We start from the raw sequence: 111835 nt of genomic DNA, 5'->3' as shown, positions 1-111835 counted from the left end.
TTCAGCTGCGGTGCCTCGAAGTCCGGAATGGCACCCATCACGGTGGCCAGACCTTCAGCCGGCTGTTCTGCACGCTGCCGCTCGATCTGCGGCGGCGGGGGTGGCGGATCCACCTGCTGCACATCCTCGATCGTGGTGTCGCGGCGGCGGGCTTCAATCTCCGTCACCTCGTCATTGATCGAGAACTGACGATCCTCCACTTCCTCGTTCGGCGGCTCGCCTTCCACGAGGATGAGGCGGGTCATGACGAAGAACAGCACGATCGTGACGAAGGCGGCGATCGGAACGCCGATGATGAGGCGGACAAGATTACCCATGTTGTCTCCTCCCTACGTCTGGAGTGTCGAAATATGCACTTCGACATCCATTTCGATGAGCAGTTCCTGGACGTCGAGAATGAGACCGATATTAGCCCCCTCATCGCCCTGGATCATTGCCCGGCCCTTGGGGTTCTCTTGCAGCAGCTGCTCGATAACCCCGCGAAGTTCGTTCATCTCGTAGACCCGACGGTTGACCCAGACTTCGTTGTCCGATGTCACCGCGATCAGCATCGACGGATTGCGGTCTTCCTCGGTCATGGCATCCGGGCGGACAGTGTCCACGCCGGGTTCCTTGATGAAGACCGAGGTGACGATGAAGAAGATCAGCAGGATGAAGACGACGTCCAGCATGGGCGTCATGTTCAGTTCGATCTCTTCCTCACCGGTATTCACTCGACTGACGCGTCGCGCCATAGCTTCCTCCCGGTCTAGCTGTCTTCATCCGTGCGCTGGAGGGAGACCGGCACGCCATTGGCGCCCATCTCGTCCCAGATCTGCACGATGATGCCATGTTCGGCCTCGTCCTGGACTTCCAGGAGAACGGCGCTGTTCGGTTCTTCCGCCCGGAAGCGGTTGACGGCCGACAGCACACGATCGACATCGGTCCGCGTCCGGTTGACGAAGATATTATTATCGTCGTCGACCTGAACCACGATCGGAGGCGGCGCGTCGGAATCCGGCGGCGTGTCCGAGTCGGGCGGCGGGCGCATGTCGAGGCCTTCTTCCGAAAGGAAGGTGGCGGTGACGATGAAGAAGATCAGCAGGATGAACACGATGTCGAGCATCGGCGTCATGTTCACTTCAGCCTGATCGTCCTGGCGCTTGTTTCTACGTCTCATGACTCGGCACTCCCTTCACCGATCTCGAGCGAGTCGGCCAGTTTCGCAGTGCGCGACTGGGCGAGACGTTCGATCTGGTTGGCGAAGATGAGTCCCGACAGGGACGCCACCATGCCGGCCATGGTCGGGATCGTGGCGCGCGAGACGCCAGCCGACATGGCCTGGGCATCCGAAGAGCCCGAAATTGCCATGACGTCGAACACCGAGACCATGCCCGTCACTGTGCCGAGCAGTCCGAAAAGCGGAGCGACAGCGACGAGGGTTTTCACCAGCTCGACATTCTGATCGCAACGCTGTTTGACCTCCGAGATGAGTTGGTCGCGGATGGCATGGGCATACCAGGACTTCCGGTCTGCCCGTGCATTCCACTCCCGCTGCGCCTGCTTCGCTAGCCCGGCCTGGGCAAAGTAGAAGAAGACGAAGCGCTCGAGGATGAAGGCCCACATCACAAATGTTGTTGCCATGATGACAACGAGGACGGGGCCTCCCCGCTCGAGGAACTCCTGAAGGCCGGTTGATACGGCCTGGAAATCCATAGCGGTTCCTCCGGTTAACCGTGACGCTCTTCAGCGTGACGCGCGACCATGCCTGCGGCCTGTTCTTCGAGCACTTGCTGAACGCCGCGCGCGAAGGACTGGGCGAAGGAGTGAATGAACAGCAGCGGGATGGCGGCAATAAGGCCGAGCACCGTGGTCATCAGGGCTTCGGAGATACCACCGGCCATGATGCGCGGATCACCGGTACCGAACAGGGTGATCTGGGTGAAGGTCTTGATCATACCCGTAACCGTACCCAGCAGACCCAGCAGCGGAGCAATACCAGCAGCCAGCTTCAGGAAGTTCAGACCGAATTCGAGCTTCGGCGATTCCTGCAGGATGGCTTCATCCAGCTTCAGTTCCATCGTCTCGACGTCTTTGTCCTTGGCACCTTCATAGGCCAGCATCACGCGGCCCAGCGGGTTGGACTTGGAACCGGACGATTTGCGCTTCTGACCGGACACGGCGGCTTGCGTCAGCAGCAGCGAGACCAGGCGGAACAGACCGAAGACAGCGGAGATGACCAGCAGGCCGATGATGACCTTACCGACATTGCCCGACTGTTCGATGCGCTCTTCGATGCCCGGAACGTCCTTGTAGATGTCGAGGAGCGGACCGCGGGACGGATCAACCACACCCATGACGATCTCGTTCGGATCGGCATTGTACAGGTTCGAGGCACCGCCCACGAAGTTGGCCGGCGGCTGAGCCGGCAGGTCGCGGAGCGCCCAGTTGCCGGTCGTTTCGTTTTCCTGCCACAGGGCGAAACGCTGATTGTTGTTGTGGTTGGTGAACACAACGAACGGACCGACGCGGGTGGTCGGAACGGCTTCGCCGTCGCCCAGGCCAGTGACGCGGGCGTTGAAGGTGACGACCTGCTGTTGCTGGATCATCTCTTCGATCACGCGGCGCCAGATGTAGTCCAGCTCTGCGCGGGTCGGCAGGGTACGGGAATTGGACAGCTCGTCCAGTGCATCCGCGCGGCCCGGGAACTGGGCCGAGATGATGGAGCTGTCGATGATGGCACCGAACTCGCCGGCGGCCTGGCGGGCAGCGCCGAAGAGTTCACCGAAGGCACCCTGGCGCTGACGCAGCTCGGCATCGAGTTCGTCGATGCGGGTCTGGTTGGCTTCGAACTGGGCCGACATCTGGTCGGCCTGGTTGCGCAGGGCGCTCAGTTCAGCCCGCGCCTGGCTCAGCAGCGCCTGCTGCTGGTTGGTGCTGGACTGGAACTCGCGAAGGCGTTCCTGGTTTTCCGCGCTGGCTTCACGGGCGTCGGAACGCACGCGCTGCAGCAGCTCGTTGAGGGATCCGGCCGGCTGGGTCTGTGCCACGGCACCGGCGGTGAGAGCCACGCCCATTGAAACGGCGGCGGCGAGCATCTTCATCGTGGTTTTCATAACTTTCACTCTCCGTTCCAAGCCGTTACTGGGCAACTGCCGGGCCAGGCAGCGGCACCAGGAAGACGGACGGGGTCGTCACTTCCTGGGCGATGCGGATGGCGCGGGTCACATTGGCTTCGTAGCTGCCGGACAGGGCTTCCCAGTCGCTGGAACCGTTATGACGGATCGTCATGGAACCATCGTCGTACTGGCGGATCATGGCGACGCGGCCGACCTGCAGCACGGTGACGTTCACCGGAACACCTTCTTCAAGGACCGTGTCCTCATAGGCGTTCAGCGAACGGCCGTAGGAGGCTTCGATCTCGTAGGCGTTGAGAATGACGCGATAACGCTCGGCCGGCGAGACGTTCGGGTCGTCAACCAGCTCGTAGAGATTCTCGATGCGCGCCAGACGGCCATTCTCGCCTTCGAGGCGGAACGGCAGGTCGAGGTTCACGAACTCTTCGAGGTTCTGGACCATCTCGCGCATCATCGGCGCCAGGTCGGTCTCGATGCTGTCAACGCGGTTGATCTGCGCCTGCAGCGACTCGACTTCGTTTTCCTGCGAGCGGATGAAGACTTGCTGCTGCTCGACGAACAGACGCTGCGATTCGATCTGCTCGAGCAGAGCGCGATACTCCAGCTCGATATCGGTCCGCTGGTCGTCCAGCTGGTCGATGCGGCGCTGAGTTTGCGCGCCTTCCTGCGTGTTGTTGCGCGCAACACTGAGCGTTTGGTCCAGCTGCGCAACGGCGGCACCGCCGAAGGCGCCCGCCGCAACTGTCGCCATAAGCGACGCGCGAACCAAATTCTTCAAGTTCACCATTTCTCGCCTCACAATGGTCAATGCGGGTTCCCATGCAGGTCCCCCGCCCCAAAAAAACTTCGATGCTGACCGGCAAAAAACCTGCCGGTTAGGCCCCCTACCCTCGTTCTCAAGCGGCCCGGTCTGAGCGGCCTGCAGACAGCGACCGCACAGGGCGGTTTGCATTCTAGTCCTCGAAGGTATCGCTCCAGCAACCCTTCGAAACCCCGTGATGGTTGGCCCATCAACTTATAGGCGCATGCACGCCGCTTGCGAATTGGCATGAACGCTAACACCAGCGTTACACCACGATCAATACATCTTTGTGGCTGGAATGCGTCCTCAGCTGCGCTCAAATCGACAAGATTCGCGTATCGCGACCACCCCTGGCCTGTCTTTCGCGCAAAGATGGTATTCCGCTTTGGGTACGGTTGCACAGAGAAACGGGACGAAACGCCTCATTTCGCGGCGAGACGAAAAACAGGAAGCGTGGGCACACGCCGGCCGCGAACAGGTCAGCACGCCCTCTTCACAATCTCGCGATGCCGACCCGACGGGGCCGGTCATCCGGTACGTTCTTTTCCGGTATGATCTGGAAAGGAATGGCTGGGGCGCCAGGATTCGAACCTGGGAATGTCGGTACCAAAAACCGATGCCTTACCACTTGGCGACGCCCCAACCGGGCCCGTCAGCGAGGACGGAGCGCGGTAAATACATAACCGCCGGGGGGGATGCAACGGGGCAATGCGGTTTGCTGCAGCGCAAACTGCACATGGCACGTGCTCACAGGTGAATCCGCACCTCCCCCGCCCCGCGCCGGAGCGGACTGCAGCTTGCCTGTCATTGGCGCGTTGCACGGTACAGAAGAGTTGGCTATAAGCCGCGCCTCGGTTCGGAGTATAGCTCAGCCTGGTAGAGCACCGTCTTCGGGAGGCGGGGGTCGCAAGTTCGAATCTTGCTACTCCGACCATTTATTTTCCCGCCCCTGATTTCTCAGCGCCACGAGAGCACTTGGCAGGCGTCCTGCGCCGCACTGCCGCCCGCGGGATTTTGCCCGACACGATCCCTCGACCCCAATCCCCCCGGGCACTACATTGTGGGCAGAAGGGGGGCCGCATCTTGCACTGCGGAGCCTCCGTGTGTCTGCGTGGGTCGAAAGGGCTTCCATGAAACAGTTCTGGGTAACGTTCTTCGGATCGATTGTCGGCGTCGTCGTCGGCTCGGTCCTCACCGTCATCATCGTCTTTCTCATGATCGGCGCCATGATCAGCTCCGCCATGGAAGGCGCCCAGCGCGAGACCGCCCTTCCCCAAGACGGCATTGTCCTGGAACTGGATCTGCGCACGCCGCGGCTCGACAGCCCGTCACGCTCGCCCTTCGCCTTCGCCGAACCGCTCCCGGTCGTCGATATCGTGCAGACCCTGGAGCGGGCCGAAGACGATACCCGTGTCCAGGGCGTTTTCATCCGCGCCAATGAATTCGGCCTGTCGCCGGGCATGGCCGAAGAGATGCGCAATGCGATCGCCGACTTCCGCGAGGCCGGCAAGTTCGTCATCACCCACGCCCAGGGGTTCGAAGGCACCAGCGTCACCGGCTATTTCGCGGTGTCCGGGTCTGACGAGATCTGGCTGCAGGATACGGCATCCTTCACGCCGGCCGGTCTGGCCTCCGAAGTGATGTTCCTCGGCGGGCTGTTCGAACACTTCAATGCCGAGCCGCAATTCGAGCAGTTCCACGAATACAAGAACGCCGCCAACGGCTACACCGAAACGGGTTTCACCGACGCACACCGCGAAGCGGCCGAATCCTATCTGGGTTCCATCTACGACACCGCTGTCGCCGCAATCGCCGGCGATCGCGGCTTCTCGACCAGCGAAATCCGCAGCGTGTTCGAAACCGCGCCGCATACCGCGGAAGAGGCCCTCGATGCCGGCCTTGTCGACCGTCTCGGCCATGTCGTCGAAGCCCGTGAAGCCGCGCTCGACCGTGCCGGTGCCGGCAGCGCGGTGGTGGAGCTCGCCGTTTATCACGAGCAGGCCTCGCCGGCCTGGAGCAATGCGCCGGTCATCGCCCTGATCGAAGGCCAGGGCGCCATCGTGACCGGCGATGCCGATGCCAACCCGCTTGGCGGCGACGAGATGATCGGCGGCGACTTCACATCCGAGGCCATTCTGGCCGCCGCAGACGATCCGAACGTCCGCGCCATCATCATCCGCGTCGATTCGCCCGGCGGCTCGGCCATTGCGTCCGACCAGATCTGGCACGCGATCAACCGGGCCCGCGAAGCCGGCAAGCCGGTCGTGGTGTCGATGGCCTCGCTCGCCGCGTCCGGCGGCTACTACATGGCCGCGCCGGCTGACTATGTGCTGGCCCACGCCACCACGCTGACCGGTTCGATCGGGGTGCTGGGCGGCAAGATCGTGCTCGACGAGACGTTCGGCATGGTCGGCCTGAATGTCGAGACCCTCTCGGTGGGCGGCGAATACGCCACGGCCTATTCCAGCCAGGAAGCCTGGACCGAAAGCCAGCGCGCCGCCTTCCGCGCGCAGATGGCCAATGTCTACGAGGACTTCACCCAGCGTGTGGCCGATGGCCGCGACCTGCCGCTGGAACGCGTGCTGGAGATTGCGCGTGGCCGCGTGTGGACCGGTGCCCAAGCGCTCGATCTGGGCCTGGTCGACGAGATCGGCGGCTTCCGCGACGCCGTCGACGCTGCGCGAGAACTGGCCGGTCTGGCACCGGGCGACGAAGTGCGTCTGCGCCGCTTCCCGCGCCAACGCACCCCGCTGGAAGCCTTCCAGGAACTGTTCGGCGTCTCGGCCGAATCCGCCGAGACCGCGGCCCGCCTCAACGCGCTGATGGAGATGCCGGAAGTGCGTGCGGCCATCCAGGCCCGTCAGGAAGCGAACCAGCCCGGCGTTCAGATGCGCAGCCGGGTGGCCGTGCCGCAATAGCGCACCGGCCATTGCTCAAGACAGGAAAGGGCCCGCTCCGGCGGGCCCTTTTTTTGTGCGCGGCCTGATAACGGAACGCCGGCCGACACGCCCGGGCTAGGACGCCGTAAACAAGCCGACGAAAACCAGCACCAGCACTCCGAAACTCAGGACAATCATGTAGAGAAAATCCATGAAGATCGTCCGCAGAAAGGACGAAAACCGGCCGTGGGAATAGACGGTACGGTGCAGCCGGTAGAGGTAGTAGTTCGACCACAGGAAGAAGACCAGAAAGGCCAGCGCGGAATCGACGACCACGCTGACCACCCCGACCAGGATAAACATGAAGAAGAGGAAGGCGTGGAAATGCAGGGTCACTACCAGATGGTCGTAGAAATAGAGCCCGCGCTTGTAAAAATGCGTGACCGCCAGCAGCAGGGCATAGATCGGCAACAGGGCAAACATCAGCCGCGGCGCCCAGGTTTTCATGGCAACCCATAGCGCCTGCCCCTGTGAATCGATCACCGCATCGATCCCGTCCGCCAGACGCAGCCGGAAGCCGAGCGGCACCTCCTCGATCCCGTCGAAACTCATGGCCATGCCCTCCGAGATTTCCACGATCTCGTCGGGATCCAGCGCCGCCGCTTCACGCGGATAGTATTCCGGCAGCAGACCATGGCGGATGCGCTGCTTCAGCTCGTTGCGCTCGGCCTGCTGACGCAGCCCGCGCGCCTCGGCGGTTTCTGCGCCTTCGGCATTCTCTGCCTCGTCCAGCCCGCGCTCGACCTGGCTGAGCACCTCCTGCCGCGCGTCCTCCGGTATCATGGCGAGCTGGGTTTCCAGGTCCCCGGACTCCAGAGCCTCACGCGTTTCGGCGATTCCAGGACTGCCAACCGGATCCGGTCCGGTATTCACCCCCTCATTGACCGCAAAGAAAGCCAGGAAGAACAGCACACTGGCGGTCAGATAGAGACGGAAGGGCATGACATAGCGCGCCCGCACGCCCGTCAGATAGTTCGTCGTCAGCTTTCCGGGCTGGAACATCAGCGGCGGCAGGGTCCGCCACAAGCGCCCCTCCAGCCCGAGCAATCCGTCCAGCACGTCGAGCACAAGGTCCCAGACCGGCCGGTGGAAGGTATCGGAGGCCTGTCCGCAGCTATGGCAGACCGGGCCGGAGAGTTCCGTTGCGCAATTGGAGCACGTGCCAGCTGGCGTCGGTGAACTGAACACGGAAAACCGGTCGGACTTGCGGCGTCGCGATGACCGGATCGCGTCTTCCATCTCGCCGGCGGCAGTGCCGCCGACAACGGCATCACTGACGACATCACTTCCAGACATGACGTATCCCCCGGCCTTGCCCTGTTATGCGCAGGCTAGGTCGGGGGCATGTCGTCTGGCAAGTGCGGCTAGCCGCCTTGGCCTTCCGTGCCGGCCTCGCTTGCGCTGGCCAGGCAGAGATAGCGCGTGCGGTGAAGGTCGACGATATTGTCTTCCCAGCCTGTCACGTCCGGGTTCACCAGATTCTTCGAGACATAATAAACGATCGGGATGATCGGCATGTCGTCGACAAACATCTGTTCGGCCCGGGCCAGCATCTCCCCGCGCCGCTCGAGATCGAGCTCGCGGTTCGCCTCGGTAACCAGCGCGTCATACTCCGGATTGTTGTAGCGGGAGTAGTTCATCGGCACCGAGCTGTACTCGCCCAGGAAAAGGAAATTGTAAGGATCGTTATAGTCCGCGATCCAGCCGCCATCGGCGATCTGGAAGTCCTGGGCGCGCAGATTGTCGTAGTGGATCTGCGTGTCATTGACGATCAGCTCGGGCTCGACCCACTCGGCAATCGCAGACCAGTCGTTCTGGACCACCGGGGCAACGCGCGGATTATCGCGGGTTGCGCGGTAGGTGTATTCGAAGCGGAGCGGATTGTCCGGACCGTAGCCGGCGGCCTCAAGCAGCTCGCGGGCCCGTTCGCGGCGCGCCTCGATCGGCATGTCGGCCCACTCGGCGCGCACGCCGCCCGGATAGTTTGCCACGCCCGGCGGAACCAGCGAATAGGCCGGCTCGTACCCGGCACGCAGGATCTCGTCGGCAATGAAATGCCGGTCGATCGCCATGCCCAGCGCATTACGGACATCGGGGCTGGAGAAGCCGTCCAGATCCGTATTGGTGGAGAAATAGATCGTGCCCATGTAGGGCGCAATGCGCACATAGTCCGGGATTTCACGGCGCAGGAAGTCCAGCTGCTGGCCAGGGAAATCATTGTTGATGTGCAGCTCGCCATTGCGCACCCGGCGGCCGGCGGCCGAGTTGTCGACGGTCGGATAGAAATACACGTCATCAATGCAGACATTCTCGTTGTCGAAGAACATCTCGTTGCGCTGCAGGTGCACGAAATTATTGGTGCGCCAGTCTTCAAGACGATAGGCGCCATTGACCTGGATGTTCGCCGGGCGGACCCACTCGTCGCCATACTGCTCGACCACGTGCTGCGGCAGCGGGAAGGTCGTGTAGTGGGTCAGAAGGCCGGGAAGATAAGGCGCCGGATTGACCAGGCTGATCTCCAGCGTGCGATCGTCGATCGCGCGCACGCCGATCTCCTGCGGGTCGAGTTCGCCGCGTGTCGCCGCTTCCATGCCGGCGATCGGATACAGGAGGGAAACATATTGTGCGCCTGTCGCCGGCGACGCGATGCGGCGCCAGGCATAGACGAAGTCGTCAGCGGTCACCGGTTCGCCATCCGACCAGACAGCTTCGCGCAGGGTGAAGGTCCAGGTCAGGCCGTCTTCAGAGACGTCCCAACTTGCGGCCATGCCCGGAATCGGCGTGCCCGACACGTCTTCGGTGAACAGGCCGATGAACATGTCACCGATAATGTTGTTCTCCCACGTACCGGAGGCCTTGTGCGGGTCCAGCGACAGGGGCTCGGAGGAATTGCCGCGGTGCAGGACGACCGCATCGCTGTCGGTCGGCTGACCGCCGCCACAGCTCGCCAGCACAAGGGCGGAAGCGGACAGGAAAAGGGTGCTGATAATGGCTTTGCGGATCACGGTTCGGTCTCCCCTCCGACGCGTCACTGGAAGATGTGACTCTCGTTCTAGCCGAACATGACGGGCCGGTCGACAGTCGCCTGCCGGTCGCGCATAGTTCGAAGTCAGCGCAACTTGACGGAAAGAAGATGAACGCCCGATTACTCCTTGTGATATCGCCACTTGTCCTGAGCCCCGTCGCCCATGCGCAGTCCAGCGACTCGCCCCTGCAACCGCTGTTCGAGTGCCGCGGCATCGCAGATGATGCGGCGCGCCTGACCTGCCTCGATGCAGCCGTGGAGACCCTCTACGGAAATGCCGAGTCCGGTGAGGTCGTCGCCGTCGACCGCGGTCAGATCGAAGCGGCGGAAGAATCGGTCTTCGGTCTGAGCCTGCCCAATTTCTCCATTCCGGGCCTGGGCCGTCGCAGCGGCGGCGGCGAAGACGATCTGGTCGAAGCCGACGCAACAGCGCATTCTCCGGACCGGATCGTACACCGCACCGGGGACGGCGACATCGAACGGATCGAGAACCTGTCGGTCACCGATATCGAGATCAATCGTGCCGGCAATGTCGTGGTCACCCTTGCCAACGGCCAGGTGTGGCGCCAGACGGACAGCACGCGCATTCAGGGCATTCGCAGCGGTGCCCGCCCCGGTCTGACAGCCAATATCCGCAGCGGCGCCCTTGGCTCCTACTTCATGCGCCTGAACAATGGCGGGCGCTGGTTCCGGGCCGAACGCGTCCAGTAGGCCGTACAGAGCCCGACAAAAAGGCCGCCCCGGGGAACCCGGAGCGGCCTTTTTTGTGTGCCGGGACCGACGCCTCGACGGGCTAGCGGTCCTTCGGGTCGATCGCGTCGCGCAGGCCGTCACCGATAAAGTTCAGGCAGAACAGCGTGACCATCATCGTCACTGCCGGCCCGATCAGCGTCCACGGCGCCGGCTCCATGTCCTGCGCACCGGCCGAGATCAGGCGGCCCAGCGAGGTCAGCGGTTCCTGCACCCCCAGTCCGAGGAAGGACAGGAAGCTTTCGGCCAGGATCACGACCGGGATCATCAGCGTGACATAGACCACGACCGGTCCGAGCACATTGGGAATGATGTGACGCTGGATGATCTTGAAGCGGGACACGCCGGCGGCCTCGGCGGCCTCGACAAATTCCATATTCTTCAACGCCAGGGTCTGACCGCGCACGATCCGGGCCATGGTCAGCCACTCAACGGCGCCGATGGCCACGAAGATCAGGATGATATTCCGCCCGAACACGACCATCAGCATGATCACGAAGAAGATGAAGGGCAGCGAGTAGAGGATGTCGACGAAGCGCATCATCGCCTGGTCGACCCGACCGCCGATAAAGCCGGCCGTCGCGCCCCAGGTCACGCCGATCAGCAGCGACACGATCGTCGCCACCACGCCCACCATGAGCGACACGCCAAGGCCCACCAGGATGCGCGCGACCATGTCGCGGCCCTGCGCATCCGTGCCCAGAATGTGCCAGTCTTCCCAGGTCGGTGCGATCCAGACCTTGTCGCGATAGATCGTGTCGTAGTCGTGCACCCACAGCGCCTGCCCCACCGTCGCCAGCAGGATCAGAATGCCCAGGATCACCATCGAGGTGACAGCGGCACGATTGCGCATCAGGCGCGCCAGGGCATCGTCCCAGAGGGAACGGCCCTTCACGGAGGCGGCTTCGAGGATTTCCGCCTTTTCCCCGGGCGTCGACAGCAACGTCATCATTCGTACTTCACTTTGGGATTGAGGACGCCGTACAGCAGGTCCGCGAGCAGGTTCAGCACGATGATCAGCGTGGCGTAGATGATCACCACGCCCATCACGACCGTGTAGTCGCGCTGCAGGGCGGCATCGACGAAATGCTTGCCGATACCGGGCAGCTGGAAGACGCGCTCGATGACCAGCGAACCGGAAATCACCGCGGCCGAGGCCGGACCGAGATAGCTGACCAGCGGCAGCACGGCAGAGCGCAGTGCGTGGCGGAAGATGACGGCGTGGGCAGACAGGCCCTTGGCGCGTGCGGTTCTGATATAGTTCGAGCGGATCACCTCGATCATCGACGCACGCATCAGGCGCGCGATGATCGCGATCTGCGGCAAGGCCAGCGTGATGATCGGCAGGATGAGCCGGTCCGGCGTCATGCCATATCGTGGATCGAGACCGCCGGTCGGTACGAGACCGAGATAGAGGCCGAAGACCAGCGCCAGGATCGGCCCCATCACAAAGGGCGGAATACTGATTCCCACCATTGCGAAGGTCATGACCGAGAAATCGCCCGCCGTGTTCTGCCGTAACGCAGCCACGGAACCGAGGAAGGAGCCGAGCGTGATCGCCAGCAGCATCGAGAACAAGCCGATGGTCGCGCTGACCGGAAAGCCTTCGGCGATGATTTCATTGACCTGCTTGTCGCGCAGCTTGAGCGACGGCCCGAGATCGCCGCGCGCGAGATCGCCCATATAGTCGAGATATTGCCGCCACAGAGGCTGATCCATGCCGTAGTTTGCCAGCAGGATCTGGCGTGTTTCCTCGGGCATCGGCCTTTCGAGATCGAAAGGCCCGCCGGGGGCTGCACGCATCATGAAAAAGGCGATCGTGATGATCACCAGGATAGTCGGGATGGCGACGCCTACGCGCCGGAGTACAAAACCAAACATGCAGTAATCGGCTCGTTCCGGAGTTCGCTGCAGTTTCAATGGGGCGCGGACATTGTCAATGAAGCCTCTGCCGTTACTCCTGCATCAGGGCGGTGTCGGCCGGGGGCAAAGGGGCTGTCCGGGACAGTACTGCCTGATCTGTCGCACCACTGACAAAAGACTCGGCCACGATCAGCAGAAGGACGAGCCAACCCAGGCGCAGGATGCGCTTGCTTATGAATTCCCCGACGTTCACATTCGCCTCGCGTGTTCGGCTTCGCGCCACTTCACGCAAGATCCGCGCCGTCCGTGATCCAGCGTGAATTGCATGTGTCCGGCACATGCCTAGGATGCGGCGTGACGACAGGAGAAAGGCCCTTCCATGCACAGCGCGCTGTGGTGGCGAGACTTCGAGTTCCAGGACGGTGTCGTTACCGTCAAGAAGACCGGGGCACGCCTGCGTCTCGAACCGGGGCTGATCGGCGAAGTGCTGGCCTGGTTCCCCTTCTATTTCGTGGTCGAATCCTGGCGCCTGAAGTCCGCAGCAGAACCTGGCCCCCGCATCTGGTTCACGCCTGACCGCCCGCGGCCCTGGTACCTCGTCTGGTCGGTCCTGCACGCGGCAGGCGCCCGCATCGCCGACAGCCCCGAGACAGCCGATGCCGTCTTCGTGTTCGACGATTGCACAGTGTGCCGCCCGGTCCAGGCCCAGCCCGGCACACGCCTCATCAATGCCGGCTGCCAAAGCATCGCCAAGAGCCATGTCGCCCACGTCTTCGAGCAATGCTTCGGCTACCCGCTCTCGGTCGACCCGGAAAGCTGGACCGGTCCGATGGTCGAGAAATCCGAAACCAATGGTGCCCATGACGGGCGGATCATCCAGGGCCCGGCCCCGGCCCGTCACGGGCATGTCTATCAGCGCGTGATCGACAACCGCGATGGCCGCGGCCTGGTCGAGGATTTACGCTGCCCGATGGTCGGCGGGCGCATCCCGCTGGTGCTGCGCAAGCGCCGCCGCGAGGCCGTACGCTTCTGCAATTCCAATGACGAAGTTGACTTCGCCGAGACCGGTACGGTCTTCACCCAGGCCGAGCAGGACAGCCTGGCCCGCTTTGCGCAAGCCATGCGGCTGGACTGGGGCGGGCTGGACGTGCTGCGCGACCGCGCCGACGGCCGTCTCTACGTCGTTGACGTGAACAAGACCGATATGGGCCCGCCCATCGCGATGAGACTGCGCGACAAGATCACCGTGACCCGGCGTCTTGCTGCGGCCTTCTGCGACCTGGTCTGTCCCTCATCACCCCAACAGCCCGACAGGCTTTCATGACTGCCATCCCCTTTATCCGAGAGTTCGAGTTCGAGTACGGCCGCTGCGATCGGCTGTCCGACCGGATTCGCCGCGTTGTCGCACCCAATCCCGGCCCGTTCACCTATACCGGGACCGGCGTCTATATTGTCGGCCATGGCGAGGTTGCCGTGATCGATCCGGGCCCGGTCCATCCCGACCATATCGACGCCTTGGACCGCGCACTGGATGGCGAACGCGTGACGCACGTCTTTGTCACCCATCATCATCTCGACCACTCGCCAATGGCCCATCCGCTGGCCGAGAAGCACGGCGCGACTGTCTATGGCTATGGCCCGCAGATCACCCCGCCCGCCGGCGGCGAGGTTCGTCTCGAGGCCGGCGACGACACGGGTTTCAAGCCGGATGTCCAGGTGCGCGACGGCGAGGTTTTCCGGGGCAAGAACTGGTCAATCGAAGCGCTTCACACGCCCGGCCACACGTCAAATCACGTCTGCTACGCCTTGCTGGAAGAAAACACATTGTTCGCCGGCGATCATGTCATGGCCTGGTCAACGAGTGTGATCAGCCCGCCGGACGGTCATATGGGCGATTATCTGCGTGAACTGGCCCGTATCCGCGACCGCGATTTCGACATTCTCTGGCCGACCCACGGTCCGGCGATCACCGAACCGCGGCCGTTCATCCAAGCCTATATCGACCACCGCATGCAGCGCGAGGCACAGATCCTCGAACAGGTCTGCGCCGGCCGGCACCGCGTGCGTGACATGGTCGAGGCGATGTATGCCGATGTGGACAAGCGGCTGCACCCCGCCGCCGCCCACTCGGTCCTCGCCCACCTCATCCACATGATCGAAACCGGCCGTATCGCCTGTACCGGCGAACCGGGGCTGGAAGCGGAATACACGCCGGGGCCCGCAGCGGCCTAGCGAGCGCCGTTCTCGATTGCCGCGCTGAAAGCCTGGACGCGCCGGGCGTTGCGGCCGAGATCGTGGATGGGCTGGCGGGCGAGCGAGCGGATGTCGACGAGGCTGCCGCCCGTGCCGTCATCGCGCACGCGGACGACGATATCGTCGCGCAGACCGTACCAGAAGCTTTCCGTGCCCGCTTCGAACATGCCGGCACTTTCAGAAGCCGTGCCCACCCGCCAGCGATGCGTGTGCGCATAGCGTAGCGCATCGGCAAAGACGGCCTCCGGCGCCCGGTCGACATGAACGGTGGCCAGCGCCGGATAGGCTTCGGCCTGAACAGCCGCGAGCAGACGCCCGTCCTCGCCCAGCTTGCCTGCATAATCGAGCGCCTGGTGATGCGCTGACCGGCGCGCGGCAAAGGACGGCGTGAAGTGCGGCGGGTTTTCGAGATCCGTCGTAACGTCCAGCAAAAGAGGCCGGGCGCTGCGTTGCCGGTCGATCTGCCAGGCCCAACCGAGCCCGGCGATCCCGACCGCGACGGCACACAGAGGGGCTATCAGCGCACCGAAAAAGCGCCGGCGGGCGATCAGATGCACCAACGACAGCAACAGGCTCACCCCGCCGGCTGCGAAGCTCGCGAAGAGAAGCGGTCGGCCGATCGCGTGTGTCATCCACCCCAAACCTGTCGCCAGGTCGATGAATTCCCACTTTGCCCCGAAGGCCGCCATTGCGAACCAGAGCGGCACCCCCAGAGCCAGGAGGGCACACACCCATGCGAGCGGGACGAGGGTCGCTCGCAGGACTCTGCCGAAACTTCTCATATCAAGCCCCCGCATGGCTTCGCATCAAGGATACAGCCGATCGACCTGCCAAGGCGAGTGTGAATCCGGTCGAGAGAACGTCATGCGGTCGTGCAGGCGGAAGGGACGGTCGCGCCAGAACTCGATCGATACCGGCACAATCCGGAAGCCGGACCAGTGCGGCGGGCGCGGCACGTCCCCCAGACCGAAGCGTGCCGCTTCACGCGCGACAGCTTTCTCCAGCGCAAAGCGGCTTTCCAGGGACCGCGACTGTTTCGAGGCCCAGGCGCCGATCCGGCTATCACGGGCGCGCGAGGCAAAATATGCGTCGGCCTCATCGGCCGGGACCGGCTGGACCAGCCCCCTCACCCGCACCTGACGGCGCAGGGACTTCCAGTGGAAACACAACGCAGCCTTGGCATTCACCGCCAGCTGTTGGCCCTTGGCGCTCTCCAGATTGGTGTAGAAGACGAAGCCATCAGGATCGACATCCTTCAAGAGCACCATGCGCACATCCGGCAGCCCGTCAGCATCGGCGGTTGCCAACGCCATCGCATTGGCGTCATTCGGCTCCTTGCGCTTGGCATCCTCCAGCCAGTCGGCGAACAGCGCGAACGGTTCCTCGCGATCGAAAATCTCCGCGGCATTGGCATCGGCCGTCTTCGCATACGTATCCGCGTCCGGTGAGGGCGGAATGAGACCCGGCTTCGACTTCGACATGCTTCACCTCCGGCGTGCTTGCCGCCTAGGTATGCCGAAAGTCAGCGGCGTCAACCTTTCGGGAATCTTCTCGTCCTAGATTCACGGTATGACAGCGCGTGTTACGAGTATCGGACAGGCCTATGCCGCCCTCGGACTCGCTCCCGGTGACGGGCGCGAGGCGGCCAAGACCGCCTTTCGCGCGCTGGTGAAAACCCTGCATCCCGATGTCACACCCCCGACACCGCAGACGCTTGCAAAACTGGCGGAAATCGTTGCGGCGATAGACCTGATCAAGGCCAATGAACCGGTCTGTCTGGATATCGAGATCAGCCGGAACCAGGCTGCCACCGGCGTCACACGCACGCTGCGCCATGGCGAACGCCCCGTCCTCGTGCGCATCCCGGCGGGCACACGCGATGGCGAACGCGTTACCGCAGTCGGCGAACCCGGTACGGTCATCACGGTCCGGATCGCCGAGATGCCGGAAACCGGGCCGTCCGACATCCCCTCCCTGCTCGACCGGGCGGATCTGGAAGCCTTCATCCACGAATATTCCCGTCCTTCCGCCCATGCGCGCCTGGCCCGCTGGATCCGCAAAGCGCAGTCGGCTGCGTGACGGACGCATGATCCGCGACTAGTCTGCGCCAAAACTCGGATCGATCATGTCTCACAACTCATTCGGACACTTGTTCAGGATCACCACCTGGGGCGAAAGCCACGGCCCGGCCATCGGTGCCGTTGTCGATGGCTGCCCGGCCGGCATTCCCCTGAGCGAGGACGATCTCCAGCCCTGGCTGGACAAGCGCCGCCCGGGCTCCAGCCGCCATGTCACACCGCGCCAGGAACCGGATCGCGTGCGTATCTTGTCCGGTACGTTCGAGGACGACCGTACGGGCGGCCCTGTCACCACCGGCACACCGATCGGGCTGATGATCGAGAATGTCGATGCGCGGTCAAAGGATTATGGCGATATCCGCGACAAGTGGCGTCCCGGTCATGCCGACTACACCTATGACATGAAGTATGGTGTGCGCGATTATCGCGGCGGCGGCCGCTCCTCGGCCCGCGAGACCGCCATGCGCGTGGCTGCCGGCGGTATTGCCCGCAAGGTGCTGGGCGACGGAATCACAATCCGGGCCGCGCTGGTCCAGGTGGGGACCCGTGCCATCGACCGGTCGCGCTGGGACTGGGCCCAAGTGAACGAGAACCCCTTCTTCTGCCCGGACGCGGAAACCGCTGCCCTGTGGGAAGCGGACATGGACGCCCTGCGCCGCGACGGCTCGTCGACCGGCGCGGTCGTCGAAGTCGTTGTCTCCGGTGTGCCCGCTGGCTGGGGTGCCCCGGTCTACGGCAAGCTGGATAGCGACCTGGCCATGGCGATGATGACGATCAATGCGGTGAAGGGCGTGGAGATCGGTGCTGGATTCGGCTCGGCCGCCCTGCGCGGTGAAGAGGCCGCCGACGAGATGCGCATGGGCGAGGACGCTCCGCACTTCCTGTCGAACCATAATGGTGGCGTTCTGGGCGGCATCTCGACCGGTCAGGATCTGGTCGTGCGCTTTGCCGTCAAGCCGACCTCCTCGATCCGCGTTGCCCGGCGCACGCTGGACCGCGATTTCAACGAGACCGAAATCGAGACCCGCGGCCGGCACGACCCCTGCGTCGGCATTCGTGCCGTTCCTGTCGGTGAAGCGATGGCTGCGCTCGTGCTGGCCGATCACAAGCTGCGGCACGCGGGACAGAGCGCGTTCTGAGCGGTTTTCCGGGGTCGGACGAAAGATGAAGGCCCTGTTCATGCTGGGCTCATCCATACGGGATTAACCTTCGGTCAACCTGGCCGGGTTCGTCCCGGCGTAGACCCGGAGGCGTGTCCCATGACACCACGCAAGCACCACCTGCTTGGCACCGCCCTTGTCGCTCTCGTCCTGTTGCCCGCCACACTGGCCGTGGCCGCGCCTGCGGACGCCCAGCGACAGGAAAGCGGCAACAGCTATGGCGATCCCGACCGCCGCGAACACCGTCGGGCCGGCCGCGAAGCCCGTCGCGAACAGGCGCAGCCTGATCGCGGCAACCGGGATGCACGAGAGCGGCGCGGCCGGGACCGGGGCGACGCCCGCCGCGAGCGCCGCGATCCGCCGCCGGGAACGGCACGACGTGATCATCGCCGGGACGCTCAACCCGGCGGACAGGATCGCAATCGCCGCGGTGCAGGCGATCATGACCGCCGCAACCAGGCCGGTGACCGCAACCGAAATGGCCGGGGTCCCGGCTGGGACAATCGCCGCGATCACCGCGAGGCCCAGCGCGCCCGTAACGACCGCAATCCGGGCTGGAACAACAACCGCCGCGATCACCGCGATGCCGGCCGTGACCGGCATGGCCGCAATCCGGCCTGGGAACGCCGCGATCAGCGCCGCGACTATCATGACAATCGACGGGACCGCCGCTGGGACAATGATCGCGGCCGCCGCCCCGCCGCCCATCATGACCGCCGCCGCTGGGAGTATGCCCAGCGCCGCCGCGATTTCTATCGCGACCGGGCCCGCCGCCAGGCCCGCCTGCATTGGGTTCATCACATGAATCGCGGCTGGTCGAATTCCCGCTATTACGGCCATTGGGGACCTTCGGACCGCTGGCGCTATCACCGCCAGTATTACAGCCACCGCTATGAAGGCCGCCGGTTTGCCTATTATGACGGGCTGTGCCGCTATGACCGCAATGGCAGCGATGGCGCCATTGTCGGCGCCCTGCTCGGCGCCCTCGTCGGCGGTGCGGCTGCAGGCGATGACAGTGTCGGCGCCGGCATCCTGCTGGGCGCCGGGTTCGGGGCAGCCCTGGGCAGCAGCCTCGACCGCATGGATAACTGCGACCGGGCGCAATACCACTACGCGATGAACTACGCCTTCGAGTATGGCGAACCCTATTACTGGGCGAACCCGTATTCCGGCGTACGCGGGACGATTGTCGTCCGCGAGACCTACTACACCGCCGGCCGCGAATGCCGGTGGGGCGATGCCGAGATCTACATGCCTGACGGCACCTATAACTACGACCGCGTGCGCATGTGCCGCGATGGTTATGGCGACTGGCAGGTTGCCCACCGCCAGTAGATCTCCCGCTTCGGGCGCATGTCAGACGGGGCCGGTCATCACCGGCCCCGTTTGTGCATGTGGAAACCGTGTCCGGAGGATTGCGAAACCGTCATCTGCCCGTTCATCCTGGGCTCATCGCCCGCCACCTAGGATCACCTGGACATTGGGACAAAGCACTCCCGACGCATGGAGGCACATGATGAAACTGCTGACACCCGCCCTGCTCGCCGCGACCGCTCTTTCGGCTACCCTGCCGGCCGTCGCCGAAGCCCAGTCCTATGGTGCCCGTTCGGGCCAGACCTATCAGGATTGTGAAGCCAGCCGCCAGAACCGGCAGGTTGCCGGCGCCCTGATCGGCGGCATCCTCGGTGCCGTGATCGGTAATGAGCTCGCTGACGACAGCAATAACAACCGCCACGGCCGTCCCGACCGCTGGGACCGCCGCGCCCGCTGGGACGATGCCCGCCACCATGGCCGCGGCTATCATGGCCGGCGCGACCGCCGCTATGAACACCGCGACCGCGGCAATGCCGAGGAAGTCGGCACGATCGCCGGTGCCGGTGTCGGCGCCCTGATCGGTGCCGGAATCGCCGGCGGCGATGACTGCGGCAACACGCGCTACCCCGCCAATGACCGTTATCCGGGCAAGCCGGACAGCTATTATGGCGACACCGGCTATTACGGCGATGATCCGTATTATGAGGATGACCGCTACTATGACAGCAATGCCGGCTATGGCGACGACCGCTATTATGACGACGGCTACGGGTCCTCGGGCGAGCTTCTGGGTGGCCAGCGCAACGAGCCGGCACGCACCTATTCTGCCTCGTCGACCTATACGACCGTGTCGGCAACCGGCCGCTGCGAGTGGCGCCGGACCCCGAGCGTCGACAGCCATGGCCGGACTGTGAGCGACCAGATCCAGATGTGCCAGGGTGCCGACGGCATCTGGCGACCGGCCGACACGTATTGAGCCATTAAATCACGCTCATTTCGAGTTTTCCTGCTGGTCTGAGCGGGTGGCGGCCATAAGGTACTCCCTGTTGCCGTCACCCCCTTCGACCGGACTGTCGATGACCGCGCCGACTTTGAAATCCGAACCGGCCTCGAGCCCGGAGCAGGCTGCGTCGACTGCGCGCCGGCGGTCGGCCTCATTCTTTACCAGGCCGCCCTTGCCGATGGCCGCCCTGCCGACCTCGAACTGGGGTTTGACCAGGGCGATCAGCTCGGCGTTCGGTGCAGCCAGCTCCAGCGGCCGCATGATCACCTTGAGCAGCGAGATGAAGCTGGCATCGCAGACCACGAGCGATGGCGGCTCGGTGAACAGGTCCGGCTGCAGCGCTCGCGCATCCATGCCTTCCAGTGATGTCACACGCGGATCGGATTGAAGCCGGGCGTGCAGCTGATCCCGGCCGACATCGACCGAATAGACATGCTGCGCGCCGCGCGACAGCAGGACTTCGGTGAAACCGCCCGTCGAGGCGCCCACATCGAGGCAGACCCGTTCCGCCGGATCGATGTCGAAAGCATCAAGCGCCGCCACCAGTTTCAGCGCCGCGCGCGACACCCAGGGAAACGCCTCCTCCGCCTCGATCTGTGCCCCGGGCGTGATCTTCTGTGACGGTTTGCCGACCGGTTGGCCGTCGGCCCGGACCTTGCCCGCTGCAATGGCAGCCTGGGCCCGGGCGCGGGTCTCGAAATATCCGTGTTCGACGAGGTAACGGTCAGCGCGCATAGGGGACCTGCAGGCAATAAGTGACTGAAGTCACCGAAACACGCATCCTGTGCCGATGACCGGCAAGAGAGAAACCAAAAAGCGTGCGGTTCGCAAAGCCCTCTATGACGCGGCCCTCACACTGATCGAACGGGATGGCTATGACGCCGTCAGCGTCGACCAGATCGTTGTGGCAGCCGGCGTGGCCAAAGGAACCTTCTTCAATCATTTTCCCGGCAAGGCCGACCTGATCGCCGAATGGTATTCAGATGTCATCGCGCGGACACGCATCGAACCGCCGGAGCTGACCGGCGCGCCCCTGCCCCGGCGCCTGACCGCATTGGCCCTGCGCAGTTCAGACCTTGCAGCAGCCTCCCCGCGGATGTGGCAGGCCAAACACATGCATGCGGTTGCGACACCGTCCGTCCAGGCTGCCGAGCGCCAGGCTGACCAGCAAGTTGCCACAGACATTGCGGGAATGATTACCGCAGCCCGTGATACCGGCGCACTTCCCGCCTCGACCGATGCGGCAGCCATGGCGGATCTGGTTGTAACTCTGGTGACAGGCTCGATTCGCGAATGGCTGACTTCGGGTCAGGACGGCCCGCTGGAAGACCGGGTGGAAAAGCGTCTGTCGCGCCTGTGTGCGCTGGCAGGCTATCAAGCCCTTGCCGGGGAGCCAGCAGATCGCTAAAAGATGACCATAGTCATTTTTTGAGCTTTCCATGTCCCGACCTTCTTCTCTTGCGATCTGTGCAGCTCTGATCCTGGCCGCCTGCAGCGAGACCTCCTCGCTCGCCCAGCCTCGACAAATCTTCGACGGCAACGGCACAATCGAGCCGGCGCGCGGCATCTGGCACTCGGCCGAGTATGGCTGGATCCTGGAGATCGAAGCGGACGGAATCACGCGCTGGCAGGACACGCCCGCCGGCTGCTACGCCAGCGCGCAGGACGGTCCGACCCTGATGAGCCAGGTGGAGTATCGCTACATCACGCCGCTGGGTCCGGACCGCGCGAAATTCGAATATCTTCCCAGCGACGGCAATACGGTTTTCGAACGGCTGGATGCCCTGCCGGAGACGTGCGGTGCACGAGACCTTTCAGGCCGGCGCGCCACCTTCAATGTCTTCACCTCGATTTTCGAACGCCACTACGCCTTCTTCGAACGCCGCGGCGTCGACTGGCCGGCCCCGGTCGCCGAGGCACGGCCCCGGCTGAGCGACGACATGAGCGATGCGGACTTCTTCGCTCTCCTCGCCAGCCTGATCGAACCGCTGGGCGACAGCCACACCAAGCTGATTGCAGAATTCGACGGCGAGCGTCATCGCGCCCAGTACGGGCTGGGGACCACCCTGCCCATGATCGCCGGCGGTATTGGTGAAATGCCCTGGCTTGCCGGTCTGATCGACCAGACGCTTGGAGAGGTTCTCGATCCGGGCGCGCGCCATATCGGCAATGACCGCGTCATCACCGGCATGGTCGATGACCGTGTCGGCTACGTCCAGATCTTCACCATGGGCAGCTTCACCGACACGGAGCCTCCCGGCACGCCGGAATGGGCCGCCGCCGAGCTTGCTGCCCTGGACACCATGCTGGACGAAGCGCTGACCGGGTTTGCCGACGCGGATGCTGTCATCCTCGACCTGTCCAACAATCGCGGCGGCTATGACGCGGTCACCCGTGCGATCGCCAGCCGTTTTACCGACACGCCCTTCACCGGTTACACTGTCCGCACGGGCTGGAGCGATGAGCCGGACGCGATCTATCACATCGAGCCGCACGATGGGCCGCGCTATACTGGGCCGGTCTATGTCCTGACGAGCGATGTTACGGTGTCCGCCGGCGAGATCACGACGATGATGCTGCGGCAATTGCCGAATGTGACGCAGGCCGGCGCCACGACGCGCGGTGCTTTCTCGACCCCGCTGGCCAAACCGCTTCCCAATGGCTGGTATGTCGAGCTGGCGAACGAGATCTTCGCTGACGCCGAAGGCGTGGTGCACGAGGGGCACGGCCTGGAGCCGGAGATTCCGCTCGAGGTCTTTGCCGGGGACGATCCTGTCGGGTCACACGGGCGGGCTGTGGAGGCCCTTGCGGGACACGCGCTCGCCCGCCTCGACTGATGGCCTAGCCTGCCGTCAGCGCAGCAGCGACGCGCTCGGCGGCCGCTTCGTCCTGACCCATCGCTTCGAGCGCACGGGCGGCAATATGGCGGGCATTGAGGCCGGCCTCTTCATACATATTGAAGGGCGTATCCTGATCCTGGAAGACGTCCGGCAGGGTCATGGTACGGATCTTGAGCCCGCGGTCCAGCGCGCCCTTTTCGGCCAGCATGTGCAGCACGAACGCACCGAAGCCGCCGCGGGCGCCCTCTTCCACCGTGATCAGGACTTCATGCTCGCGCGCCAGGCGCAGGATGAGGTCCTCGTCGAGCGGCTTGGCAAAGCGCGCATCGGCGACCGTGGTGGAAAAGCCCTGCGCCGCCAGCGCGTCGGCAGCCTTCAGGCTCTCGCCCAGACGCGTTCCCAGCGACAGGATTGCGATCCGTGATCCTTCGCGCACGATCCGGCCCTTGCCGATCTCGAGCGGCTCGATGACGTCCGGCATTTCGATACCGGTGCCATTGCCGCGCGGATAGCGGAAGGCAGACGGGCGGTCGTCGATCTGCGTCGCGGTCGCCACCATGCGCGACAGCTCCACCTCATCGGCTGCCGCCATCAGCACCATGCCGGGCAGTTGCCCGAGATAGCCGACATCGAACGAGCCGGCATGCGTACAGCCATCGGCCCCGACGAGACCCGCGCGGTCGATCGCGAAGCGGACCGGCAGGTTCTGGATGGCCACATCGTGGACGACCTGGTCGTAGCCGCGCTGCAGGAAGGTGGAATAGATCGCCGCGAAGGGTTTCATGCCGTCGGCCGCAAGACCGGCCGCAAAGGTCACCGCATGCTGCTCGGCGATGCCGACATCGAACATGCGCTCGGGGAAGCGTTCGCCAAACAGATCTAGGCCGGTGCCGCCCGGCATGGCCGCAGTGATCGCCACGACGCTGCTGTCGGCCTCGGCCTCGCGGATGAGCTGCTGCGCGAAGACCTTGGTATAGGAGGGCGGGCCGCCCTTGGACTTCTGCTGCTCGCCGGTCACGACATTGAACTTGGCCACGCCGTGATACTTGTCGTCGGCCGCTTCGGCGGGCGCATAGCCCTTGCCCTTCTGCGTGACGACGTGAACCAGTACCGGGCCATTATCGCCGTCGCGGACATTGCGCAGCACCGGCACGAGCTGGTCAAGATCATGGCCGTCGATCGGGCCGACATAGCGAAAGCCCATCTCTTCGAAGAGGGTGCCGCCCATGGCCATCCCGCGCATGTATTCCTCGGCCCGGCGCGCGGCCTCCTCGACATGCAGCGCCTTGGCCACACCCTTGCCCAGCTTGCGCAAGCTCCGGTAGCTCTTCGAGGAGACCAGCCGCGCAAAATAATGGCTCATCGCGCCGACCGGCGGGGCGATCGACATGTCATTGTCGTTGAGGATAACAATCAGGCGGCCGCCGATATGGCCCGCATTGTTCATTGCCTCATAGGCCATGCCGGCCGACATCGAGCCATCGCCGATCACGGCGATGACGTTACGGTCTTCCTGCTTGAGATCGCGGGCCACGGCAAATCCCAGGCCGGCCGAGATCGACGTCGAGGCGTGGGCCGCACCGAACGGATCGTATTCGCTTTCAGCCCGCTTGGTGAAACCGCTCAGCCCGCCGCCCTGGCGCAGGGTGCGGATACGCTCGCGGCGGCCGGTGAGGATCTTGTGCGGATAGCACTGATGCCCGACATCCCAGATCAGCGTGTCGCGCGGCGTGTCGAAAACATGGTGCAATGCCGTGGTCAGCTCGACCACACCCAGACCGGCACCCAGATGTCCGCCCGTGACCGAGACCGCATCGATCGTCTCCGCGCGCAGTTCGTCGGCCAGCTTGCGCAGCTGGTCGACCGAGAAGTTGCGCATGTCGGAGGGATCTCGGACCTGGTCGAGGGTCGGGGTGGTGGGTGCCATACGGGTCCAGCCTTTCACGAGCGCCGGTCGAGGATGAAGTCGACGGCCTCTCTCAAAACATCTGCTCGCGCGCCGAAGGGTTCAAGGTGTTCCTTGGCCTGTGCGGCCAAGTGCCGCGAACGGTCCCGCGCGCCTTCCACCCCCAGAATGGTGACGAAGGTGGCTTTTCCTTGACCGGCGTCCTTGCCGGCCGCCTTGCCCATCTCCGCCTGGTCCCCCGTCGCATCCAGAAGGTCGTCCGTGATCTGATAGGCCAGTCCGAGGTCGTGAGCAAATCCTTCCAGCGCCCGGCGGATATGATCTTCCACCTCTCGCAGGATCGTGCCGATCTCGACGGCATAGTTGATCAGCGCGCCCGTCTTCATGCGGTGCATACGCGTGACGACCGAAATGTCGAACTGTTCCGTCTCGGCGCGGATGTCGATCATCTGGCCCCCCACCATGCCATAGGGGCCGGAGGTGCGGGCGAGACGCTCGACCAGGCGCGAGCGCACACTGCCGCGCTGATGGGTGTCCGGGTGGGCCAGTATTTCGAACGCCACCGACTGCAGGGCATCGCCGGCCAGAACAGCCGTCGCCTCATCATAGGCCTTGTGGACCGTGGGGCGGCCCCGGCGCATGTCGTCATCATCCATGCAGGGCAGATCGTCGTGGATCAGCGAGTAGGCGTGGATGCATTCCAGCGCGCAGGCCGCGCGCAGGACGCCGCGTTCGTCGGCATTCACCAGCCGCCCGGCCTCGACCGCCAGGAAGGGACGCAACCGCTTGCCTGGCCCCAGCGCAGCATAGCGCATGGCCGAGTTGAGATGCGCTTCGGGACCTTCCGCGCGCGGCAGCAGGGCATCCAGCGCCACGGTCACCCGGTCGGCAGTTTCGTTCAGGCGTTGTTCGAAAGAATCCATTCCGCAGCCCTAATGCATCCGCGCGCCGTTCGGCACGGGCTTGTCCGGCGCCAGAAGGATGATCGCTCCGTCCGGATCGGACGCCCCGAGAACGAGGACTTCCGACTGGATCGGGCCAATCTGGCGTGGCGGGAAATTGGCGACAGCAAGCACCTGACGGCCCACCAGGTCTTCCGGCTTGTAGTGCACGGTGATCTGGGCCGAGCTTTTCTTCTCGCCCAGCTCGGGACCGAAATCGACCCACAGCTTGATGGCGGGTTTGCGCGCTTCCGGGAAGGCCTCCGCACGTAAGACGGTGCCGACGCGGATATCGAGCTTCAGGAAGTCCTCGATCGTGGCGAGCGGTCCCGCCTCATCATCCTGCGCCATGTCAGTCGAGCCCGGCCGGTTCGGTGGCCGGCTGGCCGTCCTCGCCCCGCACGATCTTCTCGACCTTCAGCTCAGCGGTCTTCAGCTTGCCTTCGCAATGCGCCCGCAGGGCCGCACCGCGCTCATAGATCTGGATCGACTTTTCAAGCTCGACTTCGCCCGATTCGAGCTGCTGCACGATGCGCTCGAGCTCGGCGAGTGCCTGTTCGAAACTCAGCGTCTCGATGTCGGATAGCGGCGTTTCGGACATGGCTTCCTCTCTTGTCGGGGCAGCATAGAAAGCGGACTCAGGTGCGGCAATGCCGCGATTGCGGGCTCAGCGCGGCCGGTACTCGTAGCGGCGCCAGGACCAGTAGGTATCACCGCCATCGCGGACACACACCCAGCCGGACCCGCGCAATTGCGGACGCAGCATGCGGTTGAACCAGCCATGGGCGCACAACACAACCGGTCCGGCTGCAGCCGCTTCGATCAGCTGGTCGGCGGCCTGCCGCGCCCGGGCCTCGGCATCGGCCCGACTTTCCCGGCCGCGGGACCAGCCCATCCACCAGGAGCAACGCGCAAACACGCCCCAGGTCTTGGCCATGAAACGCCCCGGCATGGGCGGCGGCGGCAGTTCGGCCTCGATGAAGACCGGATCGATAACCGGCGCCCGGTCCGGTGACACAGCCTGAGCCGTCTCGATGGCGCGGCGCAGGGAGCTGGCAAAGACGGTGTGCGATTCTGCAGCAGCCTGGATCAGCGCGTCGGGCGCAGACTGCCCGTCGACCAGCCCCGCGGGCTGATATTCATTATCCCACCAGTCCTCGTATCCGCGCCAGTCGAGCCAAAGCTCGCGATTGGCGTCCGGACGGCCGTGGCGGGCGATGGTGATACTGCCCGGCGAGAGGCTCTGGAGATCATTGCAGGAACGGGTCATCGGGGTCGCACGGGGGAGGGTCAGCCAGCCGGTACGCCCCGTCGTTACCCGCCGACACTTCAATCCTGTGATGACGGGGAAGGCCCGCCCGCTCAGGCCCGGGCAAGCGCGCGGACAAAGGCCGCGGCCGACCGGCCCAGTGCCGGGCAGTCGTATCCGCCCTCCAGCACGGAGACAAGCCGCGAATGCGCAAATTCCGACGCCAGGGCAGCCAGGCGTTCCGCCGCCCAGGCATAGTCCTCGTCGATCAGGCCCAGCCCGCCAAGCGGATCATCCGCATGCGCATCGAAACCGGCGGAGACCAGGATCAGCGCTGGCTTTGCCCTGTGCAGGGCCGGAACGATCTCGGCTTCGAAGGCAGTGCGCCAGGCCGCGCCGTCGGTCCCGTCGTGAAGCGGGACATTCACGACATTGCCGCCAAGGCCGGTTTCGCCACGGTGTCCGGTGCCCGGATAGAGCGGCGACTGGTGCAGCGACGCAAACAGCACCCGCTCATCGCGCTCGGCCAGGCATTGCGAACCATTGCCGTGGTGCACGTCGATATCGACGATGGCGACGGATGGCAGGCCGTGGACCTCGAGCGCATGCATGGCGGCGATGGCAATGGTGTTGAACAGGCAGAAACCCATCGGGCGGTCGGGTTCGGCATGATGGCCCGGCGGCCGCGCCAGCAGGAAGACCGCCCCCTGCCCGTCCCGGATCACCGTATCGACACCAGCAATGGCCCCGCCGGCCGCTGACAGTGCAGCCCGCGCCGACTGGCCGCAGACGATCGTGTCCGGGTCCAGTCCGACAAAGCCCTCGACACCCGCCTCGGCACAGGCGGTCAGCACGCGGTCGACATGCTCGACCGTATGAAAGCGCGCCAGAGCCTCAACCGGCGCCGGCTCGGCTTCCGCCCAGACCGTGCCGGCAATCCCGGCCAGGGCCTCACGCACTGCGGTATAGCGGCCGTCATGCTCGGGATGCCCGTCAGGCAAACGATGGGCGAGACTGTCGGGGCTGTCGATGAGGGTCGTTTTCATGGCCATCTGTCCGCTGGCTGCTGCGCCCCACACCCTAGCGGAGACGGGCGCACTGTGCAGCTGCGGAACGGGGCGGCGTTGCAGCCGTTGCGACACTGACGGGTGTCATCACCCCTTACCCAGACTCAGCCACGCCCCAATGGAGGCTTCCATGACGTCACGCATTCTCATCCTCACCACATCCCACGGCACACTCGGCGAGACCGGCAAGCCAACCGGCTTTCACTGGCAGGAACTGTCTGACCCCTACTGGGCTTTCCGGGATGCCGGCAACACGGTGGAGATTGCGAGCGTTCATGGCGGTCAACCGCCGGCCGATCCCGGCTCGGATGACGGCGAAGGCAAGCGCCCCCCATCCGTGCAGCGCTTCATGGATGACGCGGCCGCCATGCAGGCCCTGACGCATTCGCTCCCTGCGGCGGATCTGAAACCCCGCAGCTATGACGCCATCTACCTGCCGGGCGGCCACGGTACGATGTGGGACCTGCCCGACAGCGAGGCGGTCGGCGAGTTGATCGGCAAGGCGTGGGAGGCCGGCGCCATCATCGCGGCGGTCTGTCATGGCCCGGCCGGCTTGGTGGGCCCAAACTCGGCGACGGCACGCCTCTTGTGAAAGGCAAGCGCGTCAACAGCTTCACCGATGCCGAAGAGCGCAAGGTCGGGCTGGACGAAGTCGTGCCCTTCCTGCTGGAAAGCCGCCTGCGCGAACTGGGCGCGGTGTTCGAAGGCAATGACGAGGCGTTCGGACCCCATGTCGCGCACGATGGCCGTCTGATCACGGGGCAGAACCCGGCCTCGAGCAAGCCGCTCGCAGACCAGGTCCTCACCGCACTCAAGAACAGGCAGTCGGAACCGGCCTAGCGCGCCGTAGCTACGGCAGGCCTAACCGCTGACAGCAGCGATCTGCGGGGCCTGCCGGCGCCGGGTCGGCGTCGGCAACAGCACGACATTCTCCATGAACTGGCTGTAGTCGCACAGGATTTCCTCACCCTGGGCGATGTCCCGCACAGCCACGCCGCTTCCGTCAGCCGCCGAGAAATCAAGATTCGGCGTGCTGGAATGGTTCAGGAAACGGGCATGATCGCCGTCGAGCAGATAGCCGTTCAGGCCGCGGTCAAAATAGGCGTAGCGCTGGATATAGCCGCGATAGACCGGCGGCCGTTCGGCCAGTTGCGCCTCGGTAAGCACGAGATCGGTCGCCGGATCGAGGGTCCACATCAAGGTGCCCTTGCGGATCCGCCTGACGGCAAACACGCCCAGCCCTTCCAGCGGGCTGGGTTGAAGATAGGTTTCGACCAGAAGCATAGGTCTGACACTCCGGCCGGCCGCGTCGACGGCCGGCGAGAATGAAGCGGCCGGATCAGCCGGCCGCAGAGTGCGACGCTCCAACGCTCATATTGGCGAATTTTTGCGCGATGCAAGCGGTATTTTAAACCCGGGCGATGACCGCCCCGGCATCAATGCCCCAGCGTAACATTCATGATCTTCACGCCCGGCGGTGCGGGTACATCTTCCGGCACGAAGAAGTCCGGCAGAAGCTCGATGGCCGGGTCGTAGGAATACTTGTCCAGATCGCGCTCGCCCTCCTCCCAGAGGAAGGTGTCGTCGATGATGAAATTGCCGGTGAATTCGGCCGCCGGCTTGTTCAGCACGGCATAGGCCGTATCGGCCAGGATCTCCGGCTTGCGGCAATTCTTCATCGCCTCTTCGCCGGCCAGCACGTTGGAGATCGCGGCTGTCGCAACGGCTGTGCGCGGCCAGATGGCATTCGCGCCGATCTTGCCCTTGAACTCCTCGCCCCAGCCCAGGATGCACAGGCTCATCTGGTATTTCGCCGAGGTGTAGGCGACATGGGGTCCGAACCACAGGCCGCGCATGTCCAGCGGCGGTGCCAGGGCGATGATGTGCGGATTTTCCGCCTTCATCAGGTGCGGCAGGCATTTCTGGGTGGTCAGGAAGGTGCCGCGGCCATTGACCTGGTGCATCAGGTCGTAGCGCTTCATCGGCGTATCGGCCGTGCCCCGCGGAAAGATCGCCGAGGCATTGTTGATCACGGCATCAATCCCGCCGAAACGGTCGACGGCTGCGGCCACGGCCGCTTCCACTTCGTCCTCATGACGAATATCGCACTTCACCGCCAGCGCCTGACCGCCCGCTTTCTCAATCGCTTCGGCGGCCGTATGGATCGTCCCCTCAAGGCGCGGATCCGGTGTGTCGGACTTTGCGGCGATAACAATATTGGCGCCGTCGCGCGCGCAACGCTCGCCGATCGCCAGGCCGATACCGCGGCTGGCACCCGTGATGAAGATCGTCTTGCCCTTGAGGCTCATGGCCGTGTCTCCCCGGAATGTGTGTCCGGCGAGGGTAGAGCGCCGCTACAGTCCGCGCCAGACCCGACCGCGCGGGCAATACAGCCCGTCTTCGCGCCGGCACTGTTCGAACGTGTACAGAACGGTCTCGGCGCGGCCGACAATATTCTCGAAACGCACGAAGCCCGGCCCTTCCGGCGCACGGCTGTCGACCGAGTTGTCGCGATTGTCGCCCATGAGGAAGACATGCCCGGCCGGCACGACTTCCGGCCCGTACGCGTCCAGCCAGTTATTGTCGCCGCGCTCGTAGATCGGGTGAACGCGGCCGCCGGGCAGGCGCTCTTCGTACAGGCGTACATGCACCGCGTCGCTCGGAGCAGCATGCTCCCGATAGGTCCGCTCCTCGACCAGCGTGCGCGCGACCGGTACGCCATTGATGAAGAGGCGTCCGTTGCGCATCGCCACGATATCGCCAGGCACGCCAACGACTCGCTTGATCAGGGTCAGATCCTGGCGGTCGTCCCACAGCACCACGACATCGCCGCGGCGCGGACTGCTCCAGCCGATACGGCCGTCCCAGCTGTCCGGCAGGAGATTGCCCAGCCCCAGCGGCAGGGTGTGGCGCGAATACCCATAGGCCCATTTCGACACCACGATCCGGTCGCCAACTTCCAACGAGGGCTGCATGCTCTCGGACGGAATGTAGTAGGTCGCAAAGGCGAGCGAGGTGAAGCCGAACCAAACCGCCGCGACGCCCGCGAACATGTTTACCGCCTCGCCGATCTCGGCCCCGATCCGGGCGGCCCGGATACGCAGGCGCCGGAGCGAGCGCTGCCTCATGACCTAGAGACCTTGCCAGACCCGGCCGCGCGGGCAGTAAAGCCCGTCTTCGCGGCGGCAGCGCTCGAAGGTGAACAGCACCGTCTCTGCCCGGCCGACAACATTCTCCAGCGGCACGAGGCCCGGCCCGTTCGAGGCCCGGCTGTCATTGGAGGCATCCCGGTTGTCGCCCATCACGAACACCGTACCCGGCAGGATCGTTACCGGCCCGTAGCTGTCGAGCTGATAATTGTCACCACGCTCATAGATCGGATGATCCCGGCCGCCCGGCAGGGTTTCCTCGAAGAGCGTCGCGGTGACGATATTGTCACGCGGGTGATCCCGGTAGGAGCGCGCTTCGACGAGTTCGCGCGGCACCGGCTCACCGTTCAGGTAGAGCTGGCCCTGGCGCATCTCGATCACATCGCCCTCGATACCGATCACGCGCTTGATCAGATTGCGCGGCGGCGACTGGCGCTCGTCGCGGAAGACGACGACATCGCCGCGCTGCGGGTTGTGCCAGGCCAGGCGGCCATCCCAGCTGTCCGGCAGCATGTAGCCGATGCCCAGAGGCAAAGAGTGGACCGAATAACCATAGGCCCATTTGGACACCAGAACCCGGTCGCCCACTTCCAGCGAGGGCTGCATGCTTTCCGACGGGATGTGAAAGGCGGCAAAACCGAAGGTCACCAGCCCCAGCCAGACGGCCGCCACACCGGCGACAAAGCGCACGGTTTCCACAATCTCGCTCGCAGCCCGGCCTGCCAGGCGCTTCATCAAGGCACTCATTTCAGTTTAACCGCCGTTCCGTAGGCCAGGATTTCCGCCGCGCCTTCCATCACCGACGAGGTCGACATGCGGACGGTGACGATTGCATCGGCGCCGAGTTCCCCGGCGTGTTTCGCCATCCGGTCGAGCGCTGTCTCGCGCGCTTCGGACAGGAGATCGGTGTATTCGGGAACTTCACCGCCGACGATATTGCGCAGGCCTGCAATGAAATCGCGGCCGAAAAAGCGGGCCCGGACGACATTGCCGCGCGCGATACCGACCACACGGTCGATCTCACGGCCCGGCACGGCGTCAGCCATGGTGACAATCAGACTCATTCCTCGTCTCCGTCTTCGAACACGATCCGGTTCTCCCGTGCGCGCAGGAACATGATTGCCACGCCGGCAGCCGGCATGCCTGTGACCAGCAGCCAGAAACCGCTCACCGGGTAGGGCAAATACCAGCGGCCGATCAATCCGGCTGCCAGCAGAATGACATACCCTGCGATCCCGCCGAGAAGCAGGACGAAACCGGCATGGTCCAGGAAACGCGCCAAGGGCACCCGAACACCTCCCGTGCTCACGCATCAGCCTTCCGAATACGTCGAAACGCCGTCACAACCAAGGCTTGGGCGCGGAGATGACAGCATTTTCAGCCTGCCGTGGCTTCGCCGCCGCAGCCACGCGGCGCGAAGACGGGGGACGGCAAGATGTCACATCCCCTGTCCGGTGCCGCGCTTTGGCCATCTTCATGGGAAAGGATCGGTGACATGAACCAGACGATCTATGAACCGACCTCAACGCCGGCCGCCGACCGGGACGACCGCCTTCTGGCGGGGCTGAACTATGCCCTGCTGATCGTCGGCAACATCATCGGCGTATCCAGCCTTGTCGCCGTGATCATCGCCTATGCCCGCCGCGACGGCTCCCCGCACTGGCTGCAATCCCACTTCACCTACCAGATCAAGAGCTTCTGGGCCGCCATCGTCGGCATTGTGGCTTGCACGGTCATGGTGCTCACAGTGATCCTGGCGCCCTTCGGCCTGATCGGCTTTGCCCTGATCTGGGTATGGATGCTGGCGCGGTCGATCGTGGGACTGGTCCGCCTTGTGGACGGACGCGGCCACCCCGACCCGCACGGCATGTGGATGTAGGGCGGGCCGGCGTCAGACGCCGAAGCCCACCTCGTCAATCATCTCCGAACCCATGGTGACGTCGTCAACGCGCGATGGCGCCAGCGTCATCACCGCTTCGGCATAGAAGTTCGCCAAGGCGATACGCTGGGCCGCGAAGGCGGGGTCACCGATATTTTCCTTCTGACGCCGGCGGGCTGCGACGGCCCCGACGCACAGCAGCCAGCCCCCGATCGTCTCGCCCGCCAGGGTGAGGAAAGGCGTCGCGCCGGCCAGCCGATCCTGCATGTCGACCTCTTTCAGCCAGTCGACCGCTTCTCGCATGGCATCCAAACTGTCCTGCAGGCGATCGCCGAGCGGCGGCAGGTCCGGATGCGACGAGGTCGTGCAGGCCTCGATGGTCTGGACGATGTCCGAGAAGAGCTCGTCAAAGGCCGCGCCGTCATCCATGTTCAGCTTGCGGCCGACAAGGTCGATGGCCTGAATGGCATTGGTGCCTTCATAGATCGGCGTGATACGGGCGTCGCGCAGATGCTGGGCCGCGCCGGTTTCCTCGATATAGCCCATCCCGCCATGGACCTGGACGCCCAGCGAAGCGACCTCGACACCGATATCGGTCGACCAGGCCTTGGCGACAGGGGTGAGCAATTCCTCACGGCGCTTGGCCGCGGCGCGCTCGTCGGCATCATCGGCATGCTCGGCCATGTCGGTCGCCACGGCGCAAGACACACAGATCGCGCGCGAGGCGGCGATCTTGGCCTTCATCAGCGACAGTGTGCGCTTGATATCCGGGTGATGGATGATGGCATGCGGAGCCGGCCCCTCGGCATCGATGGCGCGGCCCTGCTTGCGGTCCTGGGCATAGGCCAGCGCCTGCTGGAAGGCGCGCTCGGCAATACCGACCCCCTGCACGCCGACATTCAGACGCGCCGAATTCATCATCGTGAACATGCAGCGCATGCCGGCATTTTCACCGCCGATCAGCCAGCCGGTCGCGCCGGTATATTCCATGGTGCAGGTCGGTGAGCCGTGAATGCCCAGCTTGTGCTCGACCCCGATGGCACGCAGATCGTTGCGCGATCCGTCCGGCAGGATTTTCGGCACGATGAAGAGCGAGATACCCTTCGTACCCTCAGGCGACCCCGGCGTCCGCGCGAGCACGAGATGGATGATATTCTCCGCGCAGTCGTGTTCGCCCCAGGTGATGAAGATCTTCTGGCCCGAGATCGCCCAGCTGCCGTCGGCATTCGGCTCGGCCTTGGTTCGCAGCGCGCCCACATCCGAACCGGCCTGCGGCTCGGTGAGGTTCATCGTGGCCGACCACTCGCCGGTGAGCAGCTTGCCCAGATAGAGTTCCTTCTGCTCGTCAGTACCGTGCGCAATCAGCGCCTCGATCCCGCCATAGGTGAGCATCGGGCCGAGACCGAAGGACAGGTTGGCGCCCTGGATCATTTCCAGCACGGCCACGCCCAGCGCCCGCGGCAAGCCCATACCACCCAGTTCGGCCGGAAATTGCAGACCCTGCCAACCGCCTTCGACGAATTGCGCATAGGCAGCCGGAAAGCCGGTCGGCGTGGTGACAGCATCATTCTCGAGCTTGCAGTGCTCGGCGTCGCCGACCCGGTTGAGCGGCGAGAGCACATTCTCGGCCAGCTTGGCCGCCTCTTCCAGAATGGCCGCCGTCAGATCGGAGGTGAAGTCCGGGAAGGCGCCCGTCGCCTTCAGCCCCTCAACAGCCGCTACCTCTTCCAGCGTGAAGCGCATTTCATCCAGCGGTGCGCGATATGTCATGGCCGACCTCCGTCATCATTTTTTTGTGGCCGGAACATAACCCGCCTTCCCGTCGATGCGAATCCGGAAACAGTGTTTTGTCCAGCCCGCGACTTTGTGTGGCTTTTCGGACGCGCAGCCAGCGGGCATATACTGTGAGGAGAGCCGCCCGGCCGGGTGGAAAAGCCCCTGGGGGAGCCAGAACCATGACCGACACGCCACGCTACACCGCCGTCGCCATTGCCCTTCACTGGATCCTCGCAGCCCTGCTGCTCGGCATGGTGTTCTTCGGCTGGTACATGGAAGACCTGCGCGACGGTCTGTTTGCCGGCACCGTGCCGCTGGAAGAGGTTCAGCAGGCCTATAACCTGCACAAGACGACCGGCATTGTGATCCTGGTGCTCTCGCTGATCCGCCTGGCCTGGCGCCTGACTCACAAGACCCCGGGCATCCCCGAAGGCATGAAGCCGTGGGAAAAGCTGGCTGCCCATGCCGTGCACTGGGCCTTCTACGTGCTGATGATCGGCATGCCGATCATGGGCTGGATTGCCGCCTCTGCCTCGGAACTGCCCTCTTTCCTGTTCAACAATCCCGACATGCCGCTGCCGCGCCTGCCGGTTCCGCAAAACGAAAGCCTGCACGAAGTGTCCAGCTCGATTCACGGGGCCGGCGGCTGGCCGATCCTGATCCTGTTCGGCCTGCACGCCGCAGCGGCCCTGAAACACCAGTTTGTCGACCGTGACGGGCTGATCGCCCGCATGATCCCGGTCCTGAAAGGATAAGTCCCGATGTTGCGTTACGCGTTTCTTCTCCCGCTGGCACTCGCTGCCGCTCCGGCCAGCGCCCAGTCCTGGCAGGTCGACCGGGCCGATAGTTCCGTCGGTTTCGAGACCACCGTATCCGGCGGCGCGGTGACCGGAGAGTTTTCTGACTGGTCGGCCGAGATCGTCCTCGACCCGGCCGATCTGGAAAACGCCTCGATTTCGGCCCGCGTGCTCACCTCCAGCGGCACGACCGGCAATGGTCAGATGGACAGTTCCATGCTGTCCAATTCCGGCCTGAACCCGTCGGATTACGAGGCCGCCACCTTTGTCTCCGAGGATATCCGGGCAACGGATGAAGGCTATGAAGCGCACGGCACGCTCGCCATGGCCGGCACCGAGCGCGACATCGTGCTGCCCTTCACCCTGGCCATCGATGGCGGCCGGGCCGTCGCGGACAGCCGCTATACACTCGTCCGCGCCGATTACGGCGTCGGCTCGTCCAGCTGGGGTTCGGCCGCGGCCGAGGTGACCCTTGTGCTGCATATCGAGGCCGATGCGGCCGAGTAGGCTTGCATGGCAGGGGCGTGAAGCGCTAGCTCACGCCCCATGACTGCTCCGATCAAGCCTGCCGGCTCTGCCGAAGCCATTGCCGAAGCCGCCGCCATCCTGAAGGCGGGCGGTCTCGTGGCCATGCCGACGGAGACCGTTTACGGCCTGGCAGCCGATGCCGCCAATCCGGATGCCGTCGCGCGGCTCTACGCCGCCAAGGGCCGGCCGCGCTTCAATCCGCTGATCGCCCATGTCACCGGCCCGAAAATGGCCCAACGCATCGCCGAGTGGCCGGAGCTGGGTGCAAAACTGGCTGCGACCTACTGGCCGGGGCCGCTCACGCTTGTACTGCCGAAAAAGCCGGACGCCGCCATCGCCGACATCGCCAATGCCGGGCTCGACAGCATCGCCCTGCGCGCACCGGCGCACCCGGCAGCCCGCACGCTGATCAGCGCTTTCGGCGCGCCCCTGGTGGCACCGAGCGCCAATCCGTCGGGCGCGATCAGTCCCACCACGGCCCAGCACGTCGCCGACGGTCTGGGCGACAAGGTCGATCTGATCCTCGATGGCGGCGCCTGCCCGGTCGGCGTTGAATCGACCGTTGTCGCCATCGACGGCAAGCGCGCCATCCTGTTGCGGCCCGGCGGTCTGGCCCGCGTGCAGATCGAGCCGATCACCGGCCCTCTTGAAGCCCCCGAAGCCGGTGCACCCCTGGCAAGTCCCGGCATGCTCAAAAGCCATTACGCGCCGCATGCGGCGATGCGGCTTAACGCCGGCGAAGCCCGGCCCGGCGAACTGCTGCTCGGCTTCGGAGCCATCGGCGGCCATATCAACCTGTCGGAGGCCGGCGATCTCGCCGAAGCCGCCACACGCCTGTTTGCTGCCCTGCGTGATCTCGACGCACGCGGGCCGGAACGCATTGCGGTTGCGCCCATCCCGGATCAGGGTTTGGGTGAAGCCATCAATGACCGCCTGCAACGCGCTGCTGCGCCCAAGGACAACCCGACGCCATGACCGCTGCCGTAACCCTGCCCGCCGATCTGATCGACAATCTCAAGGCCGCACTCGGCCCGAAAGGCTGGAGCCAGGATCCGCAGGAACTCGAACCGCATGTCCAGGACTGGCGGGGCCGCTACAAGGGCGAAACGCCGATCCTGCTCAAACCGGCTTCCACCGAGGACGTCTCGGCTGTGGTCAGGCTGTGTGCCGAGGCCGGCGTGGCGATCACGCCGCAGGGCGGCAACACCTCGCTGTGCGGGGCGGCGACGCCCCAGGGCGAAGTGCTGATCTCGTTGAAGCGCATGACCGCCGTGCGCGAGATCGACACCGAGAATGATTCCATGACCGTCGAGGCCGGCTGCGTGCTGGAAAGCCTGCAGCAGACGGCGGAAGGCGCAAACCGCCTCTTTCCGCTCTCGCTGGGTTCCCAGGGCTCGGCGATGATCGGCGGGCTGATTTCCACCAATGCCGGCGGCGTCCACGTCCTGCGCTATGGCATGACACGCGAACTGGTCCTCGGCCTGGAAGCCGTACTGCCGGACGGCACGATCTGGTCCGGACTGACAGGCCTGCGCAAGGACAATACCGGTTATGATCTCAAGCAATTGCTGATCGGGGCCGAGGGTACGCTCGGCATTATCACGGCCGCCACGCTGAAACTCTTTCCGCGCCCAGGCCGGATGGAGCTGGCCTTCATCGGCATGAACTCCGTGGACGATGCGGTGAAGTTTCTCGGCATGGCCAAACAGGTTTCGGGCGGCGCCGTAACCGCCTTTGAAGTCATGCCGAATCTGGCGCTGGAATTCGTGCTCGCCCATGTACCGAACACCCGCGACCCGCTGGCAGCGAAACATCCCTGGTATGTCGTGTGCGAGATGAGCTTCGGCCGCACCGAAGGCGCGCGCGAGACCATGGAAGCAGCCCTCGAACAGGGATTCGAGGCCGGCTTGCTGCAGGACGCCGCGATCGCGGAAAATGAAAGCCAGATGCAGGATTTCTGGCGCTTGAGGGAAAGCATCGCCGAGGCGGAACGCAGCCAGGGGATCGCGGTCAAACACGATGTCTCGATCCCGGTTTCCAAGATGCCGGCCTTTATCGACATCGCCACGCAGCGCATCAAAGCGGACTTCCCGGACGGCGTGGTCATCGCCTTCGGCCATGTCGGCGACGGCAATGTGCACTACAATATTGCCTGCCTGGACCCTGCAGCCCGCGAGCGCTTCATGGCGCGCGCGGGCGAGATGTCGAAATGCGTCTACGACACGGTGGACGCGTTCGGCGGATCGATCTCGGCCGAGCACGGGATCGGGATCCTCAAACGCGAGGAGCTGGCCAATCGCAAGCCGATCGACGTGACGGTGATGCGGGCGATCAAGCAGGCGTTGGACCCGAAGGGCATCATGAATCCGCGGGTGCTGTTCTAGACCGTTCTGGACGCCAGGTATTCGCGTCCGAAATCCACCTTGATCGCCGCCCATAGCGGCAGATGGTCGGACATCTGGTGCGTGCGCCAATAGGTCCGGTAATAGAGCGATTTATTGCCCCGCGGCTCGCCCCGCGACGTGGTGTGATAGGCCTCGCCCATGTCGGGCGCGTAGAGCGCCTCGTCATCCTCGCAATAAACGCTGTCGTAGAAATTGAAGGCACCGGCGGCGATGATCTGGTCGCGCGTCAGGTTCGGCGTCATGAAGGCCATCTGATCGAAAAAGCGTTCTTCCCGCCCGACATTGGTGACCTGCTGCAGGCCTTCGGGAATGACGAATCCGGCATCGGTCAGGGCCGAGAAAGTGACGTCATCAGGTGCGAAAATATTGAAGTCTCCCAGAAGGATGAGATTGCGCGCCCAGGCGTGATCCTCCTTTGCCCGTGCAGCCATGAAGCGGGCCAGTTCGCGGATTTCGCGTTCCCGCTCGGGATCATCAGCCCGGCTCTCGCCATAGAGGATATGCACGGTCGACAGCATGAATTTGAACCAGCCGGCCTCGAAACCCACGACATAGGGCGTGCGGGCAAGCTGGCTCGCAGGCGAATAGACCAGTCGGCCCGCCTCGTCGCGCGTCTCGATCGGCGGAATGACGATTTCACCCGCCAGACCGCCAAAGCGCACCTTGCGGCTGTCATAGAGGAAAGCCATCCGCTCCTTATTGCCCCGGGTGCCGTCGGTGACATCGGTCACCAGGTATTTCCACCAGGGACCGAGAAGCTTGCGCAGCCTGTCCAGGGGCGCCGTGTCGAGCCGGATTTCCTGCAGCGCGACAAGATCAAAGCGCGAGATGATCTCGGCGATGTAGTGATAGGGCTCTATCCCGCGCAGACCGTAAGCCGGGCTGTCGAACTCGCGGATGTTCCAGGTCGCCAGCAGGAGGGTGGAGTCCAGCGTCTTGGCGGGAATTTCGGCATCCAGCCGGGCGCCCAGTCTGAGGAGGCGTGCCGCGATGCGCTGTTGCACCGGATCGGCCTTGTCCAAGCTGTAGAAGAACGACATGGGGCACCTCGCAGATTGTCGTGACTGTACAACCAAAACGGGAGGCGCGCCACGTCTTGCACCTCACCGGCATTGGAAAATCCGTGACCGGACATTGAGAAAACTCATGGCGCGAGCGGCGCCCGGTGCCTTTTCCTGCCCTGCCGCCTCCCCTACCTTTGGAGGAGAAGGAGGCCTGCCATGCTGATTCTGCTGTCGCCCGCCAAAAACATGAATTTCGACCCGGTCGAGCGTGAGCTTCCGGCCACACAGCCATCGCTGATCGATGAAACCCGCATCTTGTCGAAGACGACGCGCCAGCTGACAGCGCCGAAGATCAAAGCGATGATGAAGATCTCCGACGATCTGGCGCGGCTCAATCGCGAACGTTTCCAGGCTTTCGATGCCGATGCGCCGGGCGAAAAACAGGCGGCTTTCGCGTTCAATGGCGAGGTCTATCGCGGGCTCGAGGCTGACAGCCTGTCGAACGCCGATCTCGACTATGCCCAGGATCATCTGCGCATTCTGTCGGGCATGTATGGCGCGCTGCGTCCGCTCGATGCCATCCACCCCTACCGGCTGGAGATGGGCCGCAAGCTGCATACGCGGCGCGGTGAAAATCTCTATGATTTCTGGGGCGACCGGATCGCGAAAGAGCTCAACAGCCTGCAGGAGAACAAGGACGAGTCCGTCGTGCTGAACCTGGCCTCGAACGAGTATTTCAAGTCGGTCGACCGGAAAAAACTCAAGGGCCGCGTCATCACGGCGAACTTCAAGGAAGAGAAGGACGGGCAGTTGCGTGCCCTGATGGTCTTCGCGAAAAAAGCGCGCGGAATGATGGCACGCTGGGTCATCCAGAACCGCGTCGAGGATCCGGCCGAACTGCGCAAGTTCGATCTGGGCGGCTATCGTTTCGAGGCTGATGGCTCCAGCGAGGACGAATTGCTGTTCACGCGTCCCCAGCCGGCTGCGGCTAAGGCGGCGTAGAACGCTGTATTCCCCGCATACGTGCGATGTGTTATCCTCCAAGGGCCGCGGGAGATGGCTGCCACCACCTCCCTTGGCCGCCCTTCAGGCGATGGAGAGCCGGATCAACAGGGTCCACCCGCCGATCCGTCTTCTCCTCACCAAAAGGACGAGGCAGCATTTCGGAAACCGAAACATTGCTCCCTCCTTGGATTGCGCCGGCCTCCTGGGCCGGCGTTTTCATTCTTGCACAGAAAACCCGCAATGGTTGTGTTTTCGGAAAAGCACACCAACTGCGTTTCTTGACCCGGCCTCCGGCCTGCCGTTTCTTGCGCGGAGCACAAACTTGAAAGGTGGTTCATGTCTTCCATCCGCACCGATCTGACCGGCCAGGTGGCCATTGTCACGGGCTCCACGAGCGGCATCGGCGCCGCCATGGCCGATGCGCTGGCTGCCAATGGCGCCCACGTGATCATCAACGGTTTGGGCGATGCGGATGCGATCGAGAAAGAGCGCGCCGGGATCGCGGAGCGGCACGGCGTCGAGGCCCGTTACCACCCCGCCAACATGCTGAAATCCAACGAAATTTCCGACATGGTGGCGTTCGCCGAGCGGGAGTTCGGGCGTCTCGACATCCTGATGAATAATGCCGGTATCCAACATGTCGCGCCGGTCGATGAATTCCCGGAAGACAAGTGGGATGCGATCATCGCCATCAACCTCACCTCGGTCTTCCACGGCGCCAAGGCGGCCCTGCCGATCATGAAGCGTCAGGGCAAGGGGCGGATCGTCAACCTCGCCTCGGCTCATGGCCTCGTCGCTTCGCCCTTCAAGTCAGCCTATGTGGCGGCCAAGCACGGGGTGATGGGCTTCACCAAGACGCTGGCGCTGGAAGTCGCCGAACAGGGCATCACCTGCAATGCGATCTGCCCGGGCTATGTGAAGACGCCGCTGGTGGAGAACCAGATCGCGGACACCGCCAGGGCGCGCGGCATCTCCGAGGAGGACGTGGTGCGCGACGTCATGCTGGCCGCCCAGCCGACCAAACAATTCGTCACCTATGACCAGCTCGCCGGTGCGCTGCTCTATCTTGTCTCCGACGCGGGAGCCAATATGAATGGGTCCTGGATCAGCGTTGACGGTGGATGGACCGCGAAGTGACATTGCACACACATAAGGGTGACACAGGGACGACATACGGGTGATGTCCGGCCACCATCCGGATACATATGCGCCCCGTCCCGTCGCCGGCGCCGGCATCGTGGTTTTCCGCGGCGAGGAGGTGCTGCTGATCCGGCGCGGCAAACCGCCCTATGAAGGCGAGTGGTCGCTGCCCGGCGGCAAGATCGAATATGGCGAGACCGCCGCCGAAGCCGCCCTGCGTGAACTGGCCGAGGAGACCGGCACGACCGCGCGGATCGCCGGCCTGATCGATGTCATCGATTCCATCGGCGCGCGCGAACCCGGCCGGCCGGGCGACTGGCACTATGTGCTGGTCGATTTTGCCGGCGTGTGGACCGGCGGCGAGCCGGTCGCTGCTGACGATGTCAGCGAGGCCGGTTTCTTTCCCTATGACGAGGCCGTGGCGATGACCCGCTGGGACAAGACGCGGGACGTGATCGGCCGGGCCCGGGCGATTGTCGACGCCCAGGCAGATCCAGCCTTGAGCGCGCCACAATCGGCGTCATGATGCGCGCCATGATCCCGACGCGTCTCCTGCTTGCGGCCGCCCTGGCCATGGCTTTTCCGACCCTCGCGGAAGCACAGAAGCCGTCGCGCGAGCCGGCGCAGGGCGAGGCCCGCTTCGAGCAGGATCTCGACCTCGACCGCACCCTGCCTTTTCTCGCCTATACGCTGGGCGAGCTGCACTATCTGGCCTATGCCTGCGAGGGCGACAATGCCCAGCAATGGCGCGACCGCATGGTCGAACTCCTGGCCATGGAAGCCTCGGACAATGGCCGCCGCCGCGACCGGCTGATCGAAAGTTTCAACGAGGGCTATCGTTCGCAGCAGCGCTACCGGGCCCGGTGCGGCGCCGAGGCCGACGCGGAACGCCGCGCCCTCGCCCATCGCGGCCGTGACCTGTCGGACATGATGCGCTCGGCGTATTTCGACTGAGGCAAAGCGCTTCTCAAGGCGTTGCAGTATTGAAGTTCCGCAAGACCCGGTAGGTGATCGCGGTATTCGTGGCCTCGATTATTTCCAGCTGCGCACCCTGATATCCGATCAGCGCCGAGGCGGAGAGATCGTACTCCACGGCATTGGAGAAGGCGGGCCGGGCCATGTTTCCCGCGAATTCGCGGTATCCGATATTGATGCGGTCCCCGACGCGCCCGTTATAGATCAGGGTCTGCTGGAAGGAGTTGTCGCGTTCCAGAACGCGCTCGGTGCGTTCGAAGGCGCGGTCCCGGCAGGCCCGGATGTTGAACGCCGTCACGACACACAGCTGGCCGGCCTCATCGCCGGCCTGGATCGAAACCGGCGGGTCCATGAAGGCACCGGCGATCAGCCCGCCCGGCGCTGTCGAGCCGAAGACGAAGCCGTGATAGGTATGGGTCTCGTCCTGCCCGGTCTGCGGATAGAAACCGCCCTGCAGCGTATAGCCGCCGATCTGTGTTCCTGCGGGGACGTCGATGCCCTGCGTCCGCGTCACCTCACCCTGCGCCAGCAAGACATCGCCGACCCGCGCTGTGACCGTTTCGCCGATCGGCGGGCGGCTGAAGGCACTGCGTTCCGGCACGTAATTGTGCTGCGGTGTCGCGCAGGCAGCCAGCGCGATCGCGATTATTCCCAGACCTGCCAAGCTTGCCGCGCGCATCCTGCCCTCCCCGACAGACCATGCCAGACAAGCACAGGAAGGCCCGAGAAACAACCTTTAATTGTTTATTTTGGATAAGCACTTTTTGGAACGCGGGACACAGCCACCGAATGTCCCGTTTCAAATTTCTTCGTGACCGTCTATTCATGCCCGGACGGGAATGAGGGGACAGGATGCCGGATCGCCGTTCACAACTGGAATCCTTGAGTATCGACCGCGATGAGCCGGAGGGCCGCGGCGGCGTACCTGTCGGTGTGACAGCGGTGATCGCTCTGGTGGTCGCCGGACTATCCGCCGGCGGAACCTGGTATTTCACTCGCAGCGACGCGCCCGATCCGGCGCCTGCAGCGCTACAGCCTGCCACACCCCCACCGGCCAGCGAGCCGGCCACGCCGGCTGCCGCGAGCACCGAGCGCACACCGCGTTCGTCCGGACTGGTCGCGACCGGCTATGTCGTGGCACGGCGCCAGGCGACGGTGTCGGCCGAGATCACCGGCCGGATCAGCGAAGTGCTGGTCGAGGAAGGCACAGTGGTCGAGGCCGGCGAAGTGGTCGCCCGGCTCGACGATGACAGGGCCCGCATCCAGCTGCAATTGCTCGAGGCCCAGCGCGAGGCCGCCCAGGCGCGCGCCCGCTCCCTCATGGCCCAGCTGGCCGAGGCCGAGCGCGTGTTCGAGCGCGCGCGAAACCTCGCCGACCGGGATATCGGCTCGCAGGCTGCCGTCACCGCGGCTCGCGCCCAGGCCGACAGTCTGACCGCCCAGATCAATGCCGCCCGCGCCGACTACCAGGCCGCGTCCGCCCAGGTCGCCAGCCAGGAAGACCTGATCGACCGGCATGTCGTGCGCGCGCCCTTTGCCGGTGTCGTTGTCGCCAAGAATGCCCAGGTGGGCGAGATCCTGTCCCCGGCCTCGGCCGGCGGCGGTTTCACCCGGACCGGGGTCGCCACCCTGGTCGACATGGCCTCGCTGGAGATCGAGGTTGATGTGAATGAAGGCCAGATCGGCCGCGTCTCGCCGGGCCAGCGCGTGGAAGCGCGGCTGGATGCCTATCCGGACTGGCGGATTGCGGCCCATGTCGAGGCGATCATTCCGACCGCCGACCGCGCCCGCGCCACCATCCAGGTGCGTGTCGCCTTCGACGAGCGTGACGACCGGATCCTGCCGGAAATGGCGGCCCGCGTGATCTTTGTTGAGTAAAAGAACTTTATTTTGTAAAGTTAAAACCGAACACGATGACGGCGCCCGCTCCGGGGAGGAGACGGGCGGACCGGGAGGACTGACACGATGACATCGCTCTACGAACTCAAGGACCTGTCCAAGCGCTACACACGCGGCAAGGAGAGCATTACCATTTTCGAAGAGCTGACCATGTCGATCCCGCAAGGCGATTTCATCGCCATCATGGGACCGTCCGGCTCGGGCAAGACGACACTCCTGAACCTGCTGGGCGGTATCGACCGGCCTTCTTCCGGTTCGGTGGAGTGCGAGGGCGTGCGGGTGGACAAGCTGTCGGAAGGCAAGCTGGCCAAGTGGCGCTCGCAGCATGTCGGCTTCATCTTCCAGTTCTACAATCTCATGCCGACGCTTACCGCGGCCCAGAATGTCGAGCTGCCGCTCCTGCTGACCAAACTCTCCGGCAAACAGCGCAAGGACCGCGTTGCAACCGCCCTCGACGTGGTGGGCCTGGCGGACCGCAAGGGGCACCGGCCGCGCCAGCTTTCCGGCGGTCAGCAGCAGCGCGTCGCGATTGCCCGCGCCATCGTTGCCGACCCGAAAGTGTTGTTGTGCGACGAGCCGACCGGTGACCTCGACCGCGCCTCCGCCGACGAGATCCTGGAAACGCTGCAATTGCTGAACAAGCAACTCGGCAAGACCATCGTCATGGTCACGCACGACCCGTCAGCCGCAAAGTACGCTCAGCGCGAACTGCATCTGGACAAGGGCCGCTTCATCGAGGCCAAGGCGGAGCCGGCGCAATGAACGATCTCACGCTGATCCGGAAGAATCTCTTCCGCAAGAAGCTGAGGGCGATCCTGCTGACCCTGTCGATCCTGATCGCCTTCCTGATTTTCGGCGTGCTGGGCGCCTTCTACAAAGTGTGGAATTCCGGCGCCGAGCTGGCGGCCGACAACCGGCTGGTCACGGTCAACCGGATCAACTTCACCGTCACCATGCCCTATGCCTATTGGGGCCGTGTCCAGGCCATCGAAGGCGTCGAAGCCGCCAGTTTCGCCAACTGGTTCGGCGGCTATTACCAGGAACCGACCCGGCAGGTTCAGACCTTCGCCGTCGATCCGGAAAGCTATCTCAACGTCTACCCCGAGCTCGTCTTCGAGCCGGACCAGCGCGCGGCCTTCATCGCCAACCGCACCTGTCTGGCGGTCGGGCGCGACATTGCCGACTTCTATGGCTGGTCGCTGGGCGACCGCATCCCGCTGCTCTCGAATATCTGGCAGAAGTCGGATGGCAGCGCGTCCTGGGAGTTCGATATCTGCGCCGTGTTCGACGGGCGGGAGGACTACCCGGCCAACTACGCGATGTTCCACTACGAGTATTACAACGAGGATCTGGCCTTCAATCAGGACCAGATCGGCTGGATCGTGATCCAGACGCAGAGTGCGGATCTCAACACCGCCGTGGCCGATGCAATCGACACCATGTTCGCCAACTCGCCGGCCGAAACGGAAACCGCGACCGAGGCGGCCTTCTCGGAAGGCTTCGCCAACCAGTTCGGCAATATCGCGCTGATCCTGCTCTTCGTGGTCGGCTCGGCCTTCTCGACCATTCTGATCATTGTCGGCTTCACCATGGTGACCGCCATCAATGAGCGGACCGGCGAGATCGCGGTGATGAAGACACTCGGCTTCCCGGCGCCGCGCATCTTCCGCATGGTCCTGTCGGAATCAGTGATGCTGTCGCTGGTCGGCGGCCTGCTCGGCCTCGGCCTGGCCTGGGGCATGGTTTCCCTCATCGCCGCCGCGCCGGGCGTGTCGGCCTTCCTGCCCGGGCTCTCCATGCCGCAGAACGTGTTCATTGGCGGCATCGTGCTCGCGATCCTGCTCGGCCTGCTGACCGGCATCATTCCCGCCATCAATGCCCAGCGCGTGAAGATCGTCACCGCGCTCGGCAAGCAATAGGAGACGCGCCATGTTCAAACAGATCGGCGCCGTCACGATGATCAATCTGCGCTCCATCCCGCAGCGCGCCGGCCTGTCGCTGGCCACGATCATCTCCATTGCCCTGGTTACCGGCGTCCTGCTGGGCTTCCTGGCCATGTCCAACGGCTTCCGGGCCACCCTGCAGGGCACCGGGTCCGAGAATGTCGCCGTCGCCCTGCGCGCGGGCTCCCAGGCCGAACTCAATTCCGGCCTGTCCAGCGAGGACGTCCGCCTGATCGAGGAAGCCCCCGGTGTGGCGCGGGACAGCGAAGGCCGCCCCCTCGTCTCCGGCGAGCTCTATGTCATCGTCGACGGCACCAAGCGCGCCTCGGGCACGGATGCCAACCTGCCGCTGCGCGGCGTGGGGCCGCAGGCGCTGTCCCTGCGTGAAGGTTTCGAAATGGTCGAGGGCCGCATGTTCGAGCCGGGCACCAACGAGCTGGTCGTCGGCGCCTCGGTCCTGCGCGAGTTTTCCGGCTTCGATATGGGCGAGACCATCCGCCTGGGATCCAATGAATGGGTCGTCGTCGGCATTTTCTCGACCGGCGGATCCGTGTTCGAAAGCGAGATCTGGGCGGATATTGCCGTGATCCAGAACCTCTATAATCGCGGAACTGCCGTGCAGTCCGTGCGCGCCCGCCTGACCTCCGTCGAGGCGATCGAGGAATTGCGGACGTGGGCCGAGGACGAGCCGCGGGTCAATCTGGACATCGAGAGCGAGACCGACTTCTTCGCCAGCCAGGCCGGTGGCACCGCCGTGCTGATCGAATTCGTCGGCTGGCCGCTGGCCATCATCATGGCGATCGGCGCCCTCGCCGGGGCCTGGAACACGATGTATTCCTCGGTCGATACCCGCATGCGCGAAATCGCCACCCTGCGGGCGATCGGCTTTTCCGGCTTCGCCGCCGCCGTTGGCACAATGGTGGAATCGGTTGTGCTGGCTGCCCTGGGCGGCCTCGTCGGCGCGCTCGCCATCTATCTTTTGTTCAATGGCGTCTCGGCCTCCACGCTGGGCTCGGGCTTCACCCAGGTGGTCTTCTCCTTCGCCGTGACCGGCGGATCGGTGATTGCCGGCATGGTGATGGCGGTCGTGATCGGCTTCCTCGGCGGCCTCGTCCCCGCCATCCGCTCGGCCTATGTACCCCTGCTGACAGTGCACCGGAGCGAGTAGCGATCTTCCCTCCCCATGAAATGGGGAGGGGGACCGCGAAGCGGTGGAGGGGCGCCGCGCGATAGCGCGGCGGAACGCCCGTTTCAGGCGTCGTCGCTCTTCCTCCTTCGCCTCTGGCTCCGGAGGCCCCTTCGACCCGATGCTGCGCATCGGCCCACTTCCCCAACTCTCGTTGGGGAAGAACAATTACCCGTAATACGCATCCTCGGCCGCGCGGAGTTTTTCCTCGTCCTTGTGCGGGGGGAGGATTTCCATTTTTACGTGGCGGCGGCGATTGGTGGAGATGACGAAGAAGCGCTTGTCGGGATGGTCCAGCTTGCTCTCGAGCATGGCCGATGTGATCAGGTCGACATTCTTCAGATCATCGTCCGACATGCCGAACGAGTGCGGCAGCTGACGGCCATACTGTTCCAGCCCCATCTCGACGCATTGCCGGATGGCGCGGCGCTTCAGACCGGCCGTGGTGAGATGCGGGCCCAGCTCCTCCCGGATTTCCGGATTGGAGCAGGGATAGATCGCCAGATAATTCGGCTCTTCGGGCAGGTGCCCGTGTTCGACGAGAAGTTTCAGGCCTTCGCGGATGGTCTCGCGGGAGTGCTGGCGCGCCGTGATGATCGCCACAGGGCGGCGCTTGAGCACGGCGTATTTGAAAATCTCCCAGGACGGGCCCTTCCAGCTGGCGGTATCGAGCGCCCGGCGCACATCACGCAGCAGGTATTCCTCGCCATTGCGGTCCTTGCCGTCGGCAAACTCGCGATAGGCGCGCGCCGGCGGATCGGCCCAGTCTTCCCACAGGCCCGGCACGCCGAGATAGGCCTTGATGTCCTCATACTCGTGCTGGCGCATCGCCTGCTCTTCGCCGGTCATCGTGTTGAGCAGATGGATCCGGGTCGGCAGGTGGAGAATGTTCTCGTCGATATCGAAAAAGTAGAAGCTCTGGCGATCCACGCGGACTGTCCTTGCTCGGTAGCGCTGTCGGTTTCAGCGCCGCATACCGGCGCACAGCGCCCGGTTCAATACTCGGCGTAGGATTTTTCTTCCACGATGGTCGAGCCCAGGAGGAGATTGATCTCCTTTTTCAGGGCCGCGCGCTTGTCATTGGTGACATAGACGGCGCGGGCCAGGCGGATGAATTCCTCGCCGAAATCGCCATTGCGCTCGCAGTCGCGGATATCGTCCTCGATCTCCCACAGCGCCTCGTTGACGGTTTTCAGCGCATCTTCCAGCCGCACCATCTCGTCGCTCTGCGGCACTTCTGCGGCCTGGGTCTTCTGCAGGATGTCCAGCTCGGTGCGGACATTCTTCAGCTTCGCCTCGTCGCCGATGCGCTCGGACTTGATGCGCAGAATGGTGATCTTGTCGATCAGCTCGCCCGGCGCAATGGCCGTCATGATGGTCGTGGTCACGGGGGTTGTCCTGTCCTAGCTGCGTTTCGGCAGCGCTTCCTGGAAGATGACGGGTTCGCCGGCGCCTTCGGTCACCAGGGCGCCGTCGCGCATGACGCTCTTGCCGCGCACGATGGTGCCGACGGGCCAGCCGGTGACGGTCATGCCGGCGAAGGGCGTCCAGCCGGATTTGGAGGCCGACCAGTCATCGGTGATCTCCACCGAGCGCTTCATGTCGATCAGGGTAAAGTCGGCATCCCAGCCAGCCGCCATGCGGCCCTTGCCGGCAATGCCGAAAATGCGCTGGGCGCCGTGCGAAGTGAGGTCGACGAAGCGCTCGATGGTCAGCCGACCGGCATTGACATGGTCCAGCATGATCGGAACCAGGGTCTGCACGCCGGGCATGCCGGACGGGCTGGCCGGATAGGGCTTGGCCTTTTCCTCCAGCGTGTGTGGGGCGTGGTCCGAGCCGATCACATCGACAATGCCGCGCTGCAGGCCGCGCCACAGGCCGGCGCGATGATGGGCGTCGCGCACGGGCGGGTTCATCTGGGCACGCGCCTTGATGCGCTCGTAGATCTCCGGGCCTTCCAGGGTGAGGTGCTGGGGTGTGGCTTCCACCGAGGCGACGTCTCGGTGAGCGGCCAGGAAGTCCATCTCCTCGGCCGTCGAGACGTGCAGCACATGGATGCGCTTGCCGGTCTTGCGGGCCAGGCGCACCAGGCGCTTGGTGGACAGGATGGCGGCCTCGGCATCACGCACCACCGGGTGGCTGGTCCAGTCGCCCTCGACCGCCAGGCTGCGGCGCTCTTCCAGCCGGTATTCGTCCTCGGAGTGGAAGGCGGCGCGGCGCGAGATCGCGTTCAGCACGCGCTCGACGCCTTCATCATCCTTCACCAGCAGCGAACCGGTAGAGGCGCCCATGAAGACTTTCACACCGCAACAGCCGACCATGCGCTCCATCTCCGGCAGCACATCGGAATTCTCCGACGTCGCCCCGGCATAGAAGGCATGGTCGCAATGCATGCGGTTCTTCGCACGGGCCAGCTTGTCCAGATGCATGTCCGGCGAGGTGGTGGTGGGTTCGGTATTCGGCATTTCGAACACCGCCGTCACACCGCCCATCACGGCAGCGAGCGAGCCGGTTTGCAGGTCTTCCTTCCACTCCATGCCCGGTTCGCGGAAGTGCACCTGGGTATCGATCACGCCGGGTACGACCAGAAGGCCGGTACAGTCGATCGTGTCGGCCGCCGAGGCTTGCGAGAGATCGCCGATCTCCACCGTCTTGCCGTCGATCACGCCGATATCGGCAACGCCGCGTCCATTGTGATTGACGACATCGCCGCCCTTCAGGATCAGGTCGAATGTCCGGCTCATGGCTTGGTCCTTTCGAACAGGCTTCGGGCTGCATCATATACCGTATCGACGGCGAGGTCCGCGAGCAGGCTTTCCGGGTGTTTGCGCCGGTCGCCATGGGCGCGGTCGATCTCGTCGAATGTGGCCGGGCCGCGCACCGCCTCGCAATGATCGCCCCAGGGCGCATAGCAGCGGTCGTCGGACGGGCCGAACAGACCCAGCGTCGGCGTGCCCATCGCAGCCGACATGTGCATCAGCCCGCTATCATTGCCGACATAGAGGCGCGCCCGCGCCAGGCAGGCAGCGGTTTCCGGCAGGCCCAGGCCCAGCAGGTCAATGAAGTCGAATTCCGGCAGGGCGTCATAGATCGGCTGGGCATAGGCGGCATCGTGCGGCCCGCCCAGCATCACCACCCGTGCGCCCGGCATGACACCGTCCGGCCCGGTGAAGCGCAGGATGAACTCGGCGAATTTCTCCGGCGGCCAGACCTTGAAGATCCATGAAGCGGACGGGCAGATCGCCAGATAGTCATGCCCCTCGGGCATGTGTTCCAGCGCCGCGGCACGATCGGCCTCCGGCAGCCACAGGCCCGGATCGGGCGGTGTGTCCTCGAGCCCGAGAACGCTGGCCGCCTCGATCACCTTGTGCACCGGTTCGTCCGCCTGGCGCAGGATGCGGCGCTCGCGCGCGCGCAGCAGCCAGGCCGTCGCCGAACAGCGCAGATCCACGACCAGATCCCACTCAGTCCCCACCGTCTGGCGCCACAGGTCGAACCAGTGGCCGCCGGCCGGCTTCTTGGCCATGACGATGATCCGCTCCAGCCGCGGCACGGCAGCAAAGAGCGAGGCCGCCAGGGGGCCGCAGGCAATGGTGAAACGGGCATCCGGACGCGTTTCGACGAGATGGTTCAGCACCCCGGAATTGATGATGGCGTCACCGATCCGGGTCGAGGTGATGAAAAGCACGCGTTCCATGCTCGCCGCAATAGCGCGCATGGCGGGACTTGGCCAGACGCGAACACAATGCCATATGCCATTGCATGACCCTGCCCGATACCCCGCCCCGCCGCCTGCCCGGCCGCACCGTGATCTCCGTCGCCGGAGACGAGGCCCGCAGCTTCCTGCAGCGGGTGATTACCGCGGATGTCACCGGCGTCGAGCCCGGCGAATGCCGGCCCGGCGCGCTCTTGACACCGCAGGGCAAGATCCTCGTCGATTTCATGATTTTCGCCGAGGCCAATACGGTTTGGCTGGACGTGCCTGAAGCCCCGGCCGAAGGGCTGGCGAAACGCCTCACCCTGTTCAAGCTGCGGGCCAAGGCCGAGATCGTCCTGAACACCGATCTGGCCGCCGTGTGGGCGACCGCGCCCTTCCCCGGTTCGGCGCCCGATCCGCGCCTGGGCGGCCGTATCCATCGCGGCATCGCCCGCGCCCTGGAAGCCGGCGAGGACAAGCCGTTGGACGCCTATGAGTTCGAGGCCGGCGTGCCCGCCTTCGGACGCGACTATGGCGAAGCGGAGGTCTTCCCCACCGACGTCAATCTGGACGTCTATGGCGGGGTGGGCTGGAAGAAGGGCTGTTTCATCGGCCAGGAAGTCGTCTCGCGCATGAAGCGCCGCGGCACGATCCGCAAGCGCTCCATCCCCGCCGTCTTCGCCGGCGAAGCGCCGCCGCGCGGCACCGCCGTGATGGCCGGTACGACCAAGATCGGCGCGATCAGCGCGTCGGCCGGACACACGGCGATCGTGCTGGCCCGGATCGACAAGCTGGGCGAAGTCGACCGCCATGCCGAGGCCGATGGCCAGCAGGTGCATCTGACCATCGATGAGGCGCTGTTGCCGCCCGTTCCGCCACAGCCGGTCGGCCGCGCTTGATTTTGCGGCCCTGAACGTCCATCACCCGCGCCAGTTTCAGGAGATGCTGCCCATGTCCACGCTCTGGCGCCTTGTCGCGCATGCCGATTTCGCGATCCTCGCCGAAGCCGTCGAACGGCTCGACGCTGCCGCGTCGGCCCCGGCCCTCTCCTGGTCACTGTTCGAGGATGGTGACAGCGCGCGGCTGGACGTGCTGTTCGAAACCATGCCCGATATCGACACTTTCCGCGAGATCTGCGGTCTGACCGAGGCCGTGCCGGTGGAATTCGGCCCCATGCCGGAAGAAGACTGGGTGCGCCTGTCGCTGGAGGGGCTGAAACCGGTCGAGGCCGGGCGCTTCACCCTGTTCGGCGCCCATGACCGCGATGCGGTCGCGGCCGGCCAGACCGGTATCGAGATCGAGGCCGGCCCCGCTTTCGGCACCGGCCATCACGGCACGACGCGCGGCTGCCTGATGGCCTTCTCGGACATGCTGGCGGCCGGCGAGCGCCCGGCGACCGTGTTCGATCTGGGCTGTGGCACCGCCGTGCTGGCGATCGCGGCCGCGAAAGTCCTGCCGGACGCCGAGGTGGTGGCTTCGGACATCGACCCGGAAGCGGTCGAGGAAAGTGCCGAGAACTGCACCAAGAATGCGACGCCGGAGATCGACTGCTTCGTCGCCGAAGGTCTCGACCATCCCAAACTCGCCGGCCGGCAGTTCGAGCTGATCTTCGCCAATATCCTCGCCGGCCCGCTGGTCGATCTGGCGCCGGGCATCGCCCGGGCCCTGACGCCGGGCGGCAAGGTGATCCTGTCCGGCCTGCTGACCGAACAGGAAGCCCGCGTGCGCGAGGCCTACACGGATGCAGGCCTCACTGTGACGCGGCGCGAGCCGATCGAGGGCTGGGAAACCCTGATCGCCACGCGGCCGGCCTAATCCTCAGCCGCTGCGGGGGTAATGCCGGCGAACAGATCGGCCAGCGTGACCGCCAGCGCTTGGAGATTCTCGCCGTCATAATTACCGGTCAGGGCGACGGAAACCTGCGGCTCCAGATAGACGATCAGGAAGGCCCGGCCGCCCGGTGATCCGCCGGAGTGCGCGGCATAGGTGAGGTTCACCTCTTCCGCCCGGCCGGCCCAGTAAGCCGGTCCCTCGGCCAGCACAGCCGGATCGACGATCTCGCCGCGATAAAGCGCGGCCCCGGTTTCGGCCAGATCGCGGGCACTGGCCAGAAGCCCGCCCCCGCCAAACTTGCACTCCGCCGACAGGTCTTCATAGGCCTGCCAGTCACCCGCCTCGCCGACCCAGCCCGTGGCCTTGCCGGCATTCTCGCGGTCGGTGTGCGCCCGGTAGGCCTCGCCCAGCACGTCCTGCATCGCTGCATCGAAATCCGCCTGGCCGGTTAGCGTGACGAGCAGATGGCTGAGCAGCACATAGCCGAATGTCGTGTAGCCCGGCGTCGCGACCAGCGGATCGTCGATGAAATGCCCCAGTGCGTCGGCCGGCAGGGCACAGCGGCGGTCGGAAAAGCCGATCCAGTCGGCTTCGGATGTGTAGTGCCGCACGCCGGCGCTGTGATCGAGCAACTGGTAGACCGTTACGCCGTCATAATGCGCCGGCAGGTCCGGATCGATCGTGCGGACCGGCGTGTCGAGATCCAGACGCCCGTCCTGCTCCAGACGCAGATAGGCCAGCCCGGTGAGCATTTTGGCGATCGAGTAGAAATTATAATCCGTCGCGGTAGCGTCCTGCGGCTGACGCGCCTGACCGCCCTCGGCCTCCCAGACGATGGCATCGCCCACCATCACGGTGGCGTTGAGTGCGGGATAGCCTTGGGCAACGGTATCGAAAGCGGCCTGGGCCGCGCTTTCCACCCGCGGCTCGACGGCCTGCAGCGAAACCGCCGCCCACAGGGCCATGGCGGTGGATGTAACTGACATCAAGTCTCGTCTCCTGTTTCCGGCACGGCACCCCTGCCGCGCTTGCCGAGGCCTGATGCAGGCCCCTGCTTGCCCCGGACAGGAAAAACGGGCGAATTGCTCGCATGGCGGATGGATGGCTCAGCACGACGCACAGCACCCGCCCGGGGCTGGAAGTCCTGGGCGCACTGCTGCTTGCGCTTATGAGCCTGGTCTTCCTGCCCGGCCCCGGGCTCGACGCCGTGGCGCCGGCCCGCGTGCAGATGATCGATACGGATGCCGGCCTTGAAGCCCTGTCTGGAGCGGACCTTCCCGGATCGCCGATCCACTATCACGCCATCGAACGCCCGGCCGGCATCGCCTGGATGGTCTGGGATGACGTGCCCCTGCCCGATGACGGCACGCCGCCGGCCGTAAGCCTGATCGGTCCGCTGTCGGCCACAATCCATTTCAACGGCGTCGTGATCGGCCGCAAGGGCGAGCCGGGTGCGACACGGGACGCGGAAACCGCCGGCCCGATCGACAGTCTCTACGCCATTCCGCCCAGCCTCATCCGGCCGTCGGGCAACCGGATCGCCATCCGCTTCTCCTCTCAGCGCGCCGGCTATACGCCCTATGCGGTGGTGCACGGCCTGTTCGTGACGCCCTATGCCTCCGATCCACGGCGCTCGATCCGCTATTACCTGCCATTGACCGTGATGGGCGGAAGCCTGATCGCCCTGATCGCCAGCCTCGTGGTGCGCACGCGCACCACCGGCGACCGGCGCGGCCTGTGGCTGGTGGCGGCTCTGGCCGGCCTCGTCCTGGCAGGCGCGGCCGAGATATCCCGCTCGCTGATCAATTATCCCTATGACTGGCACCAGCCACGCCAGGCCGCGAGCCTGGCCGGGCTGGTTGTCTTCGGCACGTGCTGGCTGCGCTTTGCACAGGAGCGCTGGCCAGCGACGGCGCGTATCGCGACAGCCTGGCTGGCCGCCACGCTGGCCGCCGTGACCGCGAGTGCCGTTCTGGTTACGGGGTATGATGGCAAGTCCGCCTTTGCCCTGGCCACGCTGATGGCCTCATCAGCGATCTGGCTGGCCTGGCGCGGCGGACCGGCCGAGCGACCGATCGTGCCAGGACTGCTGATCATGTCGGCCTATGCACTGTGGCAGCCGGCCGACATCATCGACCGCGGCGTCTATGCCTTTGTGCTGGCGCTGCTGGGCGTCTTCGCCCTGCGGCACAGGGACTATCTCCTGCCAGACCCCGAACCGCGCCAACCACGCTTTGCACTGGAGACCTCGGGGCGCACCGTTCTGGTCGAGCCCGATAGCATCGCCTATCTCAAGGCCGCCGGGAATTACACCGAAGTGCATATGGCGTCCGGCGGCCAGCATTTCGACAACCGCAATCTGCGGACCCTGCTGGACGCACTGCCGGGCGGCTTCTTCCGGCTGCACCGCAGCTATGCGGTCAATCTCGGCCAGGCTGCGGCAATCACCTCAGCCGAGGGCAGCCGTTATCATCTGGAGACAACAGACGGCACCCGGATTCCGGTCAGCCGCAGCCTCGTCGCAGAGCTGCGCCGCCGCCTCGGCAGCGCCTGACCCTGCACAGTGAGCCTTACTTCCGCTTTGCGCTCAGGCCGGCGCCGGCCAGGAAGGCGTCGACATCGGTGGTGCGCGGCTGGGTGCGCACGCCAGCACGCTCGCGCGACCGGTCGAGAGCGCGGTTGATCATGGCGTTGGCATTCATGTGACGCCAGTCGTCGATCCCGTAGAACATGGAAAACTCCCTTGGTTTACGGGGCCTTTCCCATGAGTTTGTGCGATGCACAATCTGCGTCCCGGCAATTCGCCCCTGCACAATCGCATGGCTGGGCGGAAGGCCTGCTGCGACAAGGATTGAACCCGTTCGCGCGCAGGCATACCTTCCGCGCCATGACCCAGATGATTTCCCAGACTTTCGACGTTAAAGGCGGCCCGCACTATGGTCGCGAGAACGTCCCGAAGATCCGCGCCGCCCTCGACGAGCTCGGCCTGGACGGTTTCCTGATCCCGCACGAGGACGAGTACGACAATGAGTACCTGCCCGACTGCAATGAGCGCCTGTTGTGGGCGACCGGGTTTTCCGGCTCCGCCGGCGCCGCCCTGGTGATGAAGGACCGCGCCGCGGTCTTCGTCGACGGGCGCTATACCCTGCAGGTGAAAAACCAGGTCGATGGCGAGATTTTCGAATACGCCGACCTCGTGGAACAGGGCATGGCCGGTTGGATCGAGGACAAGGGCAAGTCCGGTGAGACAATCGGCTATGACGCCCGCCTGCACTCGCCCGCCGCGCTGCACCGTCTGCAGGTGGCCGCGGACCGGGCCGGTGTGACCCTGGTTCCGGTGAGCGAGAACCCGGTCGACCGGGCCTGGACCGACCGTCCGGAACCGCCGATGACGCCGGTCATCCCGCACCCGATCGAATATGCCGGCGAGGATCACGGCTCCAAGCGCACCCGGATCGGCGCGATTGTCGGCAAGGACGGCGCCGATGCCGCGGTGATCACAGCCCCGCCCTCGATCGCCTGGCTGTTCAATGTGCGCGGCAGCGACGTGTCGCGCTCGCCCCTGCCCCTGTCGGCCGCGATTATCGACAAGGACGGCACGGCTACTTTCTTCGTCGCGCCGGAAAAGATCACCGACGAGACCCGTGCGCATCTGGGCAATGAGATCGCGCTGCGTCCGGAGAGCGAGTTCGGGGCGGGCCTGGCCGAGTACACCGGCAAGACCGTGCGCGTCGATCCGACCACAGCTTCGGCCTGGGTGCTGGAAAGCCTGCGCGGCGGCGGTGCCGAGGTGCAGCAGGCCGAAGATCCGGTGATGCGGCCCAAGGCGCGCAAGAATGCCGCCGAGATCGAGGGCGCCCGCCAGGCGCATATCCGCGATGGCGGCGCCATCGTGCAATTCCTGCACTGGCTGGACACGTTCGCCCAGTCCGGCCAGGTCGACGAGATCGAGGCCGCCCAGAAGCTGGAAAGCTTCCGCAAGCAATTGCCGGAATTGCGCGACCTCTCCTTCGACACGATTTCCGGTGCCCAGGGCAATGGCGCCTTTGCGCACTATCGCGTCTCCGAAGCGACCAATCTGAAACTCGCCGAAGGCACGCTCTACCTGGTCGACAGTGGCGGCCAGTATCCCGACGGCACGACGGATATCACCCGCACCGTGCCGATCGGCGCGCCGACGGCAGAGATGCGTACCCAGTTCACGCGCGTGCTGAAGGGCCATATCGCCCTGTCCATGGTGCGCTTCCCCAAGGGCACCACGGGCACCCAGCTCGACGTGCTGGCGCGCTTCCCGCTCTGGCAGGCCGGGTTCGACTATGACCACGGCACCGGCCATGGCGTGGGCAGCTTCCTGGGTGTGCATGAAGGGCCGCAGCGGATTTCCAAGGCCGCCAATACCGTGCCGCTGGAGCCGGGCATGATCGTCTCGAACGAGCCGGGCTATTACAAGGCGGACGGCTATGGCATCCGGATCGAGAACCTGCAATTCGTCACCGACGCGGCCGATATTGCCGGCGGCGAGCGGCCGATGCTGGGCTTCGAGACGTTGACCGTGGCGCCGATCCACAAGGGTCTGATCGACACGCATCTGCTGACCGCCGACGAGCTGTCCTGGCTGGACAGCTATCACGCCATGGTGCGCCAGCGCGTGCTGCCGCTGGTCTCCGGTGATGTGGCTGACTGGCTGCTCAAGGCGACCGAACCGCTGGCCGGCGCCACCCCGTGATCCGCACCGGCCTTGTCATCATCACAGCAGCCGCCCTTCTGGGCGGCTGCTTTTATTCGGACCGGGCCCTGATCGGCCGGTTCGCGGCCGACTTCCCGCTGGAAGAAGGCCTTTATGCGCACACGCCCAACCATCCCGACGGCCGCCCCTTCGACCGGCCGATGTGGACGGGTCATGTGGAACACCGCGGCGGGCGCTATCATTCCGATGTCGCCAACTTCCCCCATGAAGGCGTGCGCCTGCGCGAGATCGCGCCGGGCCTCTATGCCGGCATGAAACAGAGCGACGATGTGTGGCTCTACGGCCTGGTCTATGTCTATGAGGGCGGTGTCGCCGCCTATCACCAGCCGCAATGCGATGACCTCGCCGAAGCCGATCGCAATCGCTACGAGATCTTCGAGGACGAGGTCGAACCCGGCACCTGCCGCCTGGAAGACTGGGACGTGCTGGAAGCCGTGCTGCTGAGCTATGTCGCCGGGCTTGACGGCGATCTGCCGGTGGACGGGGTGTACCGGCGGGTGGAGGAGTAGGGGAAAGGGGCTCGCCCCGCTTGCGGGGGAGCTGTCCGCGTCAGCGGACTGAGGGGGCGGTGCGCAGCGGCGCCGAGCGCGGCAGCGCGCACTTACCCCCTTCGACCTCACCCGGCCCCGGGGACCGGGCTCGGCCACTTCCCCCGCTGACGCAGGGGAAGCCTTTTCACCCTTCCCCGATCAGCACGAACCACGCGTCCTCGGTGAGGGTTTCCACGCCCAGCTCGGCGGCTTTCTTCGCCTTTGACCCAGCGCCGGGGCCAGCGACGAGATAATCCGTCTTGCCCGAGACCGAGCCGGAGACCTTGGCGCCGAGCGATTGCGCCTTCGCCTTCGCCTCGTCGCGCGTCATGCGTTCCAGCGTGCCGGTGAAGACGACCGTCTTGCCGGCGACGGGGCTGTCATTGGCGACGGCTTCGGCGTCCTCGATGGTGAGTTCGGCCACCAGCCGGTCCAGCAGATCGCGATTGTGCTGTTCGGTGAAGTACTGGTCCAGCGCCTCGACGGCGGCATTGCCGATGCCGTCAATGCCCAGCATCTCGGCCCGCACCGTCTCGTCAGCCAGGTTTTCCGCGGCCGTCCTGAAGGCGGTCCAGCTGCCATAGGTCCGCGCGAAGAGCTGGGCGGTGTTCTCGCCGACATGGCGGATGCCCAGCGCATTGATGAAACGGCCCAGGGCAATGGTGCGGCGGCTGTCGATGGCGGCGAAGAGATTGCCGATACTCGTCTCGCCGAAGCCTTCGCGCTCCTGCAGGGGCGGCGTGATGTCGCCGGCCTCATTACGCTGTTTCAGGGTGAAGATATCGGCCGGTTCGCGGATCAGGCCCTCTTCGTGGAACATGTCGATCTGCCGCGTGCCCAGGCCTTCGATATCGAAGGCCTTGCGCGAGACGAAATGCTTGAGCCGCTCCTTCAGCTGGGCGGCGCAGATCAGCCCGCCGGTACAGCGGCGCACCGCGTCCAGCTTGCCGGTCTTGGGATCATGCTCGCGCAGCGCCTGGCTGCCGCAGACCGGGCATTCGGCCGGAAACTCGAAAGGCGCGGCCCGGTCCGCCCGGTCCGGATCGACCACCCGCACGATTTGCGGGATCACATCGCCGGCGCGCTGGATCACCACCGTGTCGCCGATGCGGATATCCTTGCGCTCCAGCTCGTCCTGATTGTGCAGGGTGGCATTGGTGACGACCACGCCGCCGACCGTGACGGGCGTCAGCCGCGCCACCGGCGTCAGCGCGCCGGTGCGGCCAACCTGGATGTCGATGGCCTCCAGCACGGTGGTGGCCTGTTCGGCGGGGAATTTGTGGGCGATGGCCCAGCGCGGCGCGCGGGCGACAAAGCCCAGTCTTTCCTGCCAGTCCAGCCGGTCGGTCTTGTAGACCACGCCGTCGATATCATAGCCCAGCGTGGCGCGTTTCGCCTCGATATCGCGATAGACGGCGATGAGGTCGTCCACGCTCTCGCAGCGCTTCATCAGCGGATTGGTGGGGAAGCCCCAATCGCCCAGGCGCGCAACGGCGTCGAGCTGGGTTTCGGCCAGCGGCGCACTCACCTCGCCCCAGGCATAGGCGAAGAAACGCAGCGGACGCTGGGCCGTCATGGCCGGATCGATCTGGCGCAGCGAGCCGGCGGCGGCATTGCGCGGATTCTTGTAGGCCGGCTTGCCCGCCTCTTCCTGCCGCCTGTTGAGCGCGGCGAAATCCTCATGCGACATATAGACTTCGCCGCGCACTTCCAGCACGTCCGGCCAGCCGGAACCCGGCAGGGTTTCCGGGATGTCGTCCAGCGTCAGCAGGTTGGCGGTGACATCCTCGCCGGTCTGACCGTCGCCGCGGGTGGCCCCATGCACGATGCGGCCCTTCTCATAGCGGATTGAGGCGGACAAGCCGTCGATCTTCGGCTCGGCCGTGATCGCCACGGGCGCGTCCTCTGCCAGCCCCAGAAAGCGCCGGATGCGGCCGACGAAATCCGCCACATCCTCGTCATTGAAGGCATTGCCCAATGACAGCATGGGCACGGCATGGGTGATCTCGCCGAACTTGCCGGAGGGGGCCGCACCGACCCGCCGGGTCGGGCTGTCAGCATCAGCCAGTTCGGGAAAACGCGCCTCGACCGCTTCCAGACGTTGGCGCAGCGTGTCGTAGGCCGCGTCGGAGATTTTCGGCGCGTCATTCTGGTAATAGGCCTTGTCGTGAGCCGCGATTTCCTTGGCCAGCCGCTTGTGCTCGGCCCGCGCCTCCTCGGCGGTCAGCTGGTCGACATCCTTGAGTGCGCTCATGGCCCGCTCCGCTCGAATCCTCACCATCCATATTTGGCGGGAAGCGCGGCAAAGGTCGAGACTTGGAGATGGCTTTGCCTCAGCGCCGGAGCACACCGGGACGCGTCCGTCCCGGTGTGCTCGGCCCGGACCGGGTCAGGCGTTCGTGCCGTTATCGACGACGAGTTCAGCCCCGGTGACACTGCGCGCATCCGGCCCGGCCAGCCAGGCGACCATCGCGGCAACATCGTCCGGCTCGCTGAAACGGGAAATGGCCATGCCCCGGCGCTGCGCATCGGCGAAGTCGCCCTGGGCGGGGTTCATGTCGGTATCTGTGGAGCCCGGATGCACGATGTTCGCCGTGATGTTGCGGCCGCCAAAGTCACGGGCCAGGCCCTTGGCGAGACCGGTCAGGGCTGCCTTGCTCATCGCGTAGAGCGTCATGCCCGGGCCCGGAACGCGCTGGGCGATATTGCTGCCGGTGAAGATCAGACGGGCGCCGTCCGGAAGGTGGGGCTCGGCGGCGAGCACGGCCGCGTAGGCGGCGCGCACATTGATGGACATCGTGGTTTCGTAGGCAGCCATGCCCAGCTCGCTGACCGGGCCAGCCTGCAGCACGCCGGCATTGTTGACCAGAATGTCGATGCGTCCCAGCTGGCCAGCGGCCTCACGCACCGCGGCCTCCACCGCCCCAACATCGCGATTGTCCGCCTGCAAGGCGATCGCCGTGCCGCCCGCACTGCCGATCTCGGCGACCAACGCGTCGGCCTTTTCGCGGGACGCCGCATAGGTGAAGGCCACGTGCGCGCCGGCATCGGCCAGGCGCCGCACGATGGCCGCACCGATCCCTCGGCTTCCGCCCGTTACAAGAGCGGTCTTTCCGGCAAGTGAACTCATGAGAAACTCCATAATGTAATGATCGATACATATATAAGTGGAGAGGTTGCGCTGGAACGTCAACCAATTTATGTATCACACGTTACATAACGGAGATGTTATGGCGCGCGGTCGCCCGAGAACGTTTGACAAGGATGAGGCGCTTGAGCGCGCGATGGACGTGTTCTGGCTGCGCGGCTATGACGGCGCCTCCATGTCCGACCTCGCGCAGGCCATGGCGCTGAACCCGCCCAGCATCTATGCCGCCTTCAAAAGCAAGGAAGGGCTTTTTCTGGCCGCCATCGAGAAATACCGGCAGGCCGGTGCCGGCGGGATCTGGTCGGTTCTGGACAGCGATGCGGACGCGCGCAGCGTGGCGGAACACGTCCTGCGCCGTACGGCCGACACCTTCACCCGCACGACGCCGCCGCGGGGCTGCATGATCGTCCTGACGGCCCTGGAAAGTGAAAGCACGCATCCTGACGTGTGCGCCTTGCTGGAAGGCTACCGCAAGGAAAATGTCCGGAAGCTGGAAACGCGCTTCGAGCGCGCCAGAGAGGCCGGCGAGCTCCCCAAGGACACCGATTGCAGCGCCCTGGCCGAATACATCGTGATGGTACAGCACGGAATGTCAGTCCAGGCCCGCGACGGGACCGGGCGCGACCGGCTTCACGCGCTTGTCGATATCGCCCTCAAGGCTTGGCCCGAAAAAACGGGCTAGGACGTCACCGACATCAGCGCGTCCGCCTGCGCTCTTGCCGCGTCGGTGACTTCAGCCCCCGAGAGCATGCGGGCGATTTCCTCGCGGCGTTCGTCGCCCTCGAGACGCACGAGCGTGGTGCGCACGCCGCCCTTGCCGTCATCATCCTTGACGATCTTCCAGTGATGATCGGCCACAGCAGCAACCTGGGGCGAGTGGGTAACGACCAGCGTCTGGCCCTTCTCGGCCAGGCGTTTCAGGCGGCGGCCGACCGCGTCGGCGACGGCGCCGCCCACGCCCTGGTCGACCTCGTCGAATACCAGGACCAGGCCCTCATCCTCGCCGGCGAGCGAGACTTTCAGCGCGAGGCCGAAGCGCGAGAGTTCCCCGCCGGATGCGATCTTGTCGAGCGCACCGAAGGGAGCGCCGGGATTGGTGGCAACCTCGAAGATCACGCTGTCACGGCCATCCGGGCCAGCACGCTCATCGTCAGAGGTAACAGAGACACGGAAGCGCGCCTTCTCCATCTTCAGCGGCGGCAGTTCGGCCGCCACGGCCTTTGCCAGCGCCTCGCCCGCCTTTTCGCGGCTGCGCGACAAGGCGTGGGCCGCATCGTCATAGCGGGCGCGGGCTGCGGTCACAGCCTTCTCGGCCTCGGCAATCCGGTCGGCGGCATTCTCGATCGCGTCGAGCTGCTCGGCGAGCCGTCCATGCAGGGCAGGCAGCTCGTCGGCATCGACACTGTGCTTGCGCGACAGGCCGCGCAGGGCAAAGAGCCGTTCTTCCACCGCATCCAGCCGGCCGGGCTCGACATCGAAGGCCTGGGCGGCATCGCCCAGCGCGTCTTCCGCCTCAGTGAACTCGATCAGGGCCCGGTCGATGGCGGAGGCGGCCCGATCCAGCGCCTCGCCGGCAGCCCCGCCGCCCTCGCCGATATGGCCGCGCACGCGCTCCAGCCCGCGCAGGGCCGCGTTCAGCCGGCCTTCCAGCCCGCCGCCATCGCCGGCCAGGGCCTCCTGGGCCTCCTGCAGATCGCCCAGCGCCCGCTCGGCGCCCTGCAGGAATTGACGCTCTTCGGCCAGTTCCACTTCTTCGCCCGATTTCGGCGACAGGGCTTCAAGCTCTTCCAGGGCGTGGGTGAGAAAGGCCTTTTCCTCATCCGAGGCGCGATTGGCGCTGACCAGCTCATCGAGCCGGCGCCGGGCCCCGGAAAACTCCTTCCAGGCGGTGCGGCAAGCGGTGCGCAGATCGTCATGCCCGGCATAGGTGTCGAGATAGCCGCGATGGGTTTTCGGATCCATCAGGCCGCGCCCGTCGTGCTGGCCGTGGACTTCCACCAGCACATCGCCCAGCGAGCGCAGAAGGCCGATACTGGCCGCCTGGTCGTTGACATGGGCGCGCGAGCGGCCGTCCTCGCCAAGGCGGCGGCGCAGGATCAGGGGTTCGCCGGGTTCAACCGTGATCCCCGCCTCGTCCAGCAGGGCGCGAGCGGGGTGATTGTCAGGCAGATCGAATTCGGCGACGGCCTGGGCCTCGTCTGCACCGGCGCGCACCTGGGCACGATCGGCCCGTTCGCCGGCCGCCAGGCCCAGAGCCCCGAGAAGAATGGATTTACCCGCGCCGGTTTCGCCGGTCAGGGCACAGAGCCCGCTCTCGAAGACCGCATCCAGCGTATCGATCAGGACAACATTGCGAATGGAGAGGGAAAGCAGCATTCAGGGCGTTCGCACCCCCGACCCGTCAGCCGAACAGACGACGCCAGGCCCGCTCGAGATAGGACGGGTCCGCGCGCTCGGGATCGACCTCGAGCGTAATACCCTCACGCGTCAGGAGGTCGTAGCTGTTCTGGTACCACTCACTGCCCGGGAAATTATAGCCGAGCACGGACGCGACCTGGCGGGCTTCCTCGTCAATGCCGAGCGCCACATAGGATTCCACCAGGCGGTGCAGGGCCTCAGGCACGTGCGAGGTGGTGCCGTATTCCTGCAGCACGTTGCGGAAGCGGTTGATGGCGGCCAGGTGATAATTGCGGCGCAGATACCAGCGGCCAACGGTCATTTCCTTGCCGGCCAGGTGGTCGCGCGTCATGTCGATCTTCAGGCGCGCATCCGTGGCGTAGCGGCTTTCCGGATAGCGGCGCACCACCTGCTCCAGCGCATCCAGCGCCTGGCTGGTCGCAGCCTGGTCACGGCCGACATCCATGATCTGTTCGAAGTAGCAGATCGCGATCAGATAGTAGGCGTAGGCCGCGCTGCGATTGCCCGGGTGCAGCGAGATGAAGCGTTCGGAGTCCGAAATCGCTTCCTCGTAATTGTTCGACTGGTAGTTGGCGAACGCTGCCATCAACATCGAACGGCGGGCCCATTCCGAATAGGGGTGCTGGCGCTCCACCTCGTCGAACATCGCCGCGGCAATGTCGTACTGATTCCGGTCCATCCGGTTGATGGCTTCCGCATAGATGGTTTCCGCCGGACGCTCGACATAGGCGACGGCCGTATCCGGGCGGTTGGAAGAACAGCCCGCCAGGACGACAGCAAAGGCAAGCGGAAACAGAATACGCGGCGAAAGGATCATGGGGACACGGGGCTCGACAATTTTGGCGGCCGGACGACCACCCGTTCAATCAGCGTTGTAGCGGATGATTGGCCGGGGCAAAAGTACCCCTTCAGTAACCTTGACGGTCAAGCGCGTGTCAGGAGTGCGCCATCGCCATGTCGCGGGCGACGCCATCGCGCATGTTCACCCACTTCCAGGCACCCGTATCCTCAAGCAGGGCACGCACGGCCATGTTGTTGATGGCATGGCCCGGGCGCTCGGCGGAATAGCAGCCGATGATCGGCGCGCCGGCGAGATAAAGATCACCGAGAGCATCGAGCGCCTTGTGACGCACGAATTCGTCCTTGAAGCGCAGGCCTTCCGGATTGGCGATTCCCGTGTCGTCGAGCACGACGGCATTGTCCATCGAGCCGCCGCGGGCGAGGCCGGCAGCCAGCAGCGCATCATAATCCTTGCGGAAGCCGAAGGTGCGCGCACGGGCGATGTCGGTGGAAAAAATTTCCGGCGTAATGTCGAACACGCAGGCCTGGCGCCCCACGGCCTGGTGCTCGAAGGCGATCTCGATCTCGATCATCGGCTTGAGCGCGGGCATGAAGCAGGCGCGGCGATCATCCAGATCCAGCGAGACCGGCTTGAGCACCTGGATCGCGCGGCGCGGAACTGACTGGGATTTCAGGCCGACTTGGCGGATCAGTTTGACGAAGGGCTCGGACGAACCGTCCATGACCGGGATTTCCGAACCGTCGACCTCGATCACGGCGTCGTCGACACCCAAGCCGGCGAACGCCGCCATCAGGTGCTCGACGGTGGCGATCGTCACACCGGCATCATTCTGCAGGGTCGTCCCGAGACGGACTTCGCTGACGGCATCGGCGCGTGCGGCGATACGGTTGTCGCGATCATCGATGTCAGAGCGGATGAAGCGGATGCCAGAGCCGGCCGAGGCCGGTTGCAGGACCATGCGGACCCGTTCGCCGGAGTGGAGACCGATACCCGCACAGACTGCGGGGGCTGCCAATGTCTGCCGGAAAGTCACTGTCTAACGCCGCCTGCTACTGTCTTACTCAACGGTCTGCCCCGCCCGGTGGTCTGGCCAAGCGGGCCAGGCCCCGACGGAAGCCGTCGTCCCTGGCTGGCACACAACACCACGGGGCTCCAGCAGGCAATTAAAGCATTGTTGCGTTTTGTTACGCACTCGCAGCACGACGCTCAAACAAGATGGCCCGCCGGCGGCTGCCAGCGGGCCATCTAGAAATTCAATGTGTTAGCCTAGTTTGCCTGGCGACGCAGGAAGGCCGGAATTTCCAGATCGCCTTCTTCCAGGCTGTCACCGAACAGATCGCCCGATGCGCGCGGCTGGGAGGTCTGGACCGGTGCCGTCTTGGTCACGGGCGCGGCCTTGTTCGGAACCGGCTCGGCCGGTTTGCGGCGGCGACCGAAGAGCGAGAAACCGCGCTTGGGTTCATCATCATCCTCGGCGGCATCCGGCTGGTCTGCCGTGGTGGCGCGGCGCTGCTCGTAACGCGCGTTCAGACTGGCAGCCTCTTCAGCCAGTCGCGCCTGATCGCGCAGGACCTGCGGCTGTTGCACCTCGACCCGCGTCTCGGTGATCGCAACCGGACGATTTTCCATCACATAGGGATCGCTGTCGCGCGTTATTTTGGTATCGGCAACCGCATCGGACAGGTCTTCGGCGCCAACCGCCCGCTTGAGCGGTTCGGCTTGCGGCTCGATTTCGGCTTCCGGCGTTTCACGCGTTTCGGAGCGTGTCTCGACCGGCTCCGGACGCGCTGCGACCGTGCGCTCGGTCGCGGCCGGCGGATTGACACGGCCCGGACGATCGGACCCGGTGCGTTTCCACGGCAGGATCGCATCGTTCGGGCTGGAGCGTTCCGCGGTTTGCGGCGCACTGCGCTGGCGATTGCGCGTATCGGTCACCACAACGGCTTCGGCATCGATACCCGTTGCAACGACAGAGACCCGCATGGAACCTTCCATGGTCTCGTCGAAGGTGGAGCCGACGATGATGTTCGCTTCCGGATCCACTTCCGAACGGATCTCGTTGGCGGCTTCATCGACCTCGTAGAGGGTCATGTCATAGCCACCGGTGATGTTGATCAGAACGCCTGTGGCGCCCTTCATCGAGACATCGTCCAGCAGCGGATTGGAGATGGCGGCCTGAGCGGCGTCGACGGCGCGTTTCTCGCCGGAAGCCTCGCCCGTGCCCATCATCGCCTTGCCCATCTCGTTCATCACCGCACGCACATCGGCGAAGTCGAGATTGATCAGGCCCGGCATGACCATCAGGTCGGTAATACCGCGTACGCCGGAATGCAGCACCTGGTCGGCCATGGAGAAGGCTTCCGCGAAGGTCGTCTTCTCGGTGGCGATGCGGAACAGGTTCTGGTTCGGAATGACGATCAGCGTATCGACATGTTCCTGCAGCTGCTCGATGCCGGCCTCGGCCAGTTTCATGCGGCGCGAGCCTTCGAAGTGGAACGGCTTGGTCACCACGCCGACGGTCAGGATGCCCATTTCCCGTGCGGCACGTGCCACGACCGGTCCCGCGCCCGTGCCTGTGCCGCCGCCCATGCCGGCGGTGATGAAAACCATGTGAGCACCGGCCAGATGCTCGCGGATATCGTCGATGGAGTCCTCAGCCGACTGCTCGCCCACTTCCGGCCGGGCGCCCGCGCCCAGGCCTTCGGTGATCGCCGCGCCCATCTGGATACGCTTTTCCGACTTTGAGCGCGTCAGCGCCTGCGCGTCGGTATTGGCAACAACGAAGTCGACACCCTCAAGGCTCGACTCGATCATGTTGTTGACCGCATTCCCCCCGGCGCCACCGACACCGAATACGACGATCCGAGGCCGCAATTCGGTTGTTTCAGGAATGGAGAGATTCAGCGTCATGTGGGACCCCATGCATGAAGCGGTAAGGTTAACGGGCTCTTGAGTCGGCAGTCTCTATCAAAGACGCTTAATCAGGCGTTAAGTTCCTGCGGCGCGCGGCAAAAATGCCTGCCCTTCACAGGTCATAATTGAGTACCGGCGATCAGCACCACCGGATGCCGGCGCCTTTCCGCGCACGGATGATCAGAAGCTTTCGGCAAACCAGCGCCACATCGAACCGGCCGAACCCGCTTCGGCACGGCTGCGGCGCGCCTCGACGGTAAAACCGCCCATGCGCGGCGGACCGGAAATCGCCTCGGCTGCACCGCGTGTCTCACGGCGTACAATGCCGGCAACAGCCGAAAAAGCCGGTCCGGAGACGGCATCGCCCAGGCCGGTCACACCGGTCGGGCCGGCGATGCGGACCTGTTTGCCGAACACCCGCGCGGCGAGCTCGCCGGCGCCGGGCATCTGCGCCCCGCCCCCGGTCAGCACCAGGCGGCGGCCGGAGGATTTGCCCACACCCGCCGCATCCAGACGGTCGCGGATCAGTTCGAACGTCTCTTCCAGGCGCGGCCGGATGATGGAGTTGAGCAGGGAGCGCGGCGCGCTGTCATACATCGCACCATTCTCGCCAGAGACCGAGGGCACCTCGATCATCTGCTGGTCGTCTTCCGGGCTGTCCAGCGCCGAGCCGTAGAGCGTCTTCAGGCGCTCGGCCGCCACCAGCGGCGTCGACAGGCCGCGCGCCACGTCAGAGGTGACATGCGACCCGCCCACGGGGACCGCGTCGATATGCAGGAGTGCGCCTTCGGCGAACACGGCCGCCGTTGTCGCGCCGGCACCCATATCGATCAGGGTCGCCCCCAGCTGGACTTCATCATCGGCCAGGGCAGAAAGGCCGGAGGCATAGGGCGTGGCGACCACGCCGCGCAGGTCGAAATGGCAGCGCTCGACACAGGTCAGAAGATTGCGCAGCGGGCCAATGGCCGCCGTGATCACGTGCACTTCCACACCCAGCGTGCGGCCGAACATGCCGCGCGGATCGCGAATGCCGCGATGATCGTCGACCGACCAGGACAGCGGGATGGCGTGGAGCACGACCCGGTCCTCGGCATCGAATTCGCTCAGCGCGCCATCGAGCAGTCGGCGCAGTTCGCGCTCGGTAACTTCACGCTGCGGCAGGTCGATTTCAGCGGCGATGCGCGTCGAGCTGGGCTGTCCGGACGACAGCGTGACGGTGACGGAGCTGACGGCCTGGGAGGCCATGCGCTCGGCCTGCTCGACCGCAGCGCGAATGGCTTCAGCGGCAGCGTCCATGTCGACAACGGCGCCGGCGCGCACACCGCGCGAGGACTGGTGGCCGACACCGACGACGCGCGGCCGGGGTCCGGACACCGTCTGATCGGTCCGGGCAATGAAGCAGGCAATCTTGGACGACCCGACGTCCAGTGCCGCGCAGACACCGCCCGCAGCCTTGCCGCCGGTTACCGAGTCCGCCTGCCGCGACCGAAAGAAATCCAGCACACTCACGCTTCACGCTCCCGCAATCCCGCCGCCTGCGCGCGGTCCGGCCGGGCGCGGACGATCAGATCGCCCTCCCCCCGCAGATCGAAACTCTCTGCCGCCAGGCGCAACACGCCCCGCTCGGCCTGCAGCCGCGCCAGGATGGCGATCGAGGCAGTAACATCGCCTTCGGGCAGTTTCACATCGGCGCCACTGTCCAGGCGAAGATTCCAGCGGCGCTCACCCACCCGCACCGCACCGACGACGCGGTCGCGGACGATGGGATAGTTGTCGAGCGCCTCGACGATCTCGACGACCGCTTCATTGGCACCTTCGGCGACAACGAGCGGCAGCGGCAAAGGGTTCATCGGGTCGGCATGGGCCAGCACGACGCCATGGCGGTCGATCACGCGCAGATCGCCATCGACCTGCCAGAGGGCGTAGGCCTCGCGGGTCTCGACCACGATCGCGATCCGGTCCGGCAGAAGGCGCGCGACGGTGGCGCGGCGAACGGCTGGCAGCGCCTCGACGCGGCGACGGATAATATCGGGATTGACGGCGAAGATCGGCTGGCCGTCATAGACTTCGCTGGCCTGCACGATGGCATGGGCATCGGCGCCGCTGGCACCGGTGACATCGACGGCACGAACGGCAAAACCGACGCCGGACAGGCGATGACCGGCAAAGTCGCGGACTTCGATGGCGGCGTCGTCGAGCTGGCCGAAGAGCGCAAGTCCGCCCACGGTGACCGCCACCAGGCCTGTCACCGCCAGCCCGCCGAGACGGGCTGTCTTCGCCATACGGTATTTCGCACCCCGGATCCGGGCCTCGGCCCAGTTACGCAAACGCCGCGGTGCGGACACCGCGGCGGATCGGGGTTTGGACGTGCGCCGGGTCGTCTTACGCGACCCGCCGCGCCTCACCTTCGACACGACGCATTCTCCGCCATCCATTGCACGAGATCGCCAAAGGCGATGCCGCAATACTGCGCCTGTTCGGGCGCAAGAGATGTCGGAGTCATGCCCGGTTGGGTGTTAATTTCGAGTAACCATAGCGGTTCTTCGGACGTGGAATCGTAACGGAAATCCGACCGCGTCAAACCGCGGCATCCCAAGGCTGCATGGGCTTTCAACGCCAGTTCACAGGCCCGCTCTGCGACGTCTCCCGGCACCGGTGCCGGTAAAATATGATCGGATCCACCTGCAGCGTACTTGGCGTCATAATCGTAGAAAGTGGTCTTGGGCACGATTTCGGTGACGCACAGCGCCCGGTCTTCCATCACGGCGACCGTGAGCTCACGGCCGGGAATGTAGCGTTCGATCAGAATCTCTTCGCCCAGCGCCCAGGCGGTCGAACCCAGCTCGGCCGGCGGCCGGTTGGCACCTTCCAGCACGATATGCACCCCCACCGACGATCCCTGGGCATTCGGCTTGGCGACATAGGGCGGCTTCATGGCATGCGCCTTGGCCGCCTCGAACCGGTTGGCGATGAAGCCTTCCGGACAGGGAATGCCGGCCGCGCGCAGCACGTCCTTGGCCTTCTGCTTGTCCATGGCCAGCGCCGAGGCCAGCACGCCGGAATGCGTGTAGGGCTTGCCGAAATGCTCCAGCACGCCCTGCACCAGCCCGTCCTCGCCCCATTCGCCGTGCAGCGCGTTGAAGACGATGTCCGGAGCCGCCTCGTCCAGCTGACGAAAAAGGTCGCGGCCCGCATCAATCTCGACGACGTCATACCCCTTCTCGCGCAACCCCTTCGCACAGGCCGCGCCGGAGACCAGGGACACATCGCGTTCCGGAGACAGACCGCCCAGCAGGACGGCGATACGTTTCGTCATGATCTAGCCTATCACGTGGCCGGCATCGGGCCGGGCTGCCATCTGGCTGGCATCGCGGATGGACATCAGCTGCGCACCGCTGTCGCGGGCGATCGGGATCAGTTCGGCCAGGGCCTCCGTCGGCGCAGAACCGAAATCGATCCGCAGCATGCCCGGCTCGACCCAGGCGCAGATGTGCAACACGCCGCTCGGCTTGTCGCGCACGGTGACCCAGGGCGTCTTGCCGTTGAAGCCGAACCAGCGATTGAACCATTCGATCACCTTGTCGCGATCCCAGATCGCGCCGGGAATCTCGACCACGGCGCTGTCCCAGCGGAAGGGATTGAGCTGGACCTCGACCCCGTCGATCCGGTCGGACATCGGCGTGAAGCCGAGCATGGATTTGAGGCTGTATTCATGCGGCGGCGCGTTGTCCCCCGGGGCCGAAACAAAATCGACGCGGCAGAGCTTGCGCGCAAAATTGGTCTGCGCCTGGATCTCGAACAGATATTCGCCGGCGCCCTGGGGATAGGCCCTGACCTTATCGGCCAGCCAGGTCGCAAAACCGTTCACATACTGGTTGCGGATCGGCTCGACGGCCGTGATGAAATCCTGGGTCATTCGGATTGATCCTCCTGGCTCTTGCCGATGCGCCGCACTTCCCAGCGCAGGTCGATACCGTGCATCTCGCGGATGCGGGCACGGATCGTCTCGCCTACCTCTTCCAGATCGGCCGCTGTGGCGGAACCGTCATTGATCAGGAAATTGCAGTGCTGTTCGGAAAACCGTGCGCCCCCGACGGAGAATCCGCGGCCGCCAACACTGTCAATCAGCTGCCAGGACTTGCGCTGGTCCGGCGTGCCGGGCGGGTCCGGATTGGCAAAGGTTGAGCCGGACGTTTTCTCGCGGATCGGCTGGGTCTGTTCGCGGCGGGCGGAGATCTCGCCCATGCGCGCCTCGATGGCGGCGGGCTCGTCCGGCGTTCCCTGGAAGACGGCTTCGGTGAAGATCCAGTTCTCCGGCGCCTCGCAATGACGATAGGAATAGGCCAGCTCGTCCGGCGACGCGATAATGCGCCGGCCCGAACGGTCCAGCGCCACGGCCTCGACGATCACATCGGCGGTTTCCTGGTCATAGCAGCCGGCATTCATGCGCAGGGCGCCGCCGATCGTGCCCGGCACGCCGATCAGATACTCCATACCCGCCAGCCCCGCCTTGGCAGCAGCCTTTGCGACCATGCGATCCAGCGCACCGGCGCCGGCGCGCAGACGATTGCCATCGAGAGCCTCCGTCTTCGCGAAGGGCGGACCGAGCCGGATCACCACCCCCGGCACACCGCCATCGCGCACCAGCGTGTTCGATCCGGCGCCCAGGACATGAACCGGGATTTCGTCCGGTGTCTCGGCCAGGAAGCGCGCCAGGTCAGCCTCATCGGCCGGCAGGTAGAGCACATCCGCCGGGCCGCCCACACGCAGCCAGGTGATATCCTTGAGCGGCGCCTGCTCGATATATTTGCCACGAACGGGCGGGAGCTGGGCGAGAAGGCTCACCCCAACGCCTCCAGCTCACCCGGAAGCGCATAGGCCCATTGCGTGATGTCGCCGGCGCCGAGACAGACGACGACATCGCCCTCGCCGGCCCGTTTTGCGACTTCCGCAGCGACATTGTCACGGGTGATGGCCAGGGCGTCGCGATGGCCATGCGCGGTGAGGCTGTCAACGAGATGGTCGCGGTCGGCCCCCTCGATCGGGCCCTCGCCGGCGGCATAGACGGGAGCGACCAGCACGCTGTCGGCATCGTTGAAACAGGTCGAGAAATCCTCGAACAGGTCGCGCAGGCGGGAGTAGCGGTGCGGCTGCATCACCGCGATCACCTTGCCGGTCGCGGCCTGGCGCGCAGCACGCAGCACGGCGGCGATCTCGACCGGGTGGTGGCCGTAATCGTCGATAATGGTTGCGCCTTTCCAGCTGCCGGTCTGCGTGAAGCGGCGCTTCACCCCGCCAAAGCCTTTCAGAGCGCCCTTGGCGGCGTCTTCCGTCAAACCCAGCTCGCGCGCGGTTGCCAGCGCGGCAACGGCGTTGAGCACATTGTGCTCGCCCATCATCGGCAGAACGATCTCGCGCCAGGTCTCCGGCGCCTGGCCGCGCAGGCGGAAGGTGATGTCGAAGGTCGAGCCGGTCGGCTCCATGCGCAGATTTTCCAGACGCGCATCGGCCTGCGGGTTCTTGCCATAGGTGATGACGCGGCGGTCCTCGATGCGGCTGGCCAGCGACTGCACTTCGGGATGATCGGTGCACAGGACAGCGAAGCCGTAGAAGGGCAGGTTCTCCACAAACTGGAAGAAGGCCTGCCGGAGCACGTCGAACGTGCCGTAATGCTCCATATGCTCCGGGTCGATATTGGTGACGATGGCCACGGTCGAACGCAGCTTCAGGAAGGAGCCGTCGCTCTCATCCGCCTCGACTGCCATCCAGTCGCCCAGCCCCATCTTGGCGTTGGAGCCATAGGCGGAAATGATGCCGCCATTGATCACGGTGGGGTCGACGCCGGCCGCATCCATCAGCACCGAGACCAGCGAGGTGGTGGTGGTCTTGCCATGGGTCCCGCCGACGGCGACGGCGAATTTCAGCCGCATCAGCTCGGCCAGCATTTCCGCGCGGCGCACGACAGGGATTTTCTTGGCCCGCGCCGCGACGAGTTCGGGATTGTCCGGCTTGATCGCGGAGGAGACGACGACGGCGCCAGCGCCCTCGACATTCTCGCCCGCATGACCGATCGCGACCCGCGCGCCCAGGCCTTCCAGACGCTCGACATTCGGATTGGCGCGGATGTCCGACCCCTGCACCTGATAGCCGAGATTCAGCATGACCTCGGCAATGCCGCTCATGCCGATGCCGCCGATACCGACGAAATGGACAGGACCGACAGGGAAAGGCAGGGCGGCAAATTTCATACGAGCGCTCCTCGCACCAGGCCGTCGATCGATTTCGCCAGCGTTTCCGCGGCATCGGGCCGGCCCAGCGTGCGGGCTGCGGCGGCCCGTTCGGCCAGGTCTTCGGGGTTGGTAAGGCGGGTTTCAAGCAGTCTGGCGACGCGATCGGCCGTGAAGTCGGCCTGGCGCAGCATGTCGGCCGCGACGGCCTGCACCAGCCCGTCCGCGTTGGCGGCCTGGTGATCGTCGGTTGCGATGGCGAGCGGGCAAAAGATCGCCGGGCGTCCCACGCCGGCCACTTCCGACACGGTGGACGCACCGGAGCGGCCGATCACGAGATGGCTGGCCGCATAAAGCGCGCCGACATCCTCGAAGAAGGGTTCGCAGGTGGCGTTGACGCCGGCTTGGGCATAGGTCTCGCGGGCCATGGGAAGAGATTCCTCACGGGTCTGTTGGACGACATCAAGGCGAGATCGCAGCTTTTCCGGGAGTTTTGCCACAGCCGCCGGCACGGTTTCCGACAGGATGCGTGCGCCCAGCGACCCGCCGAGCACGAGCAGGTTGATCCGCCCGCCGGCTGTCAGCGCCGGATAGCCGGCTGCCCGCGCCTCGACGATGGGGGTGCGCAGCGGGTTGCCGGTGAGGATGTGACACTTGCGGGCCTTCTCCGGCAGCCGGTCCAGGCGCTCGAAACCGGAGGCGACAAAGCCGGCGCGGGCCGCAAACATGCGATTGACCCGGCCCAGCACCGCATTCTGCTCATGAATGGCAAAGGGGATACGCATCGACTGCGCCACGCCAAGAGCGGGAAAGGCGGGGTAGCCGCCAAATCCGGCGACCACATCCGGCTTCCAGCGCTGCACGATGCCGCGCGTCTGGGCCAGGCCCTGGGTCAGCTCAACGGCCGCTTTGGCGAGCTTGACCGGGTTTTTCGTCGACGGGCTGGCGGCATGGACTTCATCGACCGCGACCGCCGGAAAATCCGCCGCATGCCGCAGGCCGCGCGTATCGGTGACCAGGCGCACCTGCCAGCCGCGCGCGATCAGCGCATCGGCCGCGGCGCGTGCCGGAAAGATGTGCCCGCCGGTCCCGCCGGCGGCAATCAGACAGCGGCGCGGCGTCATGACGAATGCCGCAGCGAATAGGCGCCGGGACGGCGGCGGGTGAAAGCCAGAAGAAGGCCGGCCCCGAAGGCGAGCGCAAGCATGGAGGACCCTCCGTAGGATACGAAGGGCAAAGTCATGCCCTTGGGCGGGATGAGGTTCAAGTTCACGCCGATGTTGACGAGCGCCTGGAGTGCAAATTGCAGCGCCAGCCCGGCCACCGCCAGCTGGGCGAAATTGTCCTGCAGCCGCATCGCCTGGGTCCACGCGCGCGCAACGAGGATCGCAAACAGGCCGATAATGGCGAGTGAGGCCATCAGACCGAATTCCTCGGCCGCAACGGCGAAGATGAAGTCAGCATGGGCGTCGGGCAGGAAGTTCTTCACCTCGCCCTCGCCCGGCCCGGCACCGGCAATCCCGCCGCGCGAGATCGCCTCGATGGCCTGGTCGATCTGGTAGGTATCGCCACTGTCCGGATTGATGAAGCGGTCGACCCGGCTGGCCACGTGCGGGAAGGTGAAATAGGCCAGCGTCGAGCCGGTCGCCGCCAGCCCGCCCAGCACCGCCACCCACAGCCAGGACAGGCCGGAGGCAAAGAAAACGCCGCCGAAGCACAGGGTGAGCAGTACGGTCTGGCCGAAATCCGGCTGCGCCATCAAGAGGCCGATGGACACGATATAGATGCCGAAGGCGATCGCCCGCCCCGGGATCGGCGCACCGCGCTTTTCCTCGGCAAACAGCCAGGCCGCCGTGACGATCAGGGCCGGTTTGAGAAACTCCGACGCCTGCAGGGAGAGCGGGCCGACGCGGATCCAGCGGGTCGCGCCCTTCACCTCATTGCCGATGAAGATGGTCGCCACCATCAGCAGAAGCGAACAGCCCAGCGCGATCACCGCCAGCCGCCGCGCGCCCTTGGGATTGAGCGCCGACACGCCCAGCATGCCGACAAGACCGATCACCGCGAACACGCTCTGGCGGTAGAAGAAGTGAAAGGGATCGTCGATGCCGATCCGTCCGGCGATAGCCGGGCTGGCGGCCATGGACAGGATCAGGCCGATCACGATGAGCGCGATGACCACGACCAGCAATGTCCGGTCGATGCCGCGCCACCATGTGCCCAGCCCCCTGGAGATATCCAGGATCACGAGACCTGCTCCGCCGTATCGGCCGGCACGGTGAGGCCGGAGACGATTGTGCGGAAAGCATCGCCGCGCGCTTCATAGGAGGCGAACTGGTCGAAAGAGGCCGCGGCCGGGGACAGCAGCACCACTTCACCGGGGCGGCCCTCCGCCCAGGCATCGCGGGCCGCAGCCGCCACAGCGGCTTCCAGCGTGCCGCAGCGTGTGAACGGGATCTGGCCGTCCAGCTCGCCGGCGAAGCGCTCTTCGGCCTCACCGATCAGATAGGCGTGCGCGATCCGGCCGGCCGCACCCATGGCGGCTTTCAGCCCGCCCTCCTTGGCCCGCCCGCCGACAATCCAGCGGATGCTGTCATAGCAGGTGAGCGCCTGGATGGCGGCTTCGGCATTGGTCGCCTTGCTGTCATTGACGAAGCGGATGCCGCCAAGGGTCGCGACGCTTTCCTGGCGGTGCGGCAGGCCGGGAAAGGTATAGATCGCCTCGGCCGCGGCGCGGGCCGACACGCCCATCAGCCGCACGGCCGCCAGCGCTGCGGCGACATTCTGGGCATTGTGGCGTCCCGGCAGGGCCGGTGCCCGTTTCAGATCGACCGCCGGATGCGAGGCCGTATCCAGCGCGTCATACACCCGGTCGGCCAGCGCGTAGACGCCGCGGGCAAACACGCGGCCGGACGAGATCGGCACGACCTGTTCCTCGCGGCGGGTCTGCCGCAGCCGGGAAAAGAAGGCCGCCGTCTCGTTGTCGTCGATACCGATCACGGCATGGCCTGACGGCGCCTGCATGTCGAACAGGCGCTGTTTGGCGCGGAAATAGCCGTCGAAATCGCCGTGCCGGTCGATGTGATCCGGCGTGATGTTGAGCAGCACTGCGACGTCGCAGGCGAGCGAATGCGTCAGGTCGATCTGGTAAGAAGACAGTTCCAGCACATAGTGAACCCCCGGGCTGGGCGGATCCTGCGCCAGGATGGCATCACCGATATTGCCGCCGACAACGGTCTTGCGGCCGGTCTCGCGCAGGATATGGCCGACCAGTGCGGTCGTGGTCGACTTGCCGTTGGTGCCGGTAATGCCGATCACTTTCGGCCGGCGCTTCTCTGGCACGTCGCGAAGCGCCAGGGCGAACAGCTCGATATCGCCGATCACCGGCGCACCGACACTATTGGCCAGTTCGACCACGCGGTGCGGTTTGGGATGGGTCAGCGGAATGCCCGGCGACAGTATCAGCGCAGCGATATCGCCCCAGTCGCGCCGGTTGAGATCGTCCGGTTGCAGGCCGGCGGCCACGGCCCGGTCGCGCGCAGCCTCGCTGTCATCCCAGCAGGATACGTCCGCTCCGCCTGCGGCGAGGGCCTTGGCCGTGGCTATGCCTGTGCGCCCCAATCCGAACACAGCGACACGGCGGCCTTCATAAGCGTGGATCGGGATCATGAATGGCCGTTATCTCAGCTTCAGGGTTGCAAGTCCAATCAATGCGAGCACAACGGCAATGATCCAGAAACGGATGACGATGGTGGGTTCGGCCCAGCCATGCCTTTCGAAATGGTGGTGAATCGGCGCCATCTTGAAGACGCGCTTTCCAGTCAGCTTGAAGCTCGCGACCTGCACCATCACCGAGACGATCTCGAGCACGAACAGCCCGCCGACAATCGCCAGCACGATCTCGTGCTTCACGGCGACGGCGATGGCACCCAGCGCGCCGCCCAGCGACAGCGAGCCGGTATCGCCCATGAAGACCATGGCCGGCGGTGCATTCCACCACAAAAAGCCCAGCCCGGCGCCGATCAGCGCGCCGCAGAAAACCAGGAGTTCGCCCGTCCCTGCGGTGTAGTGGACCTGCAGGTATTCGGCAAAGTCGACCCGGCCGACAACATAGGCAATGACGCCGAAGGTCGCCGCGGCGATCATCACGGGAACGATAGCCAGACCGTCCAGACCGTCTGTCATGTTCACCGCATTGCCCGCGCCGACAATGACGATACAGCCGAAGGCGTAGAAGAGCGGACCGACATTGATCACCAGGTCCTTGAAAAAGGGAAAGGCGACCGAGGTCGACATCCCGGTCTCCATGCCAAGGCCCCGCGCCGTCACAGTCGCCCAGACAACCGCGACCAGTGCAATGATGAATTCCGCCGCCAGTTTCAGCCGGCCGGAAAAGCCTGCGGTCGATTGCTTGGTGACCTTGAGATAATCGTCGATGAAACCGATCACGCCGAAACCGGCCGTGACGAAGATGACGATCCAGACATAGGCATTCGACAGGTCCGCCCACAGGAGCGTGCCCACCATCACACCAAGCAGGATCAGGAAACCGCCCATGGTCGGCGTTCCCGTCTTCTCGACGACGTGACGCTCGATGCCCTCGGCCCGGATCGGCTGGCCCTTGCCCTGCTTCCTGCGCAGCCAGGCGATCATGGGCTTGCCGAGCACAAAAGCGATCAGCATGGCCGTCATCAGCGCGCCGCCGGTGCGGAAGGTGATGTAGCGGAACAAATTGGCCAGCTGGAGGTCTTCAGCCAGCGGCGACAACAACAAATACAGCATGGGCGGATCAGGCCTCCGTCAATCCAAGTGCGGAACCGTCGGCCAGATATGCGGCAATCCTGTGGAGACCGGAGGCATTCGACCCTTTGACAAGCACGACATCCCCCGGCCGGATTGCTGCCCTGATCAGGTCGAGCCCCTCGTCCGCATTTGCCGCATAGCCTGCGCGGCGGGTCGCGGGCAAGGCGTCGTGGAGGCTGCGCATCCGGCTGCCACACGCATAGACTTGGTCGACACCGGCCGCTTCGAGCGGTTCGGCGAGCGCTGCATGCATGGCGACCTCGTCCGGTCCCAGCTCCAGCATGTCGCCCAGCACCGCGATGCGTCGCCCGCCCTCACCGGGACGCGCAGCACCGAGTGCCGCGATCGCGGCGGCCATGGAAACCGGATTGGCGTTGTAGGCATCATCGAGCAAGGTGAAGCTGCCACCGGCGGGATGCGCCAGGGTCAGCACGCGGCCACGGCCGGCACCGGCTTCCAGCCCCGCCAGCGCGTCGGCGACATCACCGGCATCCAGGCCAGCGCCTGCCGAAGCAGCGAAAATGGCGGCGATATTCCAGGCCCAGTGCATGCCCGATGCCTTCACCGAGAAGGGCACGCGCATGCCCAGCACATTGGCAATACCGCGCGATCCGTCGAGCCCCGTTTCGAACGACTCGATACGGATGGCGGCGTCCTTCGCGGTGCCGAAGTCCAGCATGAAGGCGGCACCGGAATGGCGGGCATGGCGCGCCAGACGTTCGGCTTGCGGATCATCGGCGGGATAGATGGCGACACCGTCCGTTTCCAGCCCCTCATAAATCTCCGCCTTGGCATCGGCGATCGCCTCGACCGAGCCGAGATTTTCCAGATGCGCCGGCGCGATACGGGTGATCATCGCGACATGCGGCCGGACCATTGAGGACAGATCGCGAATTTCGCCGGCATGGTTCATGCCCATCTCGAAGACGGCGCGCCGGGTGTCGCGTGGCATGCGCGCCAGCGTCAGCGGGACGCCCCAGTGATTATTGTAGGACTTCACGCTCCAGTGGGCCGGGCCAGCGGCGCGGAACACGGCGGCCAGGGCGTCCTTGACGGTGGTCTTGCCGACACTGCCCGTCACCGCGACACGGATCGCGTCACAGCGCTCGCGAGCAGCCTCGCCGAGACTGCGCAACGCAGTCAGCGTGTCCTTCACCTGCAGTGCCGGCTCCAGCGCCAGATCGTCGCGCGAGATCAGGCAGGCCGCGGCGCCGGCTTGCAGTGCACCGGCAGCGAAGTCGTGGCCGTCACGCTCATCCGTCAGCGCAACGAACAAATCGCCGGGCTCGATTGTACGGCTGTCGATCGAGATGCCGGAACAGGTCCAGCCGGTATCGCCGACCAGCATGCCGCCGGTGGCGGCCATGGCCTGTCGGGCTGTCCAGAGCGGTTCAGACATGCGCGGCCTCCCTTTCCCCCAGAGCTTTGCGGGCCTCCTCGCGGTCGTCGAAAGGCAGTGTGGTCCCATTCACGATCTGCCCCGTCTCATGTCCCTTGCCGGCGATCAGCAGGCAGTCGCCCTCGCCCAGCATGGAAACGCCGCGGCGGATCGCGGCGCTGCGGTCGGCGATCTCCTCGGCATCCGGGCAGCCCTTGAGGACTGCCGCACGGATCGCCGCGGGATCTTCCGACCGCGGATTGTCGTCGGTGACGATGATGTGGTCGGCCTGGCTGGCCGCAATCGCCCCCATTTTCTGACGCTTGGACGGATCGCGGTCGCCGCCGCATCCGAACACCACGATGACACGGCCCTGCGTATGCGGGCGCGCCGCGCGCAAGAGCTTGTCCAGACCGTCCGGCGTGTGGGCATAGTCCACCAGGACCGGCGCGGCCTCGCGCGTCTCGCCAACCTTTTCCAGCCGTCCCGGCACACCTTCCAGCTGCCGCAGGGTGGCCAGAACCGACTCGGCCTTCACCCCGTCACCCAGGGCAATCGCCGCGGCGCACAAGGCGTTGAGGATCTGGAATTCTCCGACCAGCGGGATTTCCAGGCTGTGCTCGACACCCTTCCAGGCGAAGCTGACATCCTGGCTTGCCGGGCGTGGCGTGATCTCCCGGATCGACAGATCCGCCCCGCGCCAGCCGATCGTGACCGTGTCGAGGCCATGCCGCTGCGCCGTCTCGGCCATGCGGCGGCCCCACTCGCTGTCGACATTGACAACCGCCCGGCCACCCTCGGCAACGCGCTCGGAAAAGAGTAATTCTTTGGACGCGAAGTAATCGGCAAAATCGGGGTGATAATCCAGATGATCCTGGGTCAGATTGGTGAAGGCACCGACGCTGACCGCGACCCCGTCCATACGGTGCTGCTTGAGCCCGTGGCTGGAGGCTTCCATCGCCAGATGTGTCACACCCTCGCCCGCCAGCGTATCGAGCGCGCGATGCAGGGCGACAGCGTCGGGGGTGGTATAGCCCGTGACTTCGCGGGCCGATCCGCGGGTCACACCCAGTGTGCCCAGACAGGCCGCCTCATGCCCGGCCGTCGACCAGATCTGGCGCAGGAATTCAACCGTCGAGCTCTTTCCATTGGTGCCGGTGATCGCCACCACATGCTCCGGCTGGCGCGGATAGAACCGCGCCGCCAGCTCGGCCAGCACGGCGGCTGGCTCATCCGTGACGAGGACCGGGATATCCAGCCCCTCAACGGCAATCTCGGTCAGGATCACGGCCGCGCCTTGAGCGACGGCCTGGGGGATAAAGTCCCGCCCGTGCGTCTTTACACCCGGCAGGGCGGCGAACAGGAAACCCGGCTCCACCTTCCGGCTGTCCAGGGTCAGGCCGCGCACCTCGACGGCGCCGTCTTCTGGCGCAAACTCGTCTTCGGGCATCAGCTCTGACAGTTTCACGGGATGATCTCCGGCATGAGGGCGGCGCGGATCAGGGCCGCGCGTTCACCGTGATCGGTATCCGCGCGCTCCACACCGAGAATGGGGGCAATCCGGGAGACGATGTCGCCGACCGCGGGCGCGGCCGTCCATCCACCCGTGGCGTAGCCATAGGTCGATTCATTGCCGTGCGGCTCGTCCAGCAGCACCAGAACCGCATATTGCGGATTGTCCGACGGGAAGACCGCAGAGAAGGAGGAGATCAGCCGGTTGCGGTCATAGCCGCCGCGCGAGGGCTTTTCCGCCGTACCGGTCTTGCCGGCCACGCGATAGCCGATCGCCTCGGCATAGCCGCCGGTACCCTCCGTCACATTTTCGCGCATCAGCTCGATCACCGCGCTCGCAGCCTCGGACGACATCACCCGCTCGCCGACGATGGTCTCGTCGGCCGCCACGGGCAGAAGCGTCGGCGGCACGTAGACACCGTCATTGGCAATGGCAGCAAAGGCGGCAATCGTCGCGATCGGGCTGACAGCCAGGCCGTGGCCGTAGGAGATGGTCGCCGTTTCGGTCGGGCCCCACTGGCGCGGCAGCAGCGGATCGGCGCTCTCGGCCAGCTCGATCGGCGCACGCTCCAGAAGGCGCAGATCGCCCAGGAAGCCGCGCTGGGCCTCGGCACCCGCTTCCAGCGCAATCAGGCTGGAGCCGATATTTGAGGAGTGGGTGAAGATCTCGGCCAGGGTCAGCTGGCGGTTCTCGGCGTGATAGTCGTGGATGGTGTGGCCGCCAATGCGCAGCGGATTGGACGCGTCATAGCCGCTGTCCAGCGTCGCCGTTCCGTTTTCCAGCGCCATCGCCACCGTGAATGCCTTGAAGGTCGAACCCATCTCGTAGACCGATTGTGCGGCGCGATTGAGGCGCCCTCCGGCATCCGCATCGGTCGGACGGTTGGGATCATAGTCCGGCAGCGAAACCATCGAGAGGATCTCGCCGGTGCGCACATTCATCACCACGCCGACGGCGGCATCGGCCTCGAAATCGGCCATGGTCGAGCGCAGCACTTCGTCGACATGGAACTGGACGGACATGTCGATCGACAGCGCCACCGGACGCCCGTCGCCCGACAGGAGCGCGCTGTCAAAGGCGCGCTCGGCACCGGCCAGGCCCGCCATGTCACGGTCGGTATAGCCAACAATGTGGGAGGCGAGACGGCCGCGTGGATAGACCCGGCGCGGCTCCATGCGGAAACCCAGCCCGGGCAGGCCGAGCGAGAACACGGCCTGACGCTGGCGCGGGGTGAGATTGCGCTGCACCCAGACAAAACGGCCGCGGCCGCCGAGCTCCTCGGTCAGCGCATCGACATCGACATCGGGCAAAACCGTCGCCAGCGCCTCTGCCGTCTCGCGCGCATCCCAGACCAGGCTGGGATCGGCGTAGAGCGAATGGGTCTGCAGCGTGGTTGCCAGCACCTGGCCGGTCCGGTCGAACAGATCGCCACGCGTTTCCGCACGCACCGCCTGGCGCGCGATGGGGGCGGCATCGGCCGGCCCCATGACGGCGATATCCACCGCGCGGCCGGCGAGCAGGAGGAAGCCGACGCCCAGGCTCATACCCATGATGCGCAGGCGCGAACGGGCCGCGTCCAGCGCCTTGGTCTCGTCGCTCTCGATGCGCAGAAGGCGCGACATGTCCGCCGGCGCAGCCTCGGCCAGCGGCGGCAGCGCAACACTGCGCGACTTGGCGGAAACCTGCCTGCGGAACGGCCAGAGGCGCATCAGTCCGGGCCTCCCACTTCACGCGGCTCGGCCATCGCCAGCCCTTCGACGCGCTCTTCGCGCACGATGTGGCTGTCAGAACGCAGCGTCCCGCGGCGCTCGTCGGCGCCGGCCAGCAGGGGAAGATCGCTCAGATTGACCTCACGCGAGGGATCCAGCGGCTCGAAGCCGAGATAGCGGCGCGCCAGCGCGCGCAGACGCTCGGGATCTTCCAGGTGGGCGATCTCGACATTGAGCACATTGATCTGCCGGCGCTCCTCGGCCAGTTGCGCCTGGATACCCTCAAGCCGCTCCTGCGAGCTCTTCGCCTCGGCCTTGGCGATATAGAGTGCCACTGCCAGCGTCGCGGCGACGACGAACGCGATCGCATTGAACGTGCGGATCATAGCGCGGCCTCCAGGCGGGCAAGCGGAACAACACTCCGATACAACTCCGGACCGTCAGTGACGGCCGGCGCCTCGGTACGAATGGCGGCGCGCAGCTTGGCCGAACGGGCCCGCGGATTGGCATCAGCCTCCCCCGCACCGGCCTCGACGGCCTTGCGATACAGGAGACGGAAACTCGGCTCGGGGCCTGCTTCGGCGACTGGCGCATGACGCGAACCGCCCCCTCCCGCCAGCCCGGCACGGGCCCGCAGGAAGGACTTAACCATGCGGTCCTCCAGTGAATGGAAGGTAACCACGACAAGCCGCCCGAGCGGCGCCAGCAGGCGCTCGGATGCCTCCAGCGCGCGGGCCAGCTCGCCCAGCTCGTCATTGACGAAAATGCGCAGCGCCTGGAAGACGCGCGTCGCCGGATGGATTTTTGAATGTTTTCCGCCAGTTGCGCGCGAGACGATTTCGGCCAGCCGGTCCGTCGTCTCGATCGGCGCCTCTTCGCGGGCGGTCAGAATGAACTTGGCGACGCGGCGGGAACGGCGCTCTTCGCCGTATACATAAAATATGTCCGCCAGCTCCTGCTCGCTCAGCAGGTTCACCGCATCGGCTGCCGTGGGGCCGGAACCCGCCATGCGCATGTCCAGCGGACCTGCCTTCTGGAAGGAGAAGCCGCGCTCGGCCTGGTCGATCTGCATCGACGACACACCGATATCCAGCACGATACCGTCGACATGCGTGCTGCCGCTGGCACGCACCGCCTCCTCCATCGCCGAGAACGGTGCCTCGACAAAGGTGAAACGGCCACCGGCCGCCTGCTTGAGATGCTCGGCAGCGGGGCGGACGGACGGATCGCGATCGATGCCGATCAGCCGGCAATCGGCCGCTGACAGGATGGCGCGGGAATAGCCGCCGGCACCGAATGTGCCATCAATGTAGAGCGCACCGTCACGCGGCTCGAGCGCGTGCAGGACCTCGTCCAGCATGACCGGGATATGCGGCGAACCGGTCATGCGCCACCTCCCGCGCGGGGCGGCAGGCGCAGCGATTTCTTGTTCTCGCGCGCAAAGTCACGGGCATTGGCCTTGCGCTCGGCGAGACGATCGGGGTTCCAGATCTCGAAACGCGAGCCGAGACCGACAAAGGCCGCCTTGCTGTCCAGGCCGGCATGCTCGATCAGGTCCTTCGGCAGGGTGACACGGCCGGTACCGTCGAAGGCCAGCCCGCGCGTATCGCCGAAGATGGTCTGTTCGAAGGCGGCCCGGGCGTCGTCATACGGGTCCATCTCCTCGAGCAGGTTCAGATAGCGGTCGAGCAGGGCCTGCCCGCCGCCTTCCAGATACCCGCCCTCGAAGGAGGGCCACACATAGATCTTTTCCTCGGGGTCATTCTTGACGACGGCACGGAAACCCGCCGGCACGGAAACCCGTCCCTTTGCGTCCACACCATTGATCGTCGTCGACAGAAACACGCGCTTGACCCCCTGCGCCCATGCGGACGGACCCTGCATGGTTAATGATGGGATAACATGGGACAGCATGGGAAACAATGACGAAAGGTTCGTTTTTCATGGATTAACACGCCATCTGAAGTATTTAGATCACAGGAAAAGAAGAACAGACGCGGAACATTAAGTTAATATCCACAGACCCCGGGCGGGCCAAACCGGGCATGGCCAGTTTCACGGGCAAAAATCGGGATTATTTCCGGAATGGAACAGACAGTTCCGCGAAGCGACCGGATGGGTGCAGCGTGCGGTTCCAGCGATGGAAAAGAAGGATCAGGCGGCCTGTAAGCCGGGTTCTGTCCCCCGGACCGGAATCCGGGGTGGCGACCATTCATCTGCGGACGGCCTTGCGGCCGGCCTGGTGCGACCTACCCGGATGACATGCGGAGACACATGTGCGGCAAGCCGCGCTCATCCCTATTCGGTCTTGCTCCAGGTGGGGCTTGCCTAGCCCCCTTCCTTGCGGTCGGGGCGGTGCGCTCTTACCGCACCGTTTCACCCTTGCCGGGCCCGAGGGCCTGGCGGTCTGTTCTCTGCTGCGCTTTCCCTGGGGTCACCCCCGCCGGACGTTATCCGGCACCTTGCCTCCATGGAGCCCGGACTTTCCTCGACGGCGCCGTTTCCGGACCTGCCGCCGCGGCCGCCCGGCCACCTGATCGCCGCCTAGATCGGTCAAACGCGTCAGCCCGTCAAGCGGCCGACGCCACACGGGCAATGAGATCGCGCGTCTCGTCATCCAGCTGCCCGTCAACCCGGGCCGGCCGCCAGCGCCGCTGGAAAGCCTCGATCACCGCCGGCAGGCCCGGCTGCAGCCCGTAGCCGATCCGCTCCAGCAGCCCCTCAGGCTCGCCCGCCATGCGCGCCTGCGGCAGCGCCAGCGCGCAGCCTGCCGCCGCCAGCTGCGTCCAGGGAAACTTCTCGCCCGGATCGATCTTGCGCCCGGGGGCGATATCGGAATGGCCGATCACGTCACGCGGCACGATCCCATGCCGTCCCATCACGTCCCGCGCGAGCGCGATCACCGCTTCGATCTGCACGGCGGGAAATCCGGGCAGACCGAAATCATGTCCGCCATTGACGATCTCGATGCCGATGGAGGCCGAGTTCAGGTCGCGCTCGCCGCGCCAATAGCTGACACCGGCATGCCAGGCCCGGCGCGCTTCATCCACGAGACGGCACACCGTGCCGTCTTCCTCGACCATGTAGTGGGCCGACACTTGCGCATCCGGATCGCACATCCGCTCCAGCGCCGCCGCCCCCGTCTCCATGCCGGTATAGTGCAACACGATATAGGCGAGCGGGCCCTTGCGGTCGTTGAAGTTGGGCGACGGCGTGTCCCGGAAAACCAGTTTCACAGCGTCTTCTCCCGCGCCAGCGCGGCGGTCGGCAGTTTGCGGTTCCGGCGCAGGGCGATGATGCCGACACCGATAAGCGTCAGCGCACCACCTGCGATCAGCCGCCAGCCGAGCGGATCGCCCGTCACCGTGAGTCCCGCGATCACACCGATCAGCGGCGCGATCAGGGTCAGCGGCGCAATCAGGGTCGCGTCATAACGCTGCAGCAGATTGTAGAAAACGCCATGGCCGAACACATTCACCAGCAGGACGGTGAAGGCCACGGCCGCACCGATCGCCCAGCCCCCGCTGACAACCGACTGCATCTGCCCGGTCTCGAAGGTCAGCGACAGCGCCAGCAGGGGTGGCGCGGAGATCAGCCCGATCCAGGCCTGCATGCGGATTGAGTCCAGCGGCATCTTCTTGACCAGGATCATGCCGACCGCGGCGGCAAAGGCCGAAGCGATACCGATCATGAGGCCGACCGACAGATCGAGTTCGGCCGGATTTGCGATCACGAGCGCCACACCGGCAAAAGAGAGAAGAATGCCGGCGACCCGCGGCAGGCCCACCTTCTCCTTCAGGAACAGGACCGACAGGATGGTGGCGAAGGGCACGCCGGTCTGCACGGCGATCGCCATCGACGAGGGCGTGGCCCATTTCAGCCCCAGGAACATCAGCGCGTACTGGCCCGCCCCCATGGTCAGGCCGATGGCGATCATCGTGCCCAGCTTGGCCGGGATCGGCCGCAGCCAGGGCGCCAGCACCGCATAGAGAAGAACAAAGCGCAGGAAGGCGAAGAAGAAGGGCGGCACGCCCTCGAACCCGTCGACCCAGCCCGGGGCACCGGTCACCGAGAATTTGGCCACCACGAAATTGATGCCCCAGACGACACAAACGGCAAACAGGGCCAGGAAATCGCGCAACCGCATGGCGATTGTCTTGGACTGCGCCGCCCGGGCGGGCAAGCGCAAATCCCGGGCTCCCCCGAACGGGGGATGGCTGACACGACGGACCGGCTGCACCTTCCCGCCGCGTCAAGCTTGCTCAAGGGGATAGGACATGACGACGACCCGTATCACTGCATTCGGCCTGACGGCCGCGATGGCACTCCTCGCCGCCGGCTGTGCCACCACCAGCTCCGAACCGGCCACGGCCCTGCTGCAGGTCAACAGCCCCGGCGATGCCGACATGACCTGCGAACAGCTCAGCGCCGAAATCGGCCGCATGGACCAGATGATGGGCGCCGACATGCAAGCGGCCGCGAACGCGGAAGCCCGCGGCAGCGCAGCCGCCGTCGGCACCAGCGCCGCCATCAACGCAGCCGCCTATTCCGGCGCTCTTGGCCGTGTTCCGGGCCTCGGCTTCGCCGCGAATGCCGCTGGCGGCCACGCCCAGGCCCAGGCCCAGGCGGAAGCAGAACGCCGTGAAGAAAATGTGCGCCGTGCCGAACTGCGCCGCACCAGCCTGATGGGCATCTATCAGGGCCGCGACTGCTAGTCAGCTCAGTGACCCGGGCGCGTGGCCGGTCCGCGCGCCCTCATCGCCTACTCGTCAGCGCCGAAATGCGCATCGAGAAAGGCCAGGAAATGCCGCCAGTCGGCGGCATTCACACCATGCAGCCCACGGCGCATGAAGACGGCGATATCGGCCTCGGGCTCGAACGCCCCCAGCCCGTCCTGCTCCAGCCCGTCCGAGCCATAGAGCGCATAGACCGGATTGGCGCCGCGCGCCGCGCGCCAGCTGCCAGCGGGGTCGGACCACTGGTCCCGCCACGCCCCGCCGATCAGGAGCGGCCGGGGGGCCATCAGACCGATCAGCTGGTGCTGATCAACGGGAATTTCCTCCTCGCGGCCGGCATAGGTCGCAAACCGGTCATTGAACCAGTAGGGATAGGCTTGGGTGATCTGGGCGACGCTTTCGCCGGCATCCGAACGGGTCAGCGTCGTGCCGCCGGTGCCCGCCTGATGCGCGATCACCAGATCGATACGCGGATCGAAGGCGGCGGCCAACAGGGCTGATTTGCCATTGCGCGAATGCCCCCACACCGCCATGCGCTGCGGGTCATAGCGGTCATCGGCCTCCAGCACGTCGATGACGCGGGAATAGGCCCAGGCCCAGGCGGCGATGGCGCCGGTCTGAACATCCGCCGACAATTCATCCAGCGCCGCATCGGCCGCATCGGCACTGTCCGGAACGATGTCGCCAGGATAGATGAAGGCCAGCGCATAGCCATGCGCGAGGATCTCGGCGACCGGCGGCTCCATGATGTGGCGGCCGAAAATCTGCCGTGTCGACCAGCTGGCAAAGCCGGACGGTGCGCAATCCGGCGCCCGGTCCGTCACCGGTCCGCTCACCTCCCCATGCCAGCCCAGCGCCGCGTGATTGCCGCAGAACATCTGCATTACCACTACCGGTACGGGACCGTCGGCCGCGACCGGAAGCACGATGGCGAGATGGGTCTGCGCCCCCGCCAGCTCGAGCGTGTATTCCTCGATACGGCCGGCCCCGTCATAGGCGGCGGCATCCACAAGAGTGTGATCGAGAACCCGCGCCGGCCCGGCCTCCGGCCAGGCACCGTAGACCTCAGCCTCGAACGCGGCGCGCAAATCCGCCTGCCCCGCCTCCCAGCGCTCTCGGGTGAGCCCCGCTGTCTCCAGCGGCGGACGGGCGGCCTCACCGCCATGACGCGCGGATACTTTGGGCAGGGCCATGGAGACACAGCCGACCAGCATCAGCGGCAAGGCAACAATCAGAAAAAGCGGAATGAAACGGCGCACGGCGCGACCTCACGAGACGGGCGATAGCGTCCAGACTAGCAAGGGCCCGGGCAGCGAACAGTCACGATTGCGGGAGCGGCCGGTACTTACCGGCCCAGATCGACGGTCCAGCCATCGGGACCGCGCGTCGCGACGAGCACATCGTCTTCCGATCCGCGGGGCGAGCCGCGCAGCTTGCGCCACAGCCAGTAGGCACCGCCGGCGAGCAGGGCAATGCCGGCCAGAACCAGGAAGGCGGCTGTCAGCATGGCAGCCAGGAAGATCACCAGCCCCAGGAAGGCGAGCGCGATCAGAGCGGCCAGCACATCGCGCACGATGCGCCCCGCCTTGGAGGCAAAGAAGTCGGTATTGGCTTGACGGGCGTCAGTCATGTCGTCCTATCCAGTCCAGTTCGCCCCCTACTGTACGTTCCATGTTGGCATTCTTGGGGCAACAGTCAATTGGCGGCGGATGCGACGAGACCGCGCTCCTGTAGAATCTGCCCGTAAGCGCTGTTGATTGCGGCCATTTTCTCATCAGCCATGCGCTGGATCTCTGGCGGCGCGCCGCGGGCGATCAGCCGGTCGGGGTGATTCTGTGAGGCGATCCGGCGATAGGCCCGGCGCAGGTCGAGATCGGAAATATCCGCCTCGATTCCCAGGATCACATACGGGTCATGATCTCCGGCATCGATATGAGCCGAGCGGATGCGGCGGAACTCGGTTTCCGAAAAGCCGAAAATATCGGCCACGCGTTCCAGATAAAGCATCTCGTCCGGCGTCACCGCGCCGTCCGCCTTGGCGATGTGGAACAGGCCGTCGAGCACATCTTCCAGAAGCGCGGGGTAGCAGTTGAAACGCTTGGCCAGCCGGCGGGCATAGCCGTCGAAGCCCAGCGTCGTCTGGGTCGCCAGCTGGAAGGCCCGGTCCAGCGCCGCGCGGCCCTCCGGTGGCGGGCGGAACACTTCATAGAAAGCCCGGACCTCGCTGCGCGTCACCGCACCATCGGCCTTGGCCATCTTGGCGCCGAGCCCGATCAGGGCCATGGCAAAATCGGCATCCTCGACCTGGTGCAGCCGCGCCCGCTCGTCGCAGCCATCGCACTCCAGGAAGCATTCCCGGCCCCTCAGCCGGTCCGCCAGCCTGCTCCAGAAACTCATGCGCGCGCCCTCCGGTGTGCCCATGTAGGCACTGCCCGCGCACTGCGCGAGCCCCTGGGGTTGAAGAATGACAGTTCCGCCCCAGCTTAATCCGGTTGCGTGGCTGCACGCCATGCTTAACCTCCCCGGCCCAGCAGGAACGGATGAAAATCGATGACCGGCAGCGCGCGCAGCGAATGGGAATTCTGGATCGACCGGGGCGGCACCTTCACCGATGTAATCGGCCGCGCCCCGGACGGCCGGCTGCAGGCGCTCAAACTCCTGTCGGAAAGCCCGGACTATCCTGACGCCGCGACCGAAGGCGTGCGCCGCCTGTCAGGCGGCGAGCCGGTCGCTGCGGTGAAGATGGGCACGACTGTCGCCACGAATGCGCTGCTGGAACGCAAGGGCGCGCGCACGCTTTTCCTGGTGACGCAGGGCTTTGCCGACCTGCTGGTGATCGGCGACCAGACGCGTCCGGATATCTTTGCCCTCGACCTGACCCGCCCTGACCCGCTCTACGACCGGGTGGTGGAGATCGCGGAACGCCTCGATGCCGATGGCGGGATCGTGCAGACGCTGGACGAGGCCGCCGCCCGCCAGGCGCTCGAAGCGGCGCGGACCGACGGTATCGAGACCGTCGCCATCGCGCTCATGCACGCCTATGCCAACGATGTGCACGAAGCCCGCCTGGAAGCCCTTGCTCGCGAAGCCGGCTTCACGACGATTGTGCGCTCCTCGGTCGCCTCGCCGCTGGTCAAGATCGTGCCGCGCGCCTCGACCACCGTGCTGGACGCCTATCTCACCCCGGTGCTGCGCAATTATGTGAACCGGGTCGACAAAGGGCTGGAGGGTACGCCGCTCTTCTTCATGCAGTCCTCCGGCGGGCTCGCCCCGGCCGGGGCCTTCCATGCCCGCGACGCCGTACTGTCCGGCCCCGCCGGCGGCGTGGTCGGCATGGCCAAGACCGCCAAACGCGCCGGCCAGCCCAAGGTGATCGGGTTCGACATGGGCGGCACCTCCACCGATGTGTCGCGCTATGACGGCGACCAGTATGACCGGGTGCAGGAAACGCTGGTGGCCGGCCAGCGTCTGCGCGCGCCGATGATGGCCGTGCATACGGTCGCTGCCGGTGGCGGTTCCATCCTCACTTTCGACGGCGAACGCGCCCGCGTCGGCCCGGACAGCGCCGGTGCCATGCCCGGCCCGGCCGGCTATGGCCGCGGCGGCCCGGCGGCAGTAACGGACGCCAACATCGTGCTCGGCCGTATCCAGCCGGACTGGTTCCCCAAGGTTTTCGGCGAAACCTCCGACGCGCCGCTCGATGTCGAGGCCAGCCGCACCGCCCTCGCCGCCTTGGCGGACGAGATGGGGCTGGGCAGCGCCGAGGAGGCCGCAGAGGGCTTTCTCGCTGTGGCCGTGGAAAGCATGGCCCAGGCGATCAAGCAGATCTCCATCGGCCAGGGCGTGAACCCGTCCGGCTATGCGCTCGCCGCTTTCGGAGGTGCCGGTGCCCAGCATGCCTGCCGCGTCGCCGACGCGCTGGGCATGACGACCGTGCTGATCCACCCCTATGGCGGGCTGCTGTCCGCCCTGGGCATCGGGCTGGCCGATATCCGCGAAACCCGCATGGCCGCAGTCGAGGCGCCGCTGGAAAGCGCCTTCGACGAGGCTGGCCTTGTTGCGCAGCGCCTGGATGAGGACGCTCGCAGCGCCCTCGCCGCCCAAGGCCTGCCCGCCGCGGCCATCCGCTCGCACGGCGAATGGCGGCTCAAGGTGTCCGGTTCGGACACGTCCATCCCTGTGCCGGCCGGATCGCGCGACATGATGGAGGCGACCTTCCGAGACGCCCATAAACGCCTGTTCGGCTTCATTCCGGAAGGGGAGCTGATCGTTGAATCGGTCACCCGCGAAGCCGAATGCTCGCCGCCGGGCTCCTCCGACTGGTCGATCGACATGCCCGCGCCGGAAACCGGCACGCCGCGTCCGAAGGCCCGGGCCCGCATGTTCGATGCCGGCGGCTGGAATGACGTCCCCGTCTACGCCATCGACCAGTTCGCAGCCGGCATGAGCGAGGCCGGTCCCGCGCTGATCATGGATCCCAATTCCACCATTGTGGTCGACCGCGGCTGGACCGCCACGCGCCTGGAGGACGGCACGCTGTCGCTGTCCCGCGCCGAAGCCGCAGGCGATCATCGCGGCGGCACCGAACTCGATCCGATCCGGCTGGAGCTCTTCAACAAGCGCTTCATGTCCGTCGCCGAACAGATGGGCGTCGCCCTGGAGCGCACGGCGCACTCGGTGAACATCAAGGAACGCCTCGACTTCTCCTGCGCCGTTTTCGACGCCGAGGGCGGGCTGGTCGCCAACGCGCCGCACATGCCGGTGCATCTGGGATCCATGTCGGCCTCGGTCCGGGCCGCCGCCGAAGCGCATCCGGATCTCGGTCCCGGCGATGCCGTCGCCGTAAATGCACCCTATGACGGCGGAACGCATCTTCCGGACATCACACTTGTCACACCTGTGCATGACCCTGTGTCACAGGAACGTCTCTTCTATGTCGCCTCAAGAGGGCACCATGCCGATGTCGGCGGCATCGCCCCGGGATCTATGCCGCCCTTCTCGCAAACCATCGACGAGGAAGGCGTGCAGTTCCGCAATGTGAAGGTGATGGAGACCGGCCGCTTCCTGGAAGCCACCGTGCGCGACGTGCTGGCTTCAGGCCTGCACCCGGCGCGCCGGCCCGACCAGAATATCGCCGACATGAAGGCCCAGCTCGCCGCCTGTGCCAAGGGCGCCGACGAACTCCACCGCCTGGTCGCCGATAACGGGCTGGACGTGGTGAAAGCCTATATGGGCCACGTCCAGGACAATGCCGAACGCGCCGTGCGCCGGGTGATCGATGCGCTGGATGACGGCGTGCACACGGTACGTCTGGATGATGGCGCACAGATCTGCGTCACCATCTCGGTCGACCGCGAGAACCGTTCGGCGACCGTGGATTTCACCGGCACCTCGCCCCAGCGCGACAGCAATTTCAACGCCCCGGCCTCGGTCGCCCGCGCGGCCGTGCTCTACGTCTTCCGCTGCCTGGTGGGCGATGCCATTCCGCTGAACGAGGGGTGTCTGAAACCGATCGAGCTGATCATCCCGGATGGCTGCCTGCTCAATCCGCGGTCACCGGCGGCCGTGGTGGCGGGCAATGTGGAGACCAGCCAGCTGGTCGTCGATGCCCTGTTCGGCGCGACGGGCCGCATGGCCGCAGCCCAGGGCACGATGAATAATCTCACCTTCGGCAATGACCGCCACCAGTATTACGAGACGATCTGCGGCGGCGCCGGTGCGGGCGTGGATGCCCAAGGCGACGGCTTTGCCGGCGAGAGCGCGATCCACACCCACATGACCAATTCGCGCATGACGGATCCGGAAGTGCTGGAGCGGCGCTACCCGGTGCGCGTCGATCATCACCGCATCCGTCACGGCTCCGGCGGCACAGGACGCTGGCGCGGCGGCGATGGCAGCCAGCGCCGGCTCACCTTCCTGGAACCGATGGAGGTCGCCCTCCTCTCCTCGCGGCGCTCGGAAAACCCGTTCGGCCTGGCCGGCGGCGGCGACGCCTACCCCGGACATCAAAGGGTGATCCGCGCAGGCGGTGCAGTGGAAGACCTGCCCGGCCTGTTCCGCATCGATGTGGAGGCGGGTGACGCTATCGAAATCGAGACGCCGGGCGGCGGCGGGATGGGTTGAAACCCTTGAAGCGCTGACCACCAGAATAGCGACCGGCAATCGCTACTGGGTGCGGCTTCCGGGGCCAACTGGCGATCCAAAGTGGCAGACGTGCAGCACCCACGCCAAATATAAAGGACAGCACCCCGCGCTTTCGGTCAAATTGTGCCGGTCACCACTTTTTCAGGACAAGGGCTTCGCTGCCGGAGCTTTCGATAGCGGACGACACCATGACGCCCTATCGTGGTCCAGAAAGGCTTGGAGGTGCGACTATGAATCTTGAGCAAGCGGCACTTATTGCGCAAATCGCCGGCGCTATCGTCGTTGCCGCGACCCTTATCTACCTCGCGCTGCAGGTTCACCAGGGCGCGCGGCAAATGCGGTCTGAAGCTCGGCAGGCACAGCTCACCTATGATCAGACCGGCGTCTACAAGTTCGTCGACTTCCCGGAACTTGGCCTCATCATGTCGAAGGCCGAACCTCCAAGTTTCGAAGAAAAGACGAAACTCGTTTTCTGGATGATCGGGCAGATGCGGGCCCGGGAATATGAGTGGCTGCAATACAAGAACGGCGCGATCACGAAGGAGTCGTGGGAGACCTATCGCGGCGTGATTTTCTTTGTGCTCGGCACGGAACGCTGCCGGGCGCTCTGGGACGTGACCAAGGGCTACTTCAATGCCGACTTCGTCGCGATGGTCGCCGACATGACGAAGGGTGCTCCTCCGATTGACATGTGGGACAAGCTGCACGCCATCAAATAGACCACGATTGCCGGTACCTCGACAGGTCGCTTGCGGCCAGAAGTGTGCTGCCGGTCTGATATCCGATTGGGCAGCGTCTCGCCGAAGGCTGCCGGCCGGTCAGCGCAGTCGGCAGCGCATGAAGCGCCAGCCATGGTGCAGCGCTTCAGGCACCTCTGCCTCCGGATAGGGCGGGATATCGGCAAAGCCCGCGGCCTCGTACAGGCGATGTGCGGACGTCATGAAGGGGCCCGTGTCCAACACCAGGTCTTCATAGCCAAAGCTCTGCGCGTCACGGACGAGCCGATCCAGGATCTTTGCGCCCACGCCTCCACCGCGGCTCGTGCGGGAGACATAGATGCGTTTGATCTCGCCAACGCCGTCTCGTATGCGGCGGAGCCCGCCCATCCCAAGCGCGGATTCCCCATCAAAGACGAGATAGACAACGCCGTTTGGCGGCGTTCCCTCACACAGCTTGTCCAACGAGTTCTGGACATAATCCGGGATAGGCATTCCCAAGAGGTTTGGAAGCGTGAGCCCGAACCGGTGCTGCACGGCGTCATCGATCCAGCGGAGATACTCAGTATTGAAGTCTATGAGCAAGTCACGGTGCCGTTCGAGATTGGCTCGAACGAAGTCGATATTCATCTGCAGACCCATTCTGCTCGCGCAACCTTTTGGAAGACTGCAAGGGTGCCTTGAAGGAAGGGAGAAGGCAACGGCAAGCTCGGGCCAATCCCGGACCTTGGACGACAGCCCAAGCGGTAATTCATAGCGATTGAAGGGTTTTCGCGATGCCCGGCTCCTTGTTCACGCGCTTGAAGCCGCCGCGTCCGGACAAGGTTCACGGCCATGCGGGTGTCGATGATGGCCGAGTGATCTCACTCATTCTTCGCAGCTTGAAGCCCGGCGCTCTTGATCTCAAGAAGCGGATGCGGCCCCCGGCTCGATCAGCTTGCCAACAAAGCCGGCGCGAACCGCTCGCCGACCCGCAAGATTAAGCTTCTGAAAGGTTTGATCCGACACGGGGCAGGCACCGTAAATCCTTGTGTCACATGCATGAGACGATCCCCTTCGCCGGCGGCGGCCGATGCCGGCGACCTTCCTTCAAGCCAATAGGGAGCGCACCCATGCGTCTCATCTCGCTTGCCGCCCTGTCTGCGGCCCTGATCTCGGCTCCGGCCCTCGCTGGCGGCCACGCCGTTCCGCCCCAGGCCAAGATGGATCATCACGCATCCATGCAATCCGATATTGTCGACACTGCCATCGCGGCAGGCCAGTTCGAAACCCTTGTTGCCGCAGTCCAGGCTGCCGGTCTGGTCGATACGCTGAAAGGCGACGGCCCGTTCACCGTCTTCGCTCCGGTTGATGCGGCCTTCGCCGGACTTCCGGAAGGCGAGGTGGAGCGGCTTCTGCAGCCGGAAAACCGTCACGAGCTGCAGGACATCCTGACCTATCACGTCGTCCCGGGCGCGATTACCGCGGACCAACTCGCCGGATCCATCCAGACAGTCACGACTGTCGAGGGGTCTTCTGTGCTGATCGATGCGACCGACGGAGTGCGCGTGGGCAATGCCCAGGTGATCCAGGCCGATATCGCTACGTCTAACGGCGTGATCCACGTCGTCGACCGGGTAATTATCCCGGCCGGCTGACCCAAGCGCCGTCCGTCCTGACAAGGCCGGGCGGCCCTTTCCCTATTCCGCCGCTTCCTCAGCCGGACGCGACCGGCGCTTGCCGACCCGGCGCGGGGGCACCTGGCGGACATGGCCTTCAATATATTCGACGATCATGCCGGCGACATCCTTGCCCGAGGTCCGCTCCACACCCTCCAGACCCGGCGAGGAATTCACCTCGAGCACCTTCGGCCCCGTCGACGAGCGCAGCATGTCGACCCCGGCGACCGCCAGACCCAACGCCTTGGCGGCCTGAACTGCCGACGAGCGCTCTTCCTTGGTGATCCGGACCCGTTTGGCGGAGCCGCCGCGGTGCAGGTTGGAGCGGAATTCGCCGCTTTCTGCCTGGCGCATCATCGAGGCCACCACCTTGCCGCCCACCACAAAGCAGCGGATGTCGGCACCGTCGGCCTCCTTGACGAATTCCTGAACGATGAAGTTGGCGTCAAGGCCCCGGAAGGCATCGATCACCGACTCGGCCGCCTTGCGCGTTTCCGCCAGCACGACACCGCGTCCCTGGGTCGATTGCAGCAGTTTCACCACCAGCGGCGCGCCGCGCACGTGGGAGATGAGATTGGCCGTGTCCTTGGGCGAGTGGGCAAAGGCCGTCACCGGCATCTGGATGCCGGCCCGCGCCAGAACCTGGTGGGCATAGAGCTTGTCGCGCGAGGCGCCGATCGCCTCGGGGATGTTCAGACAGTAGGCGCCCATCATCGAGAACTGGCGCAGCACCGCCATGCCATAGGAGGTCATCGAGGCCCCGATACGCGGGATAACAGCATCATACTGGGGCAGCGGCTTTCCGTCGTAATAAACGTCCGGATCGGCGGCATCGATGGCCAGGGTACAGCGCGCCGTATTGATCATCTCGACGACATGGCCGCGCGTTTCCGCGGAATCCTTCAGGCGCTGCGAGGAATAATTGTTCGGCTCGCGCGTCAGGATGGCAATGCGCAGCGGGCGCTTAACCGGCCGGCGCTTGGGAAAATCCTTGTAGAGATCGTAGCTCAGCTCGCCCTGGGCATAGGACAGGGTCGGATTGACGATCATGTCCTCGCGGATCGCCTGACGGCCCAGCAGCATGCGGTACATCATCGTCTCGCGATTGGTCAGCGTCAGCTCGACCGGCCATTCCCGTTCGCCCATGCGTACAGGTGTCTCGATCACCCAGCGCAGCTCGCGCTCGCCATTCGAGGAAATCACCTCGCGGCGGTCGACGGCCGGCGCCGAACACACCACCTCAATCTCCGGCTTGTCGGGAATCGGATGCAGCACGAAACGGACTTGCGGACTCTCCAGCGGGCCGAAGGGTTCGACCGACACCGCATGCAGCGCCGAGGTGCGCGCGCCTGTGTCCACCTTCGCCTTGACGGCCGGAATGTTGAGCTTGGGGAAGGCGGCCCACTCCTCCCATCCCAGCGTGAATGCATCCGCCATTCGGACGTCTCCCGTTTCGTTTGGTGAACCCGTTATAGCACAACGGGATATCTGCACAGGGGGAAGGCGCCAGATGCGTGTCCGGCCTCAGATCTGGCGCGCAACCCAGATCTTCATGGTCAGCTGTCCGGAGGGTTCTTCCGGATGCAGCGCCGCCTTCTCCACCAGTTCCAGCCCGGCCTGCCCGATCCAGGCCGCCATCTCCTCGTCGGAGAAACCCAGCCGGCGGTGGTAGTGATCCTCGCGCAGCGTTTCCAGCTGGTGCGGCGCGAAATCGACGATCAGCAGATTGCCGCCCGGCTTGAGCACGCGGGCGCATTCATCAACCGCCAGCGCGGGTTCTTCCAGATAGTGCAGCACCTGGTGGACGGTCACGAGATCGGCCACGCCGTTCTCGAAAGGCAGCGCCCCGACATCAGCATGGCGCACAGAGCAGTGCCGCAGCCCGGCCTTTTCCAGATTGAGCCGCGCGACATTGAGCATGGAATGGTTGATATCCACACCGATACCGCGATCGACCCGGTCGGAGAAGAGCTCCAGGATGCGGCCCGTACCGACGCCGACATCGATCATCAGGCCGAATGGCCCCTCACCCGCCAGGCTTCGCATTACCGCCTCGACCTCGTGATCGGCCAGGTGGAAGGAACGGATGCGATCCCAGTCGTCGGCGACACTCTCGAAATAGGCCTGGGCCGCCTGGGCCCGCGCCTGCTTGATCGATTCGAGGCGCGAGAAGTCGCGCGTCATCACCGGATCCTCCTCGGGCAGGAGATCATGGGCGATCTGGGCCAGGCGCCGGCCGCCGCCGGCATCGGTCAGACGGTAGAAGACATAGGCGCCCTCGGGCAGACGTTCGGCCAGGCCGGCATCGGTCAGCAGTTTGAGGTGGCGCGAGACGCGCGGCTGGCTCTGGCCCAGGATCTGGACCAGTTCGGACACGGTCAGCTCGCCCCGCGACAAGAGCGCGACAATGCGCAAGCGCGTGGGTTCCGCCAGAGCCTTGAGCTGTGCAACCAGTGCGTCCATGAATTCCGAGTCGATAAGTGCGAATGCCCCCTTGCTTTTATCTGCATCCCCACGAAGTTCAAATGGCCGCATGTAGGCGGACCCGCCGGAGAGCGCTTTGACTACAAAGGAAATCCTCATCGTCGGCGCCGGGCTCGCCGGGATCGCCGCCGCCTGGGCCCTGCGCCAGCGCGGTCACTCGGTCACCGTCATGGACGCCCATGACCAGGCCGCTTGCGAAACCAGCTTCGCCAATGCCGGCGCGCTGACACCGTCCGAGCCGGAACCCTGGAATGCGCCGGGCGTGCACTGGCAATTGCTGCGCTCGCTGCCGGACCCGCATTCCGCGATGAAGCTGCGCCTGAAACCCCTGCCGGGCCTCGTGCCCTGGGGGCTGCGCTTCCTCGCCAACTCCACGCGCAAACGCTATGAAGCGTCCTGCCGCGCCAATTTCGCCCTGTCGCGCCACTCGCTCGCCCTTACACAGGCCGTCCGAGACAGCGAGGCGCTGGAATTCGACAATCTCACTCGCGGCACGCTGAAAGTCTGCGGTACGACGGCGCCGATGGAAGAGCGGCGGCGCATGGGGGAGATGCTGCGCGATGCCGGCCTGCGGCTGGAGCTGCTGGACCGCGACGCGACAATCGAGAAAGAACCGCTTCTGGCCAGCGTCGCCGACCGGATCGCCGGATCGATCTTCTATCCGGACGATGAGTCAGGCGATGCGCGCGCCTTCACACGCGGGCTCGCGGCGGCGGCCGAACGGGCCGGTGTGCGCTTTGAATGGAATACGCAGATCACGGATCTCGTCGACCGCGGCGGCCGCATTGTCGGCGTGCGCACCCTCGAGGAGGAAATCGAGGTCGACGATATCGTGCTGGCCACCGGTCACACGAGTTGGCGCCTGTTGCGGCCACACGGGCTTCACCTGCCGGTGCGGCCGGTGAAGGGCTATTCTCTCACCCTGGACATGTCCGGTCTCAACCAGCGCCCCGGCCTGCCGGTCGTCGACGAAGCCCGCCACGCCATCGCCACGCCGATGGGCGACCGGTTGCGCATTGCCGGCACGGCGGAATTCGCCGGGCTCGATCCGGTACTGCGCGAGGAGCGGATCGAGAATCTGCGCCAATTGCTCCGCGACCTTTATCCCGATCTCGCGCCGCAACTCCTGGCCGGCGACCAGCAGGCCTGGACCGGTTTCCGGCCCATGTCGGCCGATGGCCGCCCCTTCATCGGTGAAACCCGCGCGAAGGGTCTGTGGCTGATTACCGGGCACGGCCATCTCGGCTGGACCCAGGCCATGGGCTCCGGCGATCTCCTCGCCGCCCTGATGAGCGAGGAGACACCGCCAGTCCCGGCAGAACCCTTCTCGGCGGCGCGTTTCTAGGCAACGAAAAAGCCACGGCACGCGGCACCTCTCCGGCAGCGTTACTCCCGCGCCAGCCGCGCCGCCAGCCCTTCCCGGTCCAGTGCGGCATCAAAAGCCCGGGCCGCAGCGAAGAGGTCGACGCCGATTTCCTCAAACAGTCCGGTATAGACCCGGTTTACCCGGGCCATGAAGTCAGCGATGCGTTCCGCCTCCGCCCGGCCCTGGGCCGTCAGGCAGAGCGGTTTTCGCCGGGCATCGCCGTCATCCTGTCCGCGCCCCACCAGACCGAGTTTCTCCAATGTGCGTTCCGTCTTGATGATGGCGGCATGGGTGACGCCCAGGCGTTGCGCCAGCTCGGTCACGGTCTGGCTGGCGCGGGCGAGCAGCATGATCATGGAGAAGGTGCGCGGCGGTGCGGCAATGCCGGCCTCGCGCGCGGGCTGCACGCCCTCTTCGACCAGCCGGTCGACGATCCGTCCGAGCAGAAGGCCGATAAAACCCGGCGCCATCTCGCCGTGAATCAGCCCGCCCAGTGTGTTCCCGTACACGTCTGCCATGTCCCGATTGCCTCGCTCCAAGATTTACGTTACCAGTTACGTTACTAGTAACACTTTATTGGATCACGGTTCGTCCCATGATGAAAGTACTCCGGCTGCTGGCAGGTCTGGCCAGCCTCACCCTGCCCACCCCGGCGCTTGCCGGCGGGACCGATACAATCCCGGCCGATGCCGTTGCCGCGGATGTCACCGAGTGGCGGGACTGGCTGTTCGCCACCCATCCGCAACCCGGCTTCAGCATGGATGTCGAGGCCGTGAATGCCGGCTTCGACGCCATCATTGACGGGCTCGAGGGCGACTATACCCAGCGCGAGGCCTGGCTTGCCCTGTCGCCGCTCAATCCGCTGTTCAATGACGGGCATGTCGCGATCCGCCTGCCGCAGGAGGCCTATGAGGCCGATCTCGCCCATGGCGACGCCGCCTTCACCCTGCCCGTGCGCCTGGCAGACGGCCGGCCCGTCATCAGCGATACGATCGCGGCCGACAGCACGATCGCGCCGGGCGAGACCATTCTGGCGATCAACGGTATCGATACCCGCACACTGGTCGCGCAAGCGCTGCGCCGCACGAATGGCGATACACCCGGACTTCACGCCTACCTGGTCGAGACCCGCTTCCCGCAATATCTGTGGGCGCTGACCGGCGGCGCGCGAAGCTGGACCGTGACGCTGGAAGAGCCCGGCGGCCAGCGCCGCGAAGTGACGCTCGACCCCGCCATCGACCGCACCACGACCACACCCGGCAACTGGGACCTCGCCTTCCGCGACGAGGCCGCCATTCTCACCCTCAACACATTTGCACCGACCGTGGAGACCGAATTCAGGGCCTTCATCGACCGGGCCTTCGCCGAGATTGCCGCGCGCGGCAGCGAGATCCTCATTGTCGATATCAGCGCCAATGGCGGCGGCGCCCACATGCTGTCCGACCATCTGCTGGCCTATCTGACGACACAGCGTCACACGCCCCTGTCGGCCGTCACGGCCCGCATCACCGAACAGAACCAGGCCCTGATCCCGGGTTCACAGATCGGCGATGTCGTATCGATGCCGTTCGCCCAATGGGTCGAACCGCCGGCGGAGCTCGCCAACCGTTTCACCGGCCGCACAGCCTTTCTCGTCGGTGCCGGCACCTATTCCCAGGCCATCGTTCTGGCCGCCACGGTGCAGGATTTCGGCATTGCGCCGGTAGCCGGACCGGGGACGGAAGGCCGCGCCAATTCCACCGGCCAGGTACAGCTGCGCACGCTTACCCATACCGGGCTGGAGGTGGCGGCGCCGATCTATGTCTTCATCCGCCCCTCCGGCGACACATCCAGCGCGCCGGTCATTCCGGATATTCCGCTCGAGGGCCCGCGCGAGGCGCAGATCGACGCGCTGATCGCGCATCTGCGTGCGGATACACGGCAATGAAAACCGGCCCGGCGATCTGCCGGGCCGTTCAGGACTTGCGTATCCCGCCGGCCTACCGGCCGAACTTCTGGAACTTGATGCGCCGGGGCATTTCGGCATCGGGGCCGAGGCGGCGCTTCTTGTCTTCCATATAGTCCGCGAAGTTTCCTTCGAACCATTCCACATGGCTGTCGCCCTCGAAGGCGAGGATGTGGGTGGCCAGGCGGTCGAGGAAGAAACGGTCGTGCGAGATCACCACGGCGCAGCCCGGATAGACTTCCAGGGCCTGTTCCAGCGCCGCGAGGGTTTCCACGTCCAGATCGTTGGTCGGTTCGTCGAGCAGCAGGAGATTGCCGCCGGTCTGCAGCGTCTTGGCGAGGTGGACGCGATTGCGCTCACCGCCCGACAGCAGGCCGACCTTCTTCTGCTGGTTGCCGCCCTTGAAGTTGAAGGCGCCGACATAGGCCCGGCTCGGCACTTCCTTGCCGCCCAGATCGATCATGTCATTACCGCCGGAAATCTCTTCCCAGACGGTCTTGTTCGGATCGAGCGCATCGCGCGACTGGTCGACATAGGACAGCTGCACCGTCTCGCCGAGACGGATCGAGCCCTCGTCCGGCTTGTCCTGGCCGGTGATCATCTTGAACAGGGTGGACTTGCCGGCGCCGTTCGGACCGATCACGCCGACCACACCGCCCGGCGGCAGTTTGAACGACAGCCCGTCGATCAGCAGCTTGTCCTCGAAACCCTTCTTCAGGTTCTCGACTTCCACCACGACACCGCCCAGGCGCGGCCCCGGCGGGATATTGATCTGGGCGTGGTTGATCTCGCGCTTCTCGGCGCTCTCACGCAGTTCCTCATAGGATTTGATACGCGCCTTGGACTTGGCCTGGCGGGCCTTGGGCGAGGAGCGGATCCATTCCAGTTCGCGCGCCAGCGCCTTGTCCTTGGACGAGGCTTCGCGCTCTTCCTGGGCCATGCGCTTGGCCTTCTGCTCCAGCCAGGCCGAATAGCCGCCCTCATAAGGCACACCGCGGCCGCGATCGAGCTCGAGCGTCCAGGTGGTGATCGAGTCGAGGAAGTAACGGTCGTGGGTGACGATCAGGACGGCGCCCTCGAACTTTTCCAGATAGGTCTGCAGCCAGTGCACGCTTTCCGCGTCCAGGTGGTTGGTCGGTTCGTCGAGCAGCAGCATGTGCGGTTCGGACAGGAGGAGGCGGCACAGTGCGACGCGGCGGCGCTCACCGCCGGAGAGGTCCGCGACACCCCAGTCGGACGGCGGGCAGCGCAGCGCCGTCATCGCCATCTCGATCTTGCTATCGATATCCCAGGCGTTCTCGGCGTCGATCTTTTCCTGCAGCGCCGTCATCTTCTCCATCAGCTCGTCGGAATAATCCTCGGCGAGCTGCATGGAGATGGCGTTGAACTCTTCCAGAAGCTGTTTCTGCTCGGAACCCTCGATGACGTTTTCCCAGACCGTCTTGCTCTCGTCGAGCTGCGGTTCCTGGGGCAGATAGCCGACCTTCACGCCCTTCTCGGCCCAGGCCTCGCCGGTGAACTCCGTGTCCATGCCCGCCATGATCTTCAGCAGGGTGGACTTACCCGCACCGTTGACGCCGACGACACCGATCTTGGCGTCGGGCAGGAAGTGGAGGGAAATGTCCTGGAAGACCGGCTTGGAAGCACCCGGATAGGTCTTCGACAGCTTGTCCATATGGTAGACGTATTTATAGGCGGCCATTGCGGTTCGGTTCTCTTGTCTGGCAGGGAATCTTGAGCCGCACCGTGTAGCGGAGACGCGCTGCAAGGGCAATGCGGGAAAGGTGTGGGGGATCGGTCGCGAGCCAGGGCATCGAGCCAAGTCCCGCTTTATGCTGCCGGCGCACCATATTGAAAGCTGACCACGAGAATTCCGGTAATCTGGGCGCATATGTTGGCAATGACATTAAGGACCAGGATTGCCAGTGCCAGCAATCCGGCCCGCCAGATCCGCCCACCCGGTGACCGGGTCTTGAAACCGCCCCGGAAGGCGGTCACCGCGTCCAGACCGAATGTGCACATGCCGATTAGAACGCCGAATGCCGTCAGGTGGGTCGGCGGAATGAGCGCCATGGCGGGCAGGAAGAGGGTCAGCAGGGTTGCACTTGGGATCATGACCGCAAACACGTTCCGGACACGAAAGCTGTAGGTCGTCTTTTCGCCCCAGAACGGGAAAAACCCGAGGATGAACAGGAATAATGCGAGCTGGGCCGCCGGCGCGATGGCATAAATCCATAGCGCCGCTGTCTCGCCCAGCGCCTCGAAAGAGGAGCCGGGTGCCGGAACAATGCCCGCATTCCGGAACCCTTCGGCGTAGGCTGCGACCAAGGGCGTATCGCTGCCGATCCACAAGAATTGCAGCAGCGATGTCAGCGCAATCAGCGACAGCCAGAGTCGGACGGACGGCGTGTACCGGCCGCCCCAATCCGATTGCCCTGCCGCAGTAAAATAGGTGGTCGGGTAGACCCAGATTGTTCCGATGGACCACAGGCCGCGAATATTGAGACCGAAGACATCTTCGGCGAGATCATCAATTGCGATTTTGTCCTTCAAGACAACGCCCCACCTTCCTGTACAGCCAGTCTGACAGCTCGCCGGACATATTCCACCCTTTCATTGACAGACCTGCCGCCGACCCGACAGTTTCATGACATGGCGGGTTTTTGACGTGTCCGAAGCCCTCCTTCTTTCGCCAATTCGAGAGGAATACGGCAGCGAGGACGACATGAGCATTCAGACACGACGCGTTGAAAAGGGCTGGTCCCAGGAGGAGCTTGCGCTTCATTCCGGACTGAGTGTCCGCACCATTCAACGCATTGAAGCTGGCCGAAGGGCTGGTCTTGAATCGCTCAAATGCCTCGCAGCTGTCTTCGAAACTACCGTGAGCGAATTGATAAAGGAGCAAGACATGGACACGAAACCCGCCCCCAAGGCTGCATCCACCATGCCGTCCGGCCCCGCGACTTCGGCCAGCCATGCTGAACGGAGTGCCATCGAGTACGTCCAGAACCTGAAGGCCTTCCACCTGCATTGGATTTGCCTTGTTTTCGTCGTCCCCGGCCTTTACATCCTGAACGCTATCCTCAGCCCCGACTTCATGTGGGTGTATCTGGTAGGCGCAATCTGGGCGGGCGCGCTAGTCCTGCATGCCGTCGTCCTGTTTGGACTGTTCAACATGTTCGGCGCCAGCTGGGAGCAAAGCCAATTTCAAAAACGCATGTCGAAATAGGACAACCGCTCTGGGCTCGATGACGGATCAGCGGCGACGGCGCGGCCGTCATCGCCCGGCAAGCACAAATATACGCTACCATTGGAAAGGCTCACCCGTGAGACACTGGCTGGCTACAATTACCTTTTTCCTGACAAGTGCGGTGTCAACACTGGCGCCGGCCCTCGTCACCGGATCGCACGCATTTGCCGCGTCGGACGACCAAGAACGCCTGTGGCGCGAAGACATTGCCGTCTACGCGGCAGAGCTCGAAGCCAGGCATATCGACCCCTTCCATTCACTGCCGCGCGAGACTTTCTACCGCGAACTCGACACGCTGAGGGAGCAGTTGCCCGACCTGTCCGAGCCCCAAATCGTGGCCGCGCTGATGCGGCTCACCCATTCGATCGGTGACGGCCATACGTCCATGCCGCTCTGGGGCGCAGGTTATCATCGTTTTCCGATCACCCTGCGGTGGATCCAAGGCCAGGCCATTGTGACGGGAACGACGCCGGAAAACGCGGCACTGCTTGGAGCCCGGATCACCCATTGGGACGGCGAAGCAATGGAGTCCGTCTATCAACAACTGGCGCCCTTTGTTCCGTTCACCGAAAACGAACACTCGCAGGCCGTTCGCGTGGCCATGTACCTGCCGGTGGCTGAACTCGGCGTTGCCATCGGTATCACCCAAAACCCGGACAGGGTGACCGTGCAATTCGACCGGAATGGCGCGCGAGAATCTGTAGAGCTGCACACTGTGGACTCCGAAACCTTCCGGAGTTCGGTGACCGAGACGATCACCTATCGCAGAAATCTGGAATCAGTGCCGGGCCTGATCGAAACCGACGGGATCCGCTTTGCCCTGCTGGCCGACGAAGAACTGGGCTATATCCGGTTTGATCAATACCCCTCGATAGACGAAATGCGTACCTTCGCAGAGGCGATAGCGACCGAAATGCAGCGGGCAGGCACACGCAACCTGGCGATTGATTTTCGCGAGAATTTCGGTGGCAACTTCTTTGTCGGGCTGGCGCTCGCTGAAGACCTGATCCTTCTCGACCAGATCAATTGGCGCGAAGGGGTCTATGTCCTTCAGGGTGGCGTCACCTTTTCAGCCGCCATGAGCAATGCTGCGCAGTTTTCCGACATGCTCAATGCCCGACGGGTTGGCGAACCGAGCGGCGCAAACCCTTGTGGTTATCAGGACATGGGCCAGTTCAGCCTGCCCAATTCAGGCTACCTCGTCAGCTATTCCAAACGCCATTATTGCTTTGCAGACGCAACGGATGGTGCGCTGGCACCGGACATTCATGTCGCCATCAGGCCGGAAGACTTTCTGGCCAATGAAGACCGCGCCCTGGATTGGATCCTGCAGGACATTGAAAACAGGCAGGCAGAACGCAACTGACCCGGCCCGACCTGGCCTCTCCCCAACCCGGGTAGGGGCAACTTATCCCACACTGTGCACCCCCTCACCGTCATCCTGACGCAAGTCAGGACCCAGTGTCGCAAGTCGGCTTTCGCCAAGCCTGGCAATAGCTTGCGTCGCAGTCTGGGTCCCGGCCTGCGCCGGGATGACGGTGTTTGGGGGCGGATATCGGAAACTTATCCCCGCCGGCTCAACTGCGCGTAAGATCGTCAGCGGTTTCCGGGATGGGAGGCATGAGCTCAGTCCCTTGTGCCCGGGAGCGTGCGGAGCTCGTCCGCGCCTGGTGGGTGACAGCATCAGGCTCCGGCGTGGCCATCTGCGGGGACACCGGCAAAAAGCTCGACCGGCCCGTGCCTGCAGGTTTCGAGACGGTCCCGCAAGGGACCCGGGTAAATCTCCGCGTGCGGGATGCCTCGGGCATCACCACCAAACCTTCAAATGCGGACACGATGTCCGCCGTGCATCCCGCACCCCCTCTCATATCTCCAGGGCGCAAGCCCGTGGAGGATTTCGTGCTGAGCAGGTTTCTTTCCTCCCCATTCCATGGGGAGGTGGATCGCCGCCAAGCGGCGAGACGGAGGGGCGCCGCGTCAGCGGCGATGTGTCAGCGACAGGCTCCACCGCCTCCCGGCGCTCCGCGCCGGCCCCTTCGACCCCTCCTTCGCCAAGGCGATGGAGGGCCCACTTCCCCACCAAGTGGGGACGAAAGGGGAGTGAAGTGGGGAGCCCCCGCTCAATCGTGCAGGCCCTTGCCGGCCAGGATGCGGGGGCGGTGTTTGGCGATGCGGTTGCGGCGGGTCTGGGCCTGTTTGGCGCCGGCGATATGGAGGGCATAGCCGCGCTGGCGGCCGGGGGTGAGCGCGTCGAAGGCGGTGCTGAGTTCGGCGTCGTCGGCGAGCGCCTCGGTCAGTTCTTCCGGCAATTCCAGCTCCCCCCGGGGCGGCAGTTTCGCGCCAGACATCTCCACAGCAATCGCAGACGCAACGAGCGCCCGCAATTGCGGTTCCGCCGACCGGATAGCGTCGGCGCCGGTGAATTCCAGCCGTTTCGCGGAGCGCGAATTGGGGCCCTGTTCGCGCAGAAGGCCGTCCGGATCGTCGACCAGCGCGCCCTTGAAAAACATCAGCGCCAGGACGTCCTTCATCGGCTGCATGATGGCGATGTTCTCGCCGGCATGGGCATAGCAGGGCTTGGCCCATTTCAGCGCCTCGTCGAGCCCGCAATCGAGCAGGACAGGCCGCAGGACCCGCATCTCCTCGCGCCATGAGCCGGGCGTTTCCAGATAGTCATCAACGGGGCTGGACATGGCAAATCATACCGCTTGTATCTGCTCGCCCCAGAGAAACACGCCCATCCCTGAGGTCAACGGTATTCGCCCACTCCCCAACCCGGCAGAGCACGGTTAGTGTGCCGCCGGACCCATGGGGAGAGCGTTCATGAAATACCGGTTGATAGCCGCCACATCCATCCTTCTGGCCGCGTGCCAGCCGGCGCAGGACGATGCAGCCTCGACGCCGGAGGCGCCTCCGGCAGCCGAGCCTGCCCTCTCCATCGAACGCGCCTTTGCCAGTCCAGACCTCGCCGGCGCCCGGCCGCGTTCGCTGACCTTCTCGCCGGACGGCAGCCGCGTCACCTTCCTGCGCGCCAAGGAGGAGGACGCCTCCGTGCTCGACCTCTGGGCCATGGATATCGATGGCGGCGAGCCCTATCGCCTGGTCGATGCCCGCGTGCTGGCACCGGAAGAGCAGGAGCTTTCCGAAGCCGCCCGGCAATTGCGCGAACGCGCCCGCATCTCCGAAAGCGGCATCGTCTCCTATGACTGGGACAGTCAGGGCGAGGCCATCCTCGTGCCGCTCGATGGCGACGTCTTCCGCGTCGATGTCGGGAGCGGCGAAGCCCGGCGCCTGATGGAGACACCGCAATACGAGACCGATGCCCGCATCTCCCCACAGGGCAATTTCGTCTCCTTCGTGCGCGAGCAAAATCTCTACCTCATCGACCTGGAGACCGGCGAAGAGACCGCACTGACCACGGAAGGCAGCGGGCTGATCTCCTGGGGCATGGCGGAATTCGTCGCCCAGGAAGAACTGGACCGGCGCACCGGCTACTGGTGGTCGCCGGACGAGCGTTATCTCGCCATCGCCCGGGTCGATGAAAGCCCGGTCGACAATATCGAACGCATGGAAATCGCCACCGACGGCTCGGCCGCCGTGGTCGACCAGCGCTATCCGCGCGCCGGCACCGACAATGCGATCGTCGAGCTCTTCATCCTCGATCGCGAGAGCGGTGAACGCCGCCAGGTCGAGCTGGCCGGGACCGACGACATCTATCTGGCCCGTGTGAACTGGGCGTCCGACAGCCGCACGGCCTACATCCAGGTGCTCAACCGGATGCAGAACGAACTCACCATCCTGGCCGCCGATCCGGCGACCGGCGAGGCGAGCGACTGGCTGGTCGAAACCACCGATGTGTGGATCAATCTGACGAATGATTTCCGCGCCCTGGCCGATGGCAGCGTGATCTGGACCAGCGAGGACACGCCGGGCGGCTACCGCCATATCCAGCACCGCGCCGCCGACGGTTCGCTGATCGCCCAGGTCACGGCCGGCGACTGGCTGGTCAACGAGGTCGATGCCGTCGATACCGAAAACGGCCTGGTCTATTTCACCGGCTGGACCGAGACGCCGCTGGAACGCCATGTCTATTCGGTGCCGCTGGACGGCTCGGCCGATCCGGTACAGATCACGCAGGATGAAGGCCGCTGGTCGGCCACTTTCGCCAGCGATGCAGCCACTTTCATCGGCACTTATGACGACAACGACACACCGGCCCAAACCGCGCTTTATGCGGCGGACGGCGAACGGATTCGCTGGATCGAGGAAAACGCCGTCACCGAAGGCCATCCCTATTTTGACTATGCGGCCGGCCACATCGTACCGCAGTTCGGCACGCTGACCGCGGCCGACGGCACCACGCTGCACTACCAGCTCTACCTGCCGGCCGATTTCGACCCGAACCGGCAATATCCCGCCGTTCAGTATCTTTATGGCGGCCCGCATTCCCAGCAGGTGCATCGCGGCTGGCAGGGCGTGCGTCCCCAGCTCTTTGCCCAGCGCGGCTACGTCTATTTCACCATCGACAATCGCGGCGCCTGGAACCGCGGTCGGGCGTTCGAAAGCCATATCCAGCGCCGCATGGGGTCGGTCGAAGTGGAGGACCAGCTCGTCGGTCTGGACTATCTGAAAAGCCTGGACTTCGTGGATTCAGACCGGGTCGGCATCTGGGGCTGGTCCTATGGCGGCTACATGACGCTGATGACCACGCTGCAGGCACCCGGCGCCTTCGCGGCCGGTGTTTCGGGCGCGCCCGTCACCGACTGGGCGCTGTATGACACCGCCTATACCGAGCGCTATATGGATCACCCGGACGCGAACTTCGAGGGCTATCAGTCCTCCTCGGTCTTTGCGCACCTGGACAATTACGAAACGCCTCTGCTGCTGATCCACGGCATGGCGGACGACAACGTCATCTTCGCCAACTCCGTGCGGCTCTATTCGGAAATGCAGGAACGGCGCTATCCGTTCGAGATGATGACCTATCCCGGCCAGCGCCACGGCGTGCGCGGCGAGGCCCGGCAGGTTCATCTCTGGCATACGATCTTCGACTATTTCGACCGCAAGCTGAAAGACGGGGAATAAGCCTTGCGCCGGAACGGTTGCTGATCGTCAGAAGGCCACCCAGCGGTCGGCATCGGCGCGCATGCGGTCGCGGCGCGCTTTCCAGTCCGGCATCAGACCCGCTACCACCCGCCAGTAGGCGGGCGAATGATTGTGCTCGATGAGGTGCGCCGCTTCATGGGCACAGACATAATCGATCAGCGGCTCCGGAAACCCCATCAGCCGCCAGTTGAGCCGGATCGTGCCATCGGCGGCGCAGGAACCCCAGCGCCGTTTCTGGTCCCGCACGATGACCTTGCGGACAGGCCGCCCCAGCTGCGCGGCATAGGTCTCGACACGCGGCGTCATCAGGGCTTGGCCTTGCCGGATATAGAAACGCTGCAGCGCGGCCGTCAGGGTGCGCACGCGCAGCTCGCCGGACAGGTCCGGATCGTGGCGCAGGACCAGCCCGTCGCCATCGCGGCGAACACTTGTGCGCACACCGGTCGGGTCCAGCCGCAGGCTGATCTCGCCACCCAGCCAGGGCAGGACCGCACCATCCGCCAAGTCCAGCGTGCGCGGCGCTGGCCGCGCCGACCAGGCATCCAGCTTGGCCAGGATCCAGCCGGACTTGGACGCCAGTGCGCGCTCGACATCCCGCTCGCTCACACGGCGCGGGGCCGTGACTTTCAGACCGTCATGGCCGATGGAAAATCCGATCGTGCGCCGGTCCGACCGGCGCAGCAGGTAGGCGATGTCCCGACCGTCCAGCCGGATGGAGCG

General features: G+C 65.1%; 109 protein-coding genes, 2 tRNA genes and 1 other RNA gene (2 of these 112 only partly in view). 41 read left to right on the top strand and 71 right to left on the bottom strand.

Annotation, left to right across the window (positions count from 1 at the left end):
• The 7 genes from ACXAJV_RS07790 to ACXAJV_RS07760 form a co-directional block, all read right to left on the bottom strand.
• Window positions 1-317 carry the 5' portion of an energy transducer TonB gene (locus tag ACXAJV_RS07790; protein WP_475083883.1) on the bottom strand. Its footprint begins 301 nt before the window's first position, so 317 of the gene's 618 nt are visible here — the first part of the coding sequence; the start codon lies at window positions 315-317; its stop codon lies beyond the left edge, outside the window.
• A 12-nt stretch (window positions 318-329) separates the two neighbouring features.
• Entirely contained in the window at window positions 330-734 is a 405-nt protein-coding gene (locus ACXAJV_RS07785; protein ID WP_475083881.1) for an ExbD/TolR family protein, read from the bottom strand.
• Window positions 735-748: 14 nt separating this feature from the next.
• The gene (locus ACXAJV_RS07780; RefSeq protein ID WP_475083878.1) at window positions 749-1159 is read right to left on the bottom strand and encodes an ExbD/TolR family protein; all 411 of its coding nucleotides are present in this window, start codon (window positions 1157-1159) and stop codon (window positions 749-751) included.
• Window positions 1156-1695 carry a MotA/TolQ/ExbB proton channel family protein gene (locus ACXAJV_RS07775; RefSeq protein ID WP_475083875.1) on the bottom strand — a complete coding sequence of 180 codons (540 nt, stop codon included), beginning with the start codon at window positions 1693-1695 and terminating at the stop codon, window positions 1156-1158. Before ACXAJV_RS07775 ends, ACXAJV_RS07780 begins: the two co-directional genes overlap by 4 nt.
• Before the next feature lie 14 nt (window positions 1696-1709).
• A complete protein-coding gene (locus tag ACXAJV_RS07770) occupies window positions 1710-3095 on the bottom strand; it encodes a MotA/TolQ/ExbB proton channel family protein (RefSeq protein ID WP_475083872.1) in 1386 nt (461 codons plus the stop codon).
• A gap of 25 nt (window positions 3096-3120) precedes the next feature.
• Window positions 3121-3867: a DUF3450 domain-containing protein gene (locus ACXAJV_RS07765; RefSeq protein WP_475083869.1), complete on the bottom strand. Its 747-nt coding sequence runs from the start codon at window positions 3865-3867 to the stop codon at window positions 3121-3123.
• A 618-nt stretch (window positions 3868-4485) separates the two neighbouring features.
• Window positions 4486-4560 (bottom strand) — tRNA-Gln (locus ACXAJV_RS07760).
• Between the two features lie 215 nt (window positions 4561-4775).
• On the opposite strand from ACXAJV_RS07760, the gene ACXAJV_RS07755 reads away from it, so the two are divergent.
• Together ACXAJV_RS07755 and sppA are read left to right on the top strand one after the other, a co-directional pair.
• A tRNA-Pro gene (locus ACXAJV_RS07755) sits at window positions 4776-4852 on the top strand.
• A 196-nt stretch (window positions 4853-5048) separates the two neighbouring features.
• Window positions 5049-6836 carry a signal peptide peptidase SppA gene (sppA, locus tag ACXAJV_RS07750; RefSeq protein ID WP_475083867.1) on the top strand — a complete coding sequence of 596 codons (1788 nt, stop codon included), beginning with the start codon at window positions 5049-5051 and terminating at the stop codon, window positions 6834-6836.
• 96 nt (window positions 6837-6932) lie between these two features.
• Here sppA and ACXAJV_RS07745 read toward each other — a convergent pair whose 3' ends face one another.
• Window positions 6933-8153 (bottom strand): DUF3667 domain-containing protein, encoded by a 1221-nt coding sequence (locus ACXAJV_RS07745; RefSeq protein ID WP_475083864.1) that lies wholly within the window; start codon window positions 8151-8153, stop codon window positions 6933-6935.
• A gap of 68 nt (window positions 8154-8221) precedes the next feature.
• A complete protein-coding gene (locus ACXAJV_RS07740; RefSeq protein WP_475083862.1) occupies window positions 8222-9862 on the bottom strand; it encodes a peptide ABC transporter substrate-binding protein in 1641 nt (546 codons plus the stop codon).
• Window positions 9863-9990: 128 nt separating this feature from the next.
• Here ACXAJV_RS07740 and ACXAJV_RS07735 point away from each other — a divergent pair, with 128 nt between their 5' ends.
• Complete coding sequence (locus tag ACXAJV_RS07735) at window positions 9991-10593, top strand: hypothetical protein (RefSeq protein WP_475083859.1); 603 nt, start codon at window positions 9991-9993, stop codon at window positions 10591-10593.
• A gap of 82 nt (window positions 10594-10675) precedes the next feature.
• Here ACXAJV_RS07735 and ACXAJV_RS07730 read toward each other — a convergent pair whose 3' ends face one another.
• Complete coding sequence (locus ACXAJV_RS07730) at window positions 10676-11581, bottom strand: ABC transporter permease (RefSeq protein ID WP_291886520.1); 906 nt, start codon at window positions 11579-11581, stop codon at window positions 10676-10678.
• A complete protein-coding gene (locus ACXAJV_RS07725) occupies window positions 11581-12513 on the bottom strand; it encodes an ABC transporter permease (RefSeq protein WP_271185038.1) in 933 nt (310 codons plus the stop codon). The genes ACXAJV_RS07730 and ACXAJV_RS07725 overlap by 1 nt, the downstream gene beginning before the upstream one ends.
• Before the next feature lie 361 nt (window positions 12514-12874).
• Here ACXAJV_RS07725 and ACXAJV_RS07720 point away from each other — a divergent pair, with 361 nt between their 5' ends.
• Entirely contained in the window at window positions 12875-13819 is a 945-nt protein-coding gene (locus ACXAJV_RS07720) for a hypothetical protein (protein ID WP_475083855.1), read from the top strand.
• Window positions 13816-14727, top strand: coding sequence for an MBL fold metallo-hydrolase (locus ACXAJV_RS07715; RefSeq protein ID WP_475083852.1), 912 nt, complete (start codon window positions 13816-13818; stop codon window positions 14725-14727). Before ACXAJV_RS07720 ends, ACXAJV_RS07715 begins: the two co-directional genes overlap by 4 nt.
• Here ACXAJV_RS07715 and ACXAJV_RS07710 read toward each other — a convergent pair.
• Window positions 14724-15380 carry a DUF1499 domain-containing protein gene (locus tag ACXAJV_RS07710; protein ID WP_475083850.1) on the bottom strand — a complete coding sequence of 219 codons (657 nt, stop codon included), beginning with the start codon at window positions 15378-15380 and terminating at the stop codon, window positions 14724-14726. The two genes, ACXAJV_RS07715 and ACXAJV_RS07710, sit on opposite strands and share 4 nt — an antisense overlap.
• A 174-nt stretch (window positions 15381-15554) precedes the next feature.
• A complete protein-coding gene (pdxH, locus tag ACXAJV_RS07705) occupies window positions 15555-16229 on the bottom strand; it encodes a pyridoxamine 5'-phosphate oxidase (protein WP_475083847.1) in 675 nt (224 codons plus the stop codon).
• Between the two features lie 88 nt (window positions 16230-16317).
• Between pdxH and ACXAJV_RS07700 the strand changes: the two genes are divergently transcribed.
• From ACXAJV_RS07700 to ACXAJV_RS07685, 4 genes are all read left to right on the top strand, one after another.
• Window positions 16318-16827 (top strand): hypothetical protein, encoded by a 510-nt coding sequence (locus ACXAJV_RS07700; protein WP_475083845.1) that lies wholly within the window; start codon window positions 16318-16320, stop codon window positions 16825-16827.
• 46 nt (window positions 16828-16873) lie between these two features.
• Window positions 16874-17965, top strand: a complete 1092-nt coding sequence (gene aroC, locus ACXAJV_RS07695) for a chorismate synthase (protein ID WP_475083842.1) — start codon at window positions 16874-16876, stop codon at window positions 17963-17965.
• Window positions 17966-18085: 120 nt separating this feature from the next.
• A complete protein-coding gene (locus ACXAJV_RS07690; RefSeq protein WP_475083840.1) occupies window positions 18086-19321 on the top strand; it encodes a hypothetical protein in 1236 nt (411 codons plus the stop codon).
• Window positions 19322-19502: 181 nt separating this feature from the next.
• Window positions 19503-20276: a hypothetical protein gene (locus ACXAJV_RS07685; protein WP_475083838.1), complete on the top strand. Its 774-nt coding sequence runs from the start codon at window positions 19503-19505 to the stop codon at window positions 20274-20276.
• 15 nt (window positions 20277-20291) lie between these two features.
• On the opposite strand, the gene ACXAJV_RS07680 is transcribed toward ACXAJV_RS07685, so the two are convergent.
• Window positions 20292-21038 (bottom strand): TlyA family RNA methyltransferase, encoded by a 747-nt coding sequence (locus ACXAJV_RS07680; protein ID WP_475083836.1) that lies wholly within the window; start codon window positions 21036-21038, stop codon window positions 20292-20294.
• 55 nt (window positions 21039-21093) lie between these two features.
• Between ACXAJV_RS07680 and ACXAJV_RS07675 the strand changes: the two genes are divergently transcribed.
• Both ACXAJV_RS07675 and ACXAJV_RS07670 read left to right on the top strand, forming a co-directional pair.
• The gene (locus ACXAJV_RS07675) at window positions 21094-21711 is read left to right on the top strand and encodes a TetR/AcrR family transcriptional regulator (protein WP_475083833.1); all 618 of its coding nucleotides are present in this window, start codon (window positions 21094-21096) and stop codon (window positions 21709-21711) included.
• A 31-nt stretch (window positions 21712-21742) separates the two neighbouring features.
• On the top strand, window positions 21743-23140 hold the full coding sequence (locus ACXAJV_RS07670) for a S41 family peptidase (protein WP_475083830.1): 1398 nt from the start codon (window positions 21743-21745) through the stop codon (window positions 23138-23140).
• A gap of 4 nt (window positions 23141-23144) precedes the next feature.
• Here the strand turns inward: ACXAJV_RS07670 and dxs are convergent, their stop codons facing one another.
• The 6 genes from dxs to ACXAJV_RS07640 form a co-directional block, all read right to left on the bottom strand.
• On the bottom strand, window positions 23145-25070 hold the full coding sequence (gene dxs, locus ACXAJV_RS07665; protein WP_475083829.1) for a 1-deoxy-D-xylulose-5-phosphate synthase: 1926 nt from the start codon (window positions 25068-25070) through the stop codon (window positions 23145-23147).
• A 14-nt stretch (window positions 25071-25084) separates the two neighbouring features.
• The gene (locus tag ACXAJV_RS07660) at window positions 25085-25972 is read right to left on the bottom strand and encodes a polyprenyl synthetase family protein (RefSeq protein ID WP_475083828.1); all 888 of its coding nucleotides are present in this window, start codon (window positions 25970-25972) and stop codon (window positions 25085-25087) included.
• Window positions 25973-25981: 9 nt separating this feature from the next.
• Window positions 25982-26341, bottom strand: coding sequence for a tRNA-binding protein (locus tag ACXAJV_RS07655; RefSeq protein WP_475083827.1), 360 nt, complete (start codon window positions 26339-26341; stop codon window positions 25982-25984).
• A 1-nt stretch (window position 26342) separates the two neighbouring features.
• On the bottom strand, window positions 26343-26591 hold the full coding sequence (locus ACXAJV_RS07650) for an exodeoxyribonuclease VII small subunit (RefSeq protein ID WP_475083825.1): 249 nt from the start codon (window positions 26589-26591) through the stop codon (window positions 26343-26345).
• 66 nt (window positions 26592-26657) lie between these two features.
• Window positions 26658-27260: a histidine phosphatase family protein gene (locus ACXAJV_RS07645; protein ID WP_475083823.1), complete on the bottom strand. Its 603-nt coding sequence runs from the start codon at window positions 27258-27260 to the stop codon at window positions 26658-26660.
• Between the two features lie 92 nt (window positions 27261-27352).
• Window positions 27353-28285, bottom strand: coding sequence for a histone deacetylase family protein (locus tag ACXAJV_RS07640; protein WP_475083821.1), 933 nt, complete (start codon window positions 28283-28285; stop codon window positions 27353-27355).
• Between the two features lie 151 nt (window positions 28286-28436).
• Between ACXAJV_RS07640 and ACXAJV_RS07635 the strand changes: the two genes are divergently transcribed.
• Together ACXAJV_RS07635 and ACXAJV_RS07630 are read left to right on the top strand one after the other, a co-directional pair.
• Window positions 28437-28898: a type 1 glutamine amidotransferase domain-containing protein gene (locus tag ACXAJV_RS07635; RefSeq protein WP_475083818.1), complete on the top strand. Its 462-nt coding sequence runs from the start codon at window positions 28437-28439 to the stop codon at window positions 28896-28898.
• Window positions 28895-29146, top strand: a complete 252-nt coding sequence (locus tag ACXAJV_RS07630; RefSeq protein WP_475083816.1) for a hypothetical protein — start codon at window positions 28895-28897, stop codon at window positions 29144-29146. The genes ACXAJV_RS07635 and ACXAJV_RS07630 overlap by 4 nt, the downstream gene beginning before the upstream one ends.
• 21 nt (window positions 29147-29167) lie before the next feature.
• Here the strand turns inward: ACXAJV_RS07630 and ACXAJV_RS07625 are convergent, their stop codons facing one another.
• The 6 genes from ACXAJV_RS07625 to ACXAJV_RS07600 all read right to left on the bottom strand — a co-directional run bounded on the left by ACXAJV_RS07625 (window position 29168) and on the right by ACXAJV_RS07600 (window position 32737).
• Complete coding sequence (locus ACXAJV_RS07625) at window positions 29168-29590, bottom strand: SET domain-containing protein (RefSeq protein ID WP_475083814.1); 423 nt, start codon at window positions 29588-29590, stop codon at window positions 29168-29170.
• 152 nt (window positions 29591-29742) lie between these two features.
• On the bottom strand, window positions 29743-30615 hold the full coding sequence (locus tag ACXAJV_RS07620; RefSeq protein WP_475083812.1) for an SDR family oxidoreductase: 873 nt from the start codon (window positions 30613-30615) through the stop codon (window positions 29743-29745).
• 45 nt (window positions 30616-30660) lie between these two features.
• Window positions 30661-31434: a signal peptidase I gene (lepB, locus tag ACXAJV_RS07615; RefSeq protein WP_475083810.1), complete on the bottom strand. Its 774-nt coding sequence runs from the start codon at window positions 31432-31434 to the stop codon at window positions 30661-30663.
• 3 nt (window positions 31435-31437) lie between these two features.
• Window positions 31438-32190, bottom strand: a complete 753-nt coding sequence (lepB, locus tag ACXAJV_RS07610) for a signal peptidase I (RefSeq protein ID WP_475083808.1) — start codon at window positions 32188-32190, stop codon at window positions 31438-31440.
• Between the two features lie 8 nt (window positions 32191-32198).
• Window positions 32199-32519, bottom strand: coding sequence for a YbjQ family protein (locus tag ACXAJV_RS07605; RefSeq protein WP_475083806.1), 321 nt, complete (start codon window positions 32517-32519; stop codon window positions 32199-32201).
• Entirely contained in the window at window positions 32516-32737 is a 222-nt protein-coding gene (locus ACXAJV_RS07600; protein WP_475083804.1) for a hypothetical protein, read from the bottom strand. Before ACXAJV_RS07600 ends, ACXAJV_RS07605 begins: the two co-directional genes overlap by 4 nt.
• A gap of 213 nt (window positions 32738-32950) precedes the next feature.
• Between ACXAJV_RS07600 and ACXAJV_RS07595 the strand changes: the two genes are divergently transcribed.
• The gene (locus tag ACXAJV_RS07595; protein WP_271185013.1) at window positions 32951-33334 is read left to right on the top strand and encodes a DUF4870 family protein; all 384 of its coding nucleotides are present in this window, start codon (window positions 32951-32953) and stop codon (window positions 33332-33334) included.
• 12 nt (window positions 33335-33346) lie between these two features.
• Here ACXAJV_RS07595 and ACXAJV_RS07590 read toward each other — a convergent pair whose 3' ends face one another.
• Window positions 33347-35104, bottom strand: a complete 1758-nt coding sequence (locus ACXAJV_RS07590) for an acyl-CoA dehydrogenase (RefSeq protein ID WP_475083802.1) — start codon at window positions 35102-35104, stop codon at window positions 33347-33349.
• Window positions 35105-35289: 185 nt separating this feature from the next.
• On the opposite strand from ACXAJV_RS07590, the gene ACXAJV_RS07585 reads away from it, so the two are divergent.
• From ACXAJV_RS07585 to ACXAJV_RS07570, 4 genes are read left to right on the top strand one after another with little or no spacing between them, the layout of a single operon-like run.
• A complete protein-coding gene (locus ACXAJV_RS07585) occupies window positions 35290-35865 on the top strand; it encodes a cytochrome b (protein ID WP_475083800.1) in 576 nt (191 codons plus the stop codon).
• Between the two features lie 6 nt (window positions 35866-35871).
• Entirely contained in the window at window positions 35872-36414 is a 543-nt protein-coding gene (locus tag ACXAJV_RS07580) for a YceI family protein (RefSeq protein WP_475083798.1), read from the top strand.
• A gap of 39 nt (window positions 36415-36453) precedes the next feature.
• Window positions 36454-37410 (top strand): L-threonylcarbamoyladenylate synthase, encoded by a 957-nt coding sequence (locus ACXAJV_RS07575; RefSeq protein WP_475083797.1) that lies wholly within the window; start codon window positions 36454-36456, stop codon window positions 37408-37410.
• Window positions 37407-38819 (top strand): FAD-binding oxidoreductase, encoded by a 1413-nt coding sequence (locus tag ACXAJV_RS07570; RefSeq protein ID WP_475083796.1) that lies wholly within the window; start codon window positions 37407-37409, stop codon window positions 38817-38819. The genes ACXAJV_RS07575 and ACXAJV_RS07570 overlap by 4 nt, the downstream gene beginning before the upstream one ends.
• Here ACXAJV_RS07570 and ACXAJV_RS07565 read toward each other — a convergent pair.
• Window positions 38816-39880, bottom strand: a complete 1065-nt coding sequence (locus tag ACXAJV_RS07565; protein ID WP_475083794.1) for an endonuclease/exonuclease/phosphatase family protein — start codon at window positions 39878-39880, stop codon at window positions 38816-38818. The genes ACXAJV_RS07570 and ACXAJV_RS07565 overlap by 4 nt on opposite strands.
• 180 nt (window positions 39881-40060) lie before the next feature.
• Between ACXAJV_RS07565 and yaaA the strand changes: the two genes are divergently transcribed.
• The 4 genes from yaaA (at window position 40061) to ACXAJV_RS07545 (ending at window position 42943) form a co-directional block, all read left to right on the top strand.
• A complete protein-coding gene (gene yaaA / locus ACXAJV_RS07560; protein ID WP_475083792.1) occupies window positions 40061-40846 on the top strand; it encodes a peroxide stress protein YaaA in 786 nt (261 codons plus the stop codon).
• A gap of 339 nt (window positions 40847-41185) precedes the next feature.
• On the top strand, window positions 41186-41986 hold the full coding sequence (locus tag ACXAJV_RS07555) for a 3-hydroxybutyrate dehydrogenase (RefSeq protein ID WP_475083790.1): 801 nt from the start codon (window positions 41186-41188) through the stop codon (window positions 41984-41986).
• Between the two features lie 43 nt (window positions 41987-42029).
• Window positions 42030-42515, top strand: a complete 486-nt coding sequence (locus ACXAJV_RS07550; RefSeq protein WP_475083788.1) for an NUDIX hydrolase — start codon at window positions 42030-42032, stop codon at window positions 42513-42515.
• Between the two features lie 8 nt (window positions 42516-42523).
• Window positions 42524-42943, top strand: a complete 420-nt coding sequence (locus tag ACXAJV_RS07545) for a TIGR02301 family protein (protein ID WP_475083787.1) — start codon at window positions 42524-42526, stop codon at window positions 42941-42943.
• Window positions 42944-42956: 13 nt separating this feature from the next.
• Here ACXAJV_RS07545 and ACXAJV_RS07540 read toward each other — a convergent pair whose 3' ends face one another.
• The gene (locus ACXAJV_RS07540; RefSeq protein ID WP_475083785.1) at window positions 42957-43643 is read right to left on the bottom strand and encodes a hypothetical protein; all 687 of its coding nucleotides are present in this window, start codon (window positions 43641-43643) and stop codon (window positions 42957-42959) included.
• A 173-nt stretch (window positions 43644-43816) separates the two neighbouring features.
• On the opposite strand from ACXAJV_RS07540, the gene ACXAJV_RS07535 reads away from it, so the two are divergent.
• From ACXAJV_RS07535 to ACXAJV_RS07520, 4 genes are all read left to right on the top strand, one after another.
• Window positions 43817-44842 carry an efflux RND transporter periplasmic adaptor subunit gene (locus ACXAJV_RS07535; protein WP_475083783.1) on the top strand — a complete coding sequence of 342 codons (1026 nt, stop codon included), beginning with the start codon at window positions 43817-43819 and terminating at the stop codon, window positions 44840-44842.
• 87 nt (window positions 44843-44929) lie between these two features.
• Window positions 44930-45625 (top strand): ABC transporter ATP-binding protein, encoded by a 696-nt coding sequence (locus ACXAJV_RS07530; protein ID WP_475083781.1) that lies wholly within the window; start codon window positions 44930-44932, stop codon window positions 45623-45625.
• A complete protein-coding gene (locus ACXAJV_RS07525; protein WP_475083779.1) occupies window positions 45622-46782 on the top strand; it encodes an ABC transporter permease in 1161 nt (386 codons plus the stop codon). Before ACXAJV_RS07530 ends, ACXAJV_RS07525 begins: the two co-directional genes overlap by 4 nt.
• Before the next feature lie 10 nt (window positions 46783-46792).
• A complete protein-coding gene (locus ACXAJV_RS07520) occupies window positions 46793-47974 on the top strand; it encodes an ABC transporter permease (RefSeq protein WP_475083777.1) in 1182 nt (393 codons plus the stop codon).
• Window positions 47975-48160: 186 nt separating this feature from the next.
• Here the strand turns inward: ACXAJV_RS07520 and ACXAJV_RS07515 are convergent, their stop codons facing one another.
• The 4 genes from ACXAJV_RS07515 to ACXAJV_RS07500 all read right to left on the bottom strand — a co-directional run bounded on the left by ACXAJV_RS07515 (window position 48161) and on the right by ACXAJV_RS07500 (window position 51710).
• Entirely contained in the window at window positions 48161-48922 is a 762-nt protein-coding gene (locus ACXAJV_RS07515; protein ID WP_475083775.1) for a hypothetical protein, read from the bottom strand.
• A gap of 65 nt (window positions 48923-48987) precedes the next feature.
• Entirely contained in the window at window positions 48988-49380 is a 393-nt protein-coding gene (locus ACXAJV_RS07510) for a DUF6165 family protein (protein ID WP_475083773.1), read from the bottom strand.
• Between the two features lie 15 nt (window positions 49381-49395).
• Entirely contained in the window at window positions 49396-50736 is a 1341-nt protein-coding gene (locus tag ACXAJV_RS07505) for a dihydroorotase (protein WP_475083771.1), read from the bottom strand.
• Window positions 50733-51710, bottom strand: coding sequence for a glycosyltransferase family 9 protein (locus ACXAJV_RS07500; RefSeq protein WP_475083769.1), 978 nt, complete (start codon window positions 51708-51710; stop codon window positions 50733-50735). The genes ACXAJV_RS07505 and ACXAJV_RS07500 overlap by 4 nt, the downstream gene beginning before the upstream one ends.
• Window positions 51711-51754: 44 nt before the next feature.
• On the opposite strand from ACXAJV_RS07500, the gene ygfZ reads away from it, so the two are divergent.
• On the top strand, window positions 51755-52588 hold the full coding sequence (gene ygfZ / locus ACXAJV_RS07495; RefSeq protein WP_475083767.1) for a CAF17-like 4Fe-4S cluster assembly/insertion protein YgfZ: 834 nt from the start codon (window positions 51755-51757) through the stop codon (window positions 52586-52588).
• A gap of 52 nt (window positions 52589-52640) precedes the next feature.
• Window positions 52641-53504 (top strand): 50S ribosomal protein L11 methyltransferase, encoded by an 864-nt coding sequence (locus tag ACXAJV_RS07490; RefSeq protein ID WP_475083764.1) that lies wholly within the window; start codon window positions 52641-52643, stop codon window positions 53502-53504.
• On the opposite strand, the gene ACXAJV_RS07485 is transcribed toward ACXAJV_RS07490, so the two are convergent.
• On the bottom strand, window positions 53501-54508 hold the full coding sequence (locus ACXAJV_RS07485) for a serine hydrolase domain-containing protein (protein ID WP_475083762.1): 1008 nt from the start codon (window positions 54506-54508) through the stop codon (window positions 53501-53503). The two genes, ACXAJV_RS07490 and ACXAJV_RS07485, sit on opposite strands and share 4 nt — an antisense overlap.
• Before the next feature lie 104 nt (window positions 54509-54612).
• Here ACXAJV_RS07485 and ACXAJV_RS07480 point away from each other — a divergent pair, with 104 nt between their 5' ends.
• The gene (locus ACXAJV_RS07480) at window positions 54613-56076 is read left to right on the top strand and encodes a LytTR family DNA-binding domain-containing protein (RefSeq protein WP_475083760.1); all 1464 of its coding nucleotides are present in this window, start codon (window positions 54613-54615) and stop codon (window positions 56074-56076) included.
• A gap of 16 nt (window positions 56077-56092) precedes the next feature.
• Here ACXAJV_RS07480 and ACXAJV_RS07475 read toward each other — a convergent pair whose 3' ends face one another.
• On the bottom strand, window positions 56093-56254 hold the full coding sequence (locus ACXAJV_RS07475) for a hypothetical protein (RefSeq protein WP_475083759.1): 162 nt from the start codon (window positions 56252-56254) through the stop codon (window positions 56093-56095).
• Between the two features lie 155 nt (window positions 56255-56409).
• Between ACXAJV_RS07475 and ACXAJV_RS07470 the strand changes: the two genes are divergently transcribed.
• Both ACXAJV_RS07470 and ACXAJV_RS07465 read left to right on the top strand, forming a co-directional pair.
• Window positions 56410-58248, top strand: a complete 1839-nt coding sequence (locus ACXAJV_RS07470; protein WP_475083756.1) for an aminopeptidase P family protein — start codon at window positions 56410-56412, stop codon at window positions 58246-58248.
• On the top strand, window positions 58245-58778 hold the full coding sequence (locus tag ACXAJV_RS07465; protein ID WP_475083754.1) for a hypothetical protein: 534 nt from the start codon (window positions 58245-58247) through the stop codon (window positions 58776-58778). Before ACXAJV_RS07470 ends, ACXAJV_RS07465 begins: the two co-directional genes overlap by 4 nt.
• 166 nt (window positions 58779-58944) lie before the next feature.
• On the opposite strand, the gene ligA is transcribed toward ACXAJV_RS07465, so the two are convergent.
• Together ligA and ACXAJV_RS07455 are read right to left on the bottom strand one after the other, a co-directional pair.
• A complete protein-coding gene (ligA, locus tag ACXAJV_RS07460; protein WP_475083752.1) occupies window positions 58945-61053 on the bottom strand; it encodes an NAD-dependent DNA ligase LigA in 2109 nt (702 codons plus the stop codon).
• A gap of 135 nt (window positions 61054-61188) precedes the next feature.
• Window positions 61189-61929, bottom strand: a complete 741-nt coding sequence (locus ACXAJV_RS07455) for an SDR family oxidoreductase (RefSeq protein WP_475083749.1) — start codon at window positions 61927-61929, stop codon at window positions 61189-61191.
• 100 nt (window positions 61930-62029) lie between these two features.
• Between ACXAJV_RS07455 and ACXAJV_RS07450 the strand changes: the two genes are divergently transcribed.
• Window positions 62030-62629 (top strand): TetR/AcrR family transcriptional regulator, encoded by a 600-nt coding sequence (locus ACXAJV_RS07450; protein ID WP_475083746.1) that lies wholly within the window; start codon window positions 62030-62032, stop codon window positions 62627-62629.
• Here the strand turns inward: ACXAJV_RS07450 and recN are convergent.
• The 23 genes from recN to ACXAJV_RS07335 all read right to left on the bottom strand — a co-directional run bounded on the left by recN (window position 62626) and on the right by ACXAJV_RS07335 (window position 87857).
• A complete protein-coding gene (gene recN / locus ACXAJV_RS07445) occupies window positions 62626-64323 on the bottom strand; it encodes a DNA repair protein RecN (protein WP_475083744.1) in 1698 nt (565 codons plus the stop codon). The two genes, ACXAJV_RS07450 and recN, sit on opposite strands and share 4 nt — an antisense overlap.
• 25 nt (window positions 64324-64348) lie before the next feature.
• Complete coding sequence (locus ACXAJV_RS07440) at window positions 64349-65182, bottom strand: outer membrane protein assembly factor BamD (protein ID WP_475083742.1); 834 nt, start codon at window positions 65180-65182, stop codon at window positions 64349-64351.
• Between the two features lie 118 nt (window positions 65183-65300).
• Entirely contained in the window at window positions 65301-66182 is an 882-nt protein-coding gene (gene lpxC / locus ACXAJV_RS07435) for a UDP-3-O-acyl-N-acetylglucosamine deacetylase (RefSeq protein WP_475083739.1), read from the bottom strand.
• A gap of 251 nt (window positions 66183-66433) precedes the next feature.
• Window positions 66434-68077 (bottom strand): cell division protein FtsZ, encoded by a 1644-nt coding sequence (gene ftsZ / locus ACXAJV_RS07430; protein ID WP_475083737.1) that lies wholly within the window; start codon window positions 68075-68077, stop codon window positions 66434-66436.
• Between the two features lie 183 nt (window positions 68078-68260).
• Window positions 68261-69589 (bottom strand): cell division protein FtsA, encoded by a 1329-nt coding sequence (gene ftsA, locus ACXAJV_RS07425; protein ID WP_475083734.1) that lies wholly within the window; start codon window positions 69587-69589, stop codon window positions 68261-68263.
• Entirely contained in the window at window positions 69586-70362 is a 777-nt protein-coding gene (locus ACXAJV_RS07420) for a cell division protein FtsQ/DivIB (protein WP_475083732.1), read from the bottom strand. Before ACXAJV_RS07420 ends, ftsA begins: the two co-directional genes overlap by 4 nt.
• Before the next feature lie 119 nt (window positions 70363-70481).
• Window positions 70482-71396, bottom strand: a complete 915-nt coding sequence (locus ACXAJV_RS07415) for a D-alanine--D-alanine ligase (protein ID WP_475083729.1) — start codon at window positions 71394-71396, stop codon at window positions 70482-70484.
• A 3-nt stretch (window positions 71397-71399) separates the two neighbouring features.
• On the bottom strand, window positions 71400-71996 hold the full coding sequence (locus tag ACXAJV_RS07410) for a hypothetical protein (protein ID WP_475083726.1): 597 nt from the start codon (window positions 71994-71996) through the stop codon (window positions 71400-71402).
• Window positions 71993-72925: a UDP-N-acetylmuramate dehydrogenase gene (gene murB, locus ACXAJV_RS07405; protein WP_475083723.1), complete on the bottom strand. Its 933-nt coding sequence runs from the start codon at window positions 72923-72925 to the stop codon at window positions 71993-71995. The genes ACXAJV_RS07410 and murB overlap by 4 nt, the downstream gene beginning before the upstream one ends.
• Window positions 72922-74328 (bottom strand): UDP-N-acetylmuramate--L-alanine ligase, encoded by a 1407-nt coding sequence (gene murC, locus ACXAJV_RS07400; protein ID WP_475083721.1) that lies wholly within the window; start codon window positions 74326-74328, stop codon window positions 72922-72924. The genes murB and murC overlap by 4 nt, the downstream gene beginning before the upstream one ends.
• Window positions 74325-75431, bottom strand: coding sequence for an undecaprenyldiphospho-muramoylpentapeptide beta-N-acetylglucosaminyltransferase (gene murG / locus ACXAJV_RS07395; RefSeq protein WP_475083720.1), 1107 nt, complete (start codon window positions 75429-75431; stop codon window positions 74325-74327). The genes murC and murG overlap by 4 nt, the downstream gene beginning before the upstream one ends.
• Entirely contained in the window at window positions 75428-76555 is a 1128-nt protein-coding gene (ftsW, locus tag ACXAJV_RS07390; RefSeq protein ID WP_475083718.1) for a putative lipid II flippase FtsW, read from the bottom strand. The genes murG and ftsW overlap by 4 nt, the downstream gene beginning before the upstream one ends.
• Complete coding sequence (murD, locus tag ACXAJV_RS07385; protein ID WP_475083716.1) at window positions 76552-77976, bottom strand: UDP-N-acetylmuramoyl-L-alanine--D-glutamate ligase; 1425 nt, start codon at window positions 77974-77976, stop codon at window positions 76552-76554. Before murD ends, ftsW begins: the two co-directional genes overlap by 4 nt.
• A gap of 9 nt (window positions 77977-77985) precedes the next feature.
• The gene (mraY, locus tag ACXAJV_RS07380; protein WP_475083713.1) at window positions 77986-79089 is read right to left on the bottom strand and encodes a phospho-N-acetylmuramoyl-pentapeptide-transferase; all 1104 of its coding nucleotides are present in this window, start codon (window positions 79087-79089) and stop codon (window positions 77986-77988) included.
• Between the two features lie 7 nt (window positions 79090-79096).
• Window positions 79097-80509: a UDP-N-acetylmuramoyl-tripeptide--D-alanyl-D-alanine ligase gene (locus ACXAJV_RS07375; protein WP_475083711.1), complete on the bottom strand. Its 1413-nt coding sequence runs from the start codon at window positions 80507-80509 to the stop codon at window positions 79097-79099.
• The gene (locus ACXAJV_RS07370; RefSeq protein ID WP_475084424.1) at window positions 80502-81938 is read right to left on the bottom strand and encodes a UDP-N-acetylmuramoyl-L-alanyl-D-glutamate--2,6-diaminopimelate ligase; all 1437 of its coding nucleotides are present in this window, start codon (window positions 81936-81938) and stop codon (window positions 80502-80504) included. The genes ACXAJV_RS07375 and ACXAJV_RS07370 overlap by 8 nt, the downstream gene beginning before the upstream one ends.
• A gap of 14 nt (window positions 81939-81952) precedes the next feature.
• Window positions 81953-83710, bottom strand: a complete 1758-nt coding sequence (locus ACXAJV_RS07365; protein ID WP_475083708.1) for a peptidoglycan D,D-transpeptidase FtsI family protein — start codon at window positions 83708-83710, stop codon at window positions 81953-81955.
• Window positions 83710-84096, bottom strand: a complete 387-nt coding sequence (gene ftsL / locus ACXAJV_RS07360) for a cell division protein FtsL (protein ID WP_475083705.1) — start codon at window positions 84094-84096, stop codon at window positions 83710-83712. Before ftsL ends, ACXAJV_RS07365 begins: the two co-directional genes overlap by 1 nt.
• Window positions 84093-85097: a 16S rRNA (cytosine(1402)-N(4))-methyltransferase RsmH gene (rsmH, locus tag ACXAJV_RS07355; protein ID WP_475083703.1), complete on the bottom strand. Its 1005-nt coding sequence runs from the start codon at window positions 85095-85097 to the stop codon at window positions 84093-84095. Before rsmH ends, ftsL begins: the two co-directional genes overlap by 4 nt.
• On the bottom strand, window positions 85094-85555 hold the full coding sequence (locus ACXAJV_RS07350; protein WP_348508632.1) for a division/cell wall cluster transcriptional repressor MraZ: 462 nt from the start codon (window positions 85553-85555) through the stop codon (window positions 85094-85096). Before ACXAJV_RS07350 ends, rsmH begins: the two co-directional genes overlap by 4 nt.
• Window positions 85556-85860: 305 nt before the next feature.
• Window positions 85861-86247: RNase P RNA component class A (rnpB, locus tag ACXAJV_RS07345), an RNA gene on the bottom strand.
• Window positions 86248-86280: 33 nt separating this feature from the next.
• Window positions 86281-86946 carry an N-acetylmuramoyl-L-alanine amidase gene (locus tag ACXAJV_RS07340; protein WP_475083699.1) on the bottom strand — a complete coding sequence of 222 codons (666 nt, stop codon included), beginning with the start codon at window positions 86944-86946 and terminating at the stop codon, window positions 86281-86283.
• The gene (locus ACXAJV_RS07335) at window positions 86943-87857 is read right to left on the bottom strand and encodes a DMT family transporter (protein ID WP_475083696.1); all 915 of its coding nucleotides are present in this window, start codon (window positions 87855-87857) and stop codon (window positions 86943-86945) included. Before ACXAJV_RS07335 ends, ACXAJV_RS07340 begins: the two co-directional genes overlap by 4 nt.
• 130 nt (window positions 87858-87987) lie before the next feature.
• Between ACXAJV_RS07335 and ACXAJV_RS07330 the strand changes: the two genes are divergently transcribed.
• A complete protein-coding gene (locus ACXAJV_RS07330) occupies window positions 87988-88425 on the top strand; it encodes a hypothetical protein (protein WP_475083694.1) in 438 nt (145 codons plus the stop codon).
• A 47-nt stretch (window positions 88426-88472) separates the two neighbouring features.
• Here ACXAJV_RS07330 and ACXAJV_RS07325 read toward each other — a convergent pair whose 3' ends face one another.
• The 3 genes from ACXAJV_RS07325 to ACXAJV_RS07315 form a co-directional block, all read right to left on the bottom strand.
• Window positions 88473-89705 carry a glucuronyl esterase domain-containing protein gene (locus tag ACXAJV_RS07325; RefSeq protein ID WP_475083692.1) on the bottom strand — a complete coding sequence of 411 codons (1233 nt, stop codon included), beginning with the start codon at window positions 89703-89705 and terminating at the stop codon, window positions 88473-88475.
• A gap of 86 nt (window positions 89706-89791) precedes the next feature.
• The gene (locus tag ACXAJV_RS07320; RefSeq protein WP_348508627.1) at window positions 89792-90076 is read right to left on the bottom strand and encodes a hypothetical protein; all 285 of its coding nucleotides are present in this window, start codon (window positions 90074-90076) and stop codon (window positions 89792-89794) included.
• A gap of 65 nt (window positions 90077-90141) precedes the next feature.
• A complete protein-coding gene (locus tag ACXAJV_RS07315) occupies window positions 90142-90843 on the bottom strand; it encodes a TerB family tellurite resistance protein (RefSeq protein WP_475083689.1) in 702 nt (233 codons plus the stop codon).
• Between the two features lie 153 nt (window positions 90844-90996).
• Here ACXAJV_RS07315 and ACXAJV_RS07310 point away from each other — a divergent pair, with 153 nt between their 5' ends.
• Window positions 90997-94569, top strand: coding sequence for a hydantoinase B/oxoprolinase family protein (locus ACXAJV_RS07310; protein ID WP_475083687.1), 3573 nt, complete (start codon window positions 90997-90999; stop codon window positions 94567-94569).
• Window positions 94570-94820: 251 nt separating this feature from the next.
• Complete coding sequence (locus ACXAJV_RS07305; protein ID WP_475083685.1) at window positions 94821-95309, top strand: hypothetical protein; 489 nt, start codon at window positions 94821-94823, stop codon at window positions 95307-95309.
• A gap of 99 nt (window positions 95310-95408) precedes the next feature.
• Here the strand turns inward: ACXAJV_RS07305 and ACXAJV_RS07300 are convergent, their stop codons facing one another.
• Complete coding sequence (locus ACXAJV_RS07300) at window positions 95409-95936, bottom strand: GNAT family N-acetyltransferase (RefSeq protein ID WP_475083683.1); 528 nt, start codon at window positions 95934-95936, stop codon at window positions 95409-95411.
• Window positions 95937-96418: 482 nt separating this feature from the next.
• Here ACXAJV_RS07300 and ACXAJV_RS07295 point away from each other — a divergent pair, with 482 nt between their 5' ends.
• Window positions 96419-96943 carry a fasciclin domain-containing protein gene (locus ACXAJV_RS07295; protein WP_475083680.1) on the top strand — a complete coding sequence of 175 codons (525 nt, stop codon included), beginning with the start codon at window positions 96419-96421 and terminating at the stop codon, window positions 96941-96943.
• A gap of 42 nt (window positions 96944-96985) precedes the next feature.
• Here the strand turns inward: ACXAJV_RS07295 and rimK are convergent, their stop codons facing one another.
• Both rimK and ACXAJV_RS07285 read right to left on the bottom strand, forming a co-directional pair.
• The gene (gene rimK / locus ACXAJV_RS07290) at window positions 96986-98401 is read right to left on the bottom strand and encodes a 30S ribosomal protein S6--L-glutamate ligase (protein WP_475083677.1); all 1416 of its coding nucleotides are present in this window, start codon (window positions 98399-98401) and stop codon (window positions 96986-96988) included.
• Window positions 98402-98488: 87 nt separating this feature from the next.
• A complete protein-coding gene (locus ACXAJV_RS07285) occupies window positions 98489-99427 on the bottom strand; it encodes an ArsR/SmtB family transcription factor (protein ID WP_475083675.1) in 939 nt (312 codons plus the stop codon).
• A 97-nt stretch (window positions 99428-99524) separates the two neighbouring features.
• Between ACXAJV_RS07285 and ACXAJV_RS07280 the strand changes: the two genes are divergently transcribed.
• The gene (locus ACXAJV_RS07280) at window positions 99525-100793 is read left to right on the top strand and encodes a D-amino acid dehydrogenase (protein WP_475083673.1); all 1269 of its coding nucleotides are present in this window, start codon (window positions 99525-99527) and stop codon (window positions 100791-100793) included.
• Window positions 100794-100834: 41 nt separating this feature from the next.
• Here the strand turns inward: ACXAJV_RS07280 and ACXAJV_RS07275 are convergent, their stop codons facing one another.
• The gene (locus ACXAJV_RS07275; protein ID WP_475083671.1) at window positions 100835-101332 is read right to left on the bottom strand and encodes a MarR family winged helix-turn-helix transcriptional regulator; all 498 of its coding nucleotides are present in this window, start codon (window positions 101330-101332) and stop codon (window positions 100835-100837) included.
• A gap of 77 nt (window positions 101333-101409) precedes the next feature.
• Here ACXAJV_RS07275 and ACXAJV_RS07270 point away from each other — a divergent pair, with 77 nt between their 5' ends.
• Window positions 101410-102741, top strand: coding sequence for a S41 family peptidase (locus tag ACXAJV_RS07270; RefSeq protein WP_475083668.1), 1332 nt, complete (start codon window positions 101410-101412; stop codon window positions 102739-102741).
• Between the two features lie 52 nt (window positions 102742-102793).
• On the opposite strand, the gene ettA is transcribed toward ACXAJV_RS07270, so the two are convergent.
• Window positions 102794-104461 (bottom strand): energy-dependent translational throttle protein EttA, encoded by a 1668-nt coding sequence (gene ettA / locus ACXAJV_RS07265; protein WP_475083666.1) that lies wholly within the window; start codon window positions 104459-104461, stop codon window positions 102794-102796.
• Between the two features lie 128 nt (window positions 104462-104589).
• Entirely contained in the window at window positions 104590-105312 is a 723-nt protein-coding gene (locus ACXAJV_RS07260; protein WP_475083663.1) for a hypothetical protein, read from the bottom strand.
• Between the two features lie 115 nt (window positions 105313-105427).
• Between ACXAJV_RS07260 and ACXAJV_RS07255 the strand changes: the two genes are divergently transcribed.
• Both ACXAJV_RS07255 and ACXAJV_RS07250 read left to right on the top strand, forming a co-directional pair.
• Window positions 105428-105988 (top strand): 2TM domain-containing protein, encoded by a 561-nt coding sequence (locus ACXAJV_RS07255; RefSeq protein ID WP_475083660.1) that lies wholly within the window; start codon window positions 105428-105430, stop codon window positions 105986-105988.
• Window positions 105989-106085: 97 nt separating this feature from the next.
• Entirely contained in the window at window positions 106086-107375 is a 1290-nt protein-coding gene (locus tag ACXAJV_RS07250; RefSeq protein ID WP_475083658.1) for a S41 family peptidase, read from the top strand.
• 754 nt (window positions 107376-108129) lie between these two features.
• On the opposite strand, the gene ACXAJV_RS07245 is transcribed toward ACXAJV_RS07250, so the two are convergent.
• A complete protein-coding gene (locus ACXAJV_RS07245) occupies window positions 108130-108702 on the bottom strand; it encodes a YdeI/OmpD-associated family protein (RefSeq protein WP_475083655.1) in 573 nt (190 codons plus the stop codon).
• 130 nt (window positions 108703-108832) lie between these two features.
• On the opposite strand from ACXAJV_RS07245, the gene ACXAJV_RS07240 reads away from it, so the two are divergent.
• Window positions 108833-111094: a S9 family peptidase gene (locus ACXAJV_RS07240; RefSeq protein WP_475083653.1), complete on the top strand. Its 2262-nt coding sequence runs from the start codon at window positions 108833-108835 to the stop codon at window positions 111092-111094.
• 27 nt (window positions 111095-111121) lie between these two features.
• Here the strand turns inward: ACXAJV_RS07240 and ACXAJV_RS07235 are convergent, their stop codons facing one another.
• A protein-coding gene (locus ACXAJV_RS07235) for a M48 family metallopeptidase (protein ID WP_475083651.1) crosses the window boundary here: on the bottom strand, window positions 111122-111835 show its 3' portion. Its footprint extends 15 nt past the window's final position; the window shows 714 of its 729 coding nt (coding positions 16-729); its start codon lies off the right edge, out of view — the gene reads right to left on this strand; its stop codon occupies window positions 111122-111124.

This window comes from Maricaulis sp. ABE4_448, assembly GCF_056160825.1.
This window is presented reverse-complemented; position numbering and strand designations above follow the sequence as displayed.

Coding starts and splice junctions, on each gene's coding strand:
- ACXAJV_RS07785 (WP_475083881.1), bottom strand. CDS start 734: ATGGCGCGACGCGTCAGTCGAGTGAATACCGGTGAGGAAGAGATCGAA.
- ACXAJV_RS07780 (WP_475083878.1), bottom strand. CDS start 1,159: ATGAGACGTAGAAACAAGCGCCAGGACGATCAGGCTGAAGTGAACATG.
- ACXAJV_RS07775 (WP_475083875.1), bottom strand. CDS start 1,695: ATGGATTTCCAGGCCGTATCAACCGGCCTTCAGGAGTTCCTCGAGCGG.
- ACXAJV_RS07770 (WP_475083872.1), bottom strand. CDS start 3,095: ATGAAAACCACGATGAAGATGCTCGCCGCCGCCGTTTCAATGGGCGTG.
- ACXAJV_RS07765 (WP_475083869.1), bottom strand. CDS start 3,867: ATGGCGACAGTTGCGGCGGGCGCCTTCGGCGGTGCCGCCGTTGCGCAG.
- sppA (WP_475083867.1), top strand. CDS start 5,049: ATGAAACAGTTCTGGGTAACGTTCTTCGGATCGATTGTCGGCGTCGTC.
- ACXAJV_RS07745 (WP_475083864.1), bottom strand. CDS start 8,153: ATGTCTGGAAGTGATGTCGTCAGTGATGCCGTTGTCGGCGGCACTGCC.
- ACXAJV_RS07735 (WP_475083859.1), top strand. CDS start 9,991: ATGAACGCCCGATTACTCCTTGTGATATCGCCACTTGTCCTGAGCCCC.
- ACXAJV_RS07730 (WP_291886520.1), bottom strand. CDS start 11,581: ATGACGTTGCTGTCGACGCCCGGGGAAAAGGCGGAAATCCTCGAAGCC.
- ACXAJV_RS07725 (WP_271185038.1), bottom strand. CDS start 12,513: ATGTTTGGTTTTGTACTCCGGCGCGTAGGCGTCGCCATCCCGACTATC.
- ACXAJV_RS07720 (WP_475083855.1), top strand. CDS start 12,875: ATGCACAGCGCGCTGTGGTGGCGAGACTTCGAGTTCCAGGACGGTGTC.
- ACXAJV_RS07715 (WP_475083852.1), top strand. CDS start 13,816: ATGACTGCCATCCCCTTTATCCGAGAGTTCGAGTTCGAGTACGGCCGC.
- ACXAJV_RS07710 (WP_475083850.1), bottom strand. CDS start 15,380: ATGACACACGCGATCGGCCGACCGCTTCTCTTCGCGAGCTTCGCAGCC.
- pdxH (WP_475083847.1), bottom strand. CDS start 16,229: ATGTCGAAGTCGAAGCCGGGTCTCATTCCGCCCTCACCGGACGCGGAT.
- ACXAJV_RS07700 (WP_475083845.1), top strand. CDS start 16,318: ATGACAGCGCGTGTTACGAGTATCGGACAGGCCTATGCCGCCCTCGGA.
- aroC (WP_475083842.1), top strand. CDS start 16,874: ATGTCTCACAACTCATTCGGACACTTGTTCAGGATCACCACCTGGGGC.
- ACXAJV_RS07690 (WP_475083840.1), top strand. CDS start 18,086: ATGACACCACGCAAGCACCACCTGCTTGGCACCGCCCTTGTCGCTCTC.
- ACXAJV_RS07685 (WP_475083838.1), top strand. CDS start 19,503: ATGAAACTGCTGACACCCGCCCTGCTCGCCGCGACCGCTCTTTCGGCT.
- ACXAJV_RS07680 (WP_475083836.1), bottom strand. CDS start 21,038: ATGCGCGCTGACCGTTACCTCGTCGAACACGGATATTTCGAGACCCGC.
- ACXAJV_RS07675 (WP_475083833.1), top strand. CDS start 21,094: ATGACCGGCAAGAGAGAAACCAAAAAGCGTGCGGTTCGCAAAGCCCTC.
- ACXAJV_RS07670 (WP_475083830.1), top strand. CDS start 21,743: ATGTCCCGACCTTCTTCTCTTGCGATCTGTGCAGCTCTGATCCTGGCC.
- dxs (WP_475083829.1), bottom strand. CDS start 25,070: ATGGCACCCACCACCCCGACCCTCGACCAGGTCCGAGATCCCTCCGAC.
- ACXAJV_RS07660 (WP_475083828.1), bottom strand. CDS start 25,972: ATGGATTCTTTCGAACAACGCCTGAACGAAACTGCCGACCGGGTGACC.
- ACXAJV_RS07655 (WP_475083827.1), bottom strand. CDS start 26,341: ATGGCGCAGGATGATGAGGCGGGACCGCTCGCCACGATCGAGGACTTC.
- ACXAJV_RS07650 (WP_475083825.1), bottom strand. CDS start 26,591: ATGTCCGAAACGCCGCTATCCGACATCGAGACGCTGAGTTTCGAACAG.
- ACXAJV_RS07645 (WP_475083823.1), bottom strand. CDS start 27,260: ATGACCCGTTCCTGCAATGATCTCCAGAGCCTCTCGCCGGGCAGTATC.
- ACXAJV_RS07640 (WP_475083821.1), bottom strand. CDS start 28,285: ATGAAAACGACCCTCATCGACAGCCCCGACAGTCTCGCCCATCGTTTG.
- ACXAJV_RS07635 (WP_475083818.1), top strand. CDS start 28,437: ATGACGTCACGCATTCTCATCCTCACCACATCCCACGGCACACTCGGC.
- ACXAJV_RS07625 (WP_475083814.1), bottom strand. CDS start 29,590: ATGCTTCTGGTCGAAACCTATCTTCAACCCAGCCCGCTGGAAGGGCTG.
- ACXAJV_RS07620 (WP_475083812.1), bottom strand. CDS start 30,615: ATGAGCCTCAAGGGCAAGACGATCTTCATCACGGGTGCCAGCCGCGGT.
- lepB (WP_475083810.1), bottom strand. CDS start 31,434: ATGAGGCAGCGCTCGCTCCGGCGCCTGCGTATCCGGGCCGCCCGGATC.
- lepB (WP_475083808.1), bottom strand. CDS start 32,190: ATGAAGCGCCTGGCAGGCCGGGCTGCGAGCGAGATTGTGGAAACCGTG.
- ACXAJV_RS07605 (WP_475083806.1), bottom strand. CDS start 32,519: ATGAGTCTGATTGTCACCATGGCTGACGCCGTGCCGGGCCGTGAGATC.
- ACXAJV_RS07595 (WP_271185013.1), top strand. CDS start 32,951: ATGAACCAGACGATCTATGAACCGACCTCAACGCCGGCCGCCGACCGG.
- ACXAJV_RS07590 (WP_475083802.1), bottom strand. CDS start 35,104: ATGACATATCGCGCACCGCTGGATGAAATGCGCTTCACGCTGGAAGAG.
- ACXAJV_RS07585 (WP_475083800.1), top strand. CDS start 35,290: ATGACCGACACGCCACGCTACACCGCCGTCGCCATTGCCCTTCACTGG.
- ACXAJV_RS07580 (WP_475083798.1), top strand. CDS start 35,872: ATGTTGCGTTACGCGTTTCTTCTCCCGCTGGCACTCGCTGCCGCTCCG.
- ACXAJV_RS07575 (WP_475083797.1), top strand. CDS start 36,454: ATGACTGCTCCGATCAAGCCTGCCGGCTCTGCCGAAGCCATTGCCGAA.
- ACXAJV_RS07570 (WP_475083796.1), top strand. CDS start 37,407: ATGACCGCTGCCGTAACCCTGCCCGCCGATCTGATCGACAATCTCAAG.
- ACXAJV_RS07565 (WP_475083794.1), bottom strand. CDS start 39,880: ATGTCGTTCTTCTACAGCTTGGACAAGGCCGATCCGGTGCAACAGCGC.
- yaaA (WP_475083792.1), top strand. CDS start 40,061: ATGCTGATTCTGCTGTCGCCCGCCAAAAACATGAATTTCGACCCGGTC.
- ACXAJV_RS07555 (WP_475083790.1), top strand. CDS start 41,186: ATGTCTTCCATCCGCACCGATCTGACCGGCCAGGTGGCCATTGTCACG.
- ACXAJV_RS07550 (WP_475083788.1), top strand. CDS start 42,030: ATGTCCGGCCACCATCCGGATACATATGCGCCCCGTCCCGTCGCCGGC.
- ACXAJV_RS07545 (WP_475083787.1), top strand. CDS start 42,524: ATGATCCCGACGCGTCTCCTGCTTGCGGCCGCCCTGGCCATGGCTTTT.
- ACXAJV_RS07540 (WP_475083785.1), bottom strand. CDS start 43,643: ATGCGCGCGGCAAGCTTGGCAGGTCTGGGAATAATCGCGATCGCGCTG.
- ACXAJV_RS07535 (WP_475083783.1), top strand. CDS start 43,817: ATGCCGGATCGCCGTTCACAACTGGAATCCTTGAGTATCGACCGCGAT.
- ACXAJV_RS07530 (WP_475083781.1), top strand. CDS start 44,930: ATGACATCGCTCTACGAACTCAAGGACCTGTCCAAGCGCTACACACGC.
- ACXAJV_RS07525 (WP_475083779.1), top strand. CDS start 45,622: ATGAACGATCTCACGCTGATCCGGAAGAATCTCTTCCGCAAGAAGCTG.
- ACXAJV_RS07520 (WP_475083777.1), top strand. CDS start 46,793: ATGTTCAAACAGATCGGCGCCGTCACGATGATCAATCTGCGCTCCATC.
- ACXAJV_RS07505 (WP_475083771.1), bottom strand. CDS start 50,736: ATGAGCCGGACATTCGACCTGATCCTGAAGGGCGGCGATGTCGTCAAT.
- ACXAJV_RS07500 (WP_475083769.1), bottom strand. CDS start 51,710: ATGCGCGCTATTGCGGCGAGCATGGAACGCGTGCTTTTCATCACCTCG.
- ygfZ (WP_475083767.1), top strand. CDS start 51,755: ATGACCCTGCCCGATACCCCGCCCCGCCGCCTGCCCGGCCGCACCGTG.
- ACXAJV_RS07490 (WP_475083764.1), top strand. CDS start 52,641: ATGTCCACGCTCTGGCGCCTTGTCGCGCATGCCGATTTCGCGATCCTC.
- ACXAJV_RS07485 (WP_475083762.1), bottom strand. CDS start 54,508: ATGTCAGTTACATCCACCGCCATGGCCCTGTGGGCGGCGGTTTCGCTG.
- ACXAJV_RS07480 (WP_475083760.1), top strand. CDS start 54,613: ATGGCGGATGGATGGCTCAGCACGACGCACAGCACCCGCCCGGGGCTG.
- ACXAJV_RS07475 (WP_475083759.1), bottom strand. CDS start 56,254: ATGTTCTACGGGATCGACGACTGGCGTCACATGAATGCCAACGCCATG.
- ACXAJV_RS07470 (WP_475083756.1), top strand. CDS start 56,410: ATGACCCAGATGATTTCCCAGACTTTCGACGTTAAAGGCGGCCCGCAC.
- ligA (WP_475083752.1), bottom strand. CDS start 61,053: ATGAGCGCACTCAAGGATGTCGACCAGCTGACCGCCGAGGAGGCGCGG.
- ACXAJV_RS07455 (WP_475083749.1), bottom strand. CDS start 61,929: ATGAGTTCACTTGCCGGAAAGACCGCTCTTGTAACGGGCGGAAGCCGA.
- ACXAJV_RS07450 (WP_475083746.1), top strand. CDS start 62,030: ATGGCGCGCGGTCGCCCGAGAACGTTTGACAAGGATGAGGCGCTTGAG.
- recN (WP_475083744.1), bottom strand. CDS start 64,323: ATGCTGCTTTCCCTCTCCATTCGCAATGTTGTCCTGATCGATACGCTG.
- ACXAJV_RS07440 (WP_475083742.1), bottom strand. CDS start 65,182: ATGATCCTTTCGCCGCGTATTCTGTTTCCGCTTGCCTTTGCTGTCGTC.
- ftsZ (WP_475083737.1), bottom strand. CDS start 68,077: ATGACGCTGAATCTCTCCATTCCTGAAACAACCGAATTGCGGCCTCGG.
- ACXAJV_RS07420 (WP_475083732.1), bottom strand. CDS start 70,362: ATGGCGAAGACAGCCCGTCTCGGCGGGCTGGCGGTGACAGGCCTGGTG.
- ACXAJV_RS07415 (WP_475083729.1), bottom strand. CDS start 71,396: ATGACGAAACGTATCGCCGTCCTGCTGGGCGGTCTGTCTCCGGAACGC.
- ACXAJV_RS07410 (WP_475083726.1), bottom strand. CDS start 71,996: ATGACCCAGGATTTCATCACGGCCGTCGAGCCGATCCGCAACCAGTAT.
- murC (WP_475083721.1), bottom strand. CDS start 74,328: ATGAAATTTGCCGCCCTGCCTTTCCCTGTCGGTCCTGTCCATTTCGTC.
- murG (WP_475083720.1), bottom strand. CDS start 75,431: ATGACGCCGCGCCGCTGTCTGATTGCCGCCGGCGGGACCGGCGGGCAC.
- murD (WP_475083716.1), bottom strand. CDS start 77,976: ATGATCCCGATCCACGCTTATGAAGGCCGCCGTGTCGCTGTGTTCGGA.
- mraY (WP_475083713.1), bottom strand. CDS start 79,089: ATGCTGTATTTGTTGTTGTCGCCGCTGGCTGAAGACCTCCAGCTGGCC.
- ACXAJV_RS07375 (WP_475083711.1), bottom strand. CDS start 80,509: ATGTCTGAACCGCTCTGGACAGCCCGACAGGCCATGGCCGCCACCGGC.
- ACXAJV_RS07370 (WP_475084424.1), bottom strand. CDS start 81,938: ATGCCCGAAGACGAGTTTGCGCCAGAAGACGGCGCCGTCGAGGTGCGC.
- ACXAJV_RS07365 (WP_475083708.1), bottom strand. CDS start 83,710: ATGCGCCTCTGGCCGTTCCGCAGGCAGGTTTCCGCCAAGTCGCGCAGT.
- ftsL (WP_475083705.1), bottom strand. CDS start 84,096: ATGATCCGCACGTTCAATGCGATCGCGTTCGTCGTCGCCGCGACGCTG.
- rsmH (WP_475083703.1), bottom strand. CDS start 85,097: ATGACCGGTTCGCCGCATATCCCGGTCATGCTGGACGAGGTCCTGCAC.
- ACXAJV_RS07335 (WP_475083696.1), bottom strand. CDS start 87,857: ATGCGGTTGCGCGATTTCCTGGCCCTGTTTGCCGTTTGTGTCGTCTGG.
- ACXAJV_RS07330 (WP_475083694.1), top strand. CDS start 87,988: ATGACGACGACCCGTATCACTGCATTCGGCCTGACGGCCGCGATGGCA.
- ACXAJV_RS07320 (WP_348508627.1), bottom strand. CDS start 90,076: ATGACTGACGCCCGTCAAGCCAATACCGACTTCTTTGCCTCCAAGGCG.
- ACXAJV_RS07315 (WP_475083689.1), bottom strand. CDS start 90,843: ATGAGTTTCTGGAGCAGGCTGGCGGACCGGCTGAGGGGCCGGGAATGC.
- ACXAJV_RS07310 (WP_475083687.1), top strand. CDS start 90,997: ATGACCGGCAGCGCGCGCAGCGAATGGGAATTCTGGATCGACCGGGGC.
- ACXAJV_RS07305 (WP_475083685.1), top strand. CDS start 94,821: ATGAATCTTGAGCAAGCGGCACTTATTGCGCAAATCGCCGGCGCTATC.
- ACXAJV_RS07300 (WP_475083683.1), bottom strand. CDS start 95,936: ATGAATATCGACTTCGTTCGAGCCAATCTCGAACGGCACCGTGACTTG.
- ACXAJV_RS07295 (WP_475083680.1), top strand. CDS start 96,419: ATGCGTCTCATCTCGCTTGCCGCCCTGTCTGCGGCCCTGATCTCGGCT.
- rimK (WP_475083677.1), bottom strand. CDS start 98,401: ATGGCGGATGCATTCACGCTGGGATGGGAGGAGTGGGCCGCCTTCCCC.
- ACXAJV_RS07285 (WP_475083675.1), bottom strand. CDS start 99,427: ATGGACGCACTGGTTGCACAGCTCAAGGCTCTGGCGGAACCCACGCGC.
- ACXAJV_RS07275 (WP_475083671.1), bottom strand. CDS start 101,332: ATGGCAGACGTGTACGGGAACACACTGGGCGGGCTGATTCACGGCGAG.
- ACXAJV_RS07270 (WP_475083668.1), top strand. CDS start 101,410: ATGATGAAAGTACTCCGGCTGCTGGCAGGTCTGGCCAGCCTCACCCTG.
- ettA (WP_475083666.1), bottom strand. CDS start 104,461: ATGGCCGCCTATAAATACGTCTACCATATGGACAAGCTGTCGAAGACC.
- ACXAJV_RS07245 (WP_475083655.1), bottom strand. CDS start 108,702: ATGTCCAGCCCCGTTGATGACTATCTGGAAACGCCCGGCTCATGGCGC.
- ACXAJV_RS07240 (WP_475083653.1), top strand. CDS start 108,833: ATGAAATACCGGTTGATAGCCGCCACATCCATCCTTCTGGCCGCGTGC.